96 protein-coding genes and 2 pseudogenes (1 of these 98 running past the window's edge) are annotated in these 115343 nt (G+C 51.8%); 52 read left to right on the forward strand and 46 right to left on the reverse strand.

Going from position 1 to position 115343, the window contains the following annotated elements:
• The first annotated feature begins 514 nt into the window (after positions 1-514).
• The 5 genes from M2374_RS19450 to M2374_RS19470 all read left to right on the forward strand — a co-directional run bounded on the left by M2374_RS19450 (position 515) and on the right by M2374_RS19470 (position 7504).
• A complete protein-coding gene (locus tag M2374_RS19450; RefSeq protein ID WP_117343563.1) occupies positions 515-2146 on the forward strand; it encodes a sensor histidine kinase in 1632 nt (543 codons plus the stop codon).
• A complete protein-coding gene (gene dcuR / locus M2374_RS19455) occupies positions 2143-2862 on the forward strand; it encodes a two-component system response regulator DcuR (RefSeq protein WP_096758636.1) in 720 nt (239 codons plus the stop codon). The genes M2374_RS19450 and dcuR overlap by 4 nt, the downstream gene beginning before the upstream one ends.
• 751 nt (positions 2863-3613) lie before the next feature.
• Positions 3614-4954 carry an anaerobic C4-dicarboxylate transporter DcuB gene (gene dcuB, locus M2374_RS19460; RefSeq protein ID WP_096758637.1) on the forward strand — a complete coding sequence of 447 codons (1341 nt, stop codon included), beginning with the start codon at positions 3614-3616 and terminating at the stop codon, positions 4952-4954.
• Between the two features lie 95 nt (positions 4955-5049).
• Positions 5050-6696 (forward strand): class I fumarate hydratase FumA, encoded by a 1647-nt coding sequence (gene fumA / locus M2374_RS19465; RefSeq protein WP_137399186.1) that lies wholly within the window; start codon positions 5050-5052, stop codon positions 6694-6696.
• A 175-nt stretch (positions 6697-6871) separates the two neighbouring features.
• Complete coding sequence (locus tag M2374_RS19470; RefSeq protein ID WP_181688549.1) at positions 6872-7504, forward strand: DUF2238 domain-containing protein; 633 nt, start codon at positions 6872-6874, stop codon at positions 7502-7504.
• Positions 7505-7540: 36 nt separating this feature from the next.
• On the opposite strand, the gene melB is transcribed toward M2374_RS19470, so the two are convergent.
• Both melB and melA read right to left on the reverse strand, forming a co-directional pair.
• Positions 7541-8971 (reverse strand): melibiose:sodium transporter MelB, encoded by a 1431-nt coding sequence (gene melB / locus M2374_RS19475; RefSeq protein WP_115259657.1) that lies wholly within the window; start codon positions 8969-8971, stop codon positions 7541-7543.
• Positions 8972-9062: 91 nt separating this feature from the next.
• Positions 9063-10418 carry an alpha-galactosidase gene (gene melA, locus M2374_RS19480; protein ID WP_115259658.1) on the reverse strand — a complete coding sequence of 452 codons (1356 nt, stop codon included), beginning with the start codon at positions 10416-10418 and terminating at the stop codon, positions 9063-9065.
• Positions 10419-10686: 268 nt separating this feature from the next.
• Between melA and melR the strand changes: the two genes are divergently transcribed.
• The 7 genes from melR to pmrB all read left to right on the forward strand — a co-directional run bounded on the left by melR (position 10687) and on the right by pmrB (position 20156).
• Positions 10687-11619, forward strand: a complete 933-nt coding sequence (gene melR / locus M2374_RS19485; protein ID WP_117343567.1) for a transcriptional regulator MelR — start codon at positions 10687-10689, stop codon at positions 11617-11619.
• 199 nt (positions 11620-11818) lie between these two features.
• Positions 11819-14086 carry an arginine decarboxylase gene (gene adiA, locus M2374_RS19490; protein WP_181688550.1) on the forward strand — a complete coding sequence of 756 codons (2268 nt, stop codon included), beginning with the start codon at positions 11819-11821 and terminating at the stop codon, positions 14084-14086.
• A 313-nt stretch (positions 14087-14399) separates the two neighbouring features.
• On the forward strand, positions 14400-15161 hold the full coding sequence (locus M2374_RS19495; protein ID WP_181688551.1) for an AraC family transcriptional regulator: 762 nt from the start codon (positions 14400-14402) through the stop codon (positions 15159-15161).
• A gap of 127 nt (positions 15162-15288) precedes the next feature.
• A complete protein-coding gene (gene adiC / locus M2374_RS19500; protein WP_096758642.1) occupies positions 15289-16626 on the forward strand; it encodes an arginine/agmatine antiporter in 1338 nt (445 codons plus the stop codon).
• A gap of 136 nt (positions 16627-16762) precedes the next feature.
• The gene (eptA, locus tag M2374_RS19505; RefSeq protein ID WP_153880542.1) at positions 16763-18400 is read left to right on the forward strand and encodes a phosphoethanolamine transferase EptA; all 1638 of its coding nucleotides are present in this window, start codon (positions 16763-16765) and stop codon (positions 18398-18400) included.
• 4 nt (positions 18401-18404) lie between these two features.
• On the forward strand, positions 18405-19073 hold the full coding sequence (gene pmrA / locus M2374_RS19510; RefSeq protein WP_115259662.1) for a two-component system response regulator PmrA: 669 nt from the start codon (positions 18405-18407) through the stop codon (positions 19071-19073).
• 9 nt (positions 19074-19082) lie between these two features.
• Positions 19083-20156: a two-component system sensor histidine kinase PmrB gene (gene pmrB, locus M2374_RS19515; protein ID WP_170974747.1), complete on the forward strand. Its 1074-nt coding sequence runs from the start codon at positions 19083-19085 to the stop codon at positions 20154-20156.
• Here pmrB and pmrR read toward each other — a convergent pair.
• Together pmrR and proP are read right to left on the reverse strand one after the other, a co-directional pair.
• Entirely contained in the window at positions 20150-20239 is a 90-nt protein-coding gene (gene pmrR / locus M2374_RS19520) for an LpxT activity modulator PmrR (RefSeq protein WP_096758646.1), read from the reverse strand. The two genes, pmrB and pmrR, sit on opposite strands and share 7 nt — an antisense overlap.
• A 157-nt stretch (positions 20240-20396) precedes the next feature.
• The gene (gene proP / locus M2374_RS19525; protein ID WP_115259664.1) at positions 20397-21899 is read right to left on the reverse strand and encodes a glycine betaine/L-proline transporter ProP; all 1503 of its coding nucleotides are present in this window, start codon (positions 21897-21899) and stop codon (positions 20397-20399) included.
• 699 nt (positions 21900-22598) lie between these two features.
• Between proP and kdgT the strand changes: the two genes are divergently transcribed.
• Complete coding sequence (gene kdgT, locus M2374_RS19530; protein WP_096758648.1) at positions 22599-23597, forward strand: 2-keto-3-deoxygluconate transporter; 999 nt, start codon at positions 22599-22601, stop codon at positions 23595-23597.
• A gap of 26 nt (positions 23598-23623) precedes the next feature.
• Here the strand turns inward: kdgT and M2374_RS19535 are convergent, their stop codons facing one another.
• Both M2374_RS19535 and crfC read right to left on the reverse strand, forming a co-directional pair.
• Entirely contained in the window at positions 23624-24517 is an 894-nt protein-coding gene (locus tag M2374_RS19535) for a YjcZ-like family protein (protein ID WP_259155729.1), read from the reverse strand.
• Positions 24514-26868 carry a clamp-binding protein CrfC gene (crfC, locus tag M2374_RS19540; protein ID WP_181688552.1) on the reverse strand — a complete coding sequence of 785 codons (2355 nt, stop codon included), beginning with the start codon at positions 26866-26868 and terminating at the stop codon, positions 24514-24516. The genes M2374_RS19535 and crfC overlap by 4 nt, the downstream gene beginning before the upstream one ends.
• Positions 26869-27419: 551 nt before the next feature.
• On the opposite strand from crfC, the gene M2374_RS19545 reads away from it, so the two are divergent.
• The 17 genes from M2374_RS19545 to M2374_RS19625 all read left to right on the forward strand — a co-directional run bounded on the left by M2374_RS19545 (position 27420) and on the right by M2374_RS19625 (position 39546).
• On the forward strand, positions 27420-27755 hold the full coding sequence (locus M2374_RS19545) for a zinc ribbon domain-containing protein YjdM (RefSeq protein ID WP_117343575.1): 336 nt from the start codon (positions 27420-27422) through the stop codon (positions 27753-27755).
• A gap of 118 nt (positions 27756-27873) precedes the next feature.
• Positions 27874-28323, forward strand: a complete 450-nt coding sequence (gene yjdN / locus M2374_RS19550; protein ID WP_096758652.1) for a VOC family metalloprotein YjdN — start codon at positions 27874-27876, stop codon at positions 28321-28323.
• A 132-nt stretch (positions 28324-28455) separates the two neighbouring features.
• Entirely contained in the window at positions 28456-29244 is a 789-nt protein-coding gene (gene phnC, locus M2374_RS19555; protein WP_117343576.1) for a phosphonate ABC transporter ATP-binding protein, read from the forward strand.
• Between the two features lie 23 nt (positions 29245-29267).
• Positions 29268-30284 carry a phosphonate ABC transporter substrate-binding protein gene (gene phnD / locus M2374_RS19560; protein ID WP_153880539.1) on the forward strand — a complete coding sequence of 339 codons (1017 nt, stop codon included), beginning with the start codon at positions 29268-29270 and terminating at the stop codon, positions 30282-30284.
• 111 nt (positions 30285-30395) lie between these two features.
• Entirely contained in the window at positions 30396-31175 is a 780-nt protein-coding gene (gene phnE, locus M2374_RS19565) for a phosphonate ABC transporter, permease protein PhnE (protein ID WP_096758655.1), read from the forward strand.
• Between the two features lie 20 nt (positions 31176-31195).
• Entirely contained in the window at positions 31196-31921 is a 726-nt protein-coding gene (gene phnF / locus M2374_RS19570) for a phosphonate metabolism transcriptional regulator PhnF (RefSeq protein WP_115259669.1), read from the forward strand.
• Positions 31922-32374 carry a phosphonate C-P lyase system protein PhnG gene (gene phnG / locus M2374_RS19575; protein WP_115259670.1) on the forward strand — a complete coding sequence of 151 codons (453 nt, stop codon included), beginning with the start codon at positions 31922-31924 and terminating at the stop codon, positions 32372-32374.
• Positions 32371-32967 carry a phosphonate C-P lyase system protein PhnH gene (gene phnH, locus M2374_RS19580; protein WP_096758658.1) on the forward strand — a complete coding sequence of 199 codons (597 nt, stop codon included), beginning with the start codon at positions 32371-32373 and terminating at the stop codon, positions 32965-32967. Before phnG ends, phnH begins: the two co-directional genes overlap by 4 nt.
• Positions 32967-34034, forward strand: coding sequence for a carbon-phosphorus lyase complex subunit PhnI (locus M2374_RS19585; RefSeq protein WP_181688553.1), 1068 nt, complete (start codon positions 32967-32969; stop codon positions 34032-34034). Before phnH ends, M2374_RS19585 begins: the two co-directional genes overlap by 1 nt.
• A gap of 46 nt (positions 34035-34080) precedes the next feature.
• Positions 34081-34872: an alpha-D-ribose 1-methylphosphonate 5-phosphate C-P-lyase PhnJ gene (gene phnJ / locus M2374_RS19590; protein ID WP_137399228.1), complete on the forward strand. Its 792-nt coding sequence runs from the start codon at positions 34081-34083 to the stop codon at positions 34870-34872.
• A complete protein-coding gene (gene phnK, locus M2374_RS19595; RefSeq protein WP_135912712.1) occupies positions 34869-35627 on the forward strand; it encodes a phosphonate C-P lyase system protein PhnK in 759 nt (252 codons plus the stop codon). The genes phnJ and phnK overlap by 4 nt, the downstream gene beginning before the upstream one ends.
• Before the next feature lie 107 nt (positions 35628-35734).
• On the forward strand, positions 35735-36415 hold the full coding sequence (phnL, locus tag M2374_RS19600; RefSeq protein ID WP_117343579.1) for a phosphonate C-P lyase system protein PhnL: 681 nt from the start codon (positions 35735-35737) through the stop codon (positions 36413-36415).
• The gene (phnM, locus tag M2374_RS19605; protein ID WP_096758663.1) at positions 36412-37548 is read left to right on the forward strand and encodes an alpha-D-ribose 1-methylphosphonate 5-triphosphate diphosphatase; all 1137 of its coding nucleotides are present in this window, start codon (positions 36412-36414) and stop codon (positions 37546-37548) included. The genes phnL and phnM overlap by 4 nt, the downstream gene beginning before the upstream one ends.
• A gap of 2 nt (positions 37549-37550) precedes the next feature.
• On the forward strand, positions 37551-38096 hold the full coding sequence (gene phnN, locus M2374_RS19610) for a ribose 1,5-bisphosphokinase (protein ID WP_096758664.1): 546 nt from the start codon (positions 37551-37553) through the stop codon (positions 38094-38096).
• A gap of 72 nt (positions 38097-38168) precedes the next feature.
• Positions 38169-38927 carry a phosphonate metabolism protein PhnP gene (gene phnP / locus M2374_RS19615; RefSeq protein ID WP_181688554.1) on the forward strand — a complete coding sequence of 253 codons (759 nt, stop codon included), beginning with the start codon at positions 38169-38171 and terminating at the stop codon, positions 38925-38927.
• Between the two features lie 83 nt (positions 38928-39010).
• Positions 39011-39262, forward strand: coding sequence for a type II toxin-antitoxin system Phd/YefM family antitoxin (locus M2374_RS19620; RefSeq protein ID WP_006688247.1), 252 nt, complete (start codon positions 39011-39013; stop codon positions 39260-39262).
• Positions 39259-39546 (forward strand): type II toxin-antitoxin system RelE/ParE family toxin, encoded by a 288-nt coding sequence (locus tag M2374_RS19625; protein ID WP_137399199.1) that lies wholly within the window; start codon positions 39259-39261, stop codon positions 39544-39546. Before M2374_RS19620 ends, M2374_RS19625 begins: the two co-directional genes overlap by 4 nt.
• Here the strand turns inward: M2374_RS19625 and yjdP are convergent.
• Complete coding sequence (yjdP, locus tag M2374_RS19630; RefSeq protein ID WP_181688555.1) at positions 39543-39872, reverse strand: DDRRRQL repeat protein YjdP; 330 nt, start codon at positions 39870-39872, stop codon at positions 39543-39545. The genes M2374_RS19625 and yjdP overlap by 4 nt on opposite strands.
• 68 nt (positions 39873-39940) lie before the next feature.
• Positions 39941-42205, reverse strand: coding sequence for a hybrid sensor histidine kinase/response regulator (locus M2374_RS19635; RefSeq protein WP_181688556.1), 2265 nt, complete (start codon positions 42203-42205; stop codon positions 39941-39943).
• 114 nt (positions 42206-42319) lie between these two features.
• Between M2374_RS19635 and M2374_RS19640 the strand changes: the two genes are divergently transcribed.
• The 6 genes from M2374_RS19640 to M2374_RS19665 all read left to right on the forward strand — a co-directional run bounded on the left by M2374_RS19640 (position 42320) and on the right by M2374_RS19665 (position 48541).
• Positions 42320-43843 carry a sugar ABC transporter ATP-binding protein gene (locus tag M2374_RS19640; protein WP_096758669.1) on the forward strand — a complete coding sequence of 508 codons (1524 nt, stop codon included), beginning with the start codon at positions 42320-42322 and terminating at the stop codon, positions 43841-43843.
• A complete protein-coding gene (locus M2374_RS19645; protein WP_096758670.1) occupies positions 43836-44831 on the forward strand; it encodes an ABC transporter permease subunit in 996 nt (331 codons plus the stop codon). Before M2374_RS19640 ends, M2374_RS19645 begins: the two co-directional genes overlap by 8 nt.
• Before the next feature lie 88 nt (positions 44832-44919).
• On the forward strand, positions 44920-45861 hold the full coding sequence (locus tag M2374_RS19650) for an ABC transporter substrate-binding protein (RefSeq protein ID WP_096758671.1): 942 nt from the start codon (positions 44920-44922) through the stop codon (positions 45859-45861).
• A 120-nt stretch (positions 45862-45981) separates the two neighbouring features.
• A complete protein-coding gene (locus M2374_RS19655) occupies positions 45982-46665 on the forward strand; it encodes a D-lyxose/D-mannose family sugar isomerase (protein ID WP_115259680.1) in 684 nt (227 codons plus the stop codon).
• 14 nt (positions 46666-46679) lie between these two features.
• Positions 46680-47540: a ketose 1,6-bisphosphate aldolase gene (locus M2374_RS19660; RefSeq protein WP_117343589.1), complete on the forward strand. Its 861-nt coding sequence runs from the start codon at positions 46680-46682 to the stop codon at positions 47538-47540.
• Positions 47537-48541 carry a carbohydrate kinase family protein gene (locus tag M2374_RS19665; RefSeq protein WP_117343590.1) on the forward strand — a complete coding sequence of 335 codons (1005 nt, stop codon included), beginning with the start codon at positions 47537-47539 and terminating at the stop codon, positions 48539-48541. The genes M2374_RS19660 and M2374_RS19665 overlap by 4 nt, the downstream gene beginning before the upstream one ends.
• An 87-nt stretch (positions 48542-48628) precedes the next feature.
• Here the strand turns inward: M2374_RS19665 and M2374_RS19670 are convergent, their stop codons facing one another.
• Complete coding sequence (locus M2374_RS19670) at positions 48629-49360, reverse strand: response regulator (RefSeq protein ID WP_181688557.1); 732 nt, start codon at positions 49358-49360, stop codon at positions 48629-48631.
• Between the two features lie 288 nt (positions 49361-49648).
• Here M2374_RS19670 and fdhF point away from each other — a divergent pair, with 288 nt between their 5' ends.
• Positions 49649-51796 (forward strand): formate dehydrogenase subunit alpha, encoded by a 2148-nt coding sequence (fdhF, locus tag M2374_RS19675; RefSeq protein WP_115259684.1) that lies wholly within the window; start codon positions 49649-49651, stop codon positions 51794-51796.
• Positions 51797-51978: 182 nt separating this feature from the next.
• Positions 51979-52662 carry a Sel1 family TPR-like repeat protein YjcO gene (yjcO, locus tag M2374_RS19680; protein WP_117343592.1) on the forward strand — a complete coding sequence of 228 codons (684 nt, stop codon included), beginning with the start codon at positions 51979-51981 and terminating at the stop codon, positions 52660-52662.
• Positions 52663-52743: 81 nt separating this feature from the next.
• Here yjcO and gltP read toward each other — a convergent pair whose 3' ends face one another.
• The 7 genes and pseudogenes from gltP to nrfA form a co-directional block, all read right to left on the reverse strand.
• Entirely contained in the window at positions 52744-54054 is a 1311-nt protein-coding gene (gene gltP, locus M2374_RS19685; RefSeq protein WP_096758683.1) for a glutamate/aspartate:proton symporter GltP, read from the reverse strand.
• 344 nt (positions 54055-54398) lie between these two features.
• The gene (gene nrfG, locus M2374_RS19690) at positions 54399-55016 is read right to left on the reverse strand and encodes a heme lyase NrfEFG subunit NrfG (protein ID WP_096758684.1); all 618 of its coding nucleotides are present in this window, start codon (positions 55014-55016) and stop codon (positions 54399-54401) included.
• Positions 55013-57242: pseudogene (gene nrfF / locus M2374_RS19695) on the reverse strand (heme lyase NrfEFG subunit NrfF). The gene nrfG and the pseudogene nrfF overlap by 4 nt, the downstream one beginning before the upstream one ends.
• A 13-nt stretch (positions 57243-57255) precedes the next feature.
• Positions 57256-58212, reverse strand: coding sequence for a cytochrome c nitrite reductase subunit NrfD (nrfD, locus tag M2374_RS19700; protein WP_096758687.1), 957 nt, complete (start codon positions 58210-58212; stop codon positions 57256-57258).
• On the reverse strand, positions 58209-58880 hold the full coding sequence (gene nrfC / locus M2374_RS19705) for a cytochrome c nitrite reductase Fe-S protein (protein WP_135912720.1): 672 nt from the start codon (positions 58878-58880) through the stop codon (positions 58209-58211). The genes nrfD and nrfC overlap by 4 nt, the downstream gene beginning before the upstream one ends.
• Positions 58877-59443 (reverse strand): cytochrome c nitrite reductase pentaheme subunit, encoded by a 567-nt coding sequence (nrfB, locus tag M2374_RS19710; protein WP_096758689.1) that lies wholly within the window; start codon positions 59441-59443, stop codon positions 58877-58879. The genes nrfC and nrfB overlap by 4 nt, the downstream gene beginning before the upstream one ends.
• A 44-nt stretch (positions 59444-59487) precedes the next feature.
• Complete coding sequence (nrfA, locus tag M2374_RS19715; protein WP_096758690.1) at positions 59488-60924, reverse strand: ammonia-forming nitrite reductase cytochrome c552 subunit; 1437 nt, start codon at positions 60922-60924, stop codon at positions 59488-59490.
• A 436-nt stretch (positions 60925-61360) separates the two neighbouring features.
• Between nrfA and acs the strand changes: the two genes are divergently transcribed.
• The 3 genes from acs (at position 61361) to actP (ending at position 65518) form a co-directional block, all read left to right on the forward strand.
• Positions 61361-63319 (forward strand): acetate--CoA ligase, encoded by a 1959-nt coding sequence (acs, locus tag M2374_RS19720; protein ID WP_181688559.1) that lies wholly within the window; start codon positions 61361-61363, stop codon positions 63317-63319.
• A 238-nt stretch (positions 63320-63557) separates the two neighbouring features.
• Positions 63558-63872 (forward strand): DUF485 domain-containing protein, encoded by a 315-nt coding sequence (locus M2374_RS19725; protein ID WP_096758693.1) that lies wholly within the window; start codon positions 63558-63560, stop codon positions 63870-63872.
• Positions 63869-65518 carry a cation/acetate symporter ActP gene (gene actP, locus M2374_RS19730; protein ID WP_096758694.1) on the forward strand — a complete coding sequence of 550 codons (1650 nt, stop codon included), beginning with the start codon at positions 63869-63871 and terminating at the stop codon, positions 65516-65518. Before M2374_RS19725 ends, actP begins: the two co-directional genes overlap by 4 nt.
• Before the next feature lie 47 nt (positions 65519-65565).
• On the opposite strand, the gene M2374_RS19735 is transcribed toward actP, so the two are convergent.
• Positions 65566-66519 (reverse strand): DUF4431 domain-containing protein, encoded by a 954-nt coding sequence (locus tag M2374_RS19735; RefSeq protein ID WP_181218302.1) that lies wholly within the window; start codon positions 66517-66519, stop codon positions 65566-65568.
• 242 nt (positions 66520-66761) lie between these two features.
• Here M2374_RS19735 and M2374_RS19740 point away from each other — a divergent pair, with 242 nt between their 5' ends.
• A complete protein-coding gene (locus tag M2374_RS19740; protein ID WP_115259692.1) occupies positions 66762-68051 on the forward strand; it encodes a Gfo/Idh/MocA family protein in 1290 nt (429 codons plus the stop codon).
• Between the two features lie 15 nt (positions 68052-68066).
• On the opposite strand, the gene M2374_RS19745 is transcribed toward M2374_RS19740, so the two are convergent.
• On the reverse strand, positions 68067-68756 hold the full coding sequence (locus M2374_RS19745) for an LrgB family protein (RefSeq protein WP_115259693.1): 690 nt from the start codon (positions 68754-68756) through the stop codon (positions 68067-68069).
• On the reverse strand, positions 68749-69159 hold the full coding sequence (locus tag M2374_RS19750; protein WP_115259694.1) for a CidA/LrgA family protein: 411 nt from the start codon (positions 69157-69159) through the stop codon (positions 68749-68751). The genes M2374_RS19745 and M2374_RS19750 overlap by 8 nt, the downstream gene beginning before the upstream one ends.
• A gap of 101 nt (positions 69160-69260) precedes the next feature.
• Here M2374_RS19750 and M2374_RS19755 point away from each other — a divergent pair, with 101 nt between their 5' ends.
• Entirely contained in the window at positions 69261-70151 is an 891-nt protein-coding gene (locus M2374_RS19755) for a LysR family transcriptional regulator (protein WP_181688560.1), read from the forward strand.
• 73 nt (positions 70152-70224) lie between these two features.
• Here M2374_RS19755 and M2374_RS19760 read toward each other — a convergent pair whose 3' ends face one another.
• The 4 genes from M2374_RS19760 to soxR form a co-directional block, all read right to left on the reverse strand.
• On the reverse strand, positions 70225-70716 hold the full coding sequence (locus tag M2374_RS19760; RefSeq protein WP_181688561.1) for an REP-associated tyrosine transposase: 492 nt from the start codon (positions 70714-70716) through the stop codon (positions 70225-70227).
• Between the two features lie 182 nt (positions 70717-70898).
• The gene (locus tag M2374_RS19765) at positions 70899-72545 is read right to left on the reverse strand and encodes a Na+/H+ antiporter (protein WP_117343600.1); all 1647 of its coding nucleotides are present in this window, start codon (positions 72543-72545) and stop codon (positions 70899-70901) included.
• Positions 72546-72703: 158 nt separating this feature from the next.
• Positions 72704-74053: a guanine/hypoxanthine transporter GhxP gene (gene ghxP / locus M2374_RS19770; RefSeq protein WP_181688562.1), complete on the reverse strand. Its 1350-nt coding sequence runs from the start codon at positions 74051-74053 to the stop codon at positions 72704-72706.
• 599 nt (positions 74054-74652) lie between these two features.
• Complete coding sequence (gene soxR, locus M2374_RS19775) at positions 74653-75111, reverse strand: redox-sensitive transcriptional activator SoxR (RefSeq protein WP_096758701.1); 459 nt, start codon at positions 75109-75111, stop codon at positions 74653-74655.
• An 86-nt stretch (positions 75112-75197) separates the two neighbouring features.
• Between soxR and soxS the strand changes: the two genes are divergently transcribed.
• Positions 75198-75521 (forward strand): superoxide response transcriptional regulator SoxS, encoded by a 324-nt coding sequence (soxS, locus tag M2374_RS19780; protein WP_096758702.1) that lies wholly within the window; start codon positions 75198-75200, stop codon positions 75519-75521.
• A gap of 2 nt (positions 75522-75523) precedes the next feature.
• Here soxS and M2374_RS19785 read toward each other — a convergent pair whose 3' ends face one another.
• Positions 75524-77110 carry an EAL domain-containing protein gene (locus M2374_RS19785; RefSeq protein WP_181688563.1) on the reverse strand — a complete coding sequence of 529 codons (1587 nt, stop codon included), beginning with the start codon at positions 77108-77110 and terminating at the stop codon, positions 75524-75526.
• Between the two features lie 548 nt (positions 77111-77658).
• On the opposite strand from M2374_RS19785, the gene M2374_RS19790 reads away from it, so the two are divergent.
• A complete protein-coding gene (locus M2374_RS19790; protein ID WP_096758704.1) occupies positions 77659-77940 on the forward strand; it encodes a YjcB family protein in 282 nt (93 codons plus the stop codon).
• Between the two features lie 81 nt (positions 77941-78021).
• On the opposite strand, the gene M2374_RS19795 is transcribed toward M2374_RS19790, so the two are convergent.
• The 3 genes from M2374_RS19795 to M2374_RS19805 form a co-directional block, all read right to left on the reverse strand.
• Positions 78022-80331, reverse strand: a complete 2310-nt coding sequence (locus M2374_RS19795) for an autotransporter outer membrane beta-barrel domain-containing protein (protein ID WP_181688564.1) — start codon at positions 80329-80331, stop codon at positions 78022-78024.
• A 951-nt stretch (positions 80332-81282) separates the two neighbouring features.
• Positions 81283-81618, reverse strand: a complete 336-nt coding sequence (locus M2374_RS19800; protein ID WP_259155764.1) for a hypothetical protein — start codon at positions 81616-81618, stop codon at positions 81283-81285.
• On the reverse strand, positions 81615-83021 hold the full coding sequence (locus M2374_RS19805) for a hypothetical protein (protein WP_259155765.1): 1407 nt from the start codon (positions 83019-83021) through the stop codon (positions 81615-81617). The genes M2374_RS19800 and M2374_RS19805 overlap by 4 nt, the downstream gene beginning before the upstream one ends.
• A gap of 598 nt (positions 83022-83619) precedes the next feature.
• Here M2374_RS19805 and M2374_RS19810 point away from each other — a divergent pair.
• Complete coding sequence (locus tag M2374_RS19810; protein ID WP_259155768.1) at positions 83620-83889, forward strand: hypothetical protein; 270 nt, start codon at positions 83620-83622, stop codon at positions 83887-83889.
• A 154-nt stretch (positions 83890-84043) separates the two neighbouring features.
• On the opposite strand, the gene M2374_RS19815 is transcribed toward M2374_RS19810, so the two are convergent.
• The gene (locus M2374_RS19815; RefSeq protein WP_259155769.1) at positions 84044-85900 is read right to left on the reverse strand and encodes a caspase family protein; all 1857 of its coding nucleotides are present in this window, start codon (positions 85898-85900) and stop codon (positions 84044-84046) included.
• A gap of 235 nt (positions 85901-86135) precedes the next feature.
• On the opposite strand from M2374_RS19815, the pseudogene M2374_RS19820 reads away from it, so the two are divergent.
• Together M2374_RS19820 and M2374_RS19825 are read left to right on the forward strand one after the other, a co-directional pair.
• Positions 86136-87268 (forward strand): annotated as a pseudogene (locus M2374_RS19820) (IS3 family transposase).
• Positions 87269-87312: 44 nt separating this feature from the next.
• A complete protein-coding gene (locus tag M2374_RS19825) occupies positions 87313-88134 on the forward strand; it encodes an abortive infection system antitoxin AbiGi family protein (protein WP_259155773.1) in 822 nt (273 codons plus the stop codon).
• Between the two features lie 556 nt (positions 88135-88690).
• Here the strand turns inward: M2374_RS19825 and avs4 are convergent.
• From avs4 to ssb1, 6 genes are all read right to left on the reverse strand, one after another.
• On the reverse strand, positions 88691-93454 hold the full coding sequence (gene avs4, locus M2374_RS19830) for an AVAST type 4 anti-phage nuclease Avs4 (RefSeq protein WP_259155774.1): 4764 nt from the start codon (positions 93452-93454) through the stop codon (positions 88691-88693).
• A 74-nt stretch (positions 93455-93528) separates the two neighbouring features.
• Positions 93529-93948 (reverse strand): hypothetical protein, encoded by a 420-nt coding sequence (locus M2374_RS19835; RefSeq protein WP_259155776.1) that lies wholly within the window; start codon positions 93946-93948, stop codon positions 93529-93531.
• Positions 93941-95974, reverse strand: a complete 2034-nt coding sequence (locus M2374_RS19840; RefSeq protein WP_259155778.1) for an integrase — start codon at positions 95972-95974, stop codon at positions 93941-93943. Before M2374_RS19840 ends, M2374_RS19835 begins: the two co-directional genes overlap by 8 nt.
• The gene (locus M2374_RS19845) at positions 95967-97529 is read right to left on the reverse strand and encodes a site-specific integrase (RefSeq protein ID WP_259155779.1); all 1563 of its coding nucleotides are present in this window, start codon (positions 97527-97529) and stop codon (positions 95967-95969) included. The genes M2374_RS19840 and M2374_RS19845 overlap by 8 nt, the downstream gene beginning before the upstream one ends.
• Positions 97516-98763 carry a site-specific integrase gene (locus tag M2374_RS19850; RefSeq protein ID WP_259155780.1) on the reverse strand — a complete coding sequence of 416 codons (1248 nt, stop codon included), beginning with the start codon at positions 98761-98763 and terminating at the stop codon, positions 97516-97518. The genes M2374_RS19845 and M2374_RS19850 overlap by 14 nt, the downstream gene beginning before the upstream one ends.
• A gap of 158 nt (positions 98764-98921) precedes the next feature.
• The gene (gene ssb1 / locus M2374_RS19855; RefSeq protein WP_096758705.1) at positions 98922-99455 is read right to left on the reverse strand and encodes a single-stranded DNA-binding protein SSB1; all 534 of its coding nucleotides are present in this window, start codon (positions 99453-99455) and stop codon (positions 98922-98924) included.
• 251 nt (positions 99456-99706) lie between these two features.
• On the opposite strand from ssb1, the gene uvrA reads away from it, so the two are divergent.
• Positions 99707-102529 (forward strand): excinuclease ABC subunit UvrA, encoded by a 2823-nt coding sequence (gene uvrA, locus M2374_RS19860; RefSeq protein ID WP_096758707.1) that lies wholly within the window; start codon positions 99707-99709, stop codon positions 102527-102529.
• Positions 102530-102626: 97 nt separating this feature from the next.
• Here uvrA and M2374_RS19865 read toward each other — a convergent pair whose 3' ends face one another.
• The 5 genes from M2374_RS19865 to dnaB form a co-directional block, all read right to left on the reverse strand.
• Positions 102627-102983 (reverse strand): MmcQ/YjbR family DNA-binding protein, encoded by a 357-nt coding sequence (locus tag M2374_RS19865; protein ID WP_096758708.1) that lies wholly within the window; start codon positions 102981-102983, stop codon positions 102627-102629.
• 127 nt (positions 102984-103110) lie between these two features.
• Positions 103111-103824 (reverse strand): acid phosphatase AphA, encoded by a 714-nt coding sequence (aphA, locus tag M2374_RS19870; RefSeq protein WP_117343604.1) that lies wholly within the window; start codon positions 103822-103824, stop codon positions 103111-103113.
• 261 nt (positions 103825-104085) lie between these two features.
• A complete protein-coding gene (gene tyrB, locus M2374_RS19875; RefSeq protein WP_117343605.1) occupies positions 104086-105279 on the reverse strand; it encodes an aromatic amino acid transaminase in 1194 nt (397 codons plus the stop codon).
• Positions 105280-105410: 131 nt separating this feature from the next.
• Positions 105411-106490 carry an alanine racemase gene (alr, locus tag M2374_RS19880; RefSeq protein ID WP_115259702.1) on the reverse strand — a complete coding sequence of 360 codons (1080 nt, stop codon included), beginning with the start codon at positions 106488-106490 and terminating at the stop codon, positions 105411-105413.
• Positions 106491-106521: 31 nt separating this feature from the next.
• Positions 106522-107937 (reverse strand): replicative DNA helicase, encoded by a 1416-nt coding sequence (gene dnaB / locus M2374_RS19885; RefSeq protein ID WP_096758712.1) that lies wholly within the window; start codon positions 107935-107937, stop codon positions 106522-106524.
• Positions 107938-107998: 61 nt separating this feature from the next.
• Here dnaB and M2374_RS19890 point away from each other — a divergent pair, with 61 nt between their 5' ends.
• Positions 107999-108982, forward strand: coding sequence for a quinone oxidoreductase (locus M2374_RS19890; protein WP_137399210.1), 984 nt, complete (start codon positions 107999-108001; stop codon positions 108980-108982).
• 227 nt (positions 108983-109209) lie between these two features.
• Here the strand turns inward: M2374_RS19890 and pspG are convergent, their stop codons facing one another.
• The 3 genes from pspG to M2374_RS19905 all read right to left on the reverse strand — a co-directional run bounded on the left by pspG (position 109210) and on the right by M2374_RS19905 (position 111164).
• Positions 109210-109452: an envelope stress response protein PspG gene (gene pspG / locus M2374_RS19895; RefSeq protein ID WP_096758714.1), complete on the reverse strand. Its 243-nt coding sequence runs from the start codon at positions 109450-109452 to the stop codon at positions 109210-109212.
• A 133-nt stretch (positions 109453-109585) separates the two neighbouring features.
• Positions 109586-110584: a tRNA dihydrouridine(20/20a) synthase DusA gene (dusA, locus tag M2374_RS19900; RefSeq protein WP_096758715.1), complete on the reverse strand. Its 999-nt coding sequence runs from the start codon at positions 110582-110584 to the stop codon at positions 109586-109588.
• A 91-nt stretch (positions 110585-110675) separates the two neighbouring features.
• On the reverse strand, positions 110676-111164 hold the full coding sequence (locus M2374_RS19905) for a cupin domain-containing protein (RefSeq protein ID WP_115259704.1): 489 nt from the start codon (positions 111162-111164) through the stop codon (positions 110676-110678).
• 117 nt (positions 111165-111281) lie between these two features.
• On the opposite strand from M2374_RS19905, the gene zur reads away from it, so the two are divergent.
• The gene (gene zur, locus M2374_RS19910; protein WP_096758717.1) at positions 111282-111800 is read left to right on the forward strand and encodes a zinc uptake transcriptional repressor Zur; all 519 of its coding nucleotides are present in this window, start codon (positions 111282-111284) and stop codon (positions 111798-111800) included.
• A gap of 44 nt (positions 111801-111844) precedes the next feature.
• Here the strand turns inward: zur and M2374_RS19915 are convergent, their stop codons facing one another.
• From M2374_RS19915 to M2374_RS19930, 4 genes are all read right to left on the reverse strand, one after another.
• On the reverse strand, positions 111845-112054 hold the full coding sequence (locus M2374_RS19915; RefSeq protein WP_096758718.1) for a CsbD family protein: 210 nt from the start codon (positions 112052-112054) through the stop codon (positions 111845-111847).
• A 136-nt stretch (positions 112055-112190) separates the two neighbouring features.
• Positions 112191-113510, reverse strand: a complete 1320-nt coding sequence (gene dinF / locus M2374_RS19920) for an MATE family efflux transporter DinF (RefSeq protein WP_181688565.1) — start codon at positions 113508-113510, stop codon at positions 112191-112193.
• A 131-nt stretch (positions 113511-113641) separates the two neighbouring features.
• Entirely contained in the window at positions 113642-114250 is a 609-nt protein-coding gene (gene lexA, locus M2374_RS19925; protein WP_096758720.1) for a transcriptional repressor LexA, read from the reverse strand.
• Positions 114251-114359: 109 nt separating this feature from the next.
• Positions 114360-114728 (reverse strand): diacylglycerol kinase, encoded by a 369-nt coding sequence (locus M2374_RS19930; RefSeq protein WP_117343608.1) that lies wholly within the window; start codon positions 114726-114728, stop codon positions 114360-114362.
• A gap of 170 nt (positions 114729-114898) precedes the next feature.
• Between M2374_RS19930 and plsB the strand changes: the two genes are divergently transcribed.
• Positions 114899-115343: the 5' end (the start) of a glycerol-3-phosphate 1-O-acyltransferase PlsB gene (plsB, locus tag M2374_RS19935; protein ID WP_115259706.1), read on the forward strand. 1976 nt of this gene lie beyond the right edge of the window; the window shows 445 of its 2421 coding nt (coding positions 1-445); the start codon lies at positions 114899-114901; the stop codon falls past the right edge of the window.

Here is a 115343-nt window from a genome sequence, read left to right on the forward strand (position 1 = left end):
CGAGTGCCCACACAGATTGTCTGATAAATTGTTAAAGAGCAGTGCAACACGGCTTTCGCTCACTGTTGCGAGGTGGCGTATATTACGCTTTCCTCTTTCAGAGTCAACCGTTTATTTTCAGGTTTTTCTCTTCAACCGAACCGGCTGTTTGTGTGAAGTGATTCACATCCGCCGTGTCGATGGAGGCGCATTATAGGGAGTTCTCTGGCGCCCGCAACCCTTAAATTACAGAAAAATGACTGACTGCTGCATTCCACAGCAAAACCCCGCCTTATACCCATTTACACACAGAGTTATCCACAAAGCCGTCAGAATCTCTAACCTCATATTACGGAATCCCATGGAAATCGACCTGGAATTCCCTATCCTATAAAGAAGAAACCAACGCATACCCGTTTTCTACTCTATATATAAGGAGAGCAAACGGCAGTAGCCCCATAATCCCCCTACCATCTTTGAATTACGTATCCCATCAGGTGATAATAACCACACAATCAGTCATTCCAGGACCGTGATGAGAAACGCTCTGCAACGTACTGCTATACGCAAACGCCCGATGAAGCTCGGCACCACCGTGATCCTCATGGTCAGTGCTGTACTTTTCTCCGTGCTGCTCGTCGTTCATCTGATTTACTTCTCACAAATTAGCAATATGACGCGCGATGCCTTAGCGGACAAAGCCCTTGCGGTGGCCCGAACGCTGGCTGACTCCCCGGAGATCCGTCAGGGTCTGCAGAAAGCGCCTCAAGAAAGTGGCATTCAAGCGATTGCCCAAGCGGTGAATAAAAGCAACGACTTCCTGTTCATCGTCGTCACGAATATGCAAAGCATCCGTTATTCACATCCCGAGGCCCAGCGAATCGGCCAGCGGTTTAAAGGCGACGATATTTTGTTGGCCCTGGAAGGGAAAGAAAACGTCGCAATTAATCGTGGCTTTCTGGCTAAAGCACTGCGTGTGTTTACCCCCATCTATGACGAAAACCACCGCCAAATTGGCGTCGTGTCGATTGGCCTTGAGCTCAGCAGAGTCACTGAACAGATTAATAACAGTCGCGACAGTATCTTCTGGTCCGTCTTATTTGGTGTTCTGGTTGGCTTGTTGGGTACCTGGGTGTTGGTCAAGGTGCTCAAACGTATTCTGTTTGGCCTCGAACCCTATGAAATCTCCAACCTGTTTGAACAGCGCCAGGCGATGCTGCACTCTATAAAGGAAGGCGTAATTGCCGTTGACGACAGTGGTGAAGTCACGCTGATAAACCAGGCGGCCCAGGAACTGCTGGATTACCGCAAGTCACAAGACGATGCGCAACTCTCCACGCTCAGTCATGCCTGGTCACAGGTGGTCGATTTTTCTGAAGTCTTACGTGATGGAACACCACGGCGCGATGAAGAGATCACCGTGAAAGACCGGCTACTGCTGATCAACACTGTGCCGGTCATCAGCAACGGTAAAATCATCGGTGCTATTTCAACGTTCAGGGATAAGACGGAAGTCCGTAAACTAATGCAACGCCTTGATGGTATGGTCAACTATGCCGATGCACTTCGTGAACGATCCCACGAATTCATGAATAAGTTGCACGTGATTCTGGGATTATTGCATCTGAAAAGTTATAAGCAGTTGGAAACTTATATAATTAAGACAGCCAATAACTATCAGGAAGAAATCGGCTCATTGCTGGGAAAAATAAAGTCCCCGGTTATCGCGGGATTTTTACTCAGTAAGATTAATCGCACATCCGATTTAGGCCATACCCTTGTCATTAGTAATGAAAGTCAATTACCGGAAAACAGCAATGAAGATCAAGTAACCGTGCTGATTACCGTTCTGGGGAATTTGATTGAAAACGCACTGGAAGCGTTAGGTCAAGAAGCCGGTGGTGAGATCAGCGTATCCTTACACTATCGACACGGCTGGTTACATTGTGAAGTTAATGACGATGGTCCGGGGATCGCTCCCGATCGCATTGACCACATATTTGAGAAAGGCGTCTCGTCAAAAGGAAGCGAACGGGGCGTTGGTTTAGCGCTTGTTAAACAGCAGGTTGAAAGTGTTGGCGGCAATATCGCCGTCGAATCTGAACCTGGGATCTTCACCCAATTTTTTGTACAGTTACCGTGGAATGGTGAGAGGGCCAGCAGATGATCAATGTCTTAATTGTCGATGACGACGCAATGGTAGCGGAGTTAAATCGCCGATATGTGGCGCAGCTCTCCGGTTTTCATTGCTGTGGGACAGCGTCTACGCTGGAGAAAGCCAAAGAAATACTCTTTCATGGCGAACATCATATCGACCTGATTTTGTTAGACATTTATATGCAAAAAGAGAACGGTCTGGATCTGCTGCCCGTTCTGCATAGCGAAGGCTGCAAATGTGACGTCATTGTCATCTCTTCCGCCGCCGATGCTACCACTATTAAGGACTCGCTCCACTACGGGGTCGTCGATTATCTGATAAAACCTTTTCAGGCTTCCCGTTTTGAAGAAGCGCTTACCGGCTGGCTGCATAAAAAGACGGAGATGGAAAAACATCAGTACTATGAACAGTCGGAGCTTGATCAGTTGATTCACGGCAGTTCCTCTACCGAGCAGGAAACACGTCGCTTACCCAAAGGATTAACGCCTCAAACGTTACGTACCTTGTGCCAGTGGATTGATGAGCACCAGGATCAAGAGTTCTCTACTGATGAGTTGGCGAACGAAGTCAATATCTCGCGTGTGTCCTGTCGCAAGTACCTCATCTGGCTGGTCAATTGTCATATCTTATTTACCAGCATTCATTACGGCGTGACTGGCAGACCGGTGTATCGTTATCGCGTTCAGGCTGAGCATTATTCGCTGCTAAAACAATACTGCCAATAAACAGCATTACGGGGATTATTCGTTATATAAAAGTAACAGTTATTAAAATAATGAAAAATCCCCCTACTGCTTTCTTAGACAGCAAAATACTGAATTTGCGTTAGATCAAATATAATTGTATCCAGCATGTTAACGCTCTATTTTATTATTGACAAACATCACACTGTTTTTAATTTCAAAATCACTAACAAAAGTTAATTAAGTATTATCTAACTCGCAGAATGTGTATTTTTACCCCTAAAGGATTAGTCTGATTTTAACCAGACATAAAAATCTATATCGGTAGCAATGGAGAACATGCTACGTACTATGGACACCGTACATTTTTGTGAGCAAATAAAAGAATCCGTTCGCCAACCTCATAGCATCATGAATTGGCGTGAGCGTGATCACATAAATAATACACTCACCTATCCTGCCGGTGGTTCACGTAATAGTAGAATACGTAAAGCTGACGATAAGTTTCCGGTTAACCGGGACAACGTACCTACACGACAACATCAGCCAATGCTCTTCATAACATGCTCTGCTTCCCATCGCCTGAGGATTCTCTCCTCAGAACAAAGTCACAGAAAAAAAGTTAAATATTTCCAATAACGTTTAAAAATTTTCTAGACAGATATTTGAACATTAATCACAAATACGGACATACCGAATATTGACCGCTTTCTGATGCTTATTACAGCATAAAAGAGTGTGGCACAGATCCATTTATCAAAAATTGACTGGGTTTTTTGCGAGGGTAAATAAAATGTTATTTAGTATACAGCTTCTTATAATATTAATATGTTTGTTTTATGGTGCCAGAAAGGGCGGTATCGCACTGGGTTTGTTAGGCGGTATCGGTCTGGTCATTCTGGTTTTCGTGTTCCATCTCCAGCCGGGTAAACCGCCAGTAGACGTTATGCTGGTCATTATTGCCGTGGTCGCTGCTTCCGCAACCTTGCAGGCCTCCGGCGGTCTTGATGTTATGCTGCAAATTGCTGAAAAGCTGCTGCGTCGTAACCCAAAATACGTTTCCATCGTGGCACCGTTTGTCACCTGCACCCTGACTATCCTGTGTGGTACAGGTCACGTGGTGTACACCATTCTGCCTATCATCTATGACGTTGCGATTAAGAACAATATTCGCCCGGAACGTCCGATGGCGGCGAGTTCTATCGGTGCGCAGATGGGTATCATTGCCAGCCCGGTTTCCGTGGCCGTCGTGTCACTGGTCGCAATGCTGGGTAACGTAACGTTTGAAGGCAAGCACCTCGAATTCCTCGACCTGCTCGCTATCACCATCCCTTCTACCCTGCTGGGTATTCTGGCGATCGGTATCTTCAGCTGGTTCCGTGGTAAAGATCTGGACAAAGACGAAGATTTTCAGAAGTTCATTTCCGTTCCTGAAAACCACCACTATGTCTATGGCGACACCGCTACGCTGTTAGACAAAAAACTGCCTAAGAGCAACTGGCTGGCAATGTGGATCTTCCTGGCCGCTATCGCTGTCGTTGCCGTCCTGGGTGCGGTATCTGAACTGCGTCCTTCTTTTGGTGGCAAACCGCTGTCAATGGTTCTGGTTATCCAGATGTTCATGCTGCTGACTGGCGCACTGATTATCATCCTGACCAAAACCAACCCCGCATCTATCTCTAAAAATGAAGTCTTCCGTTCAGGTATGATCGCGATTGTAGCGGTGTACGGTATTGCCTGGATGGCGGAAACCATGTTCGGCGCACATATGTCTGAAATTCAGGGCGTACTGGGCGAGATGGTGAAAGAATATCCGTGGGCCTATGCGGTTGTCCTGCTGTTGGTCTCCAAGTTTGTAAACTCCCAGGCTGCGGCGCTGGCGGCTATCGTGCCGGTCGCGCTGGCTATCGGCGTTGATCCAGCGTACATCGTTGCCTCTGCTCCGGCATGCTACGGTTACTACATTCTGCCGACCTACCCAAGCGATCTGGCGGCCATTCAGTTTGACCGTTCCGGCACCACCCGCATTGGCCGCTTCGTCATTAACCACAGCTTCATTCTGCCTGGTTTGATCGGCGTAAGCGTATCCTGTGTATTTGGCTGGGTGTTCGCTGCAATGTACGGTTTCCTGTAATCACACTTCGCGTGCCGTCCACTTTTGTACGGCACGCTACTCATAAGATGCAGAACAATTTACGTTTCTGATAAAAAAGAAAAGGCTGGAAGCAAATGTCAAAAGTTGAATTCACTTACCAGGCGCCTTTCCCGCTGGGGGAAGACAAAACTGAGTACTATCTGCTGACATCCGATCACGTCAGCGTCGGCGAGTTTGAAGGCGAGACAATCCTCAAGGTAGAACCAGAAGCACTGACGCTCCTGGCCCAGCAAGCCTTCCACGATGCCTCCTTCATGCTCCGCCCGGAACACCAGCAGCAAGTCGCCTCCATTCTTCACGATCCAGAAGCCAGCGAAAACGATAAGTACGTGGCGCTGCAATTCCTGAGAAACTCTGAAATCGCCGCCAAAGGCGTGCTGCCAACCTGTCAGGATACCGGCACGGCAATTATCATGGGTAAAAAAGGCCAGCGCGTCTGGACCGGTGGCGGGGACGAAGCCGCGCTCTCCAAAGGTGTCTTTAATACCTACATTGAAGATAACCTGCGCTATTCACAAAACGCCGCACTGGATATGTACAAAGAGGTCAATACCGGGACGAACCTGCCCGCGCAAATCGACCTGTACAGCGTGGATGGTGACGAATACAAATTCCTGTGTGTGGCCAAAGGCGGCGGCTCAGCAAACAAAACGTACCTCTATCAGGAAACGAAAGCACTGCTGACCCCCGGCAAGCTGAAAAGTTACCTGGTTGATAAGATGCGCACGCTGGGTACGGCGGCCTGCCCGCCTTACCACATCGCCTTTGTCATTGGCGGCACCTCAGCAGAAAGCACCCTCAAAACGGTGAAACTGGCCAGCACGCACTACTACGACGCTCTGCCGACCGAAGGTAATGCCCATGGTCAGGCGTTCCGCGACGTTCAACTGGAACAAGAACTGCTTGAAGAAGCACAGAAACTGGGTCTCGGCGCACAGTTTGGCGGCAAATACTTCGCACACGATATCCGCGTGATCCGCTTGCCTCGCCACGGTGCATCTTGCCCGGTAGGCATGGGTGTATCCTGCTCTGCCGACCGTAACATCAAGGCCAAAATTAATCGCGACGGTATCTGGATTGAAAAACTGGAGCATAATCCAGCCCAGTACATTCCAGAATCGCTGCGTCAGGCTGGTGAAGGTGAAGCAGTTAAGGTTGACCTGAACCGCCCGATGAAAGAGATCCTCGCCCAGCTTTCTCAATACCCGGTATCTACGCGCCTGTCGTTAAGCGGCACCATCATTGTGGGTCGCGACATTGCCCATGCGAAGCTGAAAGAGCGTATTGATTCCGGTGAAGGTCTGCCGCAGTACGTGAAAGATCACCCGATCTACTACGCGGGTCCGGCAAAAACACCAGCGGGTTATCCATCAGGCTCCTTAGGCCCAACCACCGCGGGTCGTATGGACTCCTACGTTGATCTGCTGCAATCCCACGGCGGCAGCATGATCATGCTGGCGAAAGGGAACCGCAGCCAGCAGGTGACCGACGCCTGCCATAAACACGGCGGCTTCTACTTAGGCAGCATCGGCGGTCCGGCGGCAGTACTGGCGCAGCAGAGCATTAAGCATCTGGAATGCGTGGAGTATCCGGAACTGGGTATGGAAGCTATTTGGAAAATCGAAGTTGAAGATTTCCCGGCCTTCATCCTGGTCGATGACAAAGGCAACGATTTCTTCCAGCAAATTGTCAGCAAGCAATGCGCTAACTGCGCGAAGTAACCTATCTGGCCCGGCACCGGACTGCTCCCAATCGTTGGACACCCAATCGTTGGACACCCAACCGTTGAGGACAGCCCGGTGATCCCCCCGGGCCACTATCCCCCCTCAATAACGGGTATTGAATTTTTATCTCGCCCGATGAATAGTAGCCTTTTCGACTACTCGCTAAATCATCATGATTCGCACACTGAATACTTCGATGCTGAATACTGGCGCACTGGTGCTGGCGCTCATTCTTGCCTACACCGGCTTCTGCGCCACAGAAAAAATCACCTGGCTGATGGAAGTCACGCCGGTCATTATTGTCGTCCCGTTGCTGCTGGTAACCGTTAAGCGCTACCCGCTGACGCCGCTGCTCTACACGCTGATTTTCTTGCATGCCATCATTCTGATGGTGGGCGGTATGTACACCTACGCTAAGGTGCCGATTGGCTTTAATGTTCAGGAGTGGCTGAATCTGAGCCGCAACCCTTATGACAAGCTGGGCCACTTCTTCCAGGGGCTGGTACCTGCCCTGACGGCCAGAGAGATTTTAGTACGCGGCAATATTGTCCGTGGGCGTAAGATGTTGGCGTTTTTAGTCTGCTGTGTCGCGCTGGCGATCAGCGCCACCTATGAACTGATTGAATGGTGGGCGGCGCTGGCGATGGGTCAAGGTGCAGATGATTTCCTTGGCACGCAGGGCGATCCGTGGGATACCCAGTCAGATATGTTCTGCGCCCTGCTCGGCGCATTAACCACGGTGATACTGCTGGCGCGGGTTCATTGTCGGCAGTTGTGCCGCTATGGGTTAATCACCGTGAACTGATTGCCGGATGTCGCTGACGCTAATCCGGCCTGTACGTTACGCCTTAGCTTCACCGGTGGTTGCTACCGCAACCACCGGTATATCCAGTTGCTCATCCACCGAAGGCACCTTGCGGTACTTATCCAACAAGTGGATCTGGATCCGGCGCAGCGTATCGCCGTTCAGTCGGTAGAAACGGAAGTAGAGGATTAGCGTGACCATAAAAAAGAGTGCCGGTAGCGCTATCATAATGAATTGCATACCCACGATGGTTTCGGCAGACTGCTCAACGTTCGGCAGATAGCCAATTATCCCGAGCACCAGCGCGATAAAGAAAGCAGCAAACGCTGATCCCCCTTTGACCACCATGGTTTGTACCGAATAGGCAATGCTTTCACAACGTACATTGAGCTTGTATTCACCGTAATCGACGGTGTCCGCGACCATAATGACCTGCAGCACCCAGAAAAGCGCCGAACCAATGTTCAGTAAAACCCCGGCAATCACAATCAGCAGGGTATTATGAAAACCCGCTAATGCCATCGCCAACAGCACGCCGCAGCTAAGTACCGGCATTATCGATGCCCCAGCCCATAAGATCCGCCGGGACAACGCTTTCACCAGTCGAGGAAAAAGGATCAGCGTCAGCAGATTAGCCGCACCGGCGTAGGACATGTAGTACGGGAAGAGGGCCGCATCGCCAATTACGTAGGTAAAATAGTAAATAGCAAAACCCGCAATAATATTGGCCGCGATATTGTAGGCCAGCGCCATGCCCAGCAAGCAGGAAAGCTGGTCGTTTTTATAGATAAGTCCGACGATCGCTTTCAAACTCAGGCGACTGCTGTCAGCTGTTGCATCGCTGTCCGACGAATACACCTCATGCACATTACGTAGCGTCACGAATGTCGACACGATAAAGAATGCGATCAGCACCAGCGTAAACATCTGGAAACCAAATCCGCGATCGGCCCCGCCAACATAGCTGACAAAGGGCAACGTTACCCCGGCGGTCACAAACCCGGACAAGCTGGCGAAAAAGCGGGGAAACGGCACCAGTTGCTCACGTTCGCGTTTATCCAGCGTAATGGTCGGCACCAGCGACCAGAAGGGAATATCCATAATGGTGTAGGTCATCCCCCACAGAATGTAGGTGACACATACAAAGACAACCTGCGTTGTCCCTTCGAACAGATGGGCGCTAAATAGCAAGAACAGCACCAGCGAGTTCGCCAGGGTGCCGATTAGAATCCAGGGTTTAAACTTTCCCCAGCGTGAGCGGGTGGCGTTAACAATCCAGCCCATGATCGGATCGTTAATCGCATCCCAAATCCTTGCCGCCAGGAACAATGTCCCGACCAGACCCACCGATAACCCCACCACATCGGTGTAGTAATACATCAGGTACATGTACACAATACCAATAGCGAAATCCTTACCAAACGCTCCAAATCCATAACTGAGTTTTGTTGTCAGAGATATGCTCATAGGGTATCGGGTCACTGTTACCAGCGCCCGCCTTCTGTAATAGGAAACGTGAGACGTCGGGCGCCGGACATGCTGCCGGCGCGCAAGGGGCTTATCGATGTAACCAGGCCGGTAACCAGTCGCCATGTGAAGCGATCAGGTCGTCCACCAGCGCATAAATCTCCTCAATGCCCAATACTGCCGCGGTATGGGGGTCCATCATTGCCGCGTGATACACCCGATCGCGGTTTTCCGTCAGGATGGCTTCGGTCAGCAGGGTCTGCACATTGATATTGGTTTGCATCATTGCCGCCAGATGCGATGGGAGAGTGCCCACCTTCGTCGGTTGAATGCCATTGGCATCAACCAGACACGCCACTTCCACACAGCAGCCCTGTGGCAGGTTATCGATCAGGCCGTCATTACGCACGTTGCCATAAATCACGCTCGGCTCACCGGTCCAGATGGCATTCATGATCGTGCTGGCATATTCCCGCGACGGTTTAATATCAATCCGCGCCGCCGTTTTGTACTCCTCCAGCTCTTTATGCCAGTTCGCCAGTTGTTCCACGCAACGTTTCGGGTATTCATCCAGCGGCACCTTGTAGCGCTCAATCAGGTCTTCACGTCCCGGCTTAATAAACCACGGCGTATATTCAGCAAAATGTTCTGAAGACTCAGTAACGAAGTACCCCAGTTTTTTGAACATCTCATACCGCACGATGTTCTGGCAGCGGCTATTCCCGTGAATGTTAGGCTTCGGCGCCTGACCGGCTTCATAAGCAGCCAGCAGTTCCGGGTACAAATCCACATAGCTGCCCTCTGCTGTTTTTCGTTCCAGCTCCAGGTAAAACGCCATATGGTTGATCCCGGCGCTACGGTAGCGCAACGTGGCGGGATCGATATTCAAATCACGCGCCAACTCCTCCGCCGTCCCCTGAACAGAGTGGCACAGCCCAACCTGTTTAATCTGCGGATACCGTGCATACATAGCCCAGGTGTTCATCGCCATCGGATTGACGTAGTTAAGCATCGTGGCATGCGGGCAAACTTCGGTCATGTCTTCACAAATCTGCCATAAATGCGGGATGGTGCGCAGCGCGCGCATAATGCCGCCCGGCCCCAGCGTATCGGCAATGGTTTGTTCCAGACCATGACGTTTACACACGTCAAAATCAGTGACGGTACACGGCTCATAGCCGCCAATCTGGAAGGCGACAACCACAAAATCGGCATCCTGCAACGCCGCTTTCCGATCGGTATGGCAGGTAATGTGACCGGATGCGCCCGCTGAATCCATCAGTTTGCGCACCACAATATGCGATTCTTCAAGGCGTGTGGGATCGATATCCATTAAGGCAATATGCGCAGATTTCAGTGCATCGCGGTGAAAGACATCCCCGAGAATATTTTTGACGAAAATCGTGGAACCGGCGCCGATAAAGGTAATTTTGGGTGCAGACATCATCACTCTCCAGAACGTTGTTGGTCATCGTCAGGATGGCACGCGATGGCGATGAAAGCCTCCGGCTTCTGTAATGAGCATTCCCAAAAACTCAGATCACCTTTCTGCCCACGCAGAATCTGAGTTAATGGGATTAAATTAGCCGAAAAGCAGAGTATGTGGCCCAAAAACTCTACTATGCTGAGGTCTAATGACTCAATTTGCGTCCCAATTCGCAGTCTTATCTGTATACAAATGGCATGATTCTGAGCATTCAGGAAATGGAGTGACCATGACGACGTTACCGATACCGCTTCTCCCTCCCGATCCACATATGTGCAGTAGCGATGAACAGCAGACCCGCAGCCCGCTGACGCTGTACTCAGAGTATCAACGCATGGATATCGAGCTGCGCCCGCCGCATGCCATGGACTCCAGCCACTGGCACGGCCAGGTGGAAGTGAATGTACCGTTCGATGGCGACGTTGAGTATGTTATCAATAACGAAGTGGTGCAGATAAAACAGGGACATATCACATTATTCTGGGCCTGTACGCCGCACCAGCTCACCCGTCCGGGTACCTGCCAGCAGATGGCGATTTTCAATTTACCGATGCACCTGTTTCTCTCCTGGCCGCTGGATCGCGAACTGATCAACCACGTCACGCATGGCATGGTCATTAAATCACTGGCGACGCAACAGCTCAGCACCTTTGAAGTTCAGCGCTGGCAGCAAGAGGTAAACAGCCCGAACGAACAAATTCGCCAGTTGGCGATCGACGAAATTGGTCTGATGCTTAAGCGCTTTAGCCTGTCGGGCTGGCAGCCGATTCTGGTCAATAAAACCTCGCGCACGCACAAAAACAGCGTTTCCCGACACGCTCAGTTTTACGTCAGCCAGATGCTGAGCTTTATTGCCGACAACTACGATCAGGCGCTCACCATTAACGACGTCGCAGAGCATGTGAAACTCAATGCCAACTATGCGATGGGAATTTTCCAGCGCGTAATGCAGCTCACCATGAAGCAGTACATTACCGCGATGCGGATCAACCACGTCCGCGCGCTGCTAAGCGATACCGATAAAACGATTCTGGACGTGGCGCTGACTGCCGGGTTCCGCTCCAGCAGCCGCTTTTACGACACCTTCAACAAATTTGTCGGCATGTCACCACAGCAATACCGCAAACTGAGTCAGCAAAGACGACAGTCCTCAGCCCTCTGACCCCGGCAATATCACTATCAGCCAAAAAAATAATTCCCCTGTCGATAAAAGACGGGGAAAAATCGCCAAATGCACCAATCAACCATTTGTTTTTAAAAAATAAAAACACAAAATCGCCTGATTTTCGCCCCCTTTACTCCCGTATTTATCAGGTAAATACTTGCCCTCGTCACACATCCTCCACTACGGGAAACAGACGATGAAAGTATTAATTGTTGAAAGCGAATTTCTGCATCAGGACACCTGGGTCGGCCACGCGGTCGAACGTCTGGCGGACGCTCTAAGTCGGCAAAATGTGACCGTCATTAAGTCCACATCATTCGATGATGGTTATGCCATCCTGGCCGCCAATGAGGCCATTGACTGCCTGATGTTCAGCTACCAAATGGAACAACAGGACGAACACCTCAACGTCAGGCAATTGATCGGCAAGCTTCACGAACGCCAGCAAAATGTTCCCGTTTTCCTGCTGGGCGATCGGGAAAAAGCTACTGCATCGCTGGATCGCGATCTGCTGGAGCTTGTCGATGAATTCGCCTGGATTCTGGAAGATACTGCCGACTTTATCGCCGGGCGCGCCGTTGCGGCAATGACCCGTTATCGCCAGCAGCTTCTGCCGCCACTGTTCAGCGCATTGATGAAATACGGCGACATCCATGAATATTCCTGGGCCGCACCGGGCCACCAGGGCGGCGTCGGATTTACCAAAACCCCTGCGGGTCGTTTCTACCATGATTACTACGGCGAAAATCTGTTCCGTAGCGATATGGGTATCGAACGCGCCTCTCTCGGCTCGCTGCTTGACCACACCGGCGCATTTGGCGAGAGTGAAAAATATGCCGCTCGCGTCTTTGGCGCTGACCGTTCGTGGTCCGTAGTGGTCGGCACATCCGGCTCTAACCGCACCATCATGCAGGCCTGCATGACCGACAACGACGTGGTCGTTCTGGATCGAAACTGCCATAAATCGATCGAGCAGGGGCTGATCCTCACCGGTGCAAAACCGGTGTATATGGTGCCAAGCCGTAACCGTTACGGCATTATCGGGCCTATCTACCCGCAGGAAATGCAGCCGGAAACGTTGCAGAAAAAAATCAGCGAAAGCCCGCTGACGCAAGGTAAAGCCGGGCAAAAGCCATCTTACAGCGTGGTCACTAACTGTACCTACGACGGCGTCTGCTACAACGCGAAAGAAGCGCAAGACCTGCTGGCACAAACCAGCGATCGTATACACTTCGATGAAGCCTGGTACGGCTATGCGCGCTTCAACCCAATTTACAACGACCACTACGCCATGCGTGGAGAGCCGGGCGACCATAACGGCCCCACCGTATTTGCCACGCACTCCACCCACAAACTGCTGAATGCGCTGTCACAGGCCTCTTACATTCACGTGCGTGAAGGCCGTGGAGCGGTGAATTTCTCCCGCTTTAATCAGGCGTATATGATGCACGCCACCACCTCACCGCTGTATGCCATCTGCGCCTCAAACGACGTGGCGCTCTCAATGATGGACGGTAATAGCGGCCTGTCGCTCACTCAGGAAGTGATCGACGAAGCGGTTGATTTCCGCCAGGCAATGGCGCGGTTATACAAAGAATTCACCGCCGAGGGCGACTGGTTCTTCAAACCGTGGAACAAAGAGGTGGTCACCGATCCACAAACCGGCGAAACCTACGACTTCGCGGATGCTCCGACCCAACTGCTGACCACCGACCAGAATTGCTGGGTGATGCGCCCGGGTGAATCCTGGCACGGCTTTAAAGACCTGCCGGATAACTGGAGCATGCTGGACCCGATTAAGGTCAGCATTCTGGCACCGGGAATGGGCGACGACGGCGAGCTGGAAGAAAATGGCGTACCGGCCGCGCTGGTCACCGCCTGGCTTGGACGTCACGGTATCGTACCGACCCGCACCACCGACTTCCAGATTATGTTCCTGTTCTCAATGGGGATCACCCGCGGGAAATGGGGCACGCTTATCAACACGCTGTGTTCCTTCAAGCACCATTACGATGCCAATACCCCGCTGTCACAGGTGATGCCGGAACTGGTAGAGGAACATCCTGACACTTACGCCAACATGGGCATTCACGATCTGGGCGACACCATGTTCGCCTGGCTGAAAGAAAATAACCCAGGTAGCCGCCTCAATGCGGCCTACTCCGGCCTGCCTGTCGCTGAAATCACCCCGCGCGAAGCCTATAACGCGATCGTGAGCGACAACGTTGAGATGGTAGCCATCGAAAATCTGCCGGGCCGTATTGCCGCCAATTCCGTTATCCCTTACCCACCGGGAATCCCGATGCTGCTGTCCGGGGAAAACTTTGGCGATGCCAATAGCCCACAGATAAGTTACCTGCGTTCGTTGCAATCCTGGGACCATAACTTCCCTGGTTTTGAACATGAAACCGAAGGAACGGAAATTATCGACGGCATGTATCACGTCATGTGCGTGAAAGCATAATGTCGCTTTATAGATAGTCCGATGTTTAAGGTAGACATGTCATGCTTGAGTAATTCCTGAGTATTGCTGCAAAACAATAACATTGTCATACCTTTTGCGCGGGGCCACCCCGCGCTTTTTTTATGCAGCGAAAACACGTTGCCACTCGCGTAAATTATTATGTACACCCCAATAATCCCCACAGATATTGTAATTCCTTTGAATCACGCTATTTTATCGCAGGTTTTGATTCATCATACAATTCCATTTAACCGGTATTACTCACCCTTCGGCGAGCGACGGTATTTTATATTCATATTCCAGGAGTTCGGGTATGAGGGTTTGCAGCAAAGAAGCTTGTGTTGTTGTATTAACGGAGAAAGATGTTTGGTTAAGGATTAACGGTAAAGAAGCCATCAGTTTAAAAGCCAACCACATGGCACTGGTGGCATGTGATAATAATATTATCGACTTCTCTTCACTCAATAACGCCCTGGTGGTTCACATCAGTCGCGACATTATTAAAGATTACTTACGATTTTTAAATAAAGATCTCTCACAAATCCCCCTCTGGCAACGCAGTGCCAGCCCGGTAATGACCGCTGCCTGCCTGACGCCGGATGTGTTTCGGGTCGCCGCCCAGCACAGCGTGATGGAAACGCTGAACGAAGGGGAGGCAGAACGGACACGTGCACTGCTGTTCACCGTGCTATCACGCTTTCTCGACAGCAAAAAGTTTCTCTCGCTGCTGATGCATATGTTACGCAGTCGTATTAGCGACAGCGTTTATCACATCATTGAGAGTGATATTCATAAAGACTGGAACTTGAGTTTGGTCGCCAGTTGCCTGTGCCTGAGCCCCAGTTTGTTAAAGAAAAAGCTCAAAAATGAAAATACAAGTTACAGCCAAATAATTACCACCTGTCGCATGCGTTATGCCATCAATCAATTATTGATGGACGGAAAAAACATATCTCAGGTGTCGCAACTGTGCGGATATAACAGTACGTCATACTTCATCTCTGTATTCAAAGAGTTCTACGGGATGACCCCACTGCATTATGTTAGCCTGCACCGGGAACAAACGGCCGCCTGATTTTTAATCATTTAGCAATAAGCCATAATAATATCAGCATTGGCGATACTCCCCTTTCGCCATAATTCAATCATCTTCTGCGGAGGTATGATACGTCGTCATTTATCCTTATCAGGAGTTAAGAAATATGTCGACGGATGCTGATGCTCACAAAGTGGGCTTAATCCCCGTCACCTTAATGGTGTCGGGGAATATTATGGGTTCCGGTGTATTCCTGTTACCCGCCAATCTGGCGTCAACTGGCGGGATTGCAATCTACGGATGGCTGGTCACAATTATCGGCGCGCTGGCGCTGTCGATGGTGTACGCCAAAATGTCGTCCTTAGACTCCAGTCCCGGTGGTTCTTACGCGTATGCCCGCCGCTGCTTCGGTCCCTTCTTAGGCTATCAAACCAACGTCCTGTACTGGCTGGCCTGCTGGATCGGTAACATCGCGATGGTGGTCATTGGCGTGGGTTACCTGAGCTACTTTTTCCCCATCTTAAAAGATCCGCTGGTGTTAACGCTGACCTGCGTCGCCGTACTGTGGGTCTTCGTGTTGCTGAATATCGTCGGGCCGAAAATGATCACCCGCGTGCAGGCCATTGCTACCGTGCTGGCACTGGTGCCCATTGTCGGGATTGCCGTCTTCGGCTGGTTCTGGTTTCGCGGTGAAACCTATATGGCAGCCTGGAACGTCAGCGGCATGAACACCTTCGGCGCGATCCAAAGCACCTTGAACGTCACCCTGTGGTCATTCATCGGGGTAGAAAGTGCTTCTGTGGCTGCGGGCGTGGTCAAAAACCCTAAACGTAACGTTCCTATCGCCACCATTGGCGGGGTACTGATTGCCGCCGTCTGCTACGTGCTTTCTACCACCGCGATTATGGGCATGATCCCTAACGCGGCGCTGCGCGTTTCGGCTTCACCATTCGGCGATGCGGCACGCATGGCATTGGGTGACACCGCAGGCGCGATTGTCTCCTTCTGCGCAGCGGCCGGGTGTCTCGGCTCACTGGGCGGCTGGACGTTGCTTGCCGGGCAAACCGCAAAAGCGGCGGCCGACGACGGTCTGTTCCCACCGATTTTCGCTCGCGTCAACAAAGCCGGTACGCCGGTTGCCGGGTTAATTATCGTCGGGATCCTGATGACTCTCTTCCAGTTCAGCAGCATGTCACCGAACGCCGCCAAAGAGTTTGGTCTGGTCTCTTCTGTCTCGGTCATCTTCACGCTGGTGCCTTACCTGTATACCTGTGCCGCCCTGTTGCTGCTGGGCCATGGTCACTTTGGTAAAGCACGTCCTCTGTACTTGCTGGTCACCTTCGTGGCATTTATCTACTGCATCTGGGCAGTGGTCGGCTCGGGCGCCAAAGAAGTGATGTGGTCATTCGTGATGCTGATGATCATCACCGCGCTGTATGCCCTTAATTACAACCGGATCCATAAAAATCCGTATCCACTGGATGCCCCAGTTAACAATAATTAATGTAAGCAGCAGGGGTGCATATAGGCCGGACAAGGCATCGCAGCCATCCGGTATTAAGCCAATCTTAAGTTCTTAAGGTTGGCTTAACTTTACTTTGCGAGGATCTGCCCCACTTAGTCGATGGAATTTCCTCTTCATGTTAAAGCACCTGTTTAAAAGACCGACTCTCGGGCACATCAGCTGGCTGCTGCTGATCTCTTTTTATCTGGCCACCTTTCTGAACGTTGCGTTCTATAAGCAGGTGCTGCAAGACCTCCCGCTGGACTCCCTGCGCAACGTGCTGGTGTTTCTCTCCATGCCGGTGGTGGCCTTCAGCGTCATGAACATTGTGCTGACGCTGGCTTCATTCCTGTGGCTTAACCGCCCGTTGGCCTGCATTTTCATTCTGGTGGGTGCCTCTGCCCAATATTTCATCATGACCTACGGCATCATCATTGACCGCTCGATGATCGCCAATATGATGGATACCACGCCCGCTGAAACCTTCGCCTTGCTGACGCCGCAAATGATCATCACGCTCGGGATAAGCGGTATTCTGGCGGCGATCATCGCCTGCTGGATCAAAATTAAGCCAACGACGCCGGTGTTGCGTAGCGTGCTGTACCGGGGGGCAAATATCCTGGTCTCGGTACTGCTGATCGTGCTGGTCGCCACCTTCTTCTACAAAGATTACGCCTCACTGTTTCGCAACAACAAAGAGCTGGTTAAATCCCTCAGCCCGTCCAACAGCATCGTCGCCACCTCATCCTGGTATTCACACCAGCGCCTGGCCGATTTACCGCTGGTGCGTATTGGCGAAGATGCCCACCGCAATCCGTTAATGCTGAAAGAAAAGCGTAAAAATCTCACCATCGTGGTGCTGGGAGAAACCTCGCGCGGGGATAACTTCTCGCTGTCGGGGTATTCACGCCAGACCAACCCGCGGCTGGAAAAAGATGACGTGGTCTATTTCCCGCGCACCACGTCCTGCGGGACGGCGACGGCGGTGTCCGTCCCCTGCATGTTCTCCGACATGCCGCGTGCACACTACGATGAAGAGCTGGCACACCACCAGGAAGGCGTACTTGATGTCATTCAGCGGGCGGGAATCAACGTGCTGTGGAATGATAACGACGGCGGCTGTAAAGGCGCATGCGATCGCGTACCGCATCAGAATATGACCAAGCTAAATCTGCCGGGGCAGTGCATCGACGGTGAATGCTACGACGACGTTCTGTTCCACGGGCTGGAAGAGTACATTAACCATCTTCAGGGCGACGGCGTGATTGTGCTGCACACCATCGGCAGCCACGGCCCGACCTATTACAACCGCTATCCGCCGCAGTTCAAGAAATTCACCCCAACCTGCGACACCAATGAGATCCAAACCTGCTCGCAGCAACAACTGGTGAATACCTACGACAATACCATCCTGTATGTTGATTATATTGTTGATAAAGCAATCAATATACTGAAAGCGCATCAGGACAATTTCACCACCAGCCTGGTCTATCTTTCCGATCACGGTGAATCGTTAGGGGAAAACGGCGTCTATTTACACGGCCTGCCGTATTCCATCGCGCCAGAAACACAAAAGCATGTACCGATGCTGCTGTGGTTGTCAGAGGACTACCAGCAACGCTACCAGATCTCGCAAACATGTTTGCAAAAACGGGCCAGCGCAGAAGACTTCTCACAAGATAATCTGTTCTCCACCCTGCTGGGATTAACGGGCGTACAGACCAGGAATTACCAGGCGGCAGATGATATTCTGCACCCATGCCGGGGAGGCTAACTGAATGAAAATTCTGATTGTTGAAGACGATACGCTGTTATTACAGGGACTGATCCTTGCCGCCCAAACGGAAGGCTATGCCTGCGACGGCGTGTCAACCGCCCGTGCCGCAGAGCAATGTCTGGAGACCGGGCATTATAGTCTGGTGGTACTGGATCTCGGTTTACCTGATGAAGACGGCCTGCACTTTCTCAACCGCATCAGGCAGAAAAAATACACGATTCCGGTGCTGATCCTCACCGCCCGCGATACGCTCAAAGACCGGGTTGCCGGGCTGGACGTCGGTGCCGATGACTATCTGGTCAAACCGTTCGCGCTGGAAGAACTGCATGCCCGTATTCGGGCCTTGCTGCGCCGCCATAACAATCAGGGCGAGAGCGAGTTGACTGTCGGTAACCTGACGCTGAACATTGGTCGTCGCCAGGTATGGATGGACGGGCAAGAGGTTATCTTAACGCCGAAAGAGTACGCGCTGCTGTCGCGCTTGATGCTCAAAGCGGGCAGCCCGGTACACCGGGAAATCCTGTATAACGATATCTACAGCTGGGATAACGAACCGTCGACCAATACGCTGGAAGTTCACATTCATAATCTGCGCGATAAAGTGGGTAAAGCCCGTATTCGCACGGTCAGGGGATTTGGCTACATGCTGGTCGCCACTGAGGAAAACTAAGTGAAGCTGATACGTTATTTAAAACAGCCGCTGCCGCTGCGCCATCGTTTGATGATAACGATCGGCCTGATTCTGGTGGTCTTTCAGCTGATTAGCACCTTCTGGCTGTGGCATGAAAGCACCGAACAAATACAGCTGTTCGAACAGGCGTTGCGCGAAAACCGTAACAACGATCGCCACATCATGCATGAGATCCGCGAGGCCATCGCCAGCCTGATCGTCCCCGGTCTCTTTATGGTCAGCCTGACGCTGCTGATTTGCTATCAGGCAGTGCGACGGATCACCCGCCCGCTTGCCAACCTGCAAAAAGAGTTAGAAGCGCGCACGGCCGATAACCTGACCCCTATAGAGATCCGCAGCTCTACCGTTGAGATACAGGCGGTCGTCACGGCACTGAATCAACTGGTGACGCGACTCACCAACACTCTCGACAATGAGCGTCTGTTTACTGCCGACGTCGCTCACGAGCTGCGCACACCGTTATCTGGCGTTCGCCTGCACCTGGAATTACTATCAAAAACCCACAACGTGGACGTTTCACCGCTTATTGCCCGCTTAGACCAAATGATGGACTGCGTGTCGCAGCTGCTGCAGCTTGCCCGCGTGGGTCAGTCGTTTTCAGCGGGGAATTACCAGCATGTCAAACTGCTGGAGGACGTCATACTGCCTGCCTACGATGAACTCAGCACCATGCTGGATCAGCGGCAACAAACGCTTCTATTACCCGAGAGCGCTACCGATGTCGTGGTGCGTGGCGACGTTACGCTGTTGCGTATGCTGCTGCGTAACTTAGTCGAAAATGCGCATCGTTACAGCCCGGAGGGCAGTAATATTAGAATTAGCCTGCATACTGACCCGGAGGCGCAAATGGTCATTGAAGACGAAGGGCCGGGCATTGATGAAAGTAAATGCGGGGAGTTAAGCAAAGCGTTTGTGCGCATGGACAGTCGTTTTGGCGGTATTGGACTGGGGCTGAGCATTGTCAGCCGCATCACCCAGCTCCATCGCGGGCAGTTCTTTTTGCAAAATCGCACGGGAGCTACCGGCACCCGAGCCAGCGTAGTACTGGAGAAAGATCAGTAAGAGCTCACCCACACGTACACAAAGCTGCTCACAATCAGCAGGCTGCACACGGTGGTTAAACTTTCATAGATACGGGTTTTCATGACACTCTCCTCCGATAGTATGGAGGAGAGTTTGCCTGACAGAGATTAAGCCAACCTTAAGGCCACGCGCCGGATGGCGGCTAACGCCTTATCCGGCCTACTGAGTACAACGCTACCCGTAGGCCTGAAAGCTGCGCGCCATCAGGCAATAACACGATTACTCATCAATACGCGGATGCTGCTGGACCAGGCGTGAACGCTTAACCTGCAAATCCGCAATTTCCTGATCGATATCTTCAATCTTCTGCTCGATATTATCGTAGTGCTCGCCGAGGATTTCTTTCGCTTCCTGAATATCCGAAGCGGCAGGCGTCGCCCCTTTCAGCGGCTGGTTAGCGGTCTCTTTCATGGTCATACCGGTAATTAAACCGACCACCGCAACCACCATCAGATAGTAAGCCGGCATCATCAGGTTCTGCGAACTTTCCACCAGCCAGGCGGCCAGCGTCGGTGTCAGACCAGCAATCAGTACCGAAATATTAAATGCCGCAGCCAGCGCACTGTAACGAATGTGCGTCGGGAACATTGCCGGTAACGTTGACGCCATCACCCCGGTAAAGCAGTTGAGGATCACCGCCAGCATCAGTAAACCGGCAAAAATCAGGCCGATGACGTTACTGTTAATCAGGATGAAGGCCGGGATGGCCAGCACAAACAGCGCAATACTGCCCATGATCACAAACGGTCGACGCCCGAAACGGTCACTCAGCAGCCCCATTATCGGTTGCACAAACAGCATACCAATCATAATGGCGATAATAATCAGCACACCATGATCTTCAGAGTAATGCAGGTTATGCGACAGATAGCTCGGCATGTAGGTGAGCAGCATGTAATAGGTGACGTTGGTGGCAATCACCAGACCGGTACACGCCAGCAGACTACGCCAGTGTTTAGTGGCGATTTCTTTAAACGAAACCTTCGGCCCTTCCTGCAGCCCCTGGCGATCGCCCTGTTCCAGCTTATCGACATGCTGCTGAAACGCCGGGGTTTCTTCCAGCGCGTGGCGCAGATACAGACCAATCAGTCCTAACGGCAGCGCGATAAAGAACGGAATACGCCAGCCCCACTCAAGGAAGTTTTCCTCACCGACGACGGTCGAGATCAGCACGACTACGCCCGCACCCAGCACAAACCCGGCAATCGAGCCAAAGTCCAGCCAGCTGCCCATAAATCCGCGCTTACGGTCCGGGGAATATTCCGCGACGAAAATCGAAGCACCGGTGTATTCCCCGCCCACCGAGAATCCCTGCGCCATCTTACACAGCAACAGCAATATTGGCGCCCAGATACCAATCGAGGCATACGACGGGATAAGCCCAATACAGAAGGTGCTTATCGACATAATGACAATGGTGATAGCGAGGATCTTCTGGCGACCGTATTTATCGCCGAGCATACCAAAGAACAGTCCGCCAAGCGGTCGAATCAGAAAGGGAACGGAGAAGGTGGCGAGTGCAGCAACCATCTGCACGCTGGGGTCAGCCCCCGGAAAGAACACTTTACCTAATGCGTAAGCAACAAATCCATAAACGCCAAAATCGAACCATTCCATCGCATTACCCAGCGACGCTGCGGTAATGGCTTTTCGCAGTTTACCGTCATCAATAATGGTGACGTCGCGAAGCGTAATGGGTTTTATTTTTTTCCTTTTTAGCATACCAGTCCTCATAGACTTAGCCCTGTCGCGCACGAGACTCTCCCAACGCAGCATGCGCTAAGGTCATCGCCGAGCGGGGAATGCACAGGCGCAATCCCTGTAACAAGCGTAGCAGGTTTACTTACACTGAACGGCAATGCGCAGTACAACCGAACCTGTTGACGCCTGATTGGGCGGTTAATGACCTCTTTACCCTAACAGTGTTTAAATCTGTGATCAACTTCACACATAGTATTTCATTTCGTCAACCTGCGTAAATAAGGTCATTCTTAGTCAACTTTTTTACACACCAGGGTTGCGATTAATTCCCTATTTACTACAAGTAAAAATCGCTTTTCAGCATCAACAATCACGAACGTCATTATTACCCTGCCAGGCAAAAAAACACCTAATCCCGTCACAACTTATTCACAGGTTTTTTAATAATCGGAAGCTTTAGGAATTTTTGCGTGAAATATGTGATGAAGATAACTAAAACGCTGTTTTATTTTGATTGAATCATCGTTCTTATGAATGCACACTAATTCCAGACGCACTATCCCTGGGGGCAATGACATGCTCAACGTATGCCGCGTTAGATTTTAAAAAACAAAGAGATAGCTTTTTTTCTTTGTTAAGACTTACGAATAACATGTTGAATTTAAATAATATTTTGTTTTATTGCGCATTTATCATCGGCGATAAGATATGAGGACGTTTATGAAAATTAAGGCCACGATTGAACGCATCCCCGGCGGAATGATGTTGATTCCTCTGTTATTAGGTGCGGTGTTAAATACGTTAGCTCCCGATACCGGTGCGTATTTCGGTTCATTTACTAAAGGGATGATTAGCGGCACCGTTCCCATTCTGGCCGTGTGGTTCTTTTGTATTGGTGCTTCTATTGATTTACGGGCAACCGGCACGGTATTACGCAAGTCCGGTACGCTGGTATTAACCAAAATCGCCGTGGCCTGGGCAGTGGCAATGATCGCCGCATCATTCATTCCTGATACCGGTATTCAAACAGGATTCTTTGCGGGTCTTTCCGTCCTGGCAATTGTCTCTGCAATGGACATGACCAACGGCGGTCTGTACGCCAGCCTGATGAACCAGTACGGTACTAAAGAAGAGTCCGGCGCATTTGTCCTGATGTCTCTGGAATCCGGCCCGCTGATGACCATGGTCATTCTGGGTTCTGCAGGTCTCGCCTCCTTTGAGCCACACCATTTCGTTGGCGCCGTATTACCGTTCCTGATTGGTTTTACGTTGGGTAACCTGGATCACGACCTGCGTACTTTCTTCAGCAAAGCGACGCCGGTACTGATTCCGTTCTTCGGTTTCGCACTGGGGAACACCATTAACCTGAGCGTTATCGTTGATACCGGTCTGCTGGGTATCCTGCTGGGTGTCGCGGTCATCGTGATTACCGGTATCCCGCTGATTATTGCTGACCGTGTGATTGGTGGAGGGAACGGTACGGCGGGCGTAGCGGCTTCTTCTGCAGCCGGTGCTGCAGTAGCAAACCCGGTCATTATTGCCCAGATTAACCCGGCATTTGAACCGGTTGCCGCCTCCGCTACCGCGTTGGTTGCCGCCAGCGTGATTGTCACGGCGATTCTGGTCCCGATTATCACCGCCCTGTACGCCAAACGTTTTAACAAAACACCGGTCGTCACAGAATCGACAACCGCGCCGGCAGACTCGTTACACCACTAAGTCCGCTGCGTACTCACCGTCCCTTCTCAGCCTCTGCGAGGGGACGGTGCAAAAATCTCCTCAACCATCGCATCCACCAGTCGCTTCGCCGAACACAGTCGCGGCATCCCCAGCGCCACATTTTGCCAACGCTGCGTCACCGACCCGCTCACCGGATGCTGCTCCATATCACACCAGTCGCCCAACCAACTCAGCATATCGTTATGCTCGCGTGATCCCCCAGCGGTAGGTGAACTGAGCCATTGATGATAATAATGACGCGTGGTGGGTGCGGCATTCACACTGTGCGCCAGCGCCTGGGTCGCCATAGTGCGTAGATTATCTTTGAGCATCGCCACCACATCGGCATTGCCCAGCCGACAAGCATCACCAAACGCGCCCCAGCGCAGCTCTTCCAGCGCGACAAAACAACGCCCCGGCAGCGACCAGCCGTCATACGCCCCCGCCCGCCAACGGGTAAAAATTTGTTCGCTGTGTTCACCCGCCTGAACGGTCAGCCCGCGCTGCGTCAGCGCCTTCTCTTTATAAGCACTGCGTTGGCTAAACCAGCTGGAGAGCGTATTGATCTGCTGCATAATGCCGGGCGTGGATTGCCCGCGCGGACGTTCCGTCTCTTGCAGGAACGCCAATCCTTCGGTAATACGCACCAGCGCCAGATGACCGGGGTCAATCATGCTCGCCAGTTTTTCCACCAGCTTCAGGCGCATCATCAGATGCTCGCTGGAGACGCCCGCCAGAACCCACGCCCGCAGCTGTGTCTGGGATAATACTTCCTGCGTCAGGCGCGCGCGCAGACGCTGCTGCTGTTGCAGAAAACCGCCGAAACGTTTGGTTTCATCTCCCTGAACCAGATCGACCATAAACTTTGGGTAGACGCACTCCAGCGCCCGCCCGGGGCCTTCCAGTAACACGTTAGTCATGTATGCTCAGCTGCAAAAAGGGTATGGATATCATCACGTAGCAAGCGGGAGTCTTCATAAATCCATGACGCAATCGTAATACGGTGCTGCAGTTGTTCACTCAATGCGCTCACAGCAGATTCATTTTGCTGACGCAGGATCAGACTCTCACGCAGGCTCGCCTGCAATTGCGTCAGACACAGCGAAAAATCGGCAAAAAACGTCGCCATGCCAGCCGTAACAGAAATATCGACCTGCGCCACTAAAGCTTTACGAATTTGTTGGCAAAACAGCGTAACGTACTGCCCAAGGCTGTTGTGCAGTGCGTTGATATCAATCAGGTACCGCGTTTTTGCGGCGACATCATCATTCCATCCCCAGTTCGGCTGATTCAGCCAACGTGAGAACGTATCCCGCACTCCGCCTGCGGAGGATGTGCCTTCATCCAACGGCGTATCCTGCTCAATCGCTTCGTTAAACAACTGGCGGGTATTGAAGTTAAACATCGCCGAATGAAACGCCGGAAAGCGGATCCGGGCACGGAATCCGGCATGGCTTAACTCCTCTTTCACCCGCTGCTCAATGGGTCGTATGGCGTCATTTAACGCCCGCGACAACGTCGACTCAAGTTGCTCAAAGCGCAGGGCTAAATCGCGGCTGATACTCTCCTGTGCCGCCAGCAGGACGACTTCACAGGCGGAACGAATTTTATCTAACACAATTTTCGCTTGCCCTTCATCATGCAGCACCAGCATTTCTCCGGCCATTTCCGCCGCCGCAACGCCCGCCCCCATACCGCGTCGTGACATTCTCAGCACGCTTTCTTTTTCAAACAGCCTATCGATACTGCCCAGGATCTCAGCCTGCTGCTGATTGAGAAACGCGGTGGTCGCCTCCAGTGCCAGATCAACTTCGTGTTTAACCTCATCGCTGACCTGCTCCTGACTCACCTGGATCTGCTGCATATCCTCTTCAATATGGTCGATGTTCAGCTGCAGCTTGTCACACGCGACCGTTAATCCGTGATAGCGAAACTCAAGGTATTCGTGTGCGCTTTGCGCATAGTTCAACAGCTTATGGGACGCGGAGCGGAGCGCATAGAGCGAGGCATTCGCGTAGGCGGCATAAATAACATTCTGAATCGGCTGCTCAAACAGCGAGTCTTGCCACAGTAAATCGGCAGCATGCCGAATATGCTCGGTATCATCCAGATCGGCGGTACGCCAACGCCGACCCAGCGCCGCTTCGGCAAAATCCTGTACCCAACGTTGTTGCTGGTGATCCGGCAGCCGCCCGTGAGTCATCAGTTCATGACGTGCGCGGTTCGCCAGATACCCCCACATGGAAGACACCGGATAAATACGCTCAGGCGTAATACCGCCCTTCATCAACGTGCCAGAAATCAGCGCCCGCACCTGCTCTTCATCATCGCTATTACGGTCTTTTTGATCGAATTTATTGACCAGGGCATACAGCGGTACCGATTTACCCACCGCGGTGATCGCCTGGCGAACTTCCTCATCCGAAATCGACTTCAGTTGGGTATAGTCCATCACCGCCAGTACCGCAGACGCCCGCGCCAGCTGTTCCTTCAGCATCTTTTGTAAGTGCGGCTGTCCGGCTTCATTCGGCCCCGGCGTATCCAGCAGGGTTAACTGCCCCGGATAATTTGCCTGCCCGGCCAAATGCACAAACTCAACCTCAATCACCGGAATATGCTCAATGGCGGCGTACGCAGAAAAAGGAAAATCAACCTCCAGCGCTTTTGACAGACGCACCAGATCGTTCAGGCTCTTGAGGCACTGGAAAATAGGTTCGGCACCTAAATAGGTGCGCTCGAACGCCACACCGTTTTCAATACGCAGCAGCAGCGTATTCATATCTTTATCAATTTCCAGCTCATGGCTAAGAGACTGGCGATCGCACTCGCGCACACGCTGCTGCAAGGTTTTCATTAAGGCATCAATCGGCGCGACATGAGAAAAATACAACACCGGATCTTTCTGGCCTGGCGTATGGCGGATCAGCGTCGGCAGGGCCGTCATCGGACGATTACGATTGGGTAACACTTCCGTCCCCACAATCGCATTAATCGTCGTCGACTTTCCCGCTTTCATCGTGCCGACAATGGCCAGTACCATTTCCAGACGCGTGACCTTCCGTAGCTCATTATTGAGCGTTGCTTGCTGGACATCCATGCCACGCGCAGTGAAATGCAGGGGCTGTACGTGCCCGCTATGCTCACCTTTTTTCAACGCGACATCATCCAACGACGTCGTCGGCAATTTTTTCAACTGCCTGAGATGGTCAAGAGAGAGCATCAGCAAGCGTTCAGCTTCCTGACTTAATTCATATATTGTCTGTGTGTACATGGAAAATTTTTCCTTAACGCAAATAATCTTACTTTTATTCAGCCAAATCTTTTTATTTATGAATTTTCGGCTTTTATCATTACGTGTGGAAATAATTAAAATCAAAATAACTAATTGATATTATTAAATTAAATTTGTTTTATAACCGCTGGCCCGATGCCTCTCCCTTACTGTAATAAGTAAGAAAGATAAACAGAGTAGTTCAGTTTTGAAAAATGCCAGTTTAATTCCCCTACCTAAATTAAGGGGGATGCGATATCCACTTACAATAACTAAGCCATTCTGAGAGCCATGTTATCAATGAATATCAGGTGGTTCGCCTCACCTTAACTTAAATAACAAAGCGGAGCAATTTCCCTTAAAAAATATTCCGCCAAACGTGCAAGTAGTGGAAAGTACAGGTATTGAGGCCTTTATCTGCGCCGTGCCTCAGCGCTTAATCAGACAGTAGTCCCGACAACCGCAGGGATTTTATGTATAATTGCGGCCTTTTTCGGCAATCTGCCATTTTTTGGGCGCTTTTGCCCCTGCTGACTTTTGAGGAAATCCACATGTCATTACCACACTGCCCACAATGCAACTCCGAATACACCTACGAAGATAACGGCATGTTCATCTGCCCGGAATGCGCTCACGAATGGAACGATGCTGAACCCGCGCATGACGGCGACGAACTGATCGTGAAAGACGCTAACGGTAATCTGCTGGCCGACGGCGACAGCGTAACCGTCGTGAAAGATCTGAAGGTCAAAGGTAGCTCTTCCATGCTGAAGATCGGTACCAAAGTGAAAAACATCCGCCTGGTGGAAGGCGACCACAACATCGATTGCAAGATTGATGGATTCGGACCGATGAAACTGAAATCCGAGTTTGTGAAAAAGAACTAATTTTGTTGGCCGGATAAGGCGTTAGTCGCCATCCGGCCTTTTATTGCCCGGTGGCGCTTCGCTTACCAGGCCTACGCTAACTACACTTAACGGGCTTCTTTTACCTGAGGTAAAGATCATGTCGTTAAGTCCCTACATCTCTTTTGCAGGCAACTGCGCTGACGCCATTGCGTACTACCAACAGACGCTGGGCGCAGAACTGCTCTACAAAATCAACTTCGGTGAAATGCCCCAGTCGGCGCAGGACAGTGAAGAGGGTTGCCCTTCTGGAATGAAATTCCCCGATACCGCCATCGCCCACGCCAACCTGCGTGTTGCGGGCAGCGACATCATGATGAGCGACGGCGTCGCGACGGGAAAAGCCCATTACTCCGGATTCACGCTGGTCCTCGACACGCAGGATGTCAACGAAGGGAAGCGCTGGTTTGACAACCTGGCAGCAACAGGTCAAATCGAAATGGACTGGCAGGAAACATTCTGGGCGCACGGTTTCGGTAAAGTCACCGACCAGTACGGTGTGCCGTGGATGATCAACGTCGTCAAACAGCAGCAGCCCCCCACGGAGTAATCCTACGGGAGGCTTGTCCTCCCGTACTGTCATCAAATATCGCTCAACTCTTCATCTTCGAGTAACCATCCCATAACGAAAATGTCACATTAATCCGCCACGATGGGGCCACTTTTTTAGGGAGGCCGCATCATGCAAACGGTTATTCGCGTCGAGAAACTCTCCAAATCATTCAATCATCATCAGGCGCTGAATGCGGTTGATCTGACTATCCATTCCGGTGAGATGGTGGCTCTGCTTGGGCCATCAGGTTCCGGCAAATCCACCCTTTTACGTCATTTAAGCGGGTTGATTACCGGTGATAAATCGCCAGGTAGCCACGTCGAGCTATTAGGCCGCACGGTACAACGTGAAGGCCGACTGGCGCGTGACATCCGCAAAAGCCGTGCCCACACGGGCTATATCTTCCAACAGTTCAATCTGGTGAACCGTCTCACCGTGCTGGAGAACGTGCTGATTGGCGCGCTCGGCAGCACGCCGTTCTGGCGCACCTGTTTTAGCTGGTTTACGCCACAGCAGAAGCAACGGGCGTTACAGGCGCTGACCCGCGTTGGCATGGCGCACTTTGCCTACCAGCGCGTTTCTACGCTCTCCGGCGGACAGCAGCAGCGCGTCGCCATCGCCCGCGCCCTGATGCAACAGGCAAAAGTGATCCTCGCCGATGAGCCGATTGCCTCGCTGGACCCGGAATCTGCACGCATCGTGATGGACACCCTGCGCGACATTAACCAGACCGACGGCATCACCGTCGTGGTCACGCTGCATCAGGTGGATTACGCCCTGCGCTACTGCGAACGCATTGTTGCGCTGCGCCAGGGGCACGTCTTCTACGACGGCAGCAGCCAGCAGTTTGATAACGATCGTTTTGACCATCTCTACCGCAGCATGAACCGCGTCGACCAGAACGCACAGGCTGCCTGACATCCCCACAATGAGGAATGGAAATGAGTTATAAGACAGTTGCCGCGCTGGCCTTCACCAGCATGTTTAGTCTCAGCACCTTCTTAAGCCCGGCATATGCCGAAGAACAGGAAAAAGCGCTGAACTTTGGCATTATTTCGACCGAATCACAGCAAAACCTGAAGCCACAGTGGGAACCGTTCCTGAAGGACATGGAAAAATCGCTGGGCGTAAAAGTGAATGCCTTCTTCGCCCCGGACTACGCCGGGATCATCCAGGGCATGCGCTTTAACAAAGTCGATATCGCCTGGTACGGCAACCTCTCGGCGATGGAAGCGGTGGATCGCGCCAATGGACAGGTCTTCGCCCAGACCGTCGCAGCAGACGGATCGCCGGGTTACTGGAGCGTATTGATCGTCAATAAAGACAGTCCGATCAACAACCTGAACGATCTGATCGCCAAACGTAAGGATCTAACCTTCGGTAACGGCGATCCAAACTCCACCTCGGGCTACCTCGTCCCCGGTTACTACGTCTTCGCGAAAAACAACATTGCTGCCAGCGACTTCAAGCGCACCGTTAACGCCGGGCATGAAACCAACGCCCTGGCCGTCGCCAACAAGCAGGTGGATGTTGCCACCAACAACACCGAAAACCTCGACAAGTTAAAAACCTCCGCACCAGAAAAATTGAACGCGCTGAAGGTGATCTGGAAATCGCCGCTGATCCCAGGCGATCCGATCGTCTGGCGCAAAAACCTCTCCGAAACCACCAAGGACAAGGTGTACGACTTCTTCATGAGCTATGGCAAAACGCCGGAAGAGAAAGCCACGTTGGAACGCCTGGGCTGGGCGCCGTTCCGTGCCTCCAGCGATCTGCAACTGGTACCGATTCGCCAGCTGGCGCTGTTTAAAGAGATGCAGGGCGTGAAGGACAACAAGGGCCTGAACGCGGAAGAGAAAACCAGCAAAACCTCGGTGATTAAAGCACAACTGGATGATCTCGACCGCCTGACCGCCGCGCTGGGTGCCATGACCAGCGTAAATAAAGCGGTGCAGTGATTTGTAGGCCTGATAAGCGCAGCGCCATCAGGCAATCGCGTAAATGCCGGATGGCGGTGCAAACACCTTATCCGGCCTACAACGCAAACATCTGTTCCAACGGAGCCAAATATGCAAACCATCACCGTCGCCCCGCCCAAGCGTAGCTGGTTCTCGCTGCTGAGCTGGGCCATTCTTCTCGCCGTGCTGGTCGTCTCGTGGAAAGGGGCCGAAATGGCTCCACTCACGCTGATCGAGGATTCCGGCAATATGGCGACCTTCGCCGCTGACTTCTTCCCGCCGGACTTCAGCCAGTGGCAGGACTATCTCAGCGAAATGGCCATCACCCTGCAAATCGCCGTCTGGGGGACCGCCCTCGCCGTGGTGCTGTCGATTCCTTTCGGCCTGATGTGCGCCGACAACCTGGTGCCGTGGTGGATTTACCAGCCGATGCGTCGCCTGATGGACGCCTGCCGCGCCATCAACGAAATGGTCTTCGCCATGCTGTTTGTGGTTGCGGTCGGTCTCGGGCCGTTCGCCGGGGTGATGGCGCTGTTTATCCACACCACCGGGGTGCTCTCCAAACTGCTTTCCGAGGCGGTAGAAGCCATTGAGCCGGGTCCGGTCGAAGGCATTCGCGCCACGGGTGCTAACAAAATTGAAGAGATCCTCTACGGCGTTCTACCGCAGGTCATGCCGCTGCTCATCTCCTACTCGCTGTACCGCTTTGAGTCCAACGTCCGCTCCGCCACGGTGGTCGGCATGGTTGGCGCAGGCGGCATCGGCGTGACGTTATGGGAGGCGATTCGCGGCTTTCAGTTCCAGCAAACCTGCGCCCTGATGGTGTTAATCATCGTCACCGTCAGCCTGCTGGATTTCCTCTCTCAGCGTTTGCGTAAGCACTTCATCTAATCAGCGAGGCATTGATTGCTATGCACTTGTCTACACATCCGACCAGTTATCCGACGCGTTATCAGGAAATTGCCGCCAGACTTGAGCAGGAGCTTCGTCAACATTATCGCTGCGGTGACTACCTTCCGGCCGAGCATCAGCTTGCCGCCCGCTACGCGGTCAACCGCCACACGTTGCGCCGCGCCATTGACCAGTTGGTCGAACGCGGCTGGGTGCAGCGTCGTCAGGGCGTCGGCGTGCTGGTGCTGATGCGCCCGTTCGATTACCCACTGAATGCCCAGGCGCGCTTCAGTCAGAACCTGCTGGACCAGGGCAGCCATCCCACCAGCGAGAAGTTGCTGGCGGTGCTGCGCCCGGCCTCGAGCCATATTGCCGACGCGCTCAGCGTCACTGAGGGCGACAACGTCATCCATTTGCGCACCCTGCGCCGGGTGAACGGCATCGCGCTCTGTCTTATCGACCACTATTTTTCCGACCTCACCCTCTGGCCGCTGTTGCAGGGCTTTAACCACGGCTCACTGCACGACTACCTGCGCGAGCAGTTGGGTCTGATGTTACTGCGCACGCAAACACGCATCAGCGCCCGCCGCGCGCAGGCCAAAGAGAGCAAGGTACTGGAAATCCCCAACATGGCGCCGCTGCTGTGCGTGCGCACCCTGAACCACCGTGAAGGCGAAGAACACGCGACGGAATACTCCGTCAGCCTGACCCGCGCCGACATGATCGAATTCACCATGGAGCACTGAATGCACCTTGATACCGCCACCCGCCAGCGCTGGATGCGCGCGCTGGCTTACAGCAACGCTGAAGACCTGAATGCGCGCGTCAACGCGCTGAAACTGACACCAGAATATGAACTTATCCGCGCACCTGAAAGCGGGCTGATGCAGATCCAGGCCCGCATAGGCGGCACCGGCAACCGTTTTTTTGCCGGTGATACCACGATAACGCGCGCCGTCGTACGCCTGAAGAGCGGCACGCTGGGTTATAGCTACCTGCTGGGACGCAACAAACCCCACGCCGAGCAGTGCGCCGTGATTGACGCACTGCTGCAGGAACAGACGTATTTCCAGAGCGTAATGGAAACCTTAATTACCCCGCTGGAAGCGGAACGCGATGCGCTAATTAACGCTCGCCGTGCCGAAGTCAACGCCAGCCGGGTCGACTTCTTCACACTGGTACGCGGAGATAACGCATGACACGATCTACGGCACTACAGAGCGCCTTTAATTTACCCGTCCAGGATGCGCAGCAGTGCTTTCGTCGCCTGCTGAAAGCCATGAGCGAACCGGGGGTGATTGTCGCCCTGCATCAGCTGAAACACGGCTGGCAGCCGCTGGGTCTGGCGACCACCAGCGTGCTGCTGACCCTGGTCGACGGTGACACCCCGGTGTGGCTGGCTCCAGCCATGGATAACGACATTGCCCGACAGAACCTGCGTTTTCACACCAATGCCCCACTGGTAGAACAACCGCAGCAGGCGGCCTTTGCCATCGCCGACAATCGCATTAGCAGCGAACAGCTCAACGCCCTCTCTTCCGGTTCCGCCGTAGCACCAGAGACCAGCGCGACCCTGATTGTACAGATCGCGGGCTTAAGCGGTGGACGCATGCTGCGCCTGACCGGGGCCGGTATCGCCGAAGAACGGATGATCGCCCCACAATTACCGGAATGCCTGATTCATGAACTGACCGAGCGCCCGCATCCGTTCCCGCTGGGGATTGATCTGATCCTCACCTGCGGCGAACGGCTGCTGGCTATTCCGCGAACCACCCACGTGGAGGTGTGCTGATGTACGTTGCCGTCAAAGGGGGCGAGAAGGCAATAGCCAACGCCCACGCGCTGCAGGAGAACCGACGCCGGGGCGATGCGCACATTGCCGAACTGAGCGTGGCGCAAATCGAACAGCAGATGAACCTCGCCGTTGACCGGGTCATGACTGAAGGCGGTATCGCCGACCGTGAACTGGCGGCACTGGCGCTCAAGCAGGCCAGCGGCGACAACATTGAAGCCATCTTTTTGCTACGCGCTTACCGCACGACGCTGGCAAAACTGGCGGTGAGCGAGCCGGTCAACAGCGCAGAGATGCGCCTGGAACGGCGTATTTCCGCCGTCTACAAGGATATTCCCGGCGGGCAGTTGCTGGGTTCAACTTACGACTATACCCACCGCCTGCTTGATTTCACTCTGCTGGCCAACGGCGAGACGCCGCCGCTGCGCGCCGCGGAGAGTGAACAGGATGCCGCCCCGCACGTCTTCTCCCTGCTGGCAAATCAGGGGCTGGCGAAGCACGAAGAGGACGACGGCGCTCAGCCCGATGACATCACCCGCACGCCGCCGGTGTACCCCTGCTCGCGCGCCTCGCGCCTGCAACAGCTAATGCGCGGCGACGAAGGGTATCTGCTGGCGCTGGCTTACTCCACCCAACGCGGCTACGGGCGCAATCACCCGTTTGCCGCCGAGATCCGCAGCGGCTATGTGGCGCTGGAAATAGTACCGGAAGAGCTGGGATTTGCGGTAAACGTCGGCGAACTGCTGATGACCGAATGCGAAATGGTGAACGGCTTTGTCGCGCCAGAAAATGACTCTCCCCATTTTACCCGCGGCTACGGGCTGGTGTTCGGCATGAGCGAACGCAAAGCGATGGCAATGGCGCTGATAGACCGCGCCCTACAGGCACCCGACTACGATGAAACGGTCACGGGACCGGCGCAGGACGAAGAGTTCGTGCTGGCGCATGCGGATAACGTCGAGGCGGCGGGTTTTGTTTCCCACCTCAAACTCCCCCACTACGTCGATTTCCAGGCCGAGCTGGAACTGCTCAAACGCCTGCAACAGGAGGCCGTCCGTGACCGCTAATCTTTCCGGCTACAATTTTGCTTATCTCGATGAACAAACGAAACGCATGATCCGCCGGGCACTGCTGAAAGCGGTCGCCATTCCGGGGTATCAGGTGCCGTTCGGCGGGCGTGAAATGCCCATGCCCTACGGCTGGGGCACCGGCGGTATTCAGCTTACCGCCAGCGTGATAGGTGAAGCTGACGTGCTGAAGGTCATCGACCAGGGCGCGGATGACACCACCAACGCGGTGTCCATTCGCAACTTCTTCAGGCACGTAACCGGGGTAAACACCACCGACGCGACCTGCGACGCGACGCTTATTCAGACCCGTCACCGCATCCCGGAAACGCCGCTCACGGAAGATCAGATTATTATTTTCCAGGTGCCGATCCCCGAACCGCTGCGCTTTATCGAGCCACGCGAGACGGAAACCCGCACCATGCACGCGCTGGAAGAGTACGGCGTGATGCAGGTGAAGCTGTATGAGGATATCGCCCGCTTCGGCCATATCGCCACCACCTACGCCTATCCGGTCAAGGTCAACGGGCGCTACGTGATGGATCCGTCACCCATCCCAAAATTCGACAACCCGAAAATGGACAGGATGCCCGCGCTGCAGCTGTTCGGGGCCGGGCGTGAAAAACGCATCTACGCCGTACCGCCGTATACCCGAGTCGAGAGCCTCGATTTCGACGATCACCCGTTTACCGTGCAGAGCTGGGATGAACCCTGCGCCATCTGCGGTTCCACCCACAGCTATCTCGACGAAGTGGTGCTCGACGACAGCGGCAAACGGATGTTTGTCTGCTCCGACACCGACTACTGCCGCCAACAGAGCGAGGCCCTTAGCCAATGACGCAACCGCTGCTTTCCGTCAATAACCTGACCCATCTCTACGCGCCGGGCAAAGGCTTCAGCGATGTCTCTTTTGACCTGTGGCCTGGCGAAGTGCTGGGCATTGTGGGCGAGTCCGGTTCCGGCAAAACAACCCTGCTGAAGTCGATTTCCTCGCGCCTGACGCCGCAGTCTGGCGAAATTGTGTATCAGAACCGTTCGCTGTACGCCATGAGCGAAGCCGACCGTCGCCGCCTGCTGCGCACCGAATGGGGCGTGGTACATCAGCACCCGATGGACGGCCTGCGCCGTCAGGTTTCGGCGGGCGGTAATATCGGCGAACGCCTGATGGCCACCGGCGCACGCCACTATGGCGACATTCGCGCTACCGCGCAGCGCTGGCTGACCGACGTCGAAATTCCCGCCTCGCGCATCGACGATCTGCCCACCACCTTCTCCGGCGGCATGCAGCAACGTTTACAGATTGCCCGCAACCTCGTCACCCATCCCAGGCTGGTATTTATGGATGAACCCACCGGTGGGCTGGACGTCTCGGTACAGGCCAAACTGCTGGACCTGCTGCGCGGCCTGGTGGTGGAACTGGATCTGGCCGTGGTGATTGTCACCCATGATTTGGGCGTGGCGCGCCTGCTGGCAGACCGTTTACTGGTGATGAAACAGGGTCAGGTGGTGGAAAGTGGATTAACCGACCGCGTGCTCGATGATCCGCATCATCCGTACACCCAACTGCTGGTGTCGTCGGTGTTGCAGAACTGATTTTTTGTTGTGCCGGATGGCGGCTGCGCCTTATCCGGCCTACAGGTGCGTTTTTTGTAGGCCGGATAAGCGCAGCGCCATCCGGCAATAAGAACCATGAGGCTCAAATGATCCGCGTAGAAAATGTCAGTAAAACCTTTGTACTGCACCAGCAAAACGGCGTACGCCTGCCGGTGTTGCACAACGCCACTCTGGACGTAAAAAGCGGTGAGTGCGTGGTGCTGCACGGTCACTCGGGCAGTGGGAAATCAACGCTGCTGCGTTCGCTGTACGCCAACTATCTGCCGGACACCGGCCATATTCATATTCAGCACGGCGACGAGTGGGTGGATCTGGTGCAGGCTCCGGCGCGGAAAGTGCTGGAAGTGCGCCGTTCCACCATCGGCTGGGTCAGCCAGTTCCTGCGCGTGATCCCCAGGGTCTCGGCGCTGGACGTGGTGATGCAACCGCTGCTGGATCTGGGCGTCTCCCGCGACGTGTGTGCGGCCAAAGCGGCGCGCCTGCTGGAACGTCTGAACGTCCCGGAAACGCTGTGGCATCTCGCCCCATCGACCTTTTCCGGCGGTGAGCAGCAGCGCGTCAACATTGCGCGCGGGTTTATCGTCGATTACCCAATTTTACTGCTCGATGAGCCCACCGCGTCGCTGGATGCCAAAAACAGCGCCGCCGTAGTGGCACTGATAGAAGAAGCCAAAGCGCGCGGCGCGGCAATTGTCGGTATTTTTCACGATCAAACCGTTCGCGACCGCGTGGCGGACCGTTTGCACCTGATGGGAACCACAGCATGATTATCAATAACGTAAAGCTGGTGCTGGAAGACGAAGTGGTACAGGGATCGCTGGAAATGGAGGGCGGCGTGATTCGCGCCTTTACCGAAAGCCAGAGCCGTCTGCCCGAGGCGCTGGACGGTGAAGGTGGCTGGCTGCTGCCGGGGCTTATCGAACTGCACACCGATAATCTCGACAAATTCTTCACCCCGCGCCCGAAGGTGGATTGGCCCGCGCATTCGGCGATGAGCAGCCATGACGCGCTAATGGTCGCCAGCGGCATCACCACCGTGCTGGATGCAGTGGCGATTGGCGATGTTCGCGACGGCGGCGATCGCCTGGAAAATCTGGAAAAGATGATCAATGCGGTGGAAGAAACGCAGAAGCGCGGGGTCAACCGCGCCGAGCATCGTCTGCATCTGCGTTGCGAACTGCCGCACCACACCACCCTACCGCTGTTTGAAAAACTGGTCGGGCGCGAACCGGTGACGCTGGTTTCACTGATGGATCACTCGCCGGGCCAGCGCCAGTTCGCCAACCGCGAAAAATACCGGGAATATTATCAGGGCAAGTATTCACTTACCGATGAGCAGATGGCCCGCTACGAAGAAGAACAGTTGGCCCTCGCCGCACGCTGGTCGCAGCCCAACCGGACCGCCATCGCGCAGATGTGTCGCGAACGCCATATTGCGCTGGCAAGCCACGACGACGCTACCCATGACCATGTTCTCGAATCACATCAACTTGGCAGCGTGATCGCCGAGTTTCCCACCACCTTTGCAGCCGCAGAGGCTTCACGCCAGCACGGCATGAATGTGCTGATGGGCGCACCCAATATCGTGCGCGGCGGCTCGCACTCCGGCAACGTCGCGGCGCATAAGCTGGCTGAACTGGGGCTGTTGGATATTCTCTCCTCTGATTACTACCCCGCCAGCCTGCTCGACGCAGCGTTTCGTGTAGCGGACGACGATGCCAACCGTTTCACGCTGGCGCAGGCGATTCATCTGGTGACCCGTAATCCGGCGCGGGCGCTGAATCTCGACGATCGCGGTGTTATCGCTGAAGGTAAACGCGCGGATCTGGTGCTGGCGCACCGCAAAGGCGATCACGTGCATATCGACCACGTCTGGCGGCAGGGAAAAAGGGTGTTCTGACTATGGGAAAACTGATCTGGCTGATGGGGCCGTCCGGCTCCGGTAAGGACAGCCTGCTGGCCGAACTCCGCCAGCAGGAACAGGCGCAACTGCTGGTGGCGCATCGTTACATTACCCGGGCCGCCAACGCCGGGAATGAAAACCATATTGCGCTGAGCGAACAGGAGTTTTTTACCCGCGCCGGACAGAACCTGCTGGCGCTGAGCTGGCATGCCAACGGCTTGTACTACGGCGTCGGCGTGGAGATTGACCTCTGGCTACACGCCGGGTTTGATGTGGTGGTAAACGGCTCCCGCGCCCATCTGCCACAGGCAAAATCACGCTACGGCGCGGCGCTGCTGCCGGTCTGTTTGCAGGTATCACAAGACGTGTTGCGCCAGCGCTTACTGGCGCGCGGGCGAGAAAATGAAACGGAGATTGTCGCCCGTCTTGAACGTGCAGCCCGCTATGCGCCAGAGGACTGCCATACGCTAAACAATGACGGTAGTCTGCTACAGTCAGTGAATACATTGCTCACACTGATGGGACGTAAGCATTCTTATGCCTGAGAGCGCACGGACCCGTAGGCCGGATAAGACGCCTGCGTCGCCATCCGGCTATACATGACCTGGGGAGCAACAATGAGCTTAACGATCACTTTAAGCGGCACTGGCGGCGCGCAGCTGGTGCCGGTTTTTGGCTGCGACTGCCGCGCCTGCCAGCGGGCGCGTTTACAGTCGCAATATCGCCGCCGCCCCTGCAGCGGCGTGGTCAAATTCAACCATACCGTGACGCTGCTCGACGCGGGGATCCCGCATCTGATGGACGACTGGCCCGCCGGCAGCTTCCGCCAGTTTCTGCTCACCCACTACCATATGGATCATGTGCAGGGACTGTTTCCGCTGCGCTGGGGCGTGGGGAAAACGATCCCGGTATATGGGCCGCCGGATGAACAGGGCTGCGACGATCTGTTTAAGCATCCCGGCATTCTCGACTTTAGCCACACCGTCGAACCGTTTGTGGTGTTTGATTTGCAGGGGTTACAGGTGACACCGCTGCCGCTCAACCACTCAAAGCTGACGTTTGGCTATCTGCTGGAAACCGCGTACAGCCGCGTGGCGTGGCTCTCTGATACCGCCGGGCTGCCCGACAAAACGCTGACGTTTCTGGGCAACAATCAGCCGCAGGCGATGATCATCGACTGTAGCCATGCCCCGCGCACGCAACCGCCGCGCAACCACTGCGATGTAAATACCGTGATTGCGCTCAATGACGTTATCCGCTGCCCACGGGTGATTCTGACCCACATCAGCCATCAGTTCGACGAGTGGCTAATGCATAATCCGCTACCGACAGGTATCGAAGCCGGGTATGACGGCATGGAGATTGTGCTGGATTAAGCGCTGACACTTCATAATAAGACTTGTTAACAGGTCTTTCCCATCCTATATTAAGACCAGTTAAATGGTCTTAAGGAGCGATTATGCCACATATCATTTTAAGCGACACCACCGCCAGCGTGAGTGAGCTAAAAAAGAACCCGATGGCGACTGTTAGCGCAGGGGATGGGTTTCCGGTCGCAATCCTGAACCGTAACCAGCCCGCCTTTTATTGTGTTCCCGCTGAGCTTTACGAAAAAATGCTTGATGCGCTGGACGATCAGCAACTGGTTAAATTAGTCCATGAACGGAGCCAACAGCCACTGGTGGATGTTGATCTGGACAGCTATTTATGAGTTATACGGTAAAGTTCAGGGAAGATGCGCTGAAAGAATGGCAAAAATTGGATAAAACCATTCAGCAGCAGTTTGCCAAAGAACTTAAGAAATGCGGTGAAAATCCGCATGTCCCCTCCGCGAAGCTCAGGGGAATAAAAGATTGCTATAAAATCCAACTACGCACTTCAAGGTTCCGTCTTGTTTATCAAGTTATTGACGACACCCTGGTCATCGCTGTCGTTGCCGTCGGTAAACGCGAGCGTAGTGAAGTTTATAATCTTGCCAGCGAAAGACTACGTTAACGATCGTAATCGTCTTCCATTCTACGTTCTTCATCTTCCAGCTGACGCCGTTCCTGATCGAGCCGACGCTGGCGGTCATCCAGCTGCCGACGGCGGTCTTCAAACTGGCGGCGACGATCGTCATATTGCCTGCGGCGATCGTCGCTTACCTGGCGTTGCCAGCTTTCGTCGCGCGAGTCGTCGTAATCCCGATTATTATCAGGCTTATAGGCATCGCTGACGGCGCATTGAATATTGCCAATGGCGTCATCAATAATATCCGCCTGCGCCGACACGGTAGTCAGCATCAGCAAACTGAAAAAAAAGATCGTCGGGGAGCGTGTCATAAACCAGCCTCAAAAAGAAACTCGCCCCACGGTAATCAAAGCGCTTGCTCACGAGTAGCGGAGGAATCTCAATTGCGCGAATGACGCAGCGCCTGCGCCAGCTCCCCGCGGGTAAACGGTTTTCGCAGTAGCGCCACCTCCGGCAGGGCCGGGTTGTGTGCCGGACGCAAATCCTGACCGCTGATCAGAAGGATGGCTAACTGCGGGTAATGCTTTAGCGCATGGTTAACCACATCCACGCCGCTTAATCCACCGGGCAGCATGAGGTCGCTGATCAGAATGTCGATCTCTGAAGATGCGGCAAGCAAGTGCATCGCCTGCTCGCCGTTGGCGGCCTCCAGCGTCAGATAACCCAGTAGGTGGAGCTGCTCACACAACGTCTGGCGCACATCGGCCTCATCTTCGAGCACCAACACCAGTTTCTCACCGCTGTTCGCCGCATGTTCCACCACAGGGATGTCCTGAGGCTGCACCGGCACAATGGCGCGCGGAAGCTGTAACCGGACCGTGGTCCCTTGCCCCGGCGCGCTCTCAATTTCCACCCGACCACCAGACTGACGCACAAAACCGTATACCATCGACAGCCCCAGTCCGCTGCCGCTGCCGGTCTGTTTGGTGGTGAAGAACGGTTCAAAGACCTGCGCTTTGATCTCCTGCGACATCCCACAGCCCTGGTCGGCCACCTCCAGCATCACCATGTCCTGCTTACGTCCGTCGCTGCGCGTGACCCGCTGATTCCAGCTGCGAATTTTAATCGTACCCGCCTGCCCGTCCATCGCATCACGGGCGTTCATCACCAGATTAATAATGGCGTTTTCCAGCTGGCTGACGTCGATCCACGCCGGCCAGGCGGGTGACTGCGCTTCAATCTCCAGCGTCAGCGTCGCCGGTAGCGAATGGCGCATCAGCTCCCCCAGGTTCTCCAGCAACGTTTTCAGCTCCACCGCATGTGGGTGCAACGATTGCTTGCGCGAAAAAGCCAGCAGTCGCTGGGTCAGTAGCGCCCCGCGCTCGGCGGCTTTTAGCGCCCGGTTGATGCGTGGCGCATCGGGCGAGTCCGGACTGACCAAATCCAGGCTGCCAATAATCACTGCCAGCAAGTTATTGAAATCATGCGCTAATCCACCCGTTAACTGCCCCACCGCCTTCAGCTTTTGGCTGTGCAGTAACGCTTCTTCCAGCCCCTGACGCTCGGTGCGGTCGATTTCCATCTGCGTCGTTTTTTCTTTCAGCAGCCGAGTGGTGTGTTCAAGCGACGCCGTATTGCGGGCAAACACGCTAAAGGCGCGCGCCAGCTCTCCCAGCTCATCGCGCCGCTGCAGGGCCGGCACGCTGACGTCCGATTCGCCATGCGCCAGCCGGGTCATCGCCCGCGAGATAGCCGTCAGGTTCGAGCCTAAGTTGCGGTAGATATACCAGCCGGCAAAGCCGGTGATCACCACCGCCAGCAGCGCAAAAATCATGATAAACAGCACGCCGGACTGCAGTTCCTGATGGCTTTGCGCCACCCGCTGCTCGGAGATACTCGCCACCTGTGAGACATACTGGTTGATATCGCTGTTGAGGATCGCCACCAGCGCTTTGATATGGAACATATACCAGCTGATCGCCAGATCACTCTGCTCCAGCGCGGACGAAAGCGGCTCCAGCTTATGCAGTTCCAGGTTGAAGTCGCTAAGAATACGACTCACCAACTGGCTGGGGTTTTGCAGAACAAGCGCGGGCATCACGCCGCCCAACTGTTTAATTACCGAACGCGGCGTCGGCGTTTCAATAGCGGCAACGATCAGGCGGTCCATCTGCCTCAGCAGCGCGTCATCCTGCGCGCCGGTGAGTTTTTGCAGATGGCGTAAATAACTTTGATTCTGGTACAACGAACTGAGCAGAGCATTACGTTCCAGATGCCGCAACTGCCCGCGCTGCAGCATGCCTTCCACACTGCTTTGCAGTTCGTTACTGCGCTGGATAATGCGCTCGACCAGCCCCGGTTCCTGCTGCGCCAGCGGGGCGCTGGCCAGCTGTTCCAGCGAATGCTTGAGCGCGCGCTGGGTCTCCTGTAGCCGTTCCGCTTCACCTTTGTATTCCAGCGCCCCCACGACCTGTGAGAGCCGCACCGCCGCCGTCGCGACGTTCGCCGTGTCGCGCGCCAGATTCATGCTGCCGGTCATGTCATCAACGGTTTGCTGTTGCACCTGTTCCTGGATCTGGCTGGCGTGCTGAAACCCCAGCACCGCCACCCCGCTGACCATCAGCGTGACCGCCACCACCAGCAGATTGAAGAACAGCAATCGCCCGCGCGCACTGGCGAAAAAGTGACGTCCGGGTTGCGGCATATCACGCTCCATGAAGAAAAATCGCAATATGACAAATATGAACGGCTTCTGACATTTTGCATTTACATTCCTGTGATGGACTGCTGATATCGGCCACCCCGCAGGAGATCCGTTATGAGCAAGACACCGGTTCTGGAGATGCGCAACATTGCCAAAGCATTCGGCAAATTTTACGCGCTGAAAGGGGTCGATTTAACGGTGTGGTCCGGCGAAATCCACGCCCTGATGGGTGAAAACGGCGCCGGGAAAAGCACCCTGATGAAGATCCTCGCCGGGGCCTATACCGCCACCAGCGGTGAGATCTTAATTGACGGTCAGCCCTTTCATATTCGCGGACCCAAGGATGCGCTGAGCGCTGGCATCACGCTGATTTATCAGGAGATGCAGCTCGCGCCAAATCTGACGGTAGCGGAAAATATCTTTCTTGGCAGCGAACTGTCGCGCGGTGGTTTGGTACAGCGCAAAGAGATGGTGATGCAGGCGCAAAAGGTCATCGACCGGCTCGGGGCACAATTTAAGGCCAGCGATCGGGTCATGACGCTGACCATCGCCGAGCAGCAGCAGGTCGAAATCGCCCGCGCCCTGCACCGTAACAGCCGCATCCTGGTCATGGATGAACCCACCGCCGCCCTCTCTTCACGTGAAACCCACCGCCTGTTTGAGCTGATCATGCGCCTGCGTGATGAGGGGATGGCGATTATCTACATCAGCCACCGCATGGCGGAAGTGTATGAACTTTCGGATCGCGTCAGCGTGTTGCGCGACGGGCAGTACGTCGGCAGCCTGACCCGCGACAAGCTTAACGCCTCTGAACTGGTGCGCATGATGGTCGGCCGCCCGTTAAGCGATCTGTTCAACAAAGAACGCGATATCCCTTTAGGCAAGGCGCGCCTGAACGTGCATCACCTGACCGATGGCAACAAAGTCCAGCCGTGCAGTTTACTGGTGCGTTCCGGGGAGATTGTCGGCCTGGCCGGGCTGGTCGGCGCCGGTCGCTCCGAGTTGGCACAGCTGATTTTTGGCGTGCGCAAAGCCATCAGCGGCATGATTGAAGTCGACGGCGAGCCGGTGGTGATCCACTCCCCGCGTGAGGCCATCGATCACGGTATCGGCTTTCTGACCGAGAACCGCAAAGAACAGGGGCTGTTTTTAGAGCTGGCGGCGGCTGAAAACATCACCATGGCCACGCTGGAGCGTGACGCCAACTGGGGCATGCTGAACCGCAAAAAAGCGCAGACCATCTCCGATGACGCCATTCAGTTGCTCAACATCCGCGTACCCCACGCGCAGGTCCGCGCGGGCGGACTGTCCGGCGGCAATCAGCAAAAATTACTTATCTCTCGCTGGGTCGCGATTGGCCCACGCATTTTGATCCTCGACGAACCCACGCGCGGCGTGGACGTCGGCGCCAAAAGCGAGATCTACCGGATCATGAACGAAATGGCGCGCAAAGGTGTGGCGATCTTAATGATCTCCAGCGAACTGCCGGAAGTGGTCGGCATGAGTGACCGGGTGTACGTGATGCGCGAAGGCAGTATTGCCGGTGAGCTGAACGGACAAAGCATTACTCAGGAAAATATTATGACGCTGGCAACCGGCGTGAACGACTCCCATCATCAGGCGGTGTCCCATGAATAATCCAACCCCTTCCCAGCCGGTGGCCAAATCCGCTTCCGCGAAAAAAATGTTGATGGGCGATCTGATGCAAACGGTCGGTATCTTGCCCATTTTAATCCTGATTGTGGCGGTATTTGGTTTTATCGCACCCAACTTTTTTACCGAAAGTAACCTGCTCAACATCACCCGTCAGGCGTCGATCAACATCGTGCTGGCAGCGGGGATGACCTTCATCATTCTCACCGGTGGGATCGACCTTTCCGTCGGTTCCATTCTCGGCACCACCGCGGTGGCGGCGATGGTCGTGTCGCTGATCCCGGAGCTGGCAATGTTGTCGATTCCGGCGGCATTGATGCTTGGCCTGGCACTGGGGCTGTTTAACGGCGCACTGGTCGCCTTTGCCGGACTGCCACCGTTTATCGTCACCCTTGGCACCTATACCGCGCTGCGCGGCGCGGCTTACCTGCTGGCGGACGGCACCACGGTTATCAACTCCAATATCAGCTTCGAGTGGATCGGTAACAACTACCTCGGGCCGATCCCGTGGCTGGTGGTGATTGCGTTGGCGGTCATTGCGGTGTGCTGGTTCATTCTGCGTCGCACCACGTTAGGCGTTCATATTTACGCGGTGGGCGGCAACATGCAGGCCGCACGGTTAACCGGTATCAAAGTGTGGCTGGTGCTGCTGTTCGTCTACGGCATGAGCGGGCTGCTTTCCGGCCTCGGCGGGGTGATGAGCGCCTCGCGACTGTACAGCGCCAACGGCAACTTGGGCATGGGCTATGAGCTGGACGCCATCGCCGCGGTGATCCTCGGCGGCACCAGTTTTGTCGGCGGGATCGGCACCATCACCGGCACGCTGGTGGGGGCGTTGATTATCGCTACGCTCAATAACGGCATGACGCTAATGGGCGTGTCTTATTTCTGGCAACTGGTGATCAAAGGGGCGGTGATCATCATAGCGGTGCTAATCGACAAATACCGTACCCGACACCATCAAAGTGCATAGACAAGCTTACTGGCCTACATATTCGTAGGCCTGATAAGCGCAGCGCCATCAGGCGTATAACAACAATACCCTACGTGAGGAAACGAGTATGCGTTTGAAGCCATTAGTTACCGCGCTCTGTGCTGGCGCACTGCTTGCCGCGACGCCGTATGTGCAGGCAAAAGAACTGAAATCCATCGGCGTAACGGTCGGCGATCTTGCCAACCCGTTCTTTGTGCAGATAACCAAAGGTGCAGAGCTGGAAGCGCGCAAGCTGGCGGGGGATAACGTCAAAGTGACGCTGGTGTCCAGCGGCTACGATCTCGGTCAACAGGTGTCGCAGATAGACAACTTTATTGCCGCTAAAGTCGACATGATCATTCTTAACGCGGCAGATTCCAAAGGCATCGGCCCGGCGGTAAAACGGGCGAAAGACGCGGGAATTGTGGTCGTCGCCGTTGACGTGGCAGCGGAAGGCGCTGACGCCACCATCACCTCCGACAACACCCAGGCCGGCGAAATGGCCTGTAAATACATCACCGACCGCCTGAAAGGGAAAGGCAACGTCGTTATCATCAACGGGCCGCCGGTTTCCGCCGTGCAGAACCGCGTAGAAGGCTGCCAGACCGAGTTCAAACGCCACCCGGACATCAAGGTGCTGTCGCATAATCAGAACGCGAAGGGCAGCCGTGAAGGCGGGCTGGAGATCATGACCGCTCTGCTGGCGGCCAATCCGAAGATCGACGGCGTGTTCGCCATTAACGATCCGACAGCGATCGGGGCCGATCTGGCTGCAAAACAGGCGCAGCGTAGTGAATTCTTTATTGTCGGCGTCGACGGATCGCCGGACGGCGAAGAGGCGCTGAAGCGGGAAAACTCATTATTTGTGGCGACCCCGGCACAAGATCCGCAGGTGATGGCAGCCAAAGCGGTCGAAATCGGCTATGACATATTGCAGGGTAAACCCGCGCCGAAAGAGCCCGTGCTGATCCCGGTGACGATGATCGATAAGAACAACGTCGGCAGCTATAAGGGTTGGACGGTGAAATAAGTCGCCACAACAACGCCGGATGGCGGCAAAAATGCCTTATCCGGCCTACAAGATCGCTATGAATTTGTAGGCCGGATAAGCGCAGCGCCATCCGGCATTATATTAAGGAGAATTCTGTCCATGAAACGCTCCGCAATAAATGAGATTCTGGGTCACACGCGCCAGTTTTTTTCCTTGCACGACGTGCATCTCCCACCCTTCGCCAGCTTCCCACCCACCCAATGGCGCAAACTCGACGCCGGAGCCTGGAGTGAAGTCTTTGACCTCAAACTCGGCTGGGACGTCACCGCATTCGGCGGTGATAACTTTGCCGCCCTGGGCTTAACGCTGTTTACCCTGCGTAATGGTTCACCAAAAGGCATGCCCTATGAGAAATGCTACGCCGAAAAAATCATGCACGTCCGCGATGGCCAGGTGACACCCATGCATTTTCACTGGCGCAAACGCGAAGACATTATCAATCGCGGCGGCGGTAATTTGATTGTGGAACTGTGGAACGCCGGAGTCAGAGAACAAACGGAAGACAGCGACGTCAGCGTAGTGATTGACGGCTGCCGGCAAACGCACGCAGCGGGCAGCCAGCTGCGCCTGACGCCAGGGGAAAGCATCTGCCTGACGCCCGGTCTGTATCATAGCTTCTGGGCCGAAGAAGGGTTTGGCGACGTGCTGGTTGGCGAAGTTTCTTCGGTTAACGACGACGATCACGATAACCATTTCCTGCAACCCATCGCCCGCTATAACGACATTGAAGAAGACGAACCGGCGCTGCTGGTGTTGTGTAACGAATATCGCCTGTTCCGCTAACCAAGGAGCGCATTATGCCGTTGATTTCCCTCGCCGATGGCCTCGCCCATGCCCGCGAGCACCGCTATGCCTTAGGCGCGTTTAACGTTCTGGATTCGCACTTCCTGCGTGCGCTGTTTGCCGCCGCGAAGCAGGAACGATCGCCATTTATTATCAACATTGCCGAAGTGCATTTTAAATATATCTCGCTGGATTCTCTGGTCGAAGCGGTAAAGTTCGAAGCCGCACGCCATGACATTCCGGTGGTGCTTAACCTAGATCACGGCCTGCATTTTGAGTCGGTGGTGCGGGCGCTGCGCTTAGGCTTCAGCTCGGTGATGTTCGATGGTTCTACGCTGGAGTACGAGGAGAATATTCGCCAGACCCGCGAGGTGGTGAAGATGTGCCACGCCGTCGGCGTGTCGGTGGAAGCAGAGCTGGGGGCCGTCGGCGGCGATGAAGGCGGAGCGCTGTACGGCCATGCCGACGAGTCGCTGTTTACCGACCCGATGCTGGCACGGGATTTCGTCGACAGAACCGGCATTGATGCCTTAGCCGTCGCCATTGGCAATGCCCACGGCAAGTACAAAGGCGACCCCAAACTCGACTTCCCGCGGCTGGACGCCATTCGACAGCAGGCGGCAATCCCGCTGGTACTGCACGGCGGCTCCGGCATTAGCGACGACGATTTCCGTCGCGCCATCGAGCTTGGCATCCACAAAATCAACTTCTATACCGGTATGTCACAGGCGGCGCTGGCGGCGGTGGAGTCGCGGATGAACAACCGCCAGCCGCTGTACGACGAATTTGCTGAGCTGCTGTTGGGTATCGAAGAGGCCATTACCGATACCGTCTCCGAACAGATGCGCATCTTTGGCAGCGCGGGGCAGGCCTGATGGAACGCAGAGGCATTATCGCCGCAGGCAACATGCTGGTCGATCATGTGCATCAAATTGTGCAGTGGCCGGAATGCGGTTGGCTGGCGGAGATCACCCACAGCGAACGCGCTACCGGCGGTGCGCCTCTGAACGTGCTGCTGACGCTGGCGAAAATGCACACCGGGCTGCCGCTGCAGGCGGTGGGATTGATCGGTCAGGACAGCGATGGCGACTACATTATGGCGATGCTCGAGCAGTATCACGTGAATCGCCAGCACGTGCAGCGCACCACGTCCGCCCCCACCTCGATGTCGCAGGTGATGACCGACCCGAGCGGCCAGCGCACTTTTTTTCATTCTCCCGGCGCAAACCGGCTGCTGGATCTTCCCGCCTTTGAGCAGCTTGATAGCACGATGAAAATTTTCCATCTCGGCTATCTGCTGCTGCTCGACAGCCTGGACAAGCCGGATGATACCTTTGGCACGCGCAGCGCTCGGCTACTGGCGCAAATGCGCGATAACGGGTTTGAAACATCGCTGGACCTGGTGTCGCGCAAGGGCGATCCGCGCTATCAGCCGCTGGTAATGCCAGCGCTCCGTCATCTCGATTATCTGGTGATCAACGAGCTGGAGGCCGGGGAATTCAGCGGGCTGGCGATCCGCCAGCCTAACGGTGAGCTGCATATCCCGCACATCGCCAGCGCTGCACGTGAGCTGCTGGACGCGGGCGTGCGCCAGCGGGTGGTGATCCACTGCCCGGAAGGCGCCTGGGGCGAAACGCCGGATCGAGACGGCACATGGATCCCTTCGCAGTATCTGGCGCAGGAGGAGATCGTCGGCAGCGTCGGTGCGGGGGATGCATTTTGCGCCGGATTTTTGTACGGCTGCCATGAGCACTGGTCGCTGGAAGGGAGTATCCGGCTGGCGCACGCCTGCGCGCGGGCCAGTTTGCTGTGCGCCAATGCCATCGACGGCGCGAAAACGCTGGCAGAGTTAAAAGCTGGGATGGCTGATGCCTGATGCGCTGCGCTTATCAGGCCTACGTAGCCATTATCGCTTTTGTAGGCTGGATAAGGCGTTTACGCCGCATCCGGCAACTGCACACGATCACGCCGCTTTTTCGTGATGCTGGACGTCAGCGGCAAACACGTATCCCAACCCGCGCAGGGTTTTAATCAGCATAGGCTGATGCGGGTTGGCTTCTATTTTGCGCCGCAGTCGCATGATTAACACGTCGATGGTGCGATCAAACACCTCGACGCTATCGCTGCGCGTCAGTTCCAGCAGCTGCTCGCGGCTCAGCACCCGCCGGGCATTTTGTGCCAACGCCAGCAGCAGGCTGTATTCACCCTGCGTCAGGTCGACTTTCAACTGCTGGGGATTACGCAACTGGCAGCCCGCGGTATCCAGATGCCAGCCATTAAAGGAAAGCCCGGTGGTTTGCGCACCCGAGCCTTCAGGCGTGAGCACGCCTACGCGTCTGAGCACCGCCTTCACCCGCGCCACCAGCACCCGCGCATTGAACGGTTTACCGATGTAATCATCAGCGCCCATTTCCAGCCCGACCACCACATCCGACTCACTGCCCATTCCTGTGAGCATCACTACCGGCAGGCCCGGCCTCATCTTTTGCACCTGTTGCAGCACCATCAGGCCGTTGGTGTCGGGCAGCACCATATCCAGTAAAACCAGCGCAATATCCGGCTGAGTCTCAATGCAGCGCAACGCCGCCTGTCCGGAATGACAGGCCGTCACGGCAAAGACGTGTTCGCTCAGCACATCCTCCAGGAGTGCGCAGATTGTTACGTCATCATCCACAACCAGTATCGCCGGCTTCATTGTTTTTCCCCATCTCGCGCCAACTCAAATGAGTGTGAATGATTCTGCACAGAGTGACAGCGATAAGGCACAAGGACGTGCGGGAAACATAGCCCCGGTCACACTGCCGGGCCGTCACACTTGTAGGATTCGTCACGTCAAATATGACGACAGCCTGTTTTTCGTCAGGGTTTTGCGCAAATGATGCCCGTATTATCGGCCAATGCCCCTGCTAAAAACATGGCATAAAAGATGCATAACAAAAACGACAAGCGCGTATGCGCGATTTGATTAACTGGAGCGAGACCGATGAAAAAAGTCGTCACGGTTTGCCCATATTGCGCATCAGGTTGCAAAATCAACCTGGTGGTCGATAACGGCAAAATCGTCCGGGCTGAGGCGGCGCAGGGGAAAACCAACCAGGGTACCCTGTGTCTGAAGGGCTATTATGGCTGGGATTTTATCAACGATACCCAGATCCTAACCCCTCGCCTGAAAACCCCAATGATCCGTCGCCAACGTGGCGGCAAACTGGAATCTGTTTCCTGGGATGAAGCGCTGGATTACGTGGCAACTCGCCTGAGCGCCATCAAAGCGAAGTATGGCCCGGATGCTATTCAGACGACCGGTTCATCTCGCGGAACGGGTAATGAAACCAACTATGTAATGCAAAAATTCGCACGCGCCGTTATTGGTACCAATAACGTTGACTGCTGCGCTCGCGTCTGACACGGCCCTTCGGTTGCAGGTCTGCACCAATCGGTCGGTAACGGCGCAATGAGTAATGCGATTAACGAAATTGATAACACCGATTTAGTGTTTATTTTCGGGTACAACCCGGCGGATTCCCACCCTATCGTGGCGAATCACGTGATTAACGCTAAACGTAACGGGGCGAAAATTATCGTCTGCGATCCGCGCAAAATTGAAACCGCGCGCATTGCCGACATGCACATAGCGTTAAGAAACGGCTCGAATATCGCGCTGCTCAACGCTATGGGTCATGTCATCATCGAAGAAAAACTGTACGACCAGGCGTTCGTGGCCTCACGTACGGAAGGCTTCGAAGAGTACAGCAAGATTGTCGAAGGCTATACGCCGGAGTCCGTCGAAGACATTACTGGCGTGAGCGCGCAGGAAATTCGTCAGGCTGCGCGTATGTATGCATCGGCAAAAAGCGCGGCTATCCTGTGGGGCATGGGCGTGACCCAGTTCTATCAGGGCGTGGAAACCGTGCGTTCACTGACCAGCCTCGCCATGCTGACCGGCAACCTCGGTAAGCCAAGCGTGGGCGTTAACCCGGTTCGTGGCCAGAACAACGTTCAGGGCGCGTGCGACATGGGTGCGCTGCCGGATACCTATCCGGGCTATCAGTACGTTAAGTTCCCGGAAAACCGCGAGAAGTTTGCTAAAGCCTGGGGCGTAGAAAGCCTGCCTGCCCATACCGGCTACCGCATCAGCGAGCTGCCGCACCGTGCGGCGCATGGCGAAGTGCGCGCGGCGTACATTATGGGTGAAGATCCATTACAGACCGATGCTGAACTGTCCGCAGTGCGCAAAGGTTTTGCGGATCTGGAACTGGTCATCGTGCAGGATATCTTCATGACCAAAACCGCCGCTGCCGCAGACGTTATTTTACCGTCTACGTCATGGGGTGAGCATGAAGGCGTCTACTCTGCGGCTGACCGTGGCTTCCAGCGCTTCTTTAAAGCGGTTGAGCCGAAGTGGGATCTGAAAACGGACTGGCAGATTATCAGTGAAATTGCTACCCGTATGGGCTACCCGATGCACTACAACAACACCCAGGAAATCTGGGATGAGTTGCGCGGCCTGTGCCCGGATTTCTACGGCGCCACCTACGAGAAGATGGGCGAACTGGGCTATATCCAGTGGCCTTGTCGCGACACCTCGGATGCCGATCAGGGCACGTCTTACCTCTTCAAAGAGAAGTTTGACACCCCGAACGGTCTGGCACAGTTCTTTACCTGCGACTGGGTTGCGCCAATCGACAAGCTGACCGACGAGTACCCGATGGTCCTGTCGACGGTGCGCGAAGTCGGCCACTACTCTTGCCGTTCAATGACCGGCAACTGTGCGGCGCTGGCGGCATTAGCGGATGAACCGGGCTACGCCCAGATCAACACCGCCGATGCTGAACGTCTGGGTATTCAGGATGAAGAGCTGGTGTGGGTTAACTCGCGCAAAGGTCGTGTCATCACGCGTGCAGCAGTCAGCGATCGTCCGAACAAAGGCGCGATTTACATGACCTACCAGTGGTGGATTGGGGCCTGTAATGAACTGGTCACCGAGAACCTGAGTCCGATTACCAAAACGCCAGAGTACAAGTACTGTGCCGTCAACGTTGAGCGCATTGCCGATCAGCGTGCTGCCGAGCAGTATGTGATTGATGAGTACACCAAGCTGAAAGCCAGTCTGCGCGAAAGCGCGATGGGCTGATCTGCCGGATGGCGGCATGAATGCCTTATCCGGCCTACGACCTGTTTCCACTGTAGGCCTGATAAGATGCGTTGGCATCGCCATCAGGCATTTTCCTTACAACGGTCTCCATTCGGAGGCCGTTTTTTTATGCAAATAATCTCTCTATACTGTTCGTTCCCTACTCTAAATCTAAAAATAAGATGAAACGACTTTTCGCCTTGATGGTGTTATTGACATGTTTTGCCCATGCCGAAGAACCAGGTAGCCAGTTCCTGAAGGCCGCAGAGGCTGGAGACAGACGCGCACAATACTTTCTCGCCGATACCTGGTTTAGTTCAGGCGATTTGAGTAAAGCCGAATACTGGGCGCAAAAGGCTGCCGACAATGGCGATTCGGACGCCTGGGCTCTGTTGGCACAAATTAAAATTACCAATCCAGTCAGTCTGGATTATCCGCAAGCCAAAACGCTGGCTGAAAAAGCGGCCCAGGCGGGCAGTAAGAGCGGCGAAATTACACTGGCACGCATCCTGGTCAATACCCAGGCGGGGCATACCGATTACCCCAAAGCCATTACGCTGTTACAAAACGCCTCGGAGAATCTGGAGAGCGACTCAGCCGTTGATGCGCAGATGCTGCTCGGCCTGATTTACGCCAACGGCGTAGGCATTCCCGCAGACGATGACAAAGCCACCTGGTATTTCAAACGCAGCTCGGCCATTTCGCGTACCGGGTATTCCGAGTACTGGGCCGGGATGATGTTCTTAAACGGTGAGCAGGGTTTTATTGAAAAGAATAAACAGAAGGCGCTGCACTGGTTGAATCTGAGCTGTACGGAAGGGTTTGATACCGGCTGCGAAGAGTTTGATAAGTTAACGAACGGGTAGTGAAGGTGGATTGCCTGATAAGCATAGCGCCATCCGGCAATCCAGAGCGGGTTGCCGGATGGCGGCGTTGCCTTATCCGGCCTACACGGCGGTCTTATCAAATTTGCCCAATACTTCGCGCTCATAGGCCAGCGCTTTTTTACGGTCAAATTTGTGTTCCCACTTGGCGATAACCAGTACCGCCAACGCGTTACCCACCACGTTCAGCGCAGTACGCGCCATGTCGAGGATACGGTCAACACCGGCGATAAATGCCAGACCTTCCAGCGGAATACCCACGCTACCCAGCGTAGCCAACAACACCACAAACGACACGCCCGGCACACCCGCGATCCCTTTCGAGGTCACCATCAGCGTCAGCACCAGTACGATTTCCTGCCACAACGACAGGTCAATGCCGTACAGCTGGGCGATAAAAATCGCGGCGATACTCTGGTACAGCGTCGAACCGTCAAGGTTGAACGAATACCCGGTCGGCACCACAAAACTGGTGATGGAGGCCGGTGCGCCATAGGCTTCCATCTTCTCAATGATACGCGGCAGTACGCTCTCAGAGCTGGCGGTAGAGTAGGCCAGAATCAGTTCGTCTTTCAGGATACGAATCAGGATCCAGATGCTCAAACCGCACACGCGCGCCACGATACCGAGCACCACCAGCGCGAAGAACAGGATGGCGAAATGCACCAGCAGCACCAGCTTCGCCAGCGGCCACAGGGAGGCAAAACCGAAGTTCGCCACGGTGACGGCGATCAGCGCAAAGACACCGACCGGCGCATAACGCATCACCATGTGCGTCACTTTAAACATCGTTTCAGAGATGGAACGGAACACGGTCACCAGCGGTTCGCGGTGAGTGGCCGGCAGTGAAGACAGGCCCAGACCAAACAGCACCGAGAAGAAGATAATCGGCAGCATGTCACCTTTCGCCATCGACGCAACGATGTTGGTCGGCACCAGTGACAAAATCGTACCCATCAGGCCATGCGCGTGGCTCTGCACTTCTGCGGTTGTACTTTGATATTTCGAAATATCCACGGTCGCCAGCTGCGACATATCGACACCGGTACCAGGCTGGAACACATTCGCCAGCGTGATGCCGAGGATAATTGCCACGGTGGTGATCACTTCGAAATAGATAATGGTTTTGGCGCCAATACGACCCAGCTGTTTGGCATCACCGACCCCGGCAATACCGACGATCAACGTGGAGATAACTATCGGCACAACAATCATTTTGATCAGGTGGATAAAGATATCCCCTGCCGGAGACAGCAGGTTAACTACCAGCCATTCGCGGCTGTCACTGTGATAATGCAGGTAACTCCCCAGCAAAATGCCCAGCACCATGGCGATCAAAATCTGCCAGGCCAGGCTGACTTTCAAATTTTTCATAACAACGGACTTCCTCGATGGAGCGCTATTTCACATATAACCTATGGGAATAGTACATACTGAAAGGGTATGAATTGTGTTGCGTTCGTTTATGGAATTTTTTAACGCTTATTATCATTATCATTTGCATGGCATTCAGCGCAACCCTTTAAGAACAGGGCCTTTAGCTGATTTTATGCATAAAAACGCGAGTTTATGCGGGTCATCATGAATAACTTTTTGTTATAAAAGAATATTCATTTGATAAAAAATGAAGAATTATGACTGTGCGTTTTTTTCGCTAATTTGTTCAACTGCTGTTTTTTTGCACAGCAAAAACGACGCAAATCACAAAAAAACAAAAATTATTTTTGTCGATTCTGCAGCAATTTCGCCATATTGATTGAGTCAATCAACTGAGCACGATCCACCCTCGGCGAGTTTAAATCGAGAACTTTTTGCCACTGCAAAATAGCCTGTGCATAGTCAGCCTGCATAAACGCATCAGCAGCCAGCAGCATCAGCGCGGTAACTTCTGTCGGGTCCAGCGCCAGCGATTTCTCAATCATCTCACGGGTTTGCGGCGTCATATGCTGCCCGGACTGATAGTACAGCACCGTCGCCAGTGCCGAATAGATCTCGGCGTTTTCACCGCGCAAACGCAGCGCCTGCTCATAGGCCAGTAGCGCATTATGATACGCGTTTTGCCAAAGATAATACTCACCCAGTTGCGCCCATTGCGTGCTGTCTTGCGGGTTGGCACGTATTTTTGACTGCAGCGAAAGCAGCTGTTTTTCCTGCATATTTTCATCAGAAAACGCATGTAACGGGTCAGCCAGTCGCGCCTGCTCCTGCTGGACCGCCTGCCATTTAGGCGACAACAAATACCCTCCCGTGCAGGCAATCACCATCAGCACAGCTATAGCGGCCAGGCGTTTTACCGGCATCGGACGCAACGGTGCACAACATTCAGGCTGACTCATCGTTCATCCTCTTCTACGCGCTGATGCGTTCTCACCCGCCAGATAATCACGCCCACCAGCAGCAATAACAGGCACGGCAGTGCCCACAACAACAGCGTCTGCTCATTGAGCGGCGGGTTATAGCGGACGAAATCACCGTAACGATCGGTCATCCACGTGGTGATCTCATGTTCACTTTTGCCCTCTGCCACCATGCTATACACCTGATGACGCATACTGACCGCCACCGGCGCATTGGATTCCAGTAAGTTTTGATTCTGGCACTGTGGGCAGCGCAACTGGCTGGCAATAGACAGCGCTTTTTCCTGCTGTTGCGGGTTGTCAAAACGCCAGGTGTCGACAACCTGGGCATGCGTAGCGAAAGTGATGAAAAACAAGACGATCGTTAAGAGTAAAAACTTTCTGCCGGATGGCGCTGCGCTTATCCGGCCTACGGTTTGCGTACCCTGTAGGCCGGATAAGGCGTTTACGCCGCCATCCGGCAACGCTGTGATTAATTTACGCATCGCGCTTTCTCCCCCGCCAGCCGCTGAGCAGCGCGCCGAATACCATCAGCAGCCCTCCGCCCCAAACCCAACGCACACCACTTTGCACGTACAAGCGCATGGCATAGCGCTCCGGTCCGGTTTTTTCGCCGATCACCGCGTACCAGTCGTGCAGCAGGTTCCAACGGATACCCGGCTCCATCATTTGCTGGCGACGCGCGGAATAGAAGCGTCTTTCGGGCTGCAGGCTGCCGATGCGTTTCTCATCCTGCCAGAGCGTAATCAGCGCCTTTTCACTGGTGTAGTTTCCTTTTGCTTCCAGAGAGAGGTGCTCAAAGCGGAAAACATAGCCTGCCAGTTCAACCTGCTGCCCAGGACTCAGATTCAGGCTCACTTCCTGGCGGCTCCCGCTGGAGAACACGATCCCTGCAGCAAAAACCAGCACGCCAGCATGCGCCAGCAGCGCCGGAAGCTGGCTTCGCAGCGGCACCTTCCGGCTTCTGATCGTCGCTATCACGATGACCACCAGCATCAGCAGGCCAAACGGCAGCGTTGCACGGTTGAAGTAAGGCGCGCCAACGGAGAGTCGTCCCCAACCAAACAGGCCGTAAATCATCGGATACAGCGTGCCAATCAACACGATAAGCAGCACCGCGCAAAACAGCAGCAGCGCAACCAGAATCATCATCTCACGCGACCAGCCGCCAAAACGTACCGTGTGACCGACGTCCCGCGCCCGCCAGGCATACAGACCGAGCGATGCCAGGCTTAACACGGTAAACAGCGCAAACAGCGGCGCAGCGCGGACGTTGTCCAGCGCAAAGGCATGAACAGAAACCAGTATGCCGGAACGCACAATCAGCGTGCCCAACAGCGATAAAATCAGCGTGACAATCGCCAGCAGCAGCGACCAGTGCGGGAAGCCTCCACGCTGCCGTGAGACATACAGGCTATGCAGTAACGCACTGGCGGAAAGCCAGGGTAATAAGGAAGCGTTTTCTACCGGGTCCCAGAACCACCAGCCGCCCCAGCCCAGTTCACAATAAGCCCACCAGGAACCAAGGATGATCCCAAGCGTCAGGGCGCACCAGCCGGGCAGCGCCCAGCGCCAGCACACCCAGGCAGTCCGTGCGTTAAAGCCGCCGCGCAGCAGCGAAGCCAGCGCCACGCCGGCCGCCACCATCAGCCCACCGTAGCCCAGATACAGCAGCGGTGGATGCAGAATCAGCCCCAGGTGTTGCAGCATCGGGTTCAGGTCGCGCCCTTCAATTGCCGGCGGGAAGATGCGTACGAACGGATCGGACCACACCACCACGAACAGCAGCAATGACGCGGTCATCATTGACAGGACGCTGAGGGTTAACGGAAACAGCGCGTCCGGCTCACGCCTGGAGCGCCAGGCGAACAGTGCGCTCCAGGCAGAAAGAAACAGCACCCACAGTAGCAGCGATCCTTCATGACCACCCCACACCGCCGCCAGCTTTAATCCCCACGGCAGCAGGCTATAGCTGTGCTGAGCTACGTAAACAACGGAGAAATCACTGGTCAGGAAACAGAACACCAGAATGGCAAAGGCCAGCAACAGCAGCGCAAACTGCGTCCACACGCCCACGCAGGCCAGACGCATAACGCCCTGCCAGCGCTGACGTACGCCCGTCAGCACGGCAAGCGGGGTCAACACGTTGACCCCGAGACTTAACAACAATGCCAGAAAACCGGCTTCAGGAAGGAGTACGTCCAGAAATCACCTTGCCCTACGCAACCGTCAGTTGCCCTGCATACAGAATGAAAAAGCGCAGCAGCAGCACGCCGGTCAGGCTGGCACCACACACTGCCAACACACCGTGAAACGTCGGGCTGCGATTCGCCCACGGTTTCAGCAGCATCGGCAGGATCAGCCCCAACCCGGCCACGCCCAGCCAGAACCACCAGGTCCAGAAACCACCGCCCAACGCCGCAACCAGCGCGCGCATTTTGCCGTCATCGCCCAGCGCCAGCCCGATAAAGAACGCCGCCAGCAGGAAGATTTCCAGCCACACTACCGGGGTTTCCATGCGGTGTACAAAATGCGCCTCGGTGGTGTGCGGGTTACCGCGATGGCGCAATGCCATGGCGATCAGCGCCACCGCCGCACCGGACGAGATCCCGGAAAACAGGAACAGCACTGGCAAGATCGGGTTATTCAGGAACGGATAGGATTTCAGCGCCGACAGCAGGAACCCTGTGTAGGCCCCGAGCAGCACCGCCAGCACCAGCATCACTGTTTCCAGCAGACGATGGAACGGCGCGATCAGCGCCAGCAGTTTTGGCACGATCGTCAGACGAGGCACGAAGCGCTGTTGCAGGGCAATAACCTCTTTATCAAAGATTTTTGCCAGCCACAGCACCAGCACCACCATATACAACTGGAATAGCATGACCCCCATCGACATCACCGAGGTGAAGCTGTAGTGGAACATCAGTTTCCAGAAGGTCCATGGACGCGTCAGGTGCAAGACCAGGATCAGCAGGCCGAGAATAATCGCTCCCGGCCCGAGTACCAGCGTGGTACGCAGTAACGTACTGTCTGAACCGCCCGCTTCCGGATGCAGCCGTCGAAGCAATACCGACAGCGTCACCAGTCCGGCGGAAATACCGATCAGGAACAGATAGATGGCGATGGGCCAGTCCCACACCAGTGATTCAAAATGGAATGCAGAAGCGGGTGTCATTGGCTCACCTCCCCGTATTTAAAGGGAACGCGGTAGACCTTCGGTTTGGTGCCTAACGCCAGCTTGTAACGGTAGGTATTTTTCTGGTGCAACAGACGAGAGATCTCGCTGTTGGGATCGTCCAGATTACCAAACGTCAGCGCTTTCGTCGGACATGACTCAACGCAAGCAGGCTGCTTGCCCGCTTTCAGGTTGGTTTTACGGCAGAAGTCGCACTTATCTGCCGTCTTGTTGACCGGATGAATAAAGCGCACGCGATACGGGCAGGCGGCGATGCAATACTGGCAACCGACGCACAGATCCGGGTTCACATCCACAATGCCGGTGGCAGCATCGCGATACGATGCCCCCGTCGGGCAGACGTCAACACAGGGGGCGTGATCGCAGTGCTGGCACGAATGGCGGAAGAAGCGGTACTTCACATCAGGAAACGTCCCCAGCGGCTCGCTGCGAATAATCGTCAGACGCGATACACCTTCCGGCACGTTGTTCACTTCCCGACAGGCATCCATGCAGGCGGTACAGCCGATGCATAATGATTCATCATGTATCATGCCGTAACGCACGCCGTTAATGTTTAACGTCTTCGCCACGACGCGTCCCGCCGTCCCGCTAACAGCCACCAGCGCGCCGACGCCGGTGATAAACTGGCGACGAGAGCAACTCATGGATGCTCCTTAAGCAAGGGAATCGACGCCGGATTAAAGTTTGGATTGTTACGCTGATCGCTGTGGCAATCGACGCAAATCTTGATCCGTCCTTTATCGCTTAGCGTCTGCATCGTGTCTTGCTTCGGATGCAGTGAGTGACAGCTGGCACACGCTACTTTCGTCACGTGGACATCGTGCGGCCAGAACGCTTTTTGCAACTGCTCAGGCAGGTGACAGGACATACAGACGCTGTTCTGCTGCTCCACGTTGTACATCGGCTCATTAAAGCGCATCACATCCTTCACCCCTTCGCGGTGATTGGGTGACGGCTGGCCGTGACAGTTGGTGCAGGTAACCGGCAGTTTATTATTTGGGTTGATGACTTCGGCATGTTTACCATGCATGCCTTCGGTGTCCGGCTTGTGACAATCCAGACAGGCGGCATCCGGATTACGCTGTTGGGTGACCGTAAAGCGTTGATCCGATTCCTGTGGCGTGGGGGTCGCGGCATTCCCGCACAGGCTCCAGAACAGGCCTGACGCCAGCACCCCAGCAGTTAATAACGAACGTAATACGCTCATATTCACTCCGTTGAGTTATCCGCCCCTTGCGAGGCGGAAAGGGGTTATTGGCTTAACAGACCGTTTTTACGCGCCTGGTCTTCCCACTGCGGAATCACCGTTTTGATGAAGTCCTGCTTCTCAGCATTGATTTGCTGCATGTTCAAACCGATCGCCTTCTGGGCTTTCTCTTTCGTCGAGATATCCGGCAGCGGAATTTCATGGGTGATGCCTTTGGTCGCCAGCAGACGGACCAGTTTGGTACGGGCATCGGCCGCTTTATCCATCGCGCTACCCAACATACGCAGACCTTCTTCCGGCGCATGCATGTGAATCCCGTGCGAGGCGATAGACAGATCCCAGCGCCATTGCGCATGGCGAATATCTTCCAGAATCGGCTTCATTTCAGCTTCCGTTGCACCCGCATCCCATGCAGCCTTCGCTTCGAAGTGGGCATGTACCAGCTGATCTTCAACCTTGATTTTCAGGTCATGAATCGCTTGTTTACGCTCGGCAACCACTTTTTGCAGGGACGCTTTGTCCTGGGTGTGGCAGTTGGCGCAGGTCTGAGGGAAGTTATCGAACGGGTTACCAATTTTATGGTCGGTGTAGATCTTGCCTTCAGCGTTTTGCACTTTCGGCATATGACAGTCGATGCAGGTCACATTATTCTTGCCGTGAATTCCCGCAGTCCAGGTTTCATATTCCGGGTGCTGCGCTTTCAGCATCGGCGTTTTAGACAGGGAGTTGGTCCAGTCGGAGAACGCAATGGCGTCGTAGTATTTCTCCATGTTCTCAACTTTCATCCCCTCGTCCCACGGGAACTTAACGGCTTTGTTTTTACCGTCGAAGTAGTACTCCACGTGACACTGGCCGCAGACCATGGACTGCTGGTCAAAGCGACCGGCTTTATCAAACGGTTTACCGATGCTTTCCATCGCGCGTTCTGCATAAGGACGGGACAACGTCAGCTCAGGCTTCCCTTTGGCGAAATCTGCCGAGGCGGTGTTATGGCAATCCGCACAGCCTAAATTGTTAACAATTTCCGGGCCGCCGCGCGCCCATTTACCGTGGAAATAACCGTCTTCGCCGTCTTTCTGGATCAGGCGCGCCACGTCAGGGCTTTTACAGCTCCAGCAGGCCATCGGCAGCGGACCATCTTCTGCAGTTTTTGGCGCGCCGGTACGTAATGTTTCACGGACATCGGTCACCGCGTAGGCATGCCCACGCGGTTTGTTGTAATCACGCGAGAAAGGATATCCCGCCCACAGAATCACCAGTCGTGGATCCTCTGCCAGCGCATCTTCACGTGCGGACTGCTCCGACGTGGCTTTCCATGAGAGGTATTGATCGGGATGCTGAGGGGCGAAGGTTTCATTCTTCGCTTCAACGGTGACGGTTTTTGCGGGTACTGGGGTTTGTTCAGCGTGAACGGCAGAGATAAATAAAAACGGTAATATCAGGCTGAAGAAACGGAGTACGGGTGATTTTGTCCTTGCCATAGGGGGGTCTCATCCAGATGACGCCATTGTCTGCAATGGCGATTCTTTTATTGTTTTCCATAACAGCAACCACACGTATACTGTCATGACATTGCTCCACCCTCTTTTTAACAAAAAACCACACTTAGAATGTTGTTTTTAATCAATTGTAAGTGCATGTAAAATACCACTTTAGAGTTAGTAACCCCCTCCAGCCTCTCACTCTTTGGTCTATTCCCGACACCGATCACCTTTTTCAAACTTCTTCATATAACTGCATGTTATCGCGAGATTTAATCAATTTTTGCTAGTTCTCTTCAAAAATCAGTTTGCCGCTAATTTGCACAATTCGCTTATTGCGTGATCTGCCGCTCAAATCCCAAACAAAACTCCAAATGCCCCTACATTTAACGTTTATGAGACATATTATTAACATCCTACAAGGAGAACAAAAGCCATGAGCCAAATACATAAACACGCTATTCCCGCAAATATTGCGGATCGTTGCCTGATAAACCCGGAGCAGTACGACGCGAAATACCAACAATCTATTACCGACCCCGACACATTTTGGGGCGAGCAGGGAAAAATTCTCGATTGGATGCAAGCTTATAGCCTGGTAAAGAACACCTCTTTTGCACCCGGCAATGTGTCCATTAAATGGTACGAAGACGGCACGCTGAATCTGGCAGCGAACTGCCTTGACCGTCATCTACAGGAAAACGGCGATCGCACCGCCATTATCTGGGAAGGCGATGACGCAACCCAAAGTAAACATATTACCTATCGCGAACTGCATCGCGACGTTTGCCGTTTTGCCAATACATTGCTGGATTTAGGCATTAAAAAAGGCGATGTGGTGGCGATCTATATGCCAATGGTCCCGGAAGCTGCGGTGGCGATGCTGGCCTGCGCCCGTATTGGTGCGGTGCATTCGGTGATCTTTGGCGGGTTCTCGCCGGAAGCCGTTGCCGGACGTATCATCGACTCAAACTCGCGCCTGGTGATCACCGCCGATGAAGGTGTGCGTGCTGGACGCGGCATCCCGCTGAAAAAGAACGTGGATGATGCGCTGAAAAACCCGAACGTGAAGACCGTTGAGCACGTGGTGGTCCTCAAACGTACCGGCGGAAAAACAGACTGGCAGGAAGGCCGCGACCTGTGGTGGTCCGACCTTATTGAGAAAGCGAGCCCTGAGCATCAACCGGAAGAGATGAACGCGGAAGATCCGCTGTTTATTCTGTATACCTCCGGTTCAACCGGTAAGCCAAAAGGCGTGCTGCACACCACCGGCGGGTATCTGGTTTACGCGGCGACCACCTTCAAATACGTGTTCGATTATCATCAGGGCGATATCTACTGGTGTACCGCTGACGTCGGCTGGGTAACCGGGCACAGCTATTTGCTGTACGGCCCGCTGGCCTGCGGCGCTACCACGCTGATGTTCGAAGGCGTACCCAACTGGCCAACGCCTGCGCGCATGTCGCAGGTCGTGGATAAGCATCAGGTTAATATTCTCTATACCGCACCCACCGCGATCCGCGCCCTGATGGCAGAAGGCGATAAAGCGATTGAAGGCACCGACCGTTCGTCACTGCGTATTCTGGGCTCTGTCGGCGAGCCGATTAACCCGGAAGCCTGGGAATGGTACTGGAAGAAGATTGGCAACGAAAAATGCCCGGTCGTCGATACCTGGTGGCAGACCGAAACCGGCGGTTTCATGATCACCCCACTGCCGGGCGCTACCGAACTGAAAGCCGGTTCGGCAACACGTCCGTTCTTCGGCGTGCAGCCGGCGATTGTCGATAACGAAGGCAACCCGCTGGAAGGCGCGACCGAAGGCAACCTGGTGATCACCGATTCCTGGCCGGGTCAGGCGAGAACCCTGTTTGGCGATCACGATCGTTTTGAGCAGACCTACTTCTCCACCTTCAAGAATATGTACTTCAGCGGCGACGGCGCGCGTCGTGACGAAGACGGCTACTACTGGATAACAGGACGCGTGGACGACGTGCTGAACGTTTCCGGCCACCGTCTGGGGACGGCTGAAATCGAGTCGGCGCTGGTGTCGCATCCGAAGATTGCCGAAGCCGCGGTAGTGGGTATTCCGCATAATATTAAAGGCCAGGCCATCTACGCCTACGTCACGCTGAACCACGGCGAAGAGCCGACACCTGAGCTGTACGCTGAAGTACGCAACTGGGTGCGTAAAGAAATTGGCCCGCTGGCAACGCCAGACGTGCTGCACTGGACCGACTCACTGCCAAAAACCCGCTCCGGCAAAATTATGCGCCGTATTCTGCGCAAAATTGCGGCGGGCGATACCAGCAATCTGGGCGATACCTCGACCCTCGCCGATCCTGGCGTGGTAGAGAAACTGCTCGAAGAGAAGCAGGCTATCGCGATGCCATCATAACCCTAACCGTGAAATGCCCGATGGCGCGCTGCTTATCGGGCCTACAGGTTCAGCATCCCTTGTAGGCCGGATAAGGCGTTCGCCGCCATCCGGCAAAATAAAAAATCCCCCTACCCTCTCTTCATCGGGAGGGAAATTATAAAACCTCCCCCAAAGGATTTCGTGTTGCCGGACTGCGACAGCTAACAGGTCATGCCTGCAGCGTGAAAGACAAAGGGGACCTCTGGAGAGCTCTGCGATGAATGACAATATTTATCAGCGGATAGAAGACAGTGCGCGTTTCAGGGAGTTAGTTGAAAAAAGGCAACGGTTTGCCGCTGTACTATCCATCATCATGCTGGTGGTTTATATCAGCTTTATTTTACTGATTGCCTTTGCGCCTGGCTGGCTGGGGACGCCGCTACATGCGGGAACCAGCGTCACCCGAGGTATTCCAATTGGGGTGGGCGTGATCCTCATCTCCTTCCTCCTGACCGGAATCTATATCTGGCGGGCCAACGGTGAATTCGATCGTCTTAACAATGCGGTTCTGCACGAGGTTAAAGCATCATGAAGAGAGTCCTGACGGCGCTAGCCGCCACGCTGCCCTTCGCCGCAAATGCGGCGGATGCTATTAGCGGTGCAGTCCAACGCCAGCCAACCAACTGGCAGGCGATTGTTATGTTCCTGATTTTCGTCATATTTACGCTCGGCATTACCTACTGGGCGTCTAAGCGCGTGCGTTCGCGTAACGACTATTACACCGCGGGCGGTAACATCACCGGTTTCCAGAATGGGCTGGCGATTGCGGGCGACTATATGTCGGCGGCGTCGTTCCTCGGGATTTCCGCGCTGGTCTTTACCTCTGGCTATGACGGGCTGATTTACTCACTCGGCTTCCTGGTCGGCTGGCCAATCATTCTGTTCCTGATTGCCGAACGTCTGCGTAACCTCGGTCGCTACACCTTTGCGGACGTCGCCTCTTACCGTCTGAAGCAGGGGCCTATCCGTATTCTGTCGGCCTGTGGTTCACTGGTGGTGGTCGCGCTGTACCTGATCGCCCAGATGGTGGGTGCCGGGAAGCTTATCCAACTGCTGTTCGGTCTGAACTATCACATTGCTGTGGTGCTGGTTGGCGTACTGATGATGATGTACGTGCTGTTCGGCGGCATGCTGGCCACTACGTGGGTGCAAATCATCAAAGCCGTGCTGCTGCTGTTCGGCGCCAGCTTTATGGCCTTTATGGTCATGAAGCACGTCGGCTTCAGCTTCAACAACCTGTTCACCGAAGCGATGGCGGTACACCCGAAAGGCTCGGCGATTATGAGCCCGGGCGGATTGGTGAAAGACCCAATATCGGCGCTATCGTTAGGCCTCGGACTGATGTTCGGAACCGCGGGTCTGCCGCACATTCTGATGCGTTTCTTCACGGTCAGCGATGCCCGCGAAGCGCGTAAGAGTGTGTTCTACGCCACCGGCTTTATGGGTTATTTCTACATCCTGACCTTTATCATCGGTTTTGGCGCTATCATGCTGGTCGGTGCAAACCCGGCGTATAAAGACGCTGCTGGCGCGCTGATTGGCGGCAATAACATGGCGGCGGTGCATCTGGCCAACGCGGTGGGCGGTAACCTGTTCCTCGGCTTTATCTCCGCAGTGGCCTTTGCCACCATTCTGGCCGTGGTTGCTGGTCTGACGCTGGCGGGTGCCTCGGCGGTCTCTCACGATCTGTACGCTAACGTGTTCCGTAAAGGTGCTACCGAGCGTGAAGAACTGCGCGTGTCGAAAATCACCGTACTGGTACTGGGCGTGATTGCCATCCTGCTCGGCGTGCTGTTTGAAAACCAGAACATCGCCTTTATGGTCGGCCTGGCGTTCGCTATCGCGGCAAGCTGTAACTTCCCGATCATTCTGCTTTCCATGTACTGGTCACGACTGACCACGCGTGGTGCCATGCTGGGTGGCTGGTTAGGTCTGATAACGGCAGTGGTGCTGATGGTGCTTGGCCCAACGGTATGGGTGCAAATTCTCGGTCACGAAAAAGCCATTTTCCCGTATGAATACCCGGCGCTGTTCTCCATTAGCGTGGCGTTCCTCGGTATTTGGTTCTTCTCTGCCACCGATAATTCCGCAGAAGGTAATCGCGAGCGTGAGCAGTTCCGTGCTCAGTTCATCCGTTCCCAGACCGGGTACGGCGTAGAGCAAGGTCGTGCGCACTAATAGATCTCCTCCCCGACTTCACCGGTCGGGGAGTGTTCGGCACAGATTCAACCTGCGGTAAAACTCGCCACCAGACGGAGTTTTCCATCAATTAGCTTAAACAAATATGACGATGCTCCGTCACAAGACTCTGAGAGGCCAGGCCGTTGTTTATTCGCATCGGTACCCTGAGAAAGCCTTAAAACGCCCTCGTCAAATTCCCCCATAGCAGCCGTGTCGCAGGTTCCGTCAACCACGTGACGCTGACCGTTTTCTTCATAATAAAACGTGCCGTCTTCATCACCCGGAAAGTATTTCCGTTTCTGCTCTTGTGCCGATAGCGCGTTTATCCGGTGTTCTTTGATTTCCAGAGTGTCAGGGTTAACATCAAGACTACTCAAGATGTGTAAACCCTTAATAATCTGCGACGCATTTTTATCAAACACCGCCTCGGTAAGCTGATCCGACTGAGATGATTGTGATTCATCGTAAGGAATAAAATCATCAAGGCTGCCCGGTAATGGGAATACAAAATAAGACTTTAATGCGGCAACGTTTTTCTCACTCAGCGCCTGCTGGAACTGTTGAAACTGAATCAGCGCGCTTTTCTTTTGTTCGGGCGTGTTGAGGGGGGTAACATCTTTCACATCATCAAGGATGAGCAAGACAGAGGTAAAGTGGAGGCCAGTTTGGGCATACATCGTTTTCCCGGTCAGGATGACATCTTTTCCCAGAGAAGGAGCAAGATCGGCGTAACCAGGCTTACTTTTTCCCATCAAAATAAGCTGTACTAGCGGTACACTTTCACTCTCACCGGTAATATCACACTCAAAAGGTTGATCCAACTTTAGATAATCATAAGTTACCGCTTCATCGCCGTCCTTGATGCTTTCGTAATTTGGCGGGCCGGGTAGCGTCTGTTGTATCAATGTTCCCTGAAGTACCACCTTTTGGTCCTCATCAGGACACCAGGCCATAACGACCTGGCTGAACAGGAGAGCAGATAACCACAAATATTTCACACTGAATATCCTTACACTGGCCAACGGAATTAATAACGATTGTAAAATATGAGCGTAAGGCTAAAAAGCGTTCATGGGAAAATCAGAATATCGACATCTTCTCCGGTCTTTTTCGCTGGGGATCACAGTTTTCTCTCTCCAACGTATCCATCACTGTTGATAGCGCTACAGTACCAAAATGAAATTGAAACACTGTTTTTATTACATAAACACGTTAATTCATTTTGAGAAAAGAGGATGCGATGAAGAAATATGCCCTGGTAGGAACCGGCGGGCGAGCGGGCCTGTATATCTCAGCGATTGGTGGGCAATGGAAGGAAAACGCCCGGCTGGTCGCCTTTTGCGACACCAACCAAACCCGTATGAACTACGCGAATCAGCTATTAAAAAATGAGGGGGCCGCTCCGGTATCCACCTGGAAAGCCGCACAGTTTGAAGACATGATCCGCGAAACCCGCCCCGATGTCATCATCGTGACCACTATGGACCGCACCCACGATGACTATATCGTGCGGGCGCTGCACGCGGGCTGTGATGTGATCACTGAAAAACCGATGACCATCGATGAGAAGCGCGCCCTGCGTATTCTCGACGCCATTGAAGAGACCGGACACGAGGTGCGCGTCGCCTTTAACTATCGCTATGCTCCGCATCACAGCAAGGTACGCGAGCTGCTGATGAACGGTGCCATTGGCGACGTCTTTTCGGTTCACTTTGAGTGGTTACTGAATACCGAACACGGCGCCGATTACTTCCGCCGCTGGCATCGGGAAAAGCGCAACAGCGGCGGCCTGCTGGTGCATAAATCAACCCATCATTTTGACCTGATGAACTTCTGGCTGGACAGCTATCCACAGCGTGTTTATGCCGAAGGCAGCCTGCGTTTCTACGGAAAAGAAAATGCCGAACGCCGCGGTGTGACGCAGTTTTATCCACGTGCTCATGGCTATGCGCAGGCCAAGGACGATCCGTTTGCACTGCAAATGGCGGAGAATCCGCAGCTTAAAGCGCTGTATCTGGATGCTGAACACGAAGACAACTATTTCCGCGATCAAAGCGTATTCAGCGATGGCATCACCATTGAAGACACGCTGTCGGTGCTGGTGAAATATCAAAACCAGGTACAGCTCACCTACTCGTTGAACACTTATCTGCCATGGGAAGGACTGAATGTGGTGTTTAACGGCAGCGAAGGTCGCCTGGAGATGAAGATCGTGGAGAAATCATACGTCAATGCAGGCGGGGCGAGGGAAAACGAAGGCAGCCTGGAAAGCTGTGATATTACCGTTTTCCCGATGTTCGCTGCGCCCTGGCAGGCCGACTTCACGCTGGGCGAAGGTGGCCACGGCGGCGGTGATAACGCGATGCTGGCCGATCTGTTTGGCGAGCCGCGACACGATCCGCTGCAGCGAGCCGCCGACCATCGCGCGGGCGCCATGTCAATTCTGACCGGCATCGCCGGGAATCGCTCCATGCAGCAGCAGCGCCCGGTAAATTTTAAAGAGTTTGAACTGATTTCACGGCTGAAATAGCGTACGGGCCGCTGGTCAGAACATCAGCCTCGCGACCAGCGGTGCCACCAGCACCATCACCACGCCGGAAAGCATCATTACCAGGCTGGCAATCACCCCTTCCTGTTGGCCAAGCTCATAGGAGCGCGCGGTGCCTGCGCCGTGCGACGCCGCACCAAACCCAGCCCCTTTCGCCATCCCTTCACGGATGGAAAGACGCAAAAACAGCATGTCGCCCACCGCCATACCGAATACGCCGGTGATCACCACAAACAGCGCCACCAGATCAGGTTGCCCGCCCAGCGGCTCGGCCGCTGCCAGTGCAAATGGCGTGGTCACCGAGCGCACCGCCAGGCTGCGCTGGATTTCATCGGGTAACATAAACAGACGCGCCAGCCATACCGAACTGGTGACGGCCACCAGTGTTGCTGTCACCACGCCTGCCGTCAGCGACATCCAGTGACGCTTAATGACCGCGAGATTATCGTAAACCGGCACGGCAAACGCGATGGTCGCCGGACCCAGCAGCCACATCAGCCAGTGCGATTCACCAATATAGTTTTGCCAGGAGATATGCCCGAACACCAGCATCAGCACCAGCAGCGCGGGCGTGAGGACCAGCGGCATCAGCGGCAATGTCCGAAAACGACGATACAGGCGCTTGTTGGCAAAATAGATACCCAGCGTAATCACCAGACACAACACGCTTAACTGGAAATTACTCACGGTTTAACCTGCTCATTTCATAGCGATAAACTTTATCAACCACCCACGCAGTGGCACCGAGCACCATCAGCGTGCTGATGGCAATAACGGCAAAAATGCGCCAGCCATCCACCAGCAACAGGTGCGTATAGTTCACCACGGCAACAACCGCCGGGACAAAAAACAGCAGCATTTCAGCCAGCAGCCAACGGGCGCCTGCGCGTATCCAGCTAAGCGGGATCACCCGGCACACAATCAGCGCCAGCATCAGTACCATCCCGACCAGGTTGGCGGGAAGCGGCAGATGTAGCCAGGAGACAAGATATTGAGCAAAAACAAATAAACCTGCGTACAACAGAACCTGAACGGGGACCTGGAGTCGATGAATAACCGCAGGCGTCACGCGGCTAATCGCCACAGCCATGAGGGAATGTCCGTAAAAAAGAGAGAGCGCCAGTATAGAGACCCTCCCCCAAGGACTGAAATGAATTAAACTCATTGCAGGCATAGTCTTAAGGAATAATCATGGATATCAGAACGCTGCGATATTTTGTTGAGGTGGTTCGCCAGCAGAGCTTTACCCGCGCGGCAGAGAAGCTGTTTGTCACCCAGCCGACCATCAGCAAAATGTTGAAGAACCTTGAAGACGAGCTGAACTGCACGCTGCTAATCCGCGACGGGCGGCGATTGTTGTTGACCGATACCGGACGTATCGTCTTTGAACGCGGCCTGGCAATCCTCGCCGAATTCCGCCAGCTTGAGGCAGAACTGAGCGATATTAACCATCTGAATAAGGGGATCCTGCGACTCGGTATCCCCCCGATGGTCGGCATGTTAATGGCCGGCCCCATCAGCCTGTTTCGCCAGCGTTATCCCGGCGTTGAGCTGAAAATATCAGAATTTGGTGGCTTAACCGTCCAGCAGGCAGTGATGAACGGCGATCTGGATGTGGCGATGACGGCGCTACCGGTCGAAGAAGAGAGCGGTCTGGCGACCTTGCCGCTTTTCAGCCATCCACTTTGCGTGCTGGTGCCGCGCTCCGGCCAGTGGACAACCTGTGATTCTATTTCCCCCGAGGCGCTGGCCGAGCACCCGCTGCTAATCTACAACGAAGATTTCGCCCTAAGCCGTCAGTTGCTGGAGTTGTTTAGCCAGCACCACGTCAAGCCACGCATTGCGGTACGCAGCGGACAGTGGGATTTCCTGGCCGCCATGGTGCAAGCCGGGGTTGGGATCGCCATTTTGCCGGAACCGATTTGCCAACGGCTGGATAAGCAAACGCTGCGCTGGATCCCGCTGGAGAGTCACTTACGCTGGCAGTTGGGCATGATCTGGCGCGAAGGCGTGTATCTGTCGCACAGCGCACAGGCGTGGCTAAAATGCTGCGAAGGGTTTTGGTTAACGCAGGAGTCGTAAGTTGCCGGATGGCGGCGTGACCGCCTTATCCGGCCTACAATTGCGTTCCGTAGGCCTGATAAGCGTAGCGCCATCAGGCACGTTCACCAGCACGGAGGTCCGTTATCTCACCTGCCCAGTTCTCCGGATACAACCCCAATTTAACATCACGATGAAACGTTGAAAAAGGCCATGACTTCACCTGCTGCGCCCAACCATGTTTCACAGGATTAATATAAATGTAATCCACATGCTGGCAATAATCGCGCACATCCCGGATGGTATGCTCCCAAAAGCGAGGCTGCCAGACATGCTGTGCAGACAACGATCGGGTGAAATGCTTCTTAATCTCCCGCCAGCGGGACGAAAAATCAGCGTCATTTTCAGGCAACGTCCAGATACAATGCATATGCTCAGGCAAAACGACCCACGCATTGATATAAAAAGGTTTAACCTTGTTTACCTCGGAAATAGCACTGCGAAGATGATAGATTTTTGATGTTAAAAGATGGCTTCTGCGGTCTTGTAGATTCACCGTAAAAAACCATGTCCCACCGTTGATGTAGTGACGCCGATAATCAGACATGTTTCCCCCTTTTCTTAACCGTATGGAGAAAAGAGGGAATCGACAAGACAAACAGATCAGTTCAGGAAAGCGGCTCGCAAATTCCGTAATGATAGATTTGCCGGATGCGGCGTAACCGCCTTATCCGGCCTACAATTGCGTTCCGTAGGCCTGATAAGCGTAGCGCCATCAGGCGCTACCGTTTATTGATTCTCTATCAACAGTGCTTCCAGCAAATCCAGATCGTGCAGCAGTTTCTGCAGCGTTTCATTGCTGATTTCACGGGTGGCGCGCAGATGATACAGCTCTGCACGCTCCGAGCGCAGCGCCGCCAGACGGAAACGCCGTTCAAGGTTTTCTTCCTGCAACGAGCTTTCCGCATCATTACGCCCATCGACACGACGGCGCAGGTTACCAATCACCCGCGAGCTCACCTCGGTCAGCAGCTGATTATCAATATTCTCTTCGCTATCCGCAGCCAGACGCTCTTCCATTTTCTGGATGGCCACAATCGCCACTTCCGCCGTCGCGGCGCGGGCAATGCGTATCTCTTTTTGCTGCTGCGAGTGATCCGCCACTTCAAGATGCTGCAACAGGATCGGCAGCATCACCACGCCAACAAACAGCGAGAACAGAATCACACCGGCGGCAAGGAAGATCAGCTCATAACGTGCAGGGAAGCCGCTGCCGTCAGGCAATAATAGCGGAATAGAAAGGACACCGGCCAGCGTGATAGCCCCACGCACACCCGCAAAGGATGCGATCAGGATTTCGCGCGTGGTCCACGAGCCAAACTCCATCGGCTTCTTCTTCAGAAAGCGCATGCTGAAGTTTTTCATGGTCCACAGCCAGCCAAAACGCACCAGCATCAGTGCCGCATAGATCAGCACGATATCGGTAAACAGCATCCACATTTCGACATTCGGATCGGCGTCTGCCGCCGCCAGCGAAGACTCCAGAATACCCGGTAACTGCAGCCCTAACAGCAGGAAGACCATGCCGTTAAACACGAACTCGAGCATGGCCCAGGTACTGTTTGCACGTAAGCGCATCGCCAGCGGAGCACGGCGCATGACACCTGAACGGGTAATCGTCATCCCGGCCGCCACCGCCGCGAGGATCCCGGAAACACCGATATGTTCCGCAATCAGATAAGAGGCAAACGGCAGCAGGAATAACAGGACGATTTGCGTGGCTGGCTCATCGCCACCCCAGCGGCTGAGAAAACGCAGGGAGCGACCGTACAGCCAGCTGACCACAAACCCAGCCAGGATACCGCCAATTGCCACCTTGAAGAATTCAACCGTCGCACCGCCGACGGTAAACACCATCGTGCCCATCGCCACCGCGACAGCAAACTTGAGTGAAACCAGGCCGGAGGCGTCGTTCATTAACGCTTCGCCCTGCAGGATGCCCATGATTTTCTTCGGGATGCGGCCTTCACCGACAATGCCAGAAAGCGCCACGGCGTCAGTTGGCGACAGCACGGCGGCCAGCGCGAAAGCCGGGATCAGCGGAATACCCGGCACCAGCCAGTAAATCATAAAGCCTATTCCGACCACCGTGACCAGCACGAGCGCCAGCGCAAGGCCAAAAATCTCTCGCCCATGCTCGAGAAACTCACGCGTTGGCGTCTTCCAGCCATCGGCAAACAGCAGCGGCGGGATAAACAGAACCAAAAACAGTTCAGGGTCGAACTCCACATGCAAACCAAACGTCGGCCACGCCAGCAAGGCGCCGATGGCGATCTGCATAAGGGGTAAAGGGAGTTGGAAGGGCAATACGCGAGTCACTACCCCCGACAGCGAGACCACAAGGGTCATGATGAGTATGGTAAAAAAGATTTCCATGCGTTCCCTGTTTGCGATGTTTCTTATGATATGCGACGAGAGGCGTCGTGCCTCAATTCTATCTTCCTCAGAGTAACGCAAAAGACAACGGGATGTGTTCCGAAAATAAAAACGGGCGGCAAAAGCCACCCGTTTTCAGGATCATCATGATGTGAGAATCAGATTGCCCAGCCGCCGGCATAGAAGGCCACCAGCGCGATAGAAATGACCACGGTACCGATGTTCAGTTTACGCCATTCACCGGAAACAATGCGTCCAATCACCAGCGTAGCAAAGCCGATCATAATGCCGGTAACGATGTTACAGGTCAGCACGATGAACACAGCAGTCACCAGACCCGCCATCGCATCCACAAAGTCTGCGAAGTCAATTTTCGCTACGTTGCTCAGCATCAGCAGGCCGACATACATCAGCGCCGGTGCGGTCGCGTAGGCAGGAACCAGATAAGAGAGCGGAGAGAGGAACAGGATCAACAGGAACAGCACGCCGACGGTGATCGCGGTCAGACCGGTTTTACCACCCGCCGCCGTACCCGCTGCGGACTCAATATACACTGCCGCAGGAGCCGCCCCCACCAGACCAGAGAACACGCTGCTCAAGGAGTCGGTGGTTAACGCTTTACCGCCATCAATAATCTGTCCGTCTTTATCCAGCAGATTCGCCTGCCCCGCCACGGCACGGATAGTCCCGGTCGCATCGAAGACGGCGGTCATCACCAGCGCCAATACGCTCGGCAGGACGATCGGGTTCAACGCCCCCATAATGTCCAGGCTGCCGATCAGGGAATTCCCTTCCGCATCGCTCAGAGAAGGCATGGCAAAAATACCGGAAAAATGCACGGTAGGGTCGAAAATCAGGCCAACAACAGAAATACCGATGATGGTCAGCAGGATGCCGCCCGGTACTTTCAGTTTTTCAAGGCCGATAATGACCGCCAGGCCAATCAGCGACATGATCACCGGGAAGGTATCGAAATCGCCCAGAGCAACCGGCAGGCCGTCCAGTGGGTTCTTAATCACCAGCCCAACGCCGTTTGCCGCAATCAGCAGCAGGAACAGGCCGATACCAATCCCCGTGCCGTGCGCAACGCCCTGCGGCAGGTTGCGCAGGATCCAGCTACGGATACCGGTCGCAGAAATAATGGTAAACAGGACGCCCATCAGGAACACCGCACCCAGCGCCACTGGCACGCTAATATGCTGCCCCAGCACTAGGCTAAATGCGGTAAACGCCGTCAGCGAGATAGCGCAACCAATCGCCAGCGGCAGGTTTGCCCACAGGCCCATTACAATAGAACCCACGCCTGCTACCAGGCAGGTCGCTACGAAAACTGCAGCCGGTGGGAACCCGGCTTTACCCAACATCGCCGGAACCACAATGACGGAGTAGACCATTGCCAGGAACGTCGTTAATCCGGCAACGACTTCCTGACGAACGGTACTGCCGCGGTGCGAAATTTTAAACCAGGCGTCGAGTGAGCCGCCGGTACGCGCTGAAGGCGTAGACATAGAAAACATCCCCTGAGAGTTTATTTTTCGTCAATATGCGTGATGGACAATCCACTGCCTGCTAAACGTTTTCTCCATGTGCCAGGTTTGCGCCAAAAGGGGTGTCGCAAAAAAGCAAACGTTTAGCTTCACGCATAAAAAACGGGTGGTAAAAAAAAGCAAACGATTATCCTGCGATCATACGGCGGTTTTCAACAGAACTTTGCCGCTTTTTATGCATTTCTTCTTATAGCGCACAAGAAATAGCCAACCGATGCGCAAACGTTATCGTTAATGCGCAATCTGGCAACAAATTTCGCTGGGTTATTGCAACATGCGCTACTATTTCAGGCGCAAAGTCGCACAGGAAAACAGGTGAAGATGCAGGAAAAATTTCGGCTAAAAAACCGCCAATTGACTGGCAATTGTCCTGGGGTGACTTACAATTACTTTATCAACACAGACCGGAACCTCCACTACGTGCTCGACTGAGGGGTGTTGATGTCGGGGGAAACCCTCCCGTGAACCAGCGGGATAGAGTGAAAGACAAAGACCGGAACCAAACTAAAGCGCCCAGTTGTGGCGCTTTAGTTTTATACCCATCACCGGTTTCAAACTCATCAATCATCTTCCAGCAATCGCGCCCCAGTCCCCTGCTCACCAAGCTGATCGCCTGGGTTACGCAACGGACAATCACTGCGTGACAAACAGCCGCAGCCAATACAGCCGTCCAGCTCATCGCGTAGTGCCACCAGAGTATGAATGCGTCGGTCAAGCTCTTCGCGCCATTGTGAAGAAAGCTGCCTCCACTCCTTCGCACTGAGCGAGTGGCCTTCGGGTAATACGCCCAACGCATCACCAATTGTTGCCAGCGGAATACCAATCCGTTGAGCAATCTTGATGATGGCCACATAACGCAGCACATCTCGTTTGTATCGACGCTGATTACCGCTATTGCGCATGCTGCTGATTAACCCTTTGCTTTCATAGAAATGCAGGGTCGATACTGCCACGCCGCTACGCTTTGCCACTTCACCAGGGGTGAGCAGCGCTTTAATCCGGGGTAATTTCTTTTCCATAAATCGCTTTACCTCAAGTTAACTTGAGGAATTATACTCGCCGACAGACAAAACGACGAATCGAATACTGAGAAAGAGGCTGCCATATGTCCCATCAGCAAATTATTCAGACACTTATTGAATGGATTGATGAACATATCGACCAACCGCTGAATATCGAAGCGGTCGCGAAAAAATCAGGTTATTCAAAGTGGTATTTACAGCGAATGTTCCGTACGGTGATGCGCCAGACGTTAGGCGACTATATTCGTCAGCGTCGACTGCTGCTGGCCGCCGTTGAGCTACGCAATACTGAGCGACCTATTTTTGATATTGCGATGGATCTCGGCTATGTATCGCAACAAACATTCTCACGTGTGTTCCGCCGCGAGTTTGATCGAACCCCCAGCGACTATCGCCATCGTTTGTAGAATTATTGCCCGCCCTGCGTCAGTATGGCGGGCGAGCGCTTAACCCAGTGCATGAACTCCTGCGGCGGCAATGCTTTCGCAAAGTACCATCCCTGACAAAACTGTACGCCGCGCTCCAACAGCCAGCTGATTTGATCCGCTGTTTCGACCCCTTCTGCAATTGTCTTCAGGTGTAAACTTTGCGCCATTTCGATGATATGTTCGGCAATCATGTGGCTGGTACTGTTGGTGGTCAGCGTACTGATAAACGATTTATCGATCTTCAGAATATCCACATTCAACGAAGACAGATTGTGCAGATTGGAATACCCAGTCCCAAAATCATCAAACGCGACTTCATAACCCGCCTGACGAAATGCCTGAATAACCGGGGTCATCTTCTGCAAATCAATAAATCCGCGCTCGGTGACTTCAACCTTAATTTGCTGCGAACGTACAGAGTAGTCGCGTGATTTTTCAGCAATCAGCGCGATCAGCCGGGATGAATGAAAGTCGGAGGCAGAGAGATTTATTGAGATGTAAAGCTGAGGTTGTGCTGACAGAAAATAGCCCAAATCGTTGAACACTTCTTCGACCACATAATCCGTTATCTTCTCAATCATCCCTTCCTTTTCCGCCAGCGGAATGAATTCTGTCGGACTCATGACCTCACCTTTGCAACCGGGCCAGCGCAACAGCGCCTCGGCCCCAACGCATTGACCATTTTTGATATCAATGATCGGCTGGTAATGCAGGCAAAGCTGGCGTTTTTTGAGCGCGCGTTTTAACAGACGGCGAGGAGAATAGTATTGTTGGCGCGTACGCCACCACATCAGTAGGATCAGGATGCTACAGATCACGCCGAAAGGGAGCGTTAGTACAGCTTCATGATAGAAATTCTGATCAACGCGATCGTCCGTGGTCGAAACAATAACCGCAATGGGCCGCTTTTCTGAATGCACGATGGTATAGAAACGATCGTCTTGCTGGAATGTCGGGGCATCGCCGCGTACCAGCGGCAGTAATTGCGCAACGTTTGACCCTTCACTGGCAGAGAAAAAGCTATCCGTTACCGTATCATAGACACCCCAGGCGAGGTCCGGATCATCAGACATGACCTCGCTGTAGGATAAAGGATTGATAACGACAACGTAGTTTCCTCTTTGCATATACGTCATTCTGTAGCCAGAAAAAAACGGCGTATCGCGATAGTAATAAATGGAGATGTCCGGCGTCCGCTTATAGTCAGCGGTGGGCATAATATATGAGGCTGGCGGCACCATCGACGTTGAGCACAAAAAATGATCGCCCTGCGCATAAATGAGATCGCTGATATATAAACGCCCACGAATAATATTCAGCATACTTTTTTGATGCGCCGGGGTACACATCTCCCCTTGATACAGTTGTGCCATATCACGCGCGAGATCGGCTTGCTGGATCACCAGCTCCGTTTTATTGAGGGCCAGCTGCGCAAAAGTGCGGAGTTGATTGCGGGTTTCGGACGTCGCCCTGGCATGAGCAAACCATAACGCCAGTACCACGGGGAGCAATACCACCGTGAGTGTTCCAAGGAACCTCAGCGTCTTACGTCGCGCACTGTGAGTCATGTCAGCCCTATTTCCCTGTATCGTATATGCCAGTACCCATCAAGGCAGGATGCTATAAACGCCGGCTAGTTAAGTTGTATGAATCTATCAACATTCGCAACCGCCGTCTCTATGTAAAAGTCTGATAATAGCGGATGATGATATTCTTTTTCCGTAAGGCAAACTTAAAGTTAAGCTTATTTGAAAATAGCACACTGTAAAAGTCGTAATGTTTTATACGCGTTATACGGGCTTCGCATAAAAAATACATAAATTTTTTTAAAGATTAATTTAGGATAAAGATAACAAGCAGCGTAAATACACCTTCTATTACGAATGATGCATTCGCTCACCACACCCCATAACCACAATTAAATAAAGGTTATTAACCAATAAAAAGAGCGTCCCGCACTGGTGAACAAACGAACAGATGTGATATAGTTCACAAAAATCATGTAACAGAAACAGTGTTTCATTGATGTGCATGCCCGCCGATAGCCAGAGTGCCACACCTGTTGTGAACAACCCCGTGCTGTCCTGGGCATCAAGACTTTTTGAGGACGTTTTTCATGGCAACAATAACAACTGGCGTAGTTCTTCTGCGGTGGCAACTGCTGAGCGCAGTGCTGATGTTTTTAGCCAGCACGCTCAATATCCGTTTTCGTAAATCAGATTATATTGGCCTGGCCGTTATCAGCAGCGGTTTAGGGCTGGTTTTCGCCTGCTGGTTTGCAACCGGATTGCTCGGCATCACCCTGATGGACGTGTCCGCTATCTGGAATAACATCCAGTCTGTGATGGTAGAAGTGATGAGCCATACGCCGCCAGAGTGGCCGATGGTATTAAACTGATCAAAAGAAAGCGTCCGACTGAACTAAAATTTCAATCGGACGCTTATTTTTAGGTTAAGTGAACCCATTCAAAGCTATGAACTACCACTCCATACGGAAACCCGCGTTAACCTGCCAGTTCATATCAATGTCACCTCCCGCCGATCTTTCCAGATCAACATACAACCGGGAGTTATTGTTCTGAGTGAGATGGATATTGGTACCTATACCATAGTTGATCCAGGAGTCACTTCCCCCTTCGCTCACTTTCAGTGCGGCATCTTTACCCCAAACGGTGACATCACGATCGCCAGCAAACTCATGCAGCAAATCCAGCTTCACGTAAATATCGCTATCCGGGCGCGATTCAAACCGATAACCTCCGCGCAATCCAACACGGCCAATAACGCTGTCTATATCGTTTTGACGGACTTTCAACCCACTACTGGTGGTGTAACTGGCCTCATCCAGATAGGTATACACGAGCTGACCTTGCGGTTCGATAAACGTAGAGTTTCCTAAGCTAAACTCGCGACCGTATTCTGCGCTGGCACTGATTGACCATGTGCTGCTATCTGCAAAGCCAGAGTTGCCGTATGTGTTCCTGTAATTGAAGTCACTTTCATGGCGGCTATATTTCAACACCAGATCCAGGTAATCTTGTTTCTCTGGGCGATTCCATGCAGCATAAAGTGAACCACCGTAGTTCTTGTTATCGCCAGTACCATAAGTGAAGTCGGCATTGCCTCTCATGTAATGCGCGGCAATCCCTCGCGTCCAGACAGACGATTCGCCTTCGTCTTTGTTGTCATAACCGAGTTGCCAGAAGCTATACAGGTTTTTGAAGTAGCTCCCAGTATCACTCTCTATTTCACCACCTTTATAGCGTATCCACAGACCATTTTGCTGCTGATCCTGGCGGAGTTCGCCTAAACGCTTATTCAGGCTGTCGATTTCAAGACGAGCGGTCGCCATTGCGTAGTTCAGCCCAGCATTGGCGATCACGGTGTTACTACCTGCGCTGGCTTTCGTCGAAACACCCGTGATATACCAGTTGGTACCGTACTGGCTTTGCGGATCGCCTTCACGGATATCAGAACGCAGCAGTGGTTTATAGTCATACACATACTCGTTCGTAATATCGACTTTATCGTACGCTTCGAATGTCACATTACTTGCCGCATCGGCAACCCAGATATCTTCCTTCAAATCAGTGAGCTTGTTGATATTCAACGCTTCAATCGCATGTGTACCGCCGGTACTACTTTTAACAACTTCAATGAAGTCGCTGCCGTTACGTCGCTGCTCATCCGTTTTATTGGTATTGACATCAATCAGGAAAATACCGTTGTTCCCTTTCAAATCATGAATTTTAACGGTTTCGTTGATACTCTGATTGGTGTGCAGGTTAAAACCATGCAGGTTTACCGTACCGCCGTCTTTCAGGGTGATGGCACTGATTTCCGCATCTTTACCATCGGGGATCCAGTGGGCGTTATTCGCCAGCGTAAGGTTGAGATCGCCGCTCCATTTCCCGGTTGTTGCGTCAAAGAAGTTTGCTTCATGCCCATGCCAGTATGAATCTGCCCCATTAAGCGTAATATTCATCTGGCTTGTATTAGAATAAAGCTTATCACCGAAGTCGAGGTTACCTAATAGATTAACCTTGTTGCCTCCGGCCTGATTAATATTAACGACACCACCGTCTTTAGCACTGACCGCATCACTTTTTGATGAGCCTTCCGGGTAACCGCTATTGTTCTCCAGGAGTTCTTTAAAGTTACTGGCATAGGTATTAATGTAAACATCTCCACCGTTTGCCGTAATGGTTGAACCCGCACCCCGAGCATAGACTCCGTTATTAGCCAGCGTTGCATCTTCGCCCTGTTTGGTGTGCTCAACTTCAGAACGAATGTACACATTGCCGTTCACAGACACATCCGCGCCACCGCCTACATATAACGCAGTATTGTTGTGTGTATACTTATTGCCAATTAGGAAATTATTTTTAAGACTAAAATTGTCGACAGTCACTTTGGTGTCACTGCCTTCTGCAGACAACCCAAAGAAGGCTAACCCGGCACGATGATCCTGCTCCGTGGTCCCGCTAATATTGACGTTGTAATTACCAATATGATACTCACCACCCTGATCACTCGTGATGTTGCCAATCTTGACCTCAAGACCGTTACCTTCACCTCGCTCAGGATTGTCAATTTTCACCGTAAAATCGTAGTTGTTGTCGCCGGCAATCGTATCTTTGATGCTGAAACCAGGGAGCTCGGGGTCCTTACCGATATAGTTCAGTGTATAATCTTTAGCGAATGCCGCCCCAGAATATAGCGCATTACTAATGCTCACCGACAAGGCTAAAGGCAATATTACCTTAGCGTTATTCTTCCATTGATACATATATAGACTCCGAAGTACAAAAGAATATAGAAATATCAAGACGACTATCAAATCCTCATTAATAAAAAGAGATCGGAGAGCAATACACTTGTATCAATGATGAATTGACAATCTCAGAGCATTATTTAATGCGGTACATCACGCTGTCAATATTTTTTGAATCATGAAATAAATAACTTCGCAATAGTTTATTTAACTTTGACTACTATCAATATTATTAAGTGCATATATTAAAATATTAATTATAAACAATGATTATATTTCGCTTTTTCCTTACAAAATATTCGAATATTATATGTGAGAAGATCGTCAAATACAAAAAAGCCCCATTTTAAATGGGGCTTTTCATTCATTACGGTAATAATCGTTAAATCACGATCAAAATGGTTATGATCACCTGTGAATAATATTTTCAATTAAATTTAATAAAAATCATGGCATTGCTTAATGAATTTATATTTGTGTAATGATTTTAGTTAGACTTTATATGTCGCTATAGGAAAAATTTTACATTTTGGAACCGTGACGCCGTATGGGTCTAGGTATTACTGTCAGTCCACCCAAAGAGAGTGGAGGTAGTCGACCCCAAATGACATACCTCCGTTGACTCAATCATATTATTGTTCAAGGGAAGCATTATGTGTCTATGAAGCAAAAACGATCGGGAACATTATTAAATCTCATCATGAAAGATGATTTCTAAAATGGAAGAAATCAATTAATGAATGCTGAGCTACTCGAGAACATGAAAAACCTTGGGGCAATCACCGAATAAGCCGCCGGCAGACTGATGCTAAGGCCATACAGTCTGGAACCTGCGTCGGAGATGAATATATCCATGTGCTTACCGGACATCAGTCAACACAAGGCTGAAATATGGCTTTCGCCCGCTTCACGATGCTGCGGCAGTCATACCCGGCCACAACACTGCCCGGGTATCTACTATCAGGATCACCGCCAGTCATCTTCGTCGTATTCAACATCAGCGCCCGTTGGGTTTGCTTCAAGATTGTCTGAATCCATACTGAGCCGATACTCGCTGCTGTGCTGGCGCAGATTGATATCAAAATCAGTAATGGAATGGTTCATCTCCTCGGCTTCTGCCAGCACATCGAAACCGTACTCGCTGTTGAAGTAGATGTATAGCCCCCGATAGGCACGCTCTCCATCATAGTTACGGGTACCTGACTCCTCAAGGCCGAACTCAGAGGCACTGATGTCAAGGGCCTCAATCTCCTCGCCATTTTTGTCACACACTTCGATGACCACGCTTCCTGAAAGATTCATTTATACCCCCTCTGGTAAAGGTCAATTTTGTGGTTAAGCATCGACTGAAGAATGTCACGTTCGGGTACCAGAATTGCGTCCAGTTCATCCAGGAAAGATTCCATCTGGTCATAATCCAGTCGCAGGAGTTTATACATAAATTTTGTTCGGTACTCCCATGAGTTTTTGCGATTTTCGCAATAGGAAAACTTCTGGACATTGATGTCAGTTTCATCCCCTTCATAGCAGCACAGTACGCCAAAAATATTGCCCATGAACTTTGTCAGCTCGGCATTGATTTTCATTTCAGTAAGTAAGTTACGGGCATTACTGCACATCACCTGATGATTCGGGTCATAGATTTTTTCACTGAGCTCCCGCAGAGCCGGGTAGAGCATCAGGTCCCGGTTGGTGCTGCCGCGACGTATCAGTCGCAGGGACACCTTTTTGTTCTGCTCTTTTTTGGCGTACTGAGCGTAACGCACAAATTTCAGCAAACGGCCGACATATTTATCCTGAAGATTATTCTGTATTTGCGACCGCCAGTCGAAACTACTGGAACGATCCACAGCGTGGATGGCTGCAAAAGTCACCGCAATGCGCAAATCAGCCTCATCTGCTGCTGGCACTGCGGAAGGGTCTTCCGTTTCAGTCCATTGATTGAAAGCATGGATTACGCCGATGAGTTGTTCGCTTTCCCACCGGTGATAATGACCACTATTAATAAAATCATTTAGCACCATGTTCTTGCTGATGTGCCTGTGAAACGCTTGTGTTGAACTTTCTGCCTGCGTATCGTGCTGTGTCTCAGGGTAATGCAGGAGCAGAGGGTCAATAATACTGTCCAACCACCCACGGTCTTCTGCTGTTCCGGTTGTGTAATTAAAATCCTTGCTAAAAAGGTCCCCTTTAACACGGGGTCTCATACGCAAGATTTCAATGATGTGATTTTCAGTTGCGCGAAGACGATCAGAGGCCGATGCGTTAAATTGACCAAGGCAATAAAAATAGCCTTTTAAAATCTCGCCAGCGAGCCGACTAGGATGATACTTGTCATCCAAGTAATCATAGAATCCCAGTGTCAGATCGCCCTCGTCCTCGTAGGGCTTAATTTGCAGCTTCCATTTTGGAGCGAGTAGGTTTAATGCGCTAACCAGTGCCACTAACTTCTTAAAGGACTCAGTCTTAGTAAACGCAGGGTATTGTTGATCGGCTATCCCAAAGCTCACCATTTTCTTCACTGCCTTCCGCGCATTTTTCGTATCAGTGACCTTTGTATTGGCTTCAAACCTAGGAAACCGAGGTTTAAGTTCTTCTAATATTTCGTTAGCTTTATCCAGAATTGCGTCATCGTTCAAAAGAGGCTTATGCGCAAAGAACAGAGTTTCCGAAGCGAACTCTGTGGTTTTAATATTGACTGTCATTTCAGTGCCTTGTCTGCGGTGAATGTATGTAATCATGATAGCGAGAACGGCGAAAAAATCCCGGACGCTATCTTATATTTTCCCGATATCGGAGCAATTTTGTGAATTGGTGAATTGGTGAATTGGTGAATTGGTGAATTGGTGAATATGAATGTACGGGGTCAGGTGTCGGATTGTCGAACACCTGATTGGGCTGCCCCCCGGTAGACGATTCTGCCCTATAGTTATCACTTCCCTTATACCTATCAGGATAAAAGTTCGAAGGTAACCATGGTTGCTGGCCTGTCGGGTGCCGCATTCCGAGCTAAAGCGCTTGGTGTCCCTAGCATCGGTGGCTGGCATTACTCCCCGGCCGGTGAAGAACGCGGTGTTATCAGCCGTGATAATTTGAAGGTTGCGTATCGAGATCACGCTGTCGGCAAGGGAAGAAGATTACGAATGGCAGATTTTCCCGCTAGATGGCCGTGCAATGGAGAATCTGGAAATCATGCGAAGCCGGTTGCCTGAAGGCCGCAACTCTGAAGCATTTAAAAGCGGTATGGCCCAGATGCGTTTATAGGAGATGGTGTGCCAGACTCGCCTATACTATGACATCGACTTGGACTATGACGCAGCGGCGAATAAGCGACACGACATTATCAAAGGCATGTATATCAGCGGCGAGTTTTCTGCGCTGATGGCACGCATTCGCCAGGAACAGGAAGTGCTGAGGCATGGCCTGAATGTTCAGATTGAAAATGGTGTAGCCGGTGCTTCCTTCCCACTAATAAGTGCCAAAAGGCTTGGGAGGAAGAAGGACGCTTCACGCGGATACTTCTCGACTTTCGGAATCGCGACTTCATGCCAGACGCTGGATTTAACTGGCTAGCAAATTTTAGTCAACAATCTGGCGTTATACAGTAATCAGCCAGAGAGTACCGTTATGAAAATGGATGCCCGCCGCGCGCTGCAAATGAACACGGCGGTTGAAGAGAAGTACAAGTTCAAAAGAGAACGATAAAGTTTGCCGTTCAGGGTGTTACTTAACTTCCTGAGCGATTTTTTGGTTTCTTTTTTTTTCTTGTCCCAATTTTATCAACGTATTTTACAGCCTGTTTATGATCAGTTTCTCCCCTACAGTAAAAATGCACAAAACCATCATTAGTTAGAATTAAAATGTTTCCATCGGGCTCAAAAGAAACACCTTGAATTTTATTCTGAGGCGTACCAACTGATATAGTCTCATAAGGGTCAAAAGTACGATAATCTATGAAATATAAAATCCCTTCATCACTAGCAGCAACTATAAGAGGATCAATAGGCGAGACTTTTATAAAAACTATTGCATTGTCAGATAAGTGTTCTTTTAAGAAGGAGTTGGCACCTCTATCCAGAGTCCACGGTTTATATAAAAAATCTTGTATTAATTGATCATCATTTGTTATGTGTATCAGTGAATCTCTCCTCGTAGAAAATGAGCGCACGGTTTCGCCAAGAGATAAAACCCTCTTCACTTCAAATGTTTTGTTGTTAACAAAGAAAATGTTACCACTTGAACACGAGAGTGTGACAGTCTCAGAATCAATAACGTCTATACCATAGACGTATAATAAACATTCAATATCAACATTATTATAAACAATCCCATTCCCAGCTAATGAAACCGAATGAACTCCATTATCTGAACCTATCCATACAGTATAGTCATCAATAAATTTTGCCACGTATAAATTATCACCAACAAGAACTTCTTTGTGTTCGATGAAATTTATATTATCCAAGATAACAAATTCTGTCATACCTACTAAAATGGTGTATTGGCCATTTGGTGACACTTGGATACATCTAAAATCCCTAAAGTCAAAATCTGGGTTTACTTTCGTATCTCCAACCAGGATCGAATTATCATCAATGGCTAACACCAGACCTACATTAGAGCTATAATCGATACCAAGTATAATATCCTCCTCTAATTTATAAATATTGTATGCACAAGTTTGATTAACTGCAAATATTGCATGGAAATTACCATACACTACTTGCTTCCTGCCCAATAAGCTGATGCCAATCTCTTCCCCACTAAAGGGAGTCCTAATGGAATGGACATATTCATAGTTAGGCAAATCGCCAAAGGTTAGGGATTCATCAAGGCATGAGTAAAACCACGGCCGTTGATCTGCTGGAGATAATTTAGTAACTTTAGCACCAACTGTTTTGAACACATCGTCTATGCCTATATTATGTTTGAGAATGTATTCACTTAAATTTTTCGCATAAAGACTAATCCCTTGCCCCTCGAAGGCTTTCGCTCCTGAACTGGTTGAATAGGCAATCGCAAGATTTTTGTATGTATCAATATTTGGCTCAAAGCCGATACGGCTAGCAAATGATGTATAATCGTTATCTTCCCAACCTCCTACATGATTGCGGCAAGAATCTAAAACAACCACCTTCGCTTTTGCTTTTTTTTCGATTGCCACTAACAGCTTATCAAGGTGGTATGTATACATGGCTATTTGATATGCCGTTTTTCCTGAAAGATCCACTGGCAATAGATACCCTCGACCATTTATTTCAAGTGCATGGCCAGAGTAGTAAAAAAATAATAATTCATATTTTGTACTATTTCTTAAATTTTCAAAGATGTTTTCAAAATCTTGTATTTTTAGATTGTAATATTTATCAACGGTAAACCCTCTACTCAGCAGAGAATGCTCTACTGCTGCAATATCATTATCTGGAGTTTCTAAATTTAAATCTTCAAGGTCATAAACACTATTACTTATTAAGATCGCATGCCTTTTGCTCATCAACTTTAACCCCGCTCTAAAGGCCTTTGTAGTAGCTACTACAATATTAATTCCCCTAATATCATAATTTAACGGCAATTTTTCAATCATCTTTATGCCAGTCGCCAGATTTTTAGCAATTTATGTAAACAATACCGCACACCCAACATGCATCCTCACCGGTGCACTTCCGCTAATCTCCCGCCCTTAACTAAGGGGGTAACGGACTGTGCTTTCCAATTTCAGATGGTCAAATAGAACTTGGATTGTAAGCATCCCGGCCAAACGGCCCATTCACTTTTAGAGGTCTTCCGACATACTGACTATGTCCCCTGAGGAGATCGCTATGAGCAAGATACGATTCACTGAGCACCAGATCATCGCCGTTCTGAAGTCTGTCGAAGCCGGACGAACCGTTAAGGATGTCTGCCGTGAGGCCGCTATATCTGAAGCCAGCTATTACAACTGGAAAGCGAAATATGGTGGGATAGAAGCGGCTGATATTAAAAAGATAAACGATCTGGAAGACGAGAACCGACGGCTCAAACAGATGTTTGCCGATCTCAGCCTTGAATGTCTGGCACTAAAAGACGTTATCGAAAAAAAGCTTTAAAACCAGCGATAAAGCGGGAGCTCGTCAGCTATCTGACGGCACAATTTACAATGAGCATCCGCTAGGCATGCAGGACGTTATCGCTGAGCAGGACGGTGTATTTTTATCAGCCTGATACCCAGCGTGATGAACCGGTGATCCATGCGCTGACTGAGCTGGCAGAACGTTATCCGCGCTATGGTTTTAAGAAGCTGTTCCATCTGCTGGCAGGCAGGGCAATACCTGGAACCATAAACGTGTTCACCGGATTTATTGCCTGCTGAAACTGAATTTTCGTCGCAAGGGAAAACAGCGACTGCCAGTGCGTAATCCAGCACCACTGCCGACGCCGCAAGCGCTAAACCAGAGCTGGTCCATCGATTTTATGCACGACGCGCTGGTCTGCGGCAGGCGCTTCCGGACCTTCAATTTGGTGGATGATAGCTCTGGCGATAGAAATCGACCTGAATATCCCGGCTCAGCGGGTCATCCGGGTGCTGGACAGGGTCGTAGCAAACCGCGGCTACCCCCTGAAAATGCGGATGGACAACGGGCCTGAACTGGTTTCGCTGGCGCTGGCACAATGGGCCGAAGAACATAGCGTACAGCTCGAATTTATCAAGCCGGGTAAGCTTACACAAAATGCTTTTATCGAACGGTTCAACCGGACATACCGGACAGAAATCCTGGATTTTTACCTGTTCAGAACACTGAATGAAGCACGGGAAATTACCGAGCGCTGGTTGATGGAATATAACAACGAGCGGCCTCATGAATCCCTGAATAACCTGACGCCGGAAGAGTACCGGATGATGGCTGAAAAACCGGAAATCTCAAAAAGTGCGTGGAACAAAAACAGGTGTGCTTACATGCAAAGACAACTATGATAACCTCTCTTAAGTCGGTTTTTACACTATGGAACAGGTAATATATGAGTGCTATAGAAAACCAAGAAATAGTTATACAAGCAGTTAACAGTTTACATCCAACAACGTTGTTTCACTTTACTAAAAATGAAGAGGCATTCTATAGAATTTTAACAGAACTTTATTTTAAACCATTCCTTGCCCGTGAGCGAATAGTTGGGGTAAAAGGAAGAAGAGATTTCGCAGTACCAATGGTTTCATTTTGTGATATTAAGCTTTCTCAAATTCAAGATCATAGCAGCAAATATGGTGGGTTTGGATTCGGATTAACAAAAGAATGGGCTGAGAAAAATGATCTCCATCCTGTCCTATATATGAATCAAGGCAGTGAGTTGTTTTCAAAGTATAATAAAAGAATTAGAAAACTAAAGGATATTTTGATTCCTCTATGGTCGAGTCGATATACCCTTGATAATAAAGAGCGTAAGCACTTTGAAAGCCTTAAAGAAGAGTACGCTGACCTTTATAATTTATTACGTTATATGAAAAATTATAAAGGGAAATTAGAACGCCCGAACAAAAAACCTATTGAAAATTATATCTATGCTGACGAAAAAGAATGGAGATATGTCCCACATCCATTTATTGGCGATTTATGGCCTAGCCTAAGTTTAGAGAGAGTGGTGGAGCCTGAAGAGAAGACTGCTTTAAGTAGAAAGTTTTCTGAATTTGGTATTGATTTTTCTTTCGACGATATTAAATATATACTTATCCCAGATGATAGTCATATTTCTAAATTGATAACTTGCCTTATGAGCATAGAGAACTACGAACCTTCTATAATAAGTAAAATTTTAACAATGGATAAAGTAAAACAAGATTTCTAGCACATCTACTTAGAACATTTGTTAATAAATTCACCATTACTAGTTCAAGTAATCAACCTTATAGAAATCCGCTTGAATGAGAGATTAAAAGTAATAATAACCAATATATCCATAACTTTAATTTTGACATAATACTCAATTCATTGATTTATGCCGAGGAACTCATGGAAAATCAGGTTGACATCAAACTCCGAAGATTGATAAGGACGCGGTATAACGCCGCGTTAGAAGATTGGAGTGGATGGAAATGGTTAGAAATCGGGCATGGCGCCGTCACCATATATCTCGTTTAAAAATCAAGCGAGAAAAATACCGAACTGGGGTGGATAAATCGCCGAAAGTTGTAGGGAAAATTTACTGCACCCCTTGTGCTTGTTCTTGTTATTTATGTGGTAATCAAAGAATTCATCACGGAGTTAACATTCAAGAGCAACGGGCTTTGCTGCGTTTTACTGATTGACTTATAAAATATTAATCTTTTCGATAATAAAAAGGCTCCAATCCCTGGAGCCTAAATTGGAAAAAGCTCTCATTAAAGTTATTATTCTCAACTACATCACAGAATATTTTCCCGTGACATATAACCAACAACCGATCCTTTCTCTACCAAAAAATCTAATATTACCAAGACCTCTTCTTTCAACTGTTTGGTTCGTCTAATTCGCTCACGCTCAGTGTTTATATACCGCCTAACCAAACATTCCAAATAATAAACAGTATCATTTTCCAATGTCTTTTCCCATAACCTTTTATTAACCGACAATATTTCTGAAAGCCAGGTTATACCTTGATTAAGATAGCAACTGGCAATGTTATTCAAAGATTTGGCAAGAGAATATACAGTTGAAGGGCAATGACCCATAGTCCTAGATACATCGCAAAAAAATTGACTATTGCTATCTTTAAATGTGTGCCAACCATTAGAATTTTCTTTCCATGGAGATTCTGCAAAAAGGTAACTTTTTATAATCTTATCTACATAACAATACCTATCTCCATCCTTGCACAAAGTAACCACTTTATCAAAAAACAAATCCCAAACCTTCCAAAATTTGTTGTAAGTATTTAATCTATCTTCGGCGAGAATAATTTTTTTAAATAACTCTGAAATAGGCTCTGAACCATTGAAACCATCAAGAAAAGGTTTTATATAATCGGGAATATCGCTCACTGGCGCATGAAGCGTAAAGTAGGCAAATCTTTCCAAGAAAGACTGCCGAATAGCGTAATCAACTCTATCTTCTCGAACACTTGACAATAGGCTTGTAGAAAATATTTTAACAATTGAGGAAACCAATTGCTTATGTTCAATATTAACAGTATCAACTGGAATTAATTGGAAAGCTGTATTCAAAATATGCAGATCAACTTTATCCATACTTCCCAAATCATCTATAGATAGATTATTATCGATGATATTTGATATGCAATGCTTATAATTATTTAAAAACACCTTATTAATATTTATTTTTTTAATGTCATAGTCTGCTTGACGATAACTTTCATGAATGATTTTTCTTGAAAGAATTACATATTTTGGCTTTAAAATCAAAAAACCAAACAATAGAGACTGCATATCATCAAAATAGTCTAGCCATAATTTATGAATCACCATACTAGGAAATACTGAGTAGCGCCCTCTTGCCATCCCAATAGAGTGGTCATTAAACAGTGTTAAAAGTAATATTGTTTTTATAGTATCCCTTTCCATTGGATAATTATGATAAATCACAGGTAAGGCTGAAATTGCCGAGGTTGTTCCATCTAGTACCTGATAATTATAGCCTTCTTTCAACGGTAGTTGAGAATACGCTAGAACAATATCTTTACAGTATTCTCTCTCTTCATTATTCAGCTGATTAAAACACTCTAATAGTAATACAGAACAAACGTCTGCTGGTATATTACTGTTTAATAGTCGGAAATCTTCATCCCCTTCCTCATTAAGCTTGTTTATTATTTCTTTGGTCTCCTGTAAAGCAATTTGCGGATTGTCCTCATACATTCCATAATTCTTATAACGTTCATCCTTTTCTCTTTTATAGCCTGCCCATAGCTTCAGCGTCATATACTTCATATGCTCGGAATTTTTCTTTATTGCTTCCTCACTATATTGCTTTAGTTTAGGGTCAATCTCAGGATTGAATGATATCTCAATCCCTTCATCTTTCTCCTTAGTAGTTATTTTCATCTTTCGCCGATCCATTCTTGCCAAGCAGAGCCTCCACGTCTTATCGGCTTCAGTTTCTTGAGCTTCATCTGGAAGCTGATTATAGTATTTGTCGAAAATATCCCAGAGCACTTGTTGCCTTTCTATGGCATCTTTCTCCGTTACATGTTCACTCCTGAAAATTTGATAATGCAAGGCAAGATTTTCAAGATAAGTATTTCTATGCACATCATCGCAAGCCTTAATTCTATCTTCTTCGTGCAAAGAGTTTCTGTAATCTGCACCGCCAAAGCCGTCCCTGAGGGAGATTAATGCACTTTTATGTGTTCTGTCTAGAACCATTCGATTCATATCAAAATGGAAGAAATCCTTTGTTTGGAATAGTACTTTAGCTACATTGAATGTCTTCTCAGGGAATGCAAGTACAATACTCGTAACTACTGCGGAGATAGAAGCTGACTTGGTATTTCTTAACAAAAAGAGAAGCCAACTTTCCAACACTTTCGAGTCTGCATTTTTAAAATTCTCAAGAAAAAATTTTTCCAATGCCATATGAATTGATGAAAGTAAGTAGGTAGAGGCCTGTGTTCCTCGATATGAGCACCACAGACGATTGCATATATATTGCTTTATAAACTTTCCATCTTCAATAAAGACATCGATTTCTTCAATTTCGTTTTTAGCAAAGCGGGAGTGGGCAAAACATATCGTTGTCTTGTTCGTAAAATCAAGAATAAAGTCTATTGTTTTTTTGAACTGTGATTGTAGTAACCAATATATAGGAGTCTGATATGGACTTTCTGGATAATAGTCATGATGAGACCTAAATAGACCGAACTCATCTTCAATATCCATACGGTGATAACGTTCGCCTTTTTCTTTAAGTGGCCGATACCAGAACAGATCTGCCAATTGTAGAACATATTCTGGGAGAGATGCCCAAACCGGATGTGAATCTAAGTCAGTAAGGATTAAGGTCGTAAGATCGAAATATGGGGTGCCGTGCTCGTTCCACCTATTTTTAAGAACCTTAACTAAAACCTCTTCCATTTCAGGTTTAATCATGGCCGCCCCATGAAGAATCGTATGCAGAATATTTTTCTCATTATCCCTTCCGGATAAATAGACATCCTCATCTACAGTCCATTGATAATATTTTAGGGCTATCAAACTAGATAATCGGGTCGTTTCACCCACTTTGTTTCTTTGATTCCACTCTTGAATCACCGGAAGTATAAATTTAATATTTCTGATTCCGATTTCATCTAAATTTTCATGGATAAATTGGACCACACTCTGCCAACCAGTTCCCTTAGGCTTAGTAAGAACATATTTAATGGAAAGCAGATCTGAATTACTTACACCTAACTGTTTAAGCAGTTCGTAATCAACGTCCTTGCAAGCAAGCCTCAATAAGAAAGTAAGTCTTTTTAAAAGATTCTGGTCACTACTAAGTAAATATCGTTTAAAGTAATTAAAAAATATGCCTGAATTGTCGGAAAGAAGGACAGCCACCCATAACTCGTCTTTCCAAAATTTTGATATTCCTTCTCCACAGACTATTTCTGCGATAAAAGGCTTTATGGACTGGTCATCTAAAAGCAATCGTTCAGATACCCAATTCCGAAAACTACGGCGAACAGGAAGTGATTCTCCTATCTTTTCGAAGAACTCGTTATTGTTCGCTTTACGGATATAATCGACGGAAATTTTCTTTTCTAATGCCCATTCCTCGTATATATCATGTGTAATGAAGTAACCAGCAGCTTCATAGCCGACAATACCGTCTTTAACTAACGCATCTAAAATTCCAGTATCACATGCCGGGGAGACAAAAAATTGGCCCTCGCTAGCCCGCTGAAAAGCAGTCGCTAAGAAACACTGCTCCCGAGAAGGTTTATTTTTGACGATAATCTTATTCCAAAGTTTTTCTTTGAAGCTCGCATAATCGGTGCTTTCACTGGTATAGAACCTCAGATATTCACTTAAATAAAATAGATTTTTGATTAGTTCTAATAATCGAACATCTTGAGGAAGGCTAAATCCATTATTATCAGATAACTCTATTAGCTCGCCGCGTTCAAGGTTCTTTATTACTAAGTTTCCAGGAGTTATCTTATAAATATCTATGAAAGCATAGTTTAGATCTGCCAAGTAGTTGTTACGGGTTGTGAAAACAACCTGCCATTTGTCCTTTATTAAAACTGTCAGGAATTCTTTAAAAGGATCGATATTGGTCAGTTCTAAAAGCTTTTCAGCAGAATCTACGACTATGACTTTACGTAATTCGTCTTGATGAGCATTAGAGAAATCGTCTAAGCCATGCGCACCGAATAGCTCATTAATGCTGTCCTTTTTAAACTCGCTAGCCTTAAAGACATAGAAAGGAGTGCATTGTTTTTCTGCTTCATAAATTTTTTTGATAACTGCTGTTTTTCCAACCCCACCTTCTCCGCTGACGATGACAATTTTTTTCTGAACTAGATTCTCATGTAGAAGTTCTATGTAATGTCGTCTGTCAATTTCAATACTTCTGTCTTTGAACTCTATATTGGTTTGAATTTCATATAAAACATTTTCTGTGTGCTTGCGCTTTTCTTCTAATAAATCAAAGATGCTTTCATTAAGGGAGAAGAAATGTTTTGCAATCTTTTCATTCTCAACTATTACAAACGGTGATTCAAAAAAACTAGCAACTCGCCATACTATTTCTATACCCGACTCATATGCTTTCTGATCAACTTCAATTTTTATTTTGGGATCGTTACTATTTCCGACAGCATCCAAATAATTATCAGCGTTCTTATCGTCTTCAGGTTCATGGGACTTTCTCCCCTGCCCCCATTCTTGATTAGTATAGAAAATGATTTTACTTAATCCTGGATAAGCCTTTTTGCTTTTCCCAATCATTTCTATAAGATCAGCTTTGTTATCCGACAATTTTGTGTCATAGAATTTAGATTGCCAACCGATAAGTTCATTATCTTTGGTTATTGGGTTAGTTTCGATACCAGATTGATTCTTATATCTAAATATACCTGCGGGCATTTTGAATTCTTGACAGAACAATAAGTAGCAAAACCACTCAAAATTATCTTGAGGATTCTCATTAAATTTAGCTTTAAAGTTATCCCAGTTTGGTTTGACCATTTAATTATTCTCCTATTTTTTGTAAATAACTGCCCCTACACAGAGAAATGCACCCTCGATATCGTACTCAGCAACTATCTTCTTTCTCCATCAGAGCGCTCACGGTCAATCTTTGTCAGCTGCGCATTAAGTTGATGTTCTGTCATTCCATGTTTGTATGCATTGTATTGCCAGATCACAAACTGTTGTTTGTACCTCCGGTTCTCTTTCTTAAGCTCTTCGATTTCGCTTTCAAGATTCACAATCCTCGCGGCTGCAATGTTCAAACTAGCTGGACGCGGATTTTTGGGGCCACGGCCTTTAAGCGCCTCTTTCTTTGTTTGATAGGCAGTCACTATTGCCTCATGTGCATTAAGGGACTGTCTTGACGGTAACTTTCCGACCAATGGTTCTGCCGCCTCACAAATTGCTGACCATGACAGTTTTGGTTCCTTCCATCCTCGAATTAGATTCACGATGGCGTTAATGTCTCTATTGTCCAGATGCTTAGCCAAGGCCACCTCCTAACAAAGTTGTCAAATCATCTAACATCGCAGCTTCTTCACTTTCTTTGCCTTTTAGCTCAATGGCCTCAATAGACGTCTTTGCGACAACGCGGCGAAGCTGGCTGAAATCATTGCCCCGGAGCTTAATCTGGGCACCATTTTCAATGTCTGGATTATCAAAAATAGCGACTAGCTCACGAAGCCGTGTGACAGTTTTCTTGTGGTATTGATACCAGCGATCAGCCCCCATCTCGCCACTTTCTACCGCTGCATCAGCAATACAAAGTATTTGTTCCAACGTCACCAAACGTTTCTTAATTCGATCCAATATTTCTGTATGCTCGCCTTTGATACAAACCTGCTCGGTACAATTGATGCAATCTCGGAACTTCTCGCAAGGACCCATGGTGTAATCATGTACGCAGCAGCCATACTCCGTCACATGGGCTGCGGCATGCTCTAGGGTGTTGAACTCCAACATAGTCACAGGAAGGTGCTTTACCACCTCTCCAGCAGGCCCAAATAGACCTTTTGAGGGATCGAGGCGTTCAGACATGCCAACCAGCTCATATTCGGTCATGTGGTTGTAAGTTCGATTCTGGTTCATATCTGCCCGCCCCGACCACTTGGCAATTTCCAAGTTTGAGAGCCCACCACGCTGGGCTATGGTGTTAAGTAAGTGCCGAGCCTGGTGTGAGGTTAATTTAATCCGTTCTCCGTTTTCTGCACGGTAACTATGGCGATCAAAGATACTGACATGTTTTCCATTCAAAGCCTCTCGAGGCGTCAGATCATTATTAAAGAAGTTATTAGTCGGTTTATGCAATTCAATCGGTATACATCCGCGGTTCCCGTGGAACTGATTTACATTAAGTGCAAACAAAGCATTGCTGAACTTAATTCCCTTGTCTTTATCAAACCACGGAAAGCCATCAGGCAAGCGCGCCATAACATGTTGCCACAGGCTTTTTAGTGTGTGCGCACCATCTTCTTGAGCTAACCCTCGATTGTAGAGGGAAGAACGACATTGTTTTTTGGATTCACAAGCAAGACCGAGAGCCATACAGGACTGTTCCATTGTCAACGGCTCATCATCAGTGACATCAGGGCAGTTAGCATGGCGGTAAAATTTATCCGGATGTATCTCAATCCACCTGGCCAGCTGTCGAGCATTCTCAGATAACATTTTAGTTCTGGTGATGGCTGTTTTAGCGACGCCAACCATTACAGTGGGTATCCATTTGATACCCCCTTCGTAGCCTTTACCAGCAAAGAAACGCCAACCATAGCGTTCTATATCTTCGCTATCGGTTTCAAATACCTCACAATCTGCAGGAAGAGCTAACACCTCAGAAATGCGCGAAGGAGCAGACATCAGCATAGCAAACACCGATGTTGTAAATATGTCTCTTCCATCCATTGGATCATCTGCAAAAATTTCCGCGAGTGCGTTGAGAGCAATATCACTCGGTAGTTTCTTTTCCCTATTTTTTTTAGCCTCTCTGCCTGTTTTGTTTTTGTCCTCTACACGCCTAATGGGATTAACCCAATTTTGCACAGCACTTGATACAAGTCGATTTTCAACGACAAACTTAGCCATCCGCTCAATCTCTCGGCCACAATGATATGCAGCACCATCAGAGTAATGCTGCCTTGCCAATTCAGCGGCTTCATCCAGTACTGAAATAGACAGGCCATCAATATTTGCATTCCCATTTACTTGAATTAAAGCCGCCTCAATCGCACGGAGGGCCTTACTTTCATTCTTTGTCCCCGTGGGATGATGCCCCTGCTGGTAACGGAAATAGGCTTTGGCGAAATCAATGAACGCAGGGTCTTGTACCTCTACCTGCATAGGTGTTCGCGTAATAATGCCTAGTTTGGCAAACACTGTTATATTTGGCCAAACAGGAGCTTCCCAATTTAGATCGGAACCGAATACAATCAATTGTTCTCGGCACTTGGATATGAATACTCCAAGGTTCTGTGCTGCTGTCAGCGTAGCCTTTGACTTAAAATGGAAAATCTCATCCATTGCCGATTGCTCCCTGTGGACTAAGCTCTTCACGACGTTTTGCACAACGCATGATCACATCGGCCACCGCGATAATGCTGCGATCAAGTACGGCAGCAATCTGGATATCGCCGGTTATCTCTTTCACCCGTTCACGCTCATTGAGCAGCCCCTGATAGACGTCCTCATGGGGGCCCTCCAGCCAAGGCTGGAAATGCATGCAGGTGTAGCAAGGAATAGGAACATTGGCACCACAAAAGCCATGCTCCCCGCAAGTACCTACACCATGGCCCATCTCGGTCCTAATACGACTGGCAGGGTCGTTACCTCGATGCGCTCCCCTCTCTGAATCGACAAGTACCCCGACAAAGGCCTGGGCGTATGGTGCTAATTGGAAGCCAACCGCCTCATCAAGCTTTTTCACATGTTCGGGAATGTTCTTGATGTAAACGCCGGCGTTTTGGGTATCCGTATGGTCAAGTAATTCCGCAATCACCAACTCGCCGAAACCCTCCCTAGCAGCTCGAGTGCCCGTGGTATAGCGAAAACGACGGGCATTGATATGTAATAACTCACCAGTACGTTCTGACCGGATATCGGATTTTTCTATGATGTACTTGAGTGTGTTGGTTATCTTTGCTGCGGGAATGTGGAGTTTGTCGGTGGCAAACAGTTGACGGAATTTATAAGGAGACTGGACGGTATCTAACACATCAAGATCTGGAAACAGAGGGATTTGCTGCCGGTCATCTTCCTGCAATTCAAACCCCAGACGATTCTCAACCATTGCAATTGCATTCTTTGCCTGAGCGCTCAGAATTACCCATAGTTCCGGTGATATCGCAAAGAGCTTGAAGTTTATTCGAAAAGAACTGCTGCGCTGCTTGGCTCGCGGCACATTCAAAACATAGAATGGCTCTCCCTTTTCATTTTTACCGCAAAGCACATCCGCCGCATGAAGCAGCGAGATCTGGATGGGTCGTCGTCCTGTATGACTGATGCTAAGTGCCATGGCCAACTCAGCTATGGTAATTAAGTTCTTTTCATAAGCCCGAACAGCCCCCTCGTTAAATGCTGTCAGCTCGTTATCCGTCAGTGGCCCTTCTTGAGGATCCTGACGCTTAACCGCATCTCCCTTACGATTACCCTTTATCCTCCAGCCGTCCAGCAAACTGATCACATCTTTGCTGATACCGGGATAACCAAGCTGGTGCCAAGTTCGAAGAAAGCCACGTATAGTTGCCAGATACCATTCCGTCGCAGGCAATAGTCTCGCCCGATAATTAATCAATACCGTATCAGTAATTTCTCTCGCATGAGTCTCTCGCAGCATGTGCTGAAACCGCATAATAATGTTCAGAGTATGAGAAGCAGATAGAGTAGAACCATAAAATGCTAGCGTGCGTAGGCAGCCATTGAGCACCTCACCTGATAAGTAATGGTGAATATCGACAAGAGTGGCGTGGGTATTTTTATCCAATATCCACGATGTATCATATAAGTGAAAGAAGTAGCCATTGGCCCTAGCACAGATTCGCTCGGACACTAATGCCGGTAGGAACTTACTCGTCATCATTCTTCATGTCCTTTGGCAAGCGAGTGCCGTTACCTTCCTGCAATGCCAAAGCGGCCTCAAACCCTTTTTGCTGAATGAAACGCTTGTTGTAAGTCGCTGCGGTTCCCGAACCATCTCTCCAACCCATTAAGTACGAACGGAGCTGCTCTTGGCGTTCCTCGCTGACTTGCTCATTCATGGCATCCATTCTTTCTGAAAACTTGCGATTCCAGGTATGGCGGAACGAGTGCCCTGTCGCTGCATACAATTGCGGTGATACAGCCCTGACCACGGAAAAAATTTTATGATATCCCCCTTTAGAGATAGGGTTTCCCACTGTTGGCCCTAGCTTATAAGTGACAAAGAGGTAGTCATTTTTCTTTGCATTTCGGACTTTACTGCGATCTTGGATGATATAACTATGTAGTTCTTGAACTAGGGACTCAGCCAACGGTAAGAGCCGGTCTCTCGTTTTAGCATGGGGCTGATTGGTTCTAGAATCCGCTAGCTCATCTGCTCGCCTAAAGATACGGATCCTGTTAGTACTAAAATCAATATCTTGTATTCTGATGTTTAATAATTCCCCACCTCGAATACCAAGATAAAACAGAAGCAAGATCATCAGCCGATTACGACGCTGAACATCTATTGAGAAAGGATTTAACTCTGATCCAGGCTTGATAACTTCAAATAGCGAATCCAATTGAACATCATTCAATGACCTGTCTTGCCATTCACTGTTTCTGCGCTTTTTCGACGGTCGACGTGTCTTTATGTGCTGCAACATTTCATTGATCTGTTCGACAACGTTCGGTTCTGCAGTATTTAAAATATGCACTGCATACCAGCCTAAATATTTGGCATATGTTGTCAGCCGGGAATGCAGTGTTCCGTTATCAACAGCATAGCTACTCGCATCTTCCAACCAAGGTGTAGAAGAAGCAACTAACAGCTTCTTTCCTTGCTTGCGCTGAGCAAAATCCCGCAGATCGTCCAGTTCGTAAGGTTTGAAGAAGTTTTTGGTCAAAAAGCGCTGTTCGAGGTCAATGCCACGACTATCTAAGAAGCGTAGCAGCACAACAAGGTTGCTAGCTGCTGCTAGCATAGTTGAAAAAGCATCCGCTCTGTTGCGGATTTGGGTTGTTAAATAAAGAGCAGGATAATACACGGGAAGGCAAGAAGAACGATCCACCACCATGCAGTATCGCTCGCCACTGTCCATGACAAATGTTGTAACCTTATAGTTATCCTTCATGTGCCCATACCCCATACACTTTACATAATTGCAAGGTACACAGTATGTTAGGAAGATATCAATTAAGACTTGACACTTTTGAGACGCGGGAAACAAAAAGCCCCTGCATTAACAGGGACTTGATATATAATTAATTACATAAACGTCTTAGGTCAATCCTAGAACGGAATGTCGTCGTCAAAGTCGATTGGCGGTTCGTTAGACGGCGCTGCCGGAGCGGACTGCTGCGGACGAGACTGTGCACCGCCGCTGAACTGGTTGCCACCCTGCGGCTGCTGAGGCTGACCCCAACCACCCTGTTGACCGCCACCTGCATTACCGCCCGCCGGTGCACCGCCGCCCTGACGACCACCCAGCATTTGCATGGTGCCGCCGACGTTCACAACAACTTCAGTCGTGTACTTCTCGACACCTGACTGATCGGTCCATTTGCGGGTACGCAGCTGACCTTCAATGTAGACCTGAGAACCTTTGCGCAGATATTCGCTGGCGACTTCCGCCAGTTTGCCAAACAGCACAACACGGTGCCATTCAGTCTGCTCTTTCATCTCGCCGGTCGCTTTATCACGCCAGGATTCGGAAGTAGCCAGCGTAATGTTGGCAACTGCACCACCATTCGGCATATAGCGTACTTCCGGGTCCTGGCCCAGATTACCGACGAGAATCACCTTGTTTACGCCTCTGCTGGCCATGATCGTGTCTCCTGAAAAACGTTTCTTAATAAGTGTAAGCGCGGGATTGTAGCATTTCCAATAGCGCTTTTACTACGTTGAGAGGTGGATTCCAGTAAACAACCTCAGCCAGACATTGTTACACAGACACCTGCGTTTTGCATTCCAATACTGTATATCCATTCAGGTCAGGTTGTGTCATAATTAACCGTTTGTGATCGCCGGTAGCACCATGCAGCCAGGCAAAAAAGCGTTTAATCCGGGAAAGATGAATGGATAAGATCGAAGTTCGGGGCGCCCGCACCCATAATCTCAAAAACATCAACCTCGTCATCCCGCGCGACAAGCTGATTGTCGTCACCGGGCTTTCGGGCTCAGGCAAATCCTCGCTGGCTTTCGACACCTTGTATGCCGAAGGGCAGCGTCGTTACGTTGAATCGCTTTCCGCGTATGCGCGTCAGTTCCTGTCGCTGATGGAAAAACCGGATGTCGACCACATTGAGGGGCTGTCGCCAGCCATCTCAATTGAACAAAAATCGACATCCCATAACCCGCGATCCACGGTAGGCACCATTACCGAAATTCACGACTACCTGCGCCTGCTGTTTGCCCGCGTCGGTGAGCCGCGCTGTCCGGATCACGACGTACCGCTGGCAGCGCAGACCGTTAGCCAGATGGTGGACAACGTGCTGTCACAACCGGAAGGCAAGCGCCTGATGCTGCTGGCACCGATCATCAAAGAGCGCAAAGGCGAACACACGAAAACGCTGGAGAATCTGGCAAGCCAGGGTTATATCCGCGCCCGTATTGACGGTGAAGTGTGTGACCTGTCCGATCCACCAAAGCTGGAGCTGCAAAAGAAACATACCATTGAAGTGGTCATCGACCGCTTTAAAGTCCGTGACGACCTGTCACAGCGTCTGGCGGAGTCTTTTGAAACCGCGCTGGATCTCTCCGGTGGCACGGCGGTGGTTGCCGATATGGACAACCCGAAAGCGGAGGAGCTGCTCTTCTCCGCCAACTTTGCCTGCCCGATTTGCGGCTACAGCATGCGCGAGCTGGAACCCCGCTTGTTCTCGTTCAATAACCCGGCGGGCGCATGTCCTACCTGCGACGGTCTCGGCGTGCAGCAGTATTTCGACCCTGACCGCGTGATCCAAAACCCAGAGCTGTCGCTGGCTGGCGGCGCGATCCGTGGCTGGGATCGCCGTAACTTCTATTACTTCCAGATGCTTAAGTCACTGGCAGAGCATTATAAGTTCGACATAGAAGCCCCATGGGCCAGCCTGAACCCAACGGTTCACAAAGTGGTGCTGTACGGTTCCGGCAAAGAGAATATCGAATTCAAATATATGAACGACCGCGGTGATACTTCCGTACGTCGTCACCCGTTTGAAGGTGTGCTGCACAATATGGAGCGCCGTTATAAAGAGACGGAATCCAGCGCGGTACGCGAAGAATTATCTAAGTTCATCAGCAACCGACCGTGCGCCAGCTGTGAAGGCACGCGCCTGCGTCGTGAAGCGCGCCACGTGTTTGTTGAGAACACACCGCTGCCTACTATTTCTGACATGAGCATCGGTCATGCGATGGATTTCTTCAACAATCTCAAACTTGCCGGTCAACGGGCGAAGATTGCGGAGAAAATCCTTAAAGAGATTGGCGACCGCCTCAAGTTCCTGGTTAACGTCGGTCTGAACTACCTGACGCTGTCGCGTTCGGCCGAAACGCTCTCCGGCGGCGAAGCCCAGCGTATCCGTCTGGCAAGCCAGATCGGTGCGGGCCTGGTCGGCGTAATGTACGTGCTGGATGAACCGTCCATCGGTCTGCACCAGCGCGATAACGAACGCCTGCTGGGTACGCTTATCCATCTGCGCAATCTGGGTAATACCGTGATTGTGGTTGAGCACGATGAAGATGCAATTCGCGCCGCTGACCATGTGATCGATATCGGTCCAGGCGCGGGCGTCCACGGTGGACAGGTGGTGGCGGAAGGTACGCTCAATGACATTATGGCAGTGCCTGAGTCACTGACCGGCCAGTATATGAGCGGCAAGCGCAAGATTGAAGTGCCGAAACAACGCGTGCCCGCTAACCCGGAAAAAGTGCTGAAGCTCACCGGTGCGCGCGGCAACAACCTGAAAGATGTCACCCTGACGCTGCCGGTTGGCCTGTTTACCTGTATTACCGGCGTATCCGGTTCCGGTAAATCAACGCTGATAAACGACACGCTGTTCCCGATTGCTCAGACCCAGCTCAACGGCGCCACGCTGGCTGAACCTGCACCTTATCGCGACATTCAGGGGCTGGAGCATTTCGATAAAGTTATCGACATCGACCAGAGCCCCATTGGTCGTACGCCACGTTCCAACCCGGCAACCTATACCGGCGTATTTACACCCGTCCGCGAACTGTTTGCTGGCGTGCCGGAATCACGCGCGCGCGGCTACACGCCGGGGCGCTTTAGCTTTAACGTGCGCGGTGGACGTTGTGAAGCCTGTCAGGGCGACGGCGTAATCAAAGTTGAGATGCACTTCCTGCCGGATATCTACGTGCCGTGTGACCAGTGCAAAGGCAAGCGCTATAACCGCGAAACGTTGGAGATCAAGTACAAGGGCAAGACTATCCACGAAGTGCTGGATATGACCATTGAAGAGGCACGTGAGTTCTTTGATGCCGTCCCGGCGCTGGCGCGTAAACTGCAAACGCTGATGGACGTTGGCTTGACTTATATTCGCCTTGGGCAGTCCGCAACAACCCTTTCTGGCGGCGAGGCCCAGCGCGTGAAGCTGGCGCGTGAGTTATCAAAACGCGGTACAGGACAAACGCTGTACATCCTCGATGAGCCGACTACCGGTCTGCACTTTGCGGATATTCAGCAGTTGCTGGACGTGCTGCACCAGCTCAGGGATCAGGGCAACACCATCGTGGTCATTGAGCATAATCTGGACGTGATTAAAACGGCCGACTGGATTGTCGATCTCGGTCCGGAAGGGGGTAGCGGCGGCGGAGAAATCCTGGTTGCCGGTACGCCGGAAACGGTTGCAGAGTGTGAAGCCTCACACACTGCCCGCTTCCTCAAACCACTGCTGTAGTTACTCATGCCCGATGGCGCAAGCTATCGGGCCTACAGGATAGACGTATTGGGTTGTAGGCCAGATAAGGCGCTTACGCCGCATCCGGCAAAAAGGCTCAGAACTGCGCCAACATCCTGCGTTTATCTTCTGGCAGCGTCTTGATAGCCTGTTGATATGAGGCGTCCACCAAATAGTAAATTTGTGAATCTGGCAGCGAACCATCCAGGTACACCGTGCTCCAGTGCGCCTTATTAAGATGTCGGCTTGGCCGGACATCGCTATGCTGCTGGCGCAATAACTCGGCCAGTTCAGGGCTGGTTTTCAGCGACACAGCAGGGCGTTCTTCCACCTCTTTTACCATCGCAAAAAGCACATCTTCGACTTTAATTTGCGTGGCTTTCCAGTCGCTGTGCACGCTCTGTTCGGCACCTGTTTTCGCCATGCAGTATTGCAGCAACTCCGAGTTCGTCATCTTTATTCCCCTTACCAGCAGCTCGCCTAATGAGAACATCTTTTACTCAGTGTGCAGCAACTCTGCCAAAGGTAAAAGCCAGCAACGCAAATTTGTTTAAAAAATCACCAATAAAGAACCTATACCCTCAGTATTCTGAGTTTACAATCACCTCTTCGCCATATGCCCCGGCCTGCGGCAGTGGTTTATAGGTGGAGTTGGAGGCGCGCAAAATGCGAATACCGCGAATACCTACGTCGCGCGCGGCGGTAATGTCATTGTCGGAATCGCCGTAGAACATGCGGATGTTTTTATCCTGTAACCACTGCGTTTTGGTGTTCTGCCCGGCTTTATCACCGGCAAAGATAACCGGATTCATATTAGCGGATGGAATGTGGAAGTTATCGGACAGTGTTTTAGACACGGTTTCGGTTTTTGTCGGGCTACGTCCCGTGACAAAGAAGATGCTGTCACCGCGACGAACATGCATATCAATCAACTGACGCGCGACTTCTTTTGGAATACTAAATTCATCCCAGCCATTGTTCATTTTTTCCCAGAACGCCGGATTCTTCAGGTAATCCTCACTCTCCGGGGACCAGGTTTTTTTGCCACGCCAGAAACCCGGGCTGGAAAAAAGAACGGTGTCATCAATATCGAATCCGACGGCCATTGGCGGGCGTCCGGTCAGGCTGTTTTCAATCTGAGCAACAGAGACCCAGTGAACCGGAGACTGCTCAGCGAGTTTTGCAACGTTAGTGCCTGGATTAAGCTGCGAGGGGGAAGAAACTAAAGCCTGGGCGGAATGGTTTAACGTGAACAATAAGCAAACGGCACTAAGTGCCAACGTAATCTTGCGCATATTTTTCCCTAAGTAGTCAGCTAGTTATCATTTTTTTATTAACAACTGGTCAAAAAACTATCTGACCTTACCCCCTGGGGAAGGTGAAAGGAAGGGGTTTCTCTCGTTTTGTTACAGAAAAAGAGGATGATCACACAGAAAAAGCGTGCCTGATGGCGCGACACTTATCAGGCCTACAAACGAAAAATACAATGTTTTGTAGGCCGGATAAGGCGTTTACGCCGCCATCCGGCAACACTGTGCGAGAAATGACAAATCCGGTTACATGACAGCAGCAAACGCTTTTGCCACACGCTGGACGTTACCGTGATTCAACCCGGCGACGCACATACGGCCGCTGGCGATCAGGTAAACCCCGAATTCATCACGCAGGCGATCGACCTGGGCGGCGCTCAACCCGGTATAGCTGAACATACCGCGCTGTTGCAGAAGGTAGTCAAAGTTACGGCCCGGTATCTCGGCATGGAGAACATTGACCAATTCCTGACGCATCGCCAGGATGCGGGTACGCATCGCTTCTACTTCCGCCAGCCAGTTGGCTTTAAGCGCATCATCGCCCAGCACGGCGGCAACTACCTGCGCACCAAAGTTAGGTGGGCTGGAGTAGTTACGACGCACCGTGGCTTTTAACTGCCCCAGCACGCGACCCGCAGTCTCGGCGTCTTCGCACACCACGGAAAGGCCGCCGACACGCTCACCGTATAAAGAGAAAATTTTAGAGAACGAGTTGCTGACCAGGGCAGGTAATCCAGCGCTGGCAATGGCGCGGATCGCATAGGCGTCGTCTTCCATTCCCGCGCCAAATCCCTGATAGGCAATATCAAGGAAAGGGATTAGATCGCGCGCTTGCAGAATCTCGATAACCGCATCCCACTGCGCGGGCGTCAAGTCCGCACCGGTCGGGTTATGGCAGCACGGATGCAACAGTACAATGCTGCGAGCCGGTAAGGTGTTCAAGGTTGCCAGCAGGTCGTTGACGCGCACGCCGTTAGTCGTGTTGTCATACCAGGGGTAAGTACTTACTTCGAATCCAGCCCCTTCAAAAATCGCGATGTGGTTTTCCCATGTCGGATCGCTGACCCAGACGCCAGAATCAGGGAAGTAACGCTTCAGAAAATCCGCACCTACTTTTAGCGCACCTGATCCTCCCAGCGTCTGAATCGTCGCCACGCGCTGCTGCTGAAGAACCGGGTGTTCTGCACCAAACAGTAGTGGCGCAATGGTGTGGCGATAGCTGTTCAGGCCTTCCATCGGTAAATACAGCGACGCACCCTGCGGCTGAGCATTGAGCCGGGCTTCCGCTTCGCTTACGGCGTTAAGCTGAGGGATTATCCCGTCTTCGTTGTAATACAGACCGATGCTGAGATTCACTTTGTCACGACGTGAATCTTCCTTGAAGCGCTCCATGAGCGATAAAATCGGGTCGCCGGCGTAGGCGTCAACTTTTTGAAACACGTGGTGGTTCTCCAGGTTTACAGGCAGGGGATAAGAACACAATAAACCGGAAGCGGGAGAAGATCGAGAGGATGTTGAGAGGATTATTGCCGGATGGCGGCAGAACCGCTTTATCCGGCAGACAGCCAGATTCAGTCCACGTACTTCATCGCTACCCTTGATGTCAGGCGCGTGATAAGTTCGTAAGCACTTACTTTCGTTATTTCAGCAATGCGTTCAACGGGCAGACCATCGCCCCACAGAATCACCGGATCGCCGGCTTTTTCCTGCGCTTCTGGTCCCAAATCAACGCAGATCATGTCCATTGCCACACGACCAACAATCGGCACTTCCCGACCATTGACCAGTACCGGCGTGCCGGACGGCGCTGCACGCGGATACCCGTCGCCATAGCCCATCGCCACCACGCCCAGGCGCGTGTCACGCGCGCTTTCCCACGTTCCACCATAGCCAACAGGTTCGCCCGCTTTGTGCTCGCGCACGGCGATCAGGCTGGAGGTAAGCGACATCACCGGCTGGCAGCCAAAATCAGTCCCGGCGGAATGATTCTCCAGCGGCGATACGCCATACAGAATTAGCCCCGGACGCGCCCAGTCGAAATGGGACTGCGGCCACAGCAGGATACCGCCAGATGCGGCAATAGAACGCTGTCCCGGCTTGCCTTCACAAAAACGATTGAAGATATCGAGCTGCTTTTCCGTCGCGCCGCATTCGGGTTCGTCTGCACGGGCAAAGTGGCTGACGATGTTGACCGGCTGACGCACGTTTTTACAGTGGGTCAAGCGTTGATAAAACGCCTCAGCCTGCTCCGGACGTACGCCAAGACGGTGCATCCCGGTGTCGAGCTTCATCCAGACGGTGACGGGTTCCGCCAGTTCAGCCGCTTCCAGCGCCGCAAGCTGCTCCTCATTGTGCACGGCAGTATGCAGCCGCTGTGCGGAGATGGTCGGCAGATCGGAGGCATCGAAAAAACCCTCCAATAGCAGGATGGGTTGCGTGATCCCACCCGCGCGCAGTCGCAGAGCTTCTTCAAGACGAGCGACACCAAAAGCGTCCGCATCAGGGAGCGTTCGCGCGGTCTCTAACAGACCATGGCCGTAAGCGTTCGCTTTCACCACCGCAACCAGTTTACTGGCAGGTGCCAGTTCACGCAGACGTTGCAGGTTGTGTCGCAGAGCGCGGCGGTTAATGACAACAGTTGCCGCTTGCATTTGAATTCCTTAATAAATGGACGACGGAGCGTTACTCATCGTCATACTGTGGTCCGGCATAATTATCGAAGCGTGACCACTGGCCGTTAAACGTCAGGCGCACCGTACCGATTGGGCCGTTACGTTGCTTACCAATAATAATTTCCGCGATGCCTTTTAAGTCGCTGTTTTCGTGATAAACCTCGTCACGATAAATAAACATGATTAAGTCGGCATCCTGCTCGATAGACCCCGATTCACGGAGATCCGAGTTGACCGGACGCTTGTCGGCGCGTTGTTCCAGAGAGCGGTTAAGCTGCGACAGCGCCACCACCGGCACATGCAGTTCTTTTGCTAATGATTTCAGCGAGCGCGAAATTTCAGCAATTTCCAGCGTACGGTTGTCGGAGAGCGACGGCACCCGCATCAGCTGCAGGTAGTCGATCATAATCAGTCCGATACCGCCGTGTTCACGGGCGATACGGCGTGCGCGCGAACGCACTTCCGTGGGCGTCAGGCCGGAGGAGTCATCAATGTAGATGTTTCGTTTCTCCAGTAAGATCCCCATGGTGCCGGAAATTCGCGCCCAGTCTTCGTCATCCAACTGACCGGTACGGATTTTAGTCTGGTCTACGCGCGACAGCGATGCCAGACAACGCATCATGATCTGTTCGGAGGGCATTTCAAGACTGAAGATAAGTACCGGCTTATCCTGCAACATCGCCGCATTTTCGACGAGGTTCATTGCAAACGTCGTTTTACCCATCGACGGACGCGCGGCGACGATAATCAGGTCCGACGGCTGTAGACCGGCAGTCTTTTTGTTGAGGTCGTCGTAGCCGGTATTCACCCCGGTGACGCCGTCATGCGGCTGCTGGAACAGCTGTTCGATGCGCGCGACGGTGGCGTCGAGCACCTCGGTAATATTTTTCGGGCCTTCGTCTTTATTGGCGCGGCTTTCGGCGATTTTAAAAACGCGGGATTCCGCGAGATCCAGCAAATCTTCACTGGAACGCCCTTGCGGATCAAATCCGGCCTCCGCGATTTCATGGGCTACCGAAATCATGTCGCGCACGACGGCGCGTTCGCGGACGATATCCGCATAGGCGCTTATGTTCGCCGCACTTGGCGTATTTTTAGATAACTCAGCCAGATAGGCAAAACCGCCGACGCTGTCGAGTTGCCCCTGCACTTCCAGCGACTCGGCCAGGGTTATCAGATCGATGGGTTTGCCCATCTCCTGCAAACGATGCATTTCGGTGAAGATATGCCGGTGCGGTCGGGTGTAAAAATCCTCCGCGACGACACGCTCGGCAACATCGTCCCAGCGTTCGTTATCCAGCATTAAACCGCCCAACACCGACTGTTCCGCTTCAATCGAGTGCGGCGGTACTTTCAGCCCGGCGACCTGCAGATCGCGGTCACGAGCATCAGTCTGTTGTTTGTTGAAGGGTTTATTTCCTGCCATAGTGAATGGAGTTACCGAGATAATGATTGGGTCGAAAGATTACCACATTTCTGGAGGAAGCATGGCAACACGTATTGAATTTCACAAGCACGGCGGCCCTGACGTACTGAAGGCTGTGGACTTTACGCCCGTTGATCCGGCCGAGCATGAAATCCAGGTCGAAAACAAAGCGATTGGCATCAATTATATCGATACCTACATCCGCAGCGGACTGTATCCGCCCCCTTCTCTGCCCAGCGGACTCGGTACCGAAGCGGCCGGCGTGGTCAGCAAAGTCGGTAGCAAAGTAACCCACATCAGCGTTGGCGATCGCGTGGTCTACGCCCAGTCAATGCTCGGCGCCTACAGCTCCGTACATAATGTCCCCGCCGATAAAGCCGCCATTTTACCTGATGCCATCTCGTTTGAGCAGGCTGCCGCGTCCTACCTGAAAGGGTTAACCGTTTTCTATCTGTTGCGTAAAACCTATGAAATCCAGCCTGACGAGCCGTTTCTGTTCCATGCCGCCGCAGGCGGCGTTGGTTTGATTGCCTGCCAGTGGGCAAAAGCATTGGGGGCGAAGCTAATTGGTACCGTCGGCACTGCGCAAAAGGCGCAAATTGCATTACAGGCCGGCGCATGGCAGGTGATTAACTATCGCGAAGAGAGCATTGTCGAGCGGGTTAAAGAAATTACGGGCGGTAAAAAAGTCCGGGTAGTTTATGACTCGGTGGGTAAAGACACCTGGGAAGCCTCGCTGGACTGCCTGCAACGCCGGGGATTGATGGTGAGTTTTGGTAATTCTTCCGGGCCGGTGACCGGCGTTAACTTAGGCATTCTGAACCAGAAAGGCTCGCTGTACGCCACACGCCCTTCTCTGCAGGGTTACATCACCAACCGCCATGAATTGACCGAAGCCAGTAATGAGCTATTTTCACTGATTGCCAGCGGCGTGATTAAAGTCGATATCGCGCAAGGTCAGACGTTTGCGTTAAAAGATGCCCAGCGGGCGCATGAAGTACTGGAAAGCCGGGCCACGCAGGGGTCGAGTTTGCTGATCCCGTGAAACTTCTCCCTTAAATAATTCAAGCAGCCAATACGCCTGCGGTTTGAATTATGACGGGGAAGAAAAGAATTAGGGCTTCCCGTAGGAAGCCCTTTCTTTTTTAGTTCGGCTGTATGTAGGGTACAGCTCGATGAATTCGTTAACCGCGCAATAGTGACAGATTTAATAATCAATTCCTATTTGGTTCTAAAGGCAATGTTGCAGGTTGTGATGTACCGCTCAATACCTTAGTAAAATCGACGGTTATTGCGCTGATAGTGCGGGACTTTTGGCGCTTTTATGGCCTTGATAACCCACACCACGGCGACAGCCAATAACAGCCATGGCAGCAGTTTAATCATCAGCGCAAACATCCCGCCGAGGAACATCACGGCGGTCGCCACCATCAGCGCAGCCAGAATCCCCAGCAGCGACACGCCGGTGACCATCAGCATGACAAAAAAGCCAATCACAAAAAGTAGTTCCAGCATGATGCTCTCCCATAATGAATTTCTGCTTAAACCATTACAAAAATCATGCCAGAATTAATTGATTGATTTATAAAGAAAACGCCCCGCGACAGTGCGCAGGGCGTGGTGAAATTGACTAACTTTTGGTGAACAATTAACGTTTGTCTGCTACCAGCTTCAACGCATGTTCCAGCACGTTGATATCCGCACCGGCTTTGTGCGCATTTTCGCTCAGGTAACGACGCCACTGACGCGCGCCCGGAATGCCCTGGAACAGCCCCAGCATATGGCGGGTAATATGTCCCAGATACGTTCCCTGGCTCAGTTCCCGTTCAATATACGGGTACATGGCGCGCACCACGGCAACAGGGTCCACGTCAGCACCCGTTGAACCGAAAATTTCGCGATCCACGGATGCCAGAATACCGGGGTTCTGATAGGCTTCACGTCCCACCATCACGCCATCCATATGTTCAAGGTGCGCTTTCGCTTCTTCCAGCGATTTAATGCCGCCGTTGATCGACATGGTCAACTGCGGGAAATCACGCTTCAGCTGGTACACGCGGGCGTAATCCAGCGGTGGGATTTCACGGTTTTCTTTCGGGCTCAGCCCGGACAACCAGGCCTTGCGCGCATGAATGATAAACATCTCACATTCTCCTTTGCCGGAGACCGTGTTGATGAAATCACACAGAAATTCGTAGCTGTCCTGGTCATCAATGCCAATACGGGTTTTGACCGTCACCGGAATCGATACCACATCGCGCATCGCCTTGATGCAGTCGGCAACCAGCTGCGCATTGCCCATCAGGCAGGCACCAAACATCCCGTTTTGTACGCGATCAGAGGGACAGCCCACGTTGAGGTTTATCTCGTCATAGCCCCGCGCTTCCGCCAGCTTCGCACACTGTGCCAACGCGGCTGGGTCGCTACCACCAAGCTGTAAGGCTATCGGATGCTCTTCGTCGCTATACGCCAGATAGTCGCCTTTACCATGAATGATTGCCCCGGTGGTTACCATCTCCGTATAGAGCAGCGTCTGGCTGGACAGTAAGCGCAAAAAGTAGCGGCAGTGTCTGTCCGTCCAGTCGAGCATCGGCGCGATAGAAAAACGATGTGCAGGGAAAGCGGTGGACTGAGATTCAGGCAGCATGGCGAATAATTAAGCATCCGGTTAAAAAAGGGGCGCCACTATAGCATAGACCGCGACGATAGTGAGCCACATCGTCACGCCCCCCCTCATGCTATTTCGATCCGGGTTTACCGTCGTGGGAACCAAAAAACTGTGGTGGATGGTCAACCCAGCGATCCTCGCGCGTGGCCGCATACACCGGATTCAGTGGGTAATAGATACGATTGAATTTTTTATTTGCCTCGCCGACGACCAGCAGTCGCACCTCTTCACTGGTGTTATTGATAAAGGTGTGACACACGCCGGTTCCCGCTGGAAATCCGACGCTATCCCCCGGTTCCAGCTTCCATAAATAGCCGTTAATCCAGGCCTCCGGATACCCTTCCAGCACGTAGATAAACTCTTCTTCGTCGCTTTCGGCGTGAGGGTACGAGGTGCGACGGCCCGGAGGCAGGCGTTCATGGTGAATGCCGAGGCGACCCAAGCCCAGTTTACGAGCAAGCGGTGCGCCGATAGAAAACAGCTCATCGCTTCCGGGATAGGTAGCGTCATCAGCCCCCTCCACCTCACGCCAGTGGCGAATACAATCCGGTCTTTTCATTTTATATTTTCCAGTATTGCGATGCGTCAGGTATAGCACACCACGGCTGATCTCGGCGTTTTATGCAGAACATGATAAAGTAAGGGATTAACCTTCCACGCAAATCGAGGCGCAAAAATGGAAAGAACCCCTACGCAGGAGTTGCTGGCTCACGCTGAAAAACTCTGTGCGCAACGTAACGTGCGACTCACGCCGCAACGCCTCGAAGTGCTGCGCCTGATGAGCCTCCAGGAAGGGGCAATCAGCGCATATGACCTGCTGGATTTATTACGGGAAACTGAACCACAGGCTAAACCGCCTACCGTCTATCGTGCGCTCGATTTTCTGCTCGAACAAGGTTTTGTCCACAAGGTAGAATCCACTAACAGCTACGTGCTTTGCCATTTGTTCGATCAGCCCACCCACAGCTCCGCGATGTTCATTTGTGACCGCTGCGGCGTGGTGAAAGAAGAGTGTGCGGAGGGCGTGGAAGACATCATGCATACGCTGGCGGCCAAAATGGGCTTTGCCCTACGTCATAACGTAATTGAAGCGCATGGACTGTGTCAGGTCTGTGTGGAAGTTGAAGCCTGCCGTCATCCTGGCGACTGCCAGCATGATCACACGATTCAGGTAAAAAAGAAGGTCGGGCGTTAAGCGAGAGAACGTACATCCTTGTACATTCAGGCGGGAGGGGATAATTACCAACGGTAGTCGTTGCGGGTTTCCCAATCCTTCACTTCTTTCTCCGCCTGATCTTTCGCATAACCGTAACGTTCCTGGACTTTACCCACCAGCTGGTCACGCTTACCTTCAATGACCGTCATATCATCATCGGTCAGTTTGCCCCATTGCTCTTTCACTTTACCTTTCAACTGCTTCCAGTTACCACCGACTTCGTCTTTATTCATCATCAAATCCTCATCGTTAGGTTGTGAATAGCGAGAGTGCTGCGTCCAGACACGCTATGTTTTTGCTGGACGTGAGAATAAGTGTAGTCAGTGATTCTGAGTTCTATTTATTATTCGGAATTTTTAACCATACGAGTCAGGAAAACCAGGTGCCATTTCGCCAGTGATGCCGCCAGATAAAAGCCAGCGAGAGTCCGCGCAGCGCCAGAAAAACAGCGAGTGCCAGCCACAAACCGTGGTTGCCTAACAGCGGTAACGTGAATAAGGTTAAGCCGAATCCCGCAGCGGCAACGGCCATACTGTTACGCATTTCCGCAGCACGCGTTGCGCCAATAAACATGCCGTCCAACAGGTAACACCAGACGCCCACCAGTGGTAACACCACCTGCCAGATAAGGTAACGATCGGCCAGTTGCTGAATCTGCGGTAGTGAGGTCAACGACGCAATAATGTGCTCGCCAAACAGGGCATAGACCAGTGAAAAAAGGAGCGCCACAATGCCCGACTGTCGACACGCCGCGCGCCAGACATCCAACAGTTGACTGCCATCCCGCGCACCATAAGCCTGACCAGAGTGCGCTTCCACGGCATAGGCAAATCCGTCCAGCGCATAGGCGGTGAAGGTCAACAGGGTCATCAGAACGGCGTTGACCGCAATAATATCGCCCCCGAGACGCGCCCCGAGTACCGTAATCGCACCAAAACACAGCTGCAGCAACAGCGAACGCAGCATGATGTCGCGGTTAAGCGCCATCAGACGGCGGAAGTTTCCGCGCCATGCCTGTTTCAGCATCATGAGCGAAACACCGCGCAGGTGGAGAACCTTGCGCACCATCAGCAGGCCAATCAGCAACGTGACATATTCGGCAATCACCGTCGCCAGCGCGGCACCCTGCACGTTCATATGCAGCCCCATCACCAGCCATATATCGAGCACAATGTTGAGGATATTGCCGACAATCAACAGGATCACCGGTGCTCGCGCGTACTGAACGCCCAGCAGCCAGCCGAGCAGTACCAGGTTCGCCAGCGAGGCAGGCGCGCTGAGCCAACGGATTTCAAGGAAGCGCCGGGCCTGTTCCAGTACCGCTTCGCTCCCCCCCACGATGTGTAACGCCAGATCGATAATCGGCGTACGAAATAGCGCAATTGCCGCCCCCGCCCCCAAAGCCAGAATCAGCGGCTGCACCAGTGCTCGGGCCAACGCCTGCGGATTTTTTGCGCCAAATGCCTGAGCCGTCAGCCCGGTGGTACTCATGCGTAGAAAGAGCAGCAGCATAAAGAGAAAACTGGTTGCCGTCGCCCCCACGGCGACACCACCCAAATAGACCGGGCTATCCAGATGACCAATCACAGCTGTGTCCACCAGTCCCAGCAGGGGAACGGTGATATTGGAGAAAATCATTGGCAGGGCAAGGTGCCAGAGTGCTTTATCAGAGGAGGTAAAAAAAGGCATACAGGAGAGCCTGAGAAGACGTTAGAGATACTGGAAAAAGTCGTACAGGCCCGGTAAACAGAGTGCCACCGGGCACGTTGCCGGATGACGACGTAAACGTCTTATCCGGCCTACAGGAAATCAACAGACCGTTACAGCCATTCACCGTTACGGATAACGCCGACGGCCAGTCCTTCAATGGTGAAGTTCTGCTCACGCAGGTCGACAACGATCGGTTTGAACTCGCTGTTTTCTGGCAGAAGCTCGACCTTATTGCCCTGTTTTTTCAGGCGTTTAACCGTCACTTCATCATCAATGCGGGCAACAACCACCTGGCCGTTACGCACGTCCTGTGTCTTATGCACTGCCAGCAGATCGCCATCCATAATACCAATGTCTTTCATTGACATACCGCTGACGCGCAGCAGGAAATCAGCATTAGGTTTGAACAGGGATGGATCAACCTGATAGTGGCCTTCGATGTGCTGTTGCGCCAGCAGCGGCTCACCTGCAGCAACGCGGCCTACAAGCGGTAATCCTACCTCTTCTTCATGCAACAGACGAATACCACGCGATGCACCAGAGACGATTTCGAGCACCCCTTTACGCGCCAGCGCTTTAAGGTGTTCTTCAGCCGCGTTTGGGGAACGGAATCCCAAACGCTGCGCGATCTCCGCACGCGTCGGTGGCATACCTGTCTGGCTGATGTGATCCCGAATGAGATCAAACACCTCTTGCTGCCTGGCCGTTAACGCTTTCATTCCGCCCCCTGGGTGTATATACAGTTATGCTGTGAGTATATACAGCTAAAGGCGATTTTGGAACCGCAAACTGCACAAAAAACAGGAGATTTATGAAGTTGTGGAATCCTTATCGAAAATGGGACCACAACAGGATTCCCCAGGTGATCAGGGCGACAAAAATAGACAGCAGAACAGCTGCCGACCCCATATCTTTCGCTCGACCGGAAAGTTCGTGATGCTCCGATCCAATACGGTCGACCACTGCTTCAATAGCGCTGTTTAAGATTTCAACGATCATCACCAGCATTACTGAACCAATCAACAACACACGGGTAATGGCGTCGACGTCCAGCCAGCAGGCGATGGCGACGCCCAGCAGTACGGCAACACTTTCCTGACGAAATGCCGCTTCATTTATCCATGCGGCGCGAAAACCTTTCCACGAGTAGCCAGCAGCTTTGATAATTCGGGTGAATCCAGTGGTATTATTGGCCATCAAAAGAACCTTTTTACATTATTAGCGTCAATGTCATTGTAACGTTACCCCGTTTGTTTCAGGGTGTGGCAAAGCAGCGCGAAGTATGACGGGATACACCAGAAATTCACTAAACTTTCTGATATCCTTGCAGCGCATTTGCATTATTAACCAGAGGCTTTACATCGTTTATGTCCGGCTGGCCACGAATTTACTACAAATTACTGAATTTACCATTAAGCGTCCTGGTAAAAAGCAAGTCTATTCCGGCAGAACCTGCCCCGGAGTTGGGACTCGATACGTCTCGTCCCATTATGTACGTCCTACCGTACAACTCAAAAGCAGACTTGCTGACGCTACGTGCCCAATGTTTGGCGCACGATCTTCCCGATCCCCTGGAACCGCTGGAGATAGACGGGACTTTACTGCCGCGCTACGTGTTTATTCACGGCGGTCCGCGTGTGTTCACCTATTACACGCCAAAAGAAGAGTCCATCAAGCTGTTCCATAACTATCTCGATCTGCATCGCAGCAATCCTGACCTGGATGTGCAGATGGTGCCGGTTTCGGTGATGTTTGGCCGCGCGCCTGGCCGCGAAAAAGGTGAAGTCAACCCGCCGCTGCGCATGCTGAACG

Source organism: Citrobacter sp. JUb117, from assembly GCF_024809055.1.
GTDB lineage: Bacteria > Pseudomonadota > Gammaproteobacteria > Enterobacterales > Enterobacteriaceae > Citrobacter > Citrobacter gillenii.

Excerpts from the sequence above, each read along its gene's own strand:
- phnK (WP_135912712.1), top strand. The coding sequence starts at position 34,869 with ATGACGCAACCGCTGCTTTCCGTCAATAACCTGACCCATCTCTACGCG.
- M2374_RS19450 (WP_117343563.1), top strand. The coding sequence starts at position 515 with ATGAGAAACGCTCTGCAACGTACTGCTATACGCAAACGCCCGATGAAG.
- M2374_RS19865 (WP_096758708.1), bottom strand. The coding sequence starts at position 102,983 with ATGACGAACTCGGAGTTGCTGCAATACTGCATGGCGAAAACAGGTGCC.
- yjdN (WP_096758652.1), top strand. The coding sequence starts at position 27,874 with ATGTCGTTAAGTCCCTACATCTCTTTTGCAGGCAACTGCGCTGACGCC.
- melA (WP_115259658.1), bottom strand. The coding sequence starts at position 10,418 with ATGATGTCTGCACCCAAAATTACCTTTATCGGCGCCGGTTCCACGATT.
- dcuR (WP_096758636.1), top strand. The coding sequence starts at position 2,143 with ATGATCAATGTCTTAATTGTCGATGACGACGCAATGGTAGCGGAGTTA.
- M2374_RS19495 (WP_181688551.1), top strand. The coding sequence starts at position 14,400 with ATGAGGGTTTGCAGCAAAGAAGCTTGTGTTGTTGTATTAACGGAGAAA.
- eptA (WP_153880542.1), top strand. The coding sequence starts at position 16,763 with ATGTTAAAGCACCTGTTTAAAAGACCGACTCTCGGGCACATCAGCTGG.
- dnaB (WP_096758712.1), bottom strand. The coding sequence starts at position 107,937 with ATGGCAGGAAATAAACCCTTCAACAAACAACAGACTGATGCTCGTGAC.
- phnP (WP_181688554.1), top strand. The coding sequence starts at position 38,169 with ATGAGCTTAACGATCACTTTAAGCGGCACTGGCGGCGCGCAGCTGGTG.
- dinF (WP_181688565.1), bottom strand. The coding sequence starts at position 113,510 with ATGCCTTTTTTTACCTCCTCTGATAAAGCACTCTGGCACCTTGCCCTG.
- actP (WP_096758694.1), top strand. The coding sequence starts at position 63,869 with ATGAAGAGAGTCCTGACGGCGCTAGCCGCCACGCTGCCCTTCGCCGCA.
- M2374_RS19635 (WP_181688556.1), bottom strand. The coding sequence starts at position 42,205 with ATGCCGCAACCCGGACGTCACTTTTTCGCCAGTGCGCGCGGGCGATTG.
- M2374_RS19740 (WP_115259692.1), top strand. The coding sequence starts at position 66,762 with ATGAAGAAATATGCCCTGGTAGGAACCGGCGGGCGAGCGGGCCTGTAT.
- kdgT (WP_096758648.1), top strand. The coding sequence starts at position 22,599 with ATGAAAATTAAGGCCACGATTGAACGCATCCCCGGCGGAATGATGTTG.
- pmrA (WP_115259662.1), top strand. The coding sequence starts at position 18,405 with ATGAAAATTCTGATTGTTGAAGACGATACGCTGTTATTACAGGGACTG.
- nrfG (WP_096758684.1), bottom strand. The coding sequence starts at position 55,016 with ATGAGTCAGCCTGAATGTTGTGCACCGTTGCGTCCGATGCCGGTAAAA.
- M2374_RS19655 (WP_115259680.1), top strand. The coding sequence starts at position 45,982 with ATGAAACGCTCCGCAATAAATGAGATTCTGGGTCACACGCGCCAGTTT.
- M2374_RS19545 (WP_117343575.1), top strand. The coding sequence starts at position 27,420 with ATGTCATTACCACACTGCCCACAATGCAACTCCGAATACACCTACGAA.
- M2374_RS19915 (WP_096758718.1), bottom strand. The coding sequence starts at position 112,054 with ATGAATAAAGACGAAGTCGGTGGTAACTGGAAGCAGTTGAAAGGTAAA.
- phnL (WP_117343579.1), top strand. The coding sequence starts at position 35,735 with ATGATCCGCGTAGAAAATGTCAGTAAAACCTTTGTACTGCACCAGCAA.
- phnH (WP_096758658.1), top strand. The coding sequence starts at position 32,371 with ATGACACGATCTACGGCACTACAGAGCGCCTTTAATTTACCCGTCCAG.
- M2374_RS19785 (WP_181688563.1), bottom strand. The coding sequence starts at position 77,110 with ATGACTCACAGTGCGCGACGTAAGACGCTGAGGTTCCTTGGAACACTC.
- crfC (WP_181688552.1), bottom strand. The coding sequence starts at position 26,868 with ATGTACACACAGACAATATATGAATTAAGTCAGGAAGCTGAACGCTTG.
- nrfD (WP_096758687.1), bottom strand. The coding sequence starts at position 58,212 with ATGACACCCGCTTCTGCATTCCATTTTGAATCACTGGTGTGGGACTGG.
- phnF (WP_115259669.1), top strand. The coding sequence starts at position 31,196 with ATGCACTTGTCTACACATCCGACCAGTTATCCGACGCGTTATCAGGAA.
- M2374_RS19905 (WP_115259704.1), bottom strand. The coding sequence starts at position 111,164 with ATGAAAAGACCGGATTGTATTCGCCACTGGCGTGAGGTGGAGGGGGCT.
- soxS (WP_096758702.1), top strand. The coding sequence starts at position 75,198 with ATGTCCCATCAGCAAATTATTCAGACACTTATTGAATGGATTGATGAA.
- M2374_RS19890 (WP_137399210.1), top strand. The coding sequence starts at position 107,999 with ATGGCAACACGTATTGAATTTCACAAGCACGGCGGCCCTGACGTACTG.
- phnJ (WP_137399228.1), top strand. The coding sequence starts at position 34,081 with ATGATCCGCCGGGCACTGCTGAAAGCGGTCGCCATTCCGGGGTATCAG.
- M2374_RS19800 (WP_259155764.1), bottom strand. The coding sequence starts at position 81,618 with ATGAATCTTTCAGGAAGCGTGGTCATCGAAGTGTGTGACAAAAATGGC.
- zur (WP_096758717.1), top strand. The coding sequence starts at position 111,282 with ATGGAAAGAACCCCTACGCAGGAGTTGCTGGCTCACGCTGAAAAACTC.
- yjcO (WP_117343592.1), top strand. The coding sequence starts at position 51,979 with ATGAAACGACTTTTCGCCTTGATGGTGTTATTGACATGTTTTGCCCAT.
- M2374_RS19805 (WP_259155765.1), bottom strand. The coding sequence starts at position 83,021 with ATGACAGTCAATATTAAAACCACAGAGTTCGCTTCGGAAACTCTGTTC.
- pspG (WP_096758714.1), bottom strand. The coding sequence starts at position 109,452 with ATGCTGGAACTACTTTTTGTGATTGGCTTTTTTGTCATGCTGATGGTC.
- nrfA (WP_096758690.1), bottom strand. The coding sequence starts at position 60,924 with ATGGCAAGGACAAAATCACCCGTACTCCGTTTCTTCAGCCTGATATTA.
- M2374_RS19750 (WP_115259694.1), bottom strand. The coding sequence starts at position 69,159 with ATGGCTGTGGCGATTAGCCGCGTGACGCCTGCGGTTATTCATCGACTC.
- aphA (WP_117343604.1), bottom strand. The coding sequence starts at position 103,824 with ATGCGCAAGATTACGTTGGCACTTAGTGCCGTTTGCTTATTGTTCACG.
- phnD (WP_153880539.1), top strand. The coding sequence starts at position 29,268 with ATGAGTTATAAGACAGTTGCCGCGCTGGCCTTCACCAGCATGTTTAGT.
- M2374_RS19645 (WP_096758670.1), top strand. The coding sequence starts at position 43,836 with ATGAATAATCCAACCCCTTCCCAGCCGGTGGCCAAATCCGCTTCCGCG.
- M2374_RS19930 (WP_117343608.1), bottom strand. The coding sequence starts at position 114,728 with ATGGCCAATAATACCACTGGATTCACCCGAATTATCAAAGCTGCTGGC.
- M2374_RS19660 (WP_117343589.1), top strand. The coding sequence starts at position 46,680 with ATGCCGTTGATTTCCCTCGCCGATGGCCTCGCCCATGCCCGCGAGCAC.
- adiA (WP_181688550.1), top strand. The coding sequence starts at position 11,819 with ATGAAAGTATTAATTGTTGAAAGCGAATTTCTGCATCAGGACACCTGG.
- M2374_RS19795 (WP_181688564.1), bottom strand. The coding sequence starts at position 80,331 with ATGTATCAATGGAAGAATAACGCTAAGGTAATATTGCCTTTAGCCTTG.
- uvrA (WP_096758707.1), top strand. The coding sequence starts at position 99,707 with ATGGATAAGATCGAAGTTCGGGGCGCCCGCACCCATAATCTCAAAAAC.
- M2374_RS19825 (WP_259155773.1), top strand. The coding sequence starts at position 87,313 with ATGAGTGCTATAGAAAACCAAGAAATAGTTATACAAGCAGTTAACAGT.
- M2374_RS19760 (WP_181688561.1), bottom strand. The coding sequence starts at position 70,716 with ATGTCTGATTATCGGCGTCACTACATCAACGGTGGGACATGGTTTTTT.
- M2374_RS19625 (WP_137399199.1), top strand. The coding sequence starts at position 39,259 with ATGAGTTATACGGTAAAGTTCAGGGAAGATGCGCTGAAAGAATGGCAA.
- phnN (WP_096758664.1), top strand. The coding sequence starts at position 37,551 with ATGGGAAAACTGATCTGGCTGATGGGGCCGTCCGGCTCCGGTAAGGAC.
- dusA (WP_096758715.1), bottom strand. The coding sequence starts at position 110,584 with ATGCTGCCTGAATCTCAGTCCACCGCTTTCCCTGCACATCGTTTTTCT.
- M2374_RS19725 (WP_096758693.1), top strand. The coding sequence starts at position 63,558 with ATGAATGACAATATTTATCAGCGGATAGAAGACAGTGCGCGTTTCAGG.
- adiC (WP_096758642.1), top strand. The coding sequence starts at position 15,289 with ATGTCGACGGATGCTGATGCTCACAAAGTGGGCTTAATCCCCGTCACC.
- M2374_RS19670 (WP_181688557.1), bottom strand. The coding sequence starts at position 49,360 with ATGAAGCCGGCGATACTGGTTGTGGATGATGACGTAACAATCTGCGCA.
- proP (WP_115259664.1), bottom strand. The coding sequence starts at position 21,899 with ATGCTAAAAAGGAAAAAAATAAAACCCATTACGCTTCGCGACGTCACC.
- M2374_RS19470 (WP_181688549.1), top strand. The coding sequence starts at position 6,872 with ATGATTCGCACACTGAATACTTCGATGCTGAATACTGGCGCACTGGTG.
- dcuB (WP_096758637.1), top strand. The coding sequence starts at position 3,614 with ATGTTATTTAGTATACAGCTTCTTATAATATTAATATGTTTGTTTTAT.
- ghxP (WP_181688562.1), bottom strand. The coding sequence starts at position 74,053 with ATGTCTACGCCTTCAGCGCGTACCGGCGGCTCACTCGACGCCTGGTTT.
- M2374_RS19790 (WP_096758704.1), top strand. The coding sequence starts at position 77,659 with ATGGCAACAATAACAACTGGCGTAGTTCTTCTGCGGTGGCAACTGCTG.
- phnE (WP_096758655.1), top strand. The coding sequence starts at position 30,396 with ATGCAAACCATCACCGTCGCCCCGCCCAAGCGTAGCTGGTTCTCGCTG.
- melR (WP_117343567.1), top strand. The coding sequence starts at position 10,687 with ATGACGACGTTACCGATACCGCTTCTCCCTCCCGATCCACATATGTGC.
- nrfB (WP_096758689.1), bottom strand. The coding sequence starts at position 59,443 with ATGAGCGTATTACGTTCGTTATTAACTGCTGGGGTGCTGGCGTCAGGC.
- gltP (WP_096758683.1), bottom strand. The coding sequence starts at position 54,054 with ATGAAAAATTTGAAAGTCAGCCTGGCCTGGCAGATTTTGATCGCCATG.
- M2374_RS19845 (WP_259155779.1), bottom strand. The coding sequence starts at position 97,529 with ATGATGACGAGTAAGTTCCTACCGGCATTAGTGTCCGAGCGAATCTGT.
- yjdP (WP_181688555.1), bottom strand. The coding sequence starts at position 39,872 with ATGACACGCTCCCCGACGATCTTTTTTTTCAGTTTGCTGATGCTGACT.
- M2374_RS19640 (WP_096758669.1), top strand. The coding sequence starts at position 42,320 with ATGAGCAAGACACCGGTTCTGGAGATGCGCAACATTGCCAAAGCATTC.
- M2374_RS19585 (WP_181688553.1), top strand. The coding sequence starts at position 32,967 with ATGTACGTTGCCGTCAAAGGGGGCGAGAAGGCAATAGCCAACGCCCAC.
- phnG (WP_115259670.1), top strand. The coding sequence starts at position 31,922 with ATGCACCTTGATACCGCCACCCGCCAGCGCTGGATGCGCGCGCTGGCT.
- M2374_RS19765 (WP_117343600.1), bottom strand. The coding sequence starts at position 72,545 with ATGGAAATCTTTTTTACCATACTCATCATGACCCTTGTGGTCTCGCTG.
- M2374_RS19815 (WP_259155769.1), bottom strand. The coding sequence starts at position 85,900 with ATGATTGAAAAATTGCCGTTAAATTATGATATTAGGGGAATTAATATT.
- avs4 (WP_259155774.1), bottom strand. The coding sequence starts at position 93,454 with ATGGTCAAACCAAACTGGGATAACTTTAAAGCTAAATTTAATGAGAAT.
- fumA (WP_137399186.1), top strand. The coding sequence starts at position 5,050 with ATGTCAAAAGTTGAATTCACTTACCAGGCGCCTTTCCCGCTGGGGGAA.
- M2374_RS19850 (WP_259155780.1), bottom strand. The coding sequence starts at position 98,763 with ATGAAGGATAACTATAAGGTTACAACATTTGTCATGGACAGTGGCGAG.
- M2374_RS19840 (WP_259155778.1), bottom strand. The coding sequence starts at position 95,974 with ATGGATGAGATTTTCCATTTTAAGTCAAAGGCTACGCTGACAGCAGCA.
- soxR (WP_096758701.1), bottom strand. The coding sequence starts at position 75,111 with ATGGAAAAGAAATTACCCCGGATTAAAGCGCTGCTCACCCCTGGTGAA.
- acs (WP_181688559.1), top strand. The coding sequence starts at position 61,361 with ATGAGCCAAATACATAAACACGCTATTCCCGCAAATATTGCGGATCGT.
- M2374_RS19650 (WP_096758671.1), top strand. The coding sequence starts at position 44,920 with ATGCGTTTGAAGCCATTAGTTACCGCGCTCTGTGCTGGCGCACTGCTT.
- phnC (WP_117343576.1), top strand. The coding sequence starts at position 28,456 with ATGCAAACGGTTATTCGCGTCGAGAAACTCTCCAAATCATTCAATCAT.
- alr (WP_115259702.1), bottom strand. The coding sequence starts at position 106,490 with ATGCAAGCGGCAACTGTTGTCATTAACCGCCGCGCTCTGCGACACAAC.
- ssb1 (WP_096758705.1), bottom strand. The coding sequence starts at position 99,455 with ATGGCCAGCAGAGGCGTAAACAAGGTGATTCTCGTCGGTAATCTGGGC.
- lexA (WP_096758720.1), bottom strand. The coding sequence starts at position 114,250 with ATGAAAGCGTTAACGGCCAGGCAGCAAGAGGTGTTTGATCTCATTCGG.
- M2374_RS19535 (WP_259155729.1), bottom strand. The coding sequence starts at position 24,517 with ATGACTAACGTGTTACTGGAAGGCCCCGGGCGGGCGCTGGAGTGCGTC.
- M2374_RS19620 (WP_006688247.1), top strand. The coding sequence starts at position 39,011 with ATGCCACATATCATTTTAAGCGACACCACCGCCAGCGTGAGTGAGCTA.
- phnM (WP_096758663.1), top strand. The coding sequence starts at position 36,412 with ATGATTATCAATAACGTAAAGCTGGTGCTGGAAGACGAAGTGGTACAG.
- M2374_RS19755 (WP_181688560.1), top strand. The coding sequence starts at position 69,261 with ATGGATATCAGAACGCTGCGATATTTTGTTGAGGTGGTTCGCCAGCAG.
- nrfC (WP_135912720.1), bottom strand. The coding sequence starts at position 58,880 with ATGAGTTGCTCTCGTCGCCAGTTTATCACCGGCGTCGGCGCGCTGGTG.
- pmrR (WP_096758646.1), bottom strand. The coding sequence starts at position 20,239 with ATGAAAACCCGTATCTATGAAAGTTTAACCACCGTGTGCAGCCTGCTG.
- melB (WP_115259657.1), bottom strand. The coding sequence starts at position 8,971 with ATGAGCATATCTCTGACAACAAAACTCAGTTATGGATTTGGAGCGTTT.